We start from the raw sequence: 115,343 nt of genomic DNA, 5'->3' as shown, positions 1-115,343 counted from the left end.
TCAAACTATTTATACTTGAAAAATTTAAGTGCGGCGGGGTGATCTTCGAACAAGTTCTCAGCTTCCCCGTCTTACTAAAAATTTTTCTGCGTCTAATCAGCTTGACCTTCCAATGCCCACTTTGGAGAATGGAACAAGGTAGGTAGATAATAATGAATTTAAAGAATTACCCACTCCAAATCATTCAGAGCCAGAGATATTTATTGTTCTTCTCACTTTTCTTTTAATAGGAAAGATTGTTACATCATGACAAAGACATTTGGGAAGAGAGTGAGTAAAGGAATTTATATTGGCTTGTTATTTTGGTTTTTGATTGCTCAGATGCCGGGAGCAGGGGCGCAAGGCAAATCAGCAAACGCAAAGCCGAACTTTATATTTATACTGGTAGATGACCTGGGATGGTCCGATTTGGCCTGTTATGGATCGGATTTTTATGAGACGCCAAACCTCGATAATCTGGCAGCTGAGGGAGTACGTTTTAGCAATGCCTACGCATCGAGTCCGGTATGTTCTCCAAGCAGGGCAAGCATTTTAACGGGGAAATATCCTGCCCGTCTTGATCTTACCGACTGGATACCGGGAAGGCAGGCAACACATCGGCCAGGTAAGGGGCAGAAGCTATTGTGCCAGGATTTTGCTGAAGAAATGAAGCTGGAGGAATACAGCATTGCCGAGGCCTTAAAAGATCATGATTACCATACCTTTTTTGCGGGCAAGTGGCACATTGGAGAGGATTCGATTTATTGGCCCGAGCACCAGGGCTTCGATATAAATAAGGGGGGATGGAAAGCCGGATCGCCCAAGGGAGGATATTTTAGTCCCTATGTAAACCCTCGTTTAAAAAGCGGACCCGATGGGGAATACCTTACCGATAGATTAACCAATGAAGCCATCCATTTTTTGAATGAAAGCAAAGAACAGCCCTTCTTTTTGTACCTGTCCTATTACACGGTTCACAACCCATTGAATGCAAAGCCTGAAACCATTGAAAAGTATCGCAAAAAGGCGAGCAAACTAAAAGCGCCTCAGAAGGAAAAATTTGTAGACCGATCGGAATGGAAACAGGTGTTGGGAAAAGGAAATTTTAGAGAGCGAATGGTTCAGGATCATGCGGTTTATGCAGCCATGATTGAGCATATGGATGAGAATGTTGGCAGACTGTTACAGGAGGTAAAGGACTTGAAATTGGATGACAATACCATAGTAATTTTTACATCGGATAATGGAGGCTTATCCACATCCGAAGGTTCTCCCACATCCAATCTGCCTTTGCGTGCCGGGAAAGGCTGGTTGTACGAGGGCGGCATTCGTGAACCATTGATTATCAAATGGCCGGGAGTGGCCAAGGGGGGGAGTGTGAACCACAGCCCTGTGATTGCTACCGATTTTTATCCGAGCATTTTGGAAATGGCCGGAATTGAAGCTATCCCTCAGCAGCATACCGATGGAGTAAGCCTGGTTTCCATCCTGAAAGGAGATGAGAAATTTTCTCGCGATGAGCTGTATTGGCACTATCCGCATTACTCGAACCAAGGAGGTCGTCCTGCAGGAGCAGTACGAAAGGGAAAATACAAGTTGATTGAGTTTTATGAGGATATGCAGGTAGAATTGTATGATCTGGACAATGATATTGGTGAGCAGTCAGATTTGTCCGGTAAAAAACCGCAGCTGGTGAAAGATTTAAGAAAGAAATTAAAGGATTGGCGCAAGTCGGTGAAGGCTAAAATGCCGCATCAGAATCCTCATTATCAACCATAAAGAATAACAAATGTAAGGGGAAGGATGCTTTTGGAAAAAGGATTGCATTCGTTTACCTGTTGGCTCAAAGTGGATGGGTTTGAAAGGGGTTGTTTCTTGTTGCGAAGGAGACAGCCACTTTTTGTTACAGCCAATTTGAAATAAGGATGAATTGCATAAATTGGTATCCTCTGTAAGCTTTGTTATTATTAAAAGTATTAATTTGAACCCATAACCAAAATTCTCTTACCCATTGGAGAATACAGACCGAAAATTTGTGAAACTATGAGAGCATTTCTTTTCTTACTATTGTTGTTGATTGCAGAACAGCTTCGTTGCGAAAACGAGGTGGTTCGATATTTAACTGTGGAAGATGGGCTAACTCAGAATGAGATTACCGGAATTGTTCACGACTCAAAGGGCTTTATGTGGTTTGCCACACGTGGTGGTTTAAATCGTTACGATGGCTATGAGATCGTACAGTTTAAACCCAGGGTGGGAGACCCCAACAGCATATCAAATCCTTCTATCGAATGTTTGTATGAAGATTCGAAGGGAAGATTTTGGATAGGAACAAAATCAGGAGGGGTGGACATGTATGACCCCAGCAGTGGGAAATTCAGGCATTTTAGAAACGATAGCTTGTCAAAGCCTCAGATTGGCGACAATCGCATTGTTTCCATTTTTGAGCAAAGCAATGGGAACATTTGGTTTGGAGGCTGGACCGGGGGAATAAGCATCTGGAATCCGCAGACCGATTCAATTCAGTATCATTTTGAGAACCATAAGATTTCGGCCATAAAAAGTGATGGTAGGGGGAACATATGGATAGGAACCAATCGGGGAGTATATCAATATAAGATAGAGGAGAAGAAGTTTGAGAAACTCAAAATGGGTGCATATAACCGATCGGACATTAATGATTTACTTATTGATGCCAGGAGAAATGTACTGTGGATTACTGCCTGGGATAAGGGCTTGATCAGGCACGACTTAGATAGCGGGAAAACAAAGGGATATTTGCCAGGAGGTGATTCTGAACTGAAGAAAAGGTTCAACCGAAATTCCTATTCCATACTTCTTGATTCCAAGGGAATGGTGTACATGGGAACATGGGGAGGCGGTCTGTTTCGCTTCGATCCCGATTCGGAACAGTTTAGCAAACAAGTTCTGAAACCTCAGATGCTAGGTGAGTTGAATACCGATTACGATATTGTTCTTAAGATCATAGAGGATAAAACGGGTACCATTTGGGTAGGTACCGATGGTGGAGGAGTATGTCGTTTGAGTGAGCAGCCTCCTTTTCAGGGGATTTCGGTGTACAATGAAAGAAGAACAGGCATTGAAAACTACCACATGCTGTCCTTGCTGGAAGATAAAAGCGGAAAGCTATGGCTGGGCACCAAGGGGGGTGGACTTTACTTGTCGAATGACAGGAACAGTTTTGTAGAGATTAAACCCAATGATCCTAAGAATGTTGGTCCTGATTACAAGGTGATCAAGTGCATGTGGGAGGCTGCAGATGGAAAAATGTGGGTAGGAAGTAATTTTGGTTTGCATGAGATCATAAGCAGGAATGGAAATTACTACTTGTCCAATTACACCGAAACAGCAAATCTGCAAATCAGAAAAATCTTATCCATACATGAAAAAGATGGCCTTTTAATGCTGGGAACACAGCAGCAAGGCTTATGGGTTGGAGAAAAGCTAAATACCAAGGAGGAAAACTGGAAGCAGTATTCTACAGGCGTAAACTCTATCCTGCGGAATGAGAGAATTTCTTTTATCCGTACCGATAGTAAGAAGCGCACATGGATTGGAACCTACAAGGGAGTTTATTTTTTCGATGAGAAGCCAGGGAATTTTTCAGAGCTGAAGTTGGCAGAAAACAACCAGCTAAGTAGCGATATTATCTTGTGCTGGTGCCAGTTGGATGAGACAACTTATTTGTTGGGTACTCCAAGCGGATTGAACCTTCTTTCTGAAGGAAACACAGGCGAATTTCAGGTAGAGCATTTCTATCAAAAGGAGGGTTTGCCCGATGACTATATTCACGCAATAGTATCAGATGAAAACAGGCATTTGTGGATTAGCACCAATAGCGGAATCTCCAGGTTTAACCCCGACAGCAAGTCATTTAGCAATTACGATGTAAGTGATGGTTTGCAGGGGAGGAGTTTTTCCGAGGATTGTGCGTTTAAAAATTCCAATGGAGAGATCTTTTTCGGGGGAGCAAGTGGAATCAACTATTTCCATCCTGAAAATATAAAAGACAATACTGTGCTGCCCAATCCGGCCATTATTGGTTTGGAAATGCACAACAAAAGGGTAATGGCAGGCGAGGAGTTGCATGGCAGAAATATTCTCGAAAAAAATATCAGCTATACCGAGGAGTTGGAGTTGACGCACCGGGAAGGTGAATTCTCACTGACTTTTGCTGCCCTGGCCTACGATGCACCAGAACGAAATAAATATGCATATCGTCTTTTGAACTACGATACAAGATGGAATTATTCAGGAAGCAACAGAACCGTTACATACAACCAGCTAAGGGCAGGGAAGTATGTGTTTGAAGTAAAGGCATCTAACAATCACAATGTATGGAATGAGAAACCTGTGCGATTGCACATCAAAGTGATACCCGCTCCTTGGAAGTCCTGGTGGGCCATTGTAATCTATATCCTTATTGCTTTGGGACTGGTGGCACTAATCAGGTGGGTAGCGGTTCGTCAGAGCAGGATGGCTCACCGTCTGGAGATGGAGAGCATGAAGCTCGATCAGGTGAACGAGTTGAATGAAATGAAACTGCGATTCTTCACCAACATTTCCCACGAATTCCGTACGCCGCTGACACTGATTTTAGCTCCTGTTCAGGAACTGCTAAAGGGAGAGGACCTTCCCTCCCTTGGACGAAAAAAGCTAAAGGTAATTGAACAGAACTCTAAAAAGCTATTGGGACTGGTAGGGCAATTGCTCGACTTTAGAAAAGCAGAGACCGGGAAGATGAAAATACTGGTTCGCAAACTGGATCTGATTAAATTCCTGAACCAGGAAATTAAAGCATTTCGATCCTTGGCCGAAAGTAAGAATGTAGAATTGTCTTTTGAACATGAAGTCAGTCAGCTGACCCTTTGGTTCGATCCTGAGAAAATTGGGATTGTTCTGAATAACCTGCTCTCCAATGCCTTCAAGTATGTTTCGGAGGAAGGACATATCGCTGTAAAAGTGAAGCGGGAGGAAGAGAAAGTGAGTATACAGGTTTGCGACAATGGTCAGGGAATTCCTGAAAGCGATTTGAAACGAATTTTTGACCGCTTCTACCAGGTAGAAAGCAATTTGAATCGCTCAAGAGGTGGTTCCGGGATTGGCCTGGCCCTTTCGAAGAGGATCGTGGAGTTGCACCAGGGAGTGCTTGCGGTAAGAAGTACCAGAAATGTGGAAACTGTATTTACCATAGAACTGCTGTTAGGGAAAGAGCAGTATGAAGAAAACCAGCTTGAAGTGATATCAGAAGCGCAAGAACCTATGGGAGAATTTGTGCAGCCTGCTGTAGATGTGCCTGCACCCAAAAGACAGGTGAAGAAAGAGAAGGGAGAAAGAGATGTCATTTTAATTGTAGAAGATCAGGAAGATATCAACAATTATATTGCGGATATGCTGGGAGAAGACTATGATGTCATTCAAAAGTTTGATGGAATAGAGGGATATGCCAATGCCATGCAGAGCATACCGGATATCATTATTTCGGATGTGATGATGCCGGGAATGGATGGATTTGAGCTGTGTGAGAAGATTAAAAAAGAGGAAAGAACGGCTCATATTCCAATAATACTGCTGACGGCAAAAACAGCCGATCAGTTTAAAATTAAAGGATTGACAACAGGTGCCGATGCCTATCTGACGAAACCTTTCAATCCTGAAGAGTTAAAGACAAGAGTCTATTCTTTGCTGAAAAACAGGAAGATGTTGAAAGAATCCTTCAGCAAGAAAGTGAAATTGGAACCTACTGACATAGAAATCTCATCCTATGAGGAAGACTTCTTAAACAAAGCCGTACAAATTGTAGAAAAACAAATGCACGAAGCAGATTTTAATACAGAAGTACTGGCCTCTTCTCTAAACATGAGCAGCTCCACCCTGTATCGAAAATTAAAACAACTTACAGGGATGTCAACCAGTATTTTTATTAGAACGATTCGTTTAAAAAGAGCAGCTCAATTGTTGGCAGATCCACAAAAAACGATTGCAGAAATTTCGGTGCAGGTTGGTATTTCTGACTTGAAATATTTCCGCAAATGTTTTCGGGAATTATTTGGCAGTTCACCATCCGACTATAGGCAAAATATTGAAAAACAATAGATAAGTATGATTGAGTGAAGGTTTAGCCCTTCGCACTTGCAATAAATAACCCCTTTAAAATAGATTGATTTCCCCCTTGTTGATGAAGTATTAGATTCTAAGAAGGGGCGTTTTTCAGAGATCTTGCAAGTAGAAATTATTTGTAAGGAAAATGAATAAATCAAACTCTTTTACAGGTCAGAAAAGTGAATCGAGAAAGCTTAAGCTACTTAATTTTATTGCGTACATCTTTTTGATCGCAATTCTGGCTGTAATCTTTATTGCAATTTTAATCTAATTACTAGTTATGAAAAAAACTATGCGAAAACTAAGTCTTCTGGGTGTAGTATTGTGCGCTTTTGTCTCTATGCTACATGCACAAACACTTACTGTGTCCGGGAAGGTTTCAGATCAATCCGGACTAGGTTTGCCCGGAGTAAACGTCGTCATTAAAGGATTTACAAGTGGAACGGTTACCGATTTTGATGGCAATTATACCATTGAAGCGGAGAAAGGAAATGTTTTACTATTCAGTTTTATTGGATACAAAAGCAAGGAAGTAGTGTGTTCGACCGAATCAAAAATCGATGTTGTTCTCGAAGAAGAGACCATTGGTGTTGATGAGGTTGTTGTGGTGGGTTATGGAACCCAGAAAAAAGCGAATTTAACGGGTGCTGTTTCTTCCATGCGAATTGATGATGCCGTAAACCAGCCTGTGACCAATACCACCCAGTTGTTGCAGGGTAAAATGACAGGGGTTCATTTAACTCAAGGAGGTGGACAGCCTGGTAAGGATGCTGCAACCATTCACATTCGTGGTATTGCTACCAACGGAGAATCGGGACCATTGGTTTTGGTTGATGGAGTGGAAAGAAGCCTTGGAGATGTAGCTCCATCTGATATTGAAAGCATTTCTGTATTGAAGGATGCTGCTTCGGCGGCTATTTATGGTAGCCGTGCGGCAAATGGTGTAATTCTGATTACCACAAAAACGGGTGAAGCCGGAAAATTAAAGGTAAAGTACAATGCCTACTATGGCTGGCAGGAAGCTAGTGTACTTCCAAAGATCATGGATGCGGCAACCTATGCAGAATTGATCAATGAAGCTACGGGAGAAGTAAGATATTCAGAGGAAGAGATTGCGAAAATCAAAGATGGATCGGATCCTGATCGTTATTCTCAAACCAACTGGGCAAAAGAGATTTTTAGAACGAGTCCGGTAACCAACCATTACCTGTCTTTTTCGGGAGGATCGGAAAAAACTTCCTATGTATTCTCCATGAACTATATGGATCAGGAAGGGATCATGCTTGGCTCAAGTGCCAAACGATACAATATGAGAGCTAAAATTGACTCTCAAATTAAGAAGTGGTTGAAAATTGGTGTGAACATCGATGGTAGTGTGAAAAATATCAAGTCACCATTGGATGATCTATCAGGAGATGGTGGTATCATGAGAAGAATTTATTTTGATACACCAGTGGCTCCGGTAAAATATTCAAATGGCGATTGGGCAGTACAGGATGGTAGTGAAGCTTTCTTTATTAAAAACGTAGCTTTCCGTTCTCAATTGGGTAAAAATGAAGATGATCAGTACCGTTTGAATGCCAAGTTTTATGCGAACCTGAATTTGTTAAAAGGCCTGGAATTCAGAACCAATGTAGCCTACAGTTATTATAACGCACTGGGAACTAAATTTTCTCCAACATTTTCATTGAATGATCTGGATGGGAATCCTGTTGTGACCAACGACATTAATACCTTGAAAGACAATTCAGCCACATGGCACAGACTTTTGAATGAGAACATTTTAAAATACAATGTGGATTTCGACAAGCACTCCATTAATGCCTTATTGGGACATTCCATTGAGACCTATCGCAAAGATGCCATGAACAGTCAGATCAGTGGATTTCCAAACAATGAGATTCATGAGTTAAATGCAGGTTCTATCGATCCAACGGTATCTGGTTCTGCACAGGAGTTGAAGCTACAATCTTTCTTCGGACGCGTAAACTATGCATACGATAGCAAATACCTTTTTGAGGCCAATCTTCGTATCGACAGTTCTTCACGATTTGCAAAAGGAAACAGAACCGGTTACTTCCCATCATTCTCTGTGGGCTGGAGAGTTTCTGAGGAATCATTCCTTGCGGATGCAGAATTCCTGTCGAATTTAAAAGTGAGAGCCAGCTGGGGAAAACTGGGAAATCAAAATATTGGTAACTCATTCTACCCTTATGAGCAAACTTACAACCTGGGTCAGGATTATATTTTTACCGATGGAGCCAGTTTGGTTGGAGGTGCAGCCATTACAGGTTTGGCTAACAGAAACCTGAAATGGGAAAGTACGGAAACCTATGACCTTGGTATTGACTTTGGGATTGGAAACAACTTTAGTATGTCATTTGATTATTTCCACAAGAGAACCAATGATTTGCTGTTGAAGTTGCCTCAACCTCTAAGTTTAGGTAGTGCGGCACCATATCAGAATGCTGGTGAAGCAGTAAATAAAGGTTGGGAAGTATCTGGTGAATATCATGGCAAAACAGGTGATTTGTCTTATTCGGTAGGATTTAACTTGTCGAGAATCCAAAATGAATGGACCGACTTGAAAGGAACAGAATTCTATCCAACCAACAGAATTCACCGAGAAGGAGAAGCCATGTTCTCTTACTACGGATGGCAGGCAATCGGAATTTTCCAGACCGATGAAGAGGTAGCCAATGCTGCAACACCTTCCAATAGTGCTGCTCCTGGCGATATCATCTACAAAGATGTGAGTGGACCTGATGGGGTACCTGATGGAAAGATTGATGACAATGACCGTGTAATTATTGGGAACCCGATTCCTGAATTTACTTACGGACTGAATGGTAGTTTAAACTATAAGGGAATTGATTTCGCCTTTTTGTTCCAGGGAGTGAAAAATGTGGATCGTTACGTAAGTGGAACAGGAAACCATGCCGGAAATGGTGACAGAGCCAACTGGACTCCTGATTGGGTAAATCGTTGGACTGCTGAAAATCCAAGTAGCAAATACCCACGTCTGGGTCACAACCGAGACAACGACAAACAATCATCTTACTGGGTGCAGGATGCTTCATACCTGAGATTAAAGAACCTGGAAATTGGTTACACTTTCCCACAAGCCTTAAGCAAGAAAGCTGGAATCGAGAGATTAAGAATTTACATGAGTGGTCAGAACCTATTGACTTTTACCGATTACAAGAACTGGGATCCTGAAAAAGCGATAGGTAACATTAGAAGTGAATCTTACCCATTGGCTAAAACCTATACTTTGGGTGTTAATTTAACTTTTTAATTGAATTAAGGAATGTTGATTTCCATGAGTATGAAGCTCATGAAATTCCTTCTTAGGAAGGAGAAAAACCTTAATGAAAAATTATAGACAGATGAAAATTAAGATATTATATTTATTCATGATACTTGGGATTGTGAGTGCGTGTTCCGATGATTTTATGGATACCTCCAACCCCAATCAAATTAGTGATGGCTCATTTTGGAGCAGTAAGAGTGATGCTGAATATGCCCTAACCGGTTGCTACGATGTACTACAGAGCAAGCCAATGTATGGTGGTGGCGTTTACAATTCAGGAATTAGAGATCATGATTGTTTGAGTGATAACTCCTATAATGTATGGGAGTGGATGGGATTGGAACCCATTGCTGATGGAACTACAGATCCTACTCATTGGTTTTTGCAGGGATTTTGGGAAAGTGCCTACAAAGGAATTGCCCGCTGTAACAATGTAATTGCCAATGTACCAACCATTGAAAGCATGAGCGAGGATGAGATCAACACCATTCTGGGTGAAGCCAAATTCTTAAGAGCATTGTTTTATTTTAACCTTGCCAATGGATTTGGAGAAGTTCCCTTGATTCTGGAACCTCAAACCGTTGAGACTGCATCAATCGCAAAAAGCACAGTTCGTGAGATTTACGATGCAATGATTGTAGATCTGACCTTTGCAGCCGATAAGCTGGGAACAGCAGACTTTGGTCACGCCGATCAAGGGGCAGCATTAAGCTTGTTAGCCAAAGTATATCTGTATGATGGAAAATTTACCGAGGCAGAAGCTACTGCCAAGCAGGTTATTGATTTGGGAACCTATACCTTGTTTTCGGATTACAATACCCTGTTTACACCAGCCAACGAGGTGAATTCAGAGGTGGTTTTCTCGGTAAGATTTGAGAGCGGTTTGGCTGATAACAATGGAGAAGCATTTTCGGGTACCTGGGCTAAGGTAGCACAAACACATCACCAGCCAATGCCAAACTTTGTGGATGACTTTTACTGCATTGATGGATTACCAATTGATCAGTCACCATTGTACGACGCCAATGATAACAAATTGAATCGTGATCCTCGTTTGGATGTATCCGTAATATTCCCGGGAGAAGTCTGGATTGAAGGCGGTAACCCATTGGCAAAGAAGAAAGTGAAGACAGGATATGCCATGCACAAGTACATTCGCAATACCACCGAATATTTGTCAGACGGACCTCAGGATTTCTACGTGATAAGATATGCCGATGTATTGTTAATGCGCGCTGAAGCCTTAATTGAAAGCAATCAGATCAGTCAGGAAATCTATGATTTAATCAATGAAGTGAGAGCAAGAGTGAACATGCCACGAATCGAGGATGTTGAAGGAGCAGGATTAAGTCAGGCAGAATTGAGAAACATCCTGCGTCATGAGCGCCGTGTGGAATTTGGATTGGAAGGAACCCGTTACTACGACCTGAAAAGATGGGGAACACTTGAGGAAGCAACTGTTCGTGCAAATGCCGATAACATTGTGAACCATTTTATGGCATTCGAAGGAGACAGAACCCTTTACTGGCCTCTACCTCAGGTAGAAGTTGATAACAACAAACTTCTGGATCAAAATCCAAACTGGTAAAACAAGCAAAGAACAATTTGAGATAATTAGAAACAAAAGAAGCATTTCACTTGCTGCCCCATCCGTAAAAACGGGGCAGCAAGCTCAAGGAAAAGTACACCCTTTTGCCGACAGCTTTTGGGGGACACAAAGGCTTCTTTCTTAATTATTTAAAAAGAAAATCATATGCGAATTCAAAATATACAACAAAGAACAAATGTTTTTTTGTGTCTGATTTTTATGACATGTTTCTCTATCGCCTGCGACAACAGTTCGGTAGAAGAAATCATTCCTGAAGAGGAGACTCCTGTTGAAGAAACACCACCGGCACCGGAAAACAAAAAAGGGACCTGCATGTCCTACAAAAATGCAACATGGTCAACCAGAGTATCGCGATTAAAAGCACATTGGCATTACTCATGGGGAAAAGACTTGAAACCCAATGAACCAGCCAATGTAGAATATGTACCAATGTTTTGGGGCAAGAAAGTAGAAGATGAAACCATAGCCTACCTAAAGCAACTCAAAGAAGAAGGAAAAATAAAGCACATACTCGGATTTAACGAACCCGATGGCGAGGAGCAAGCCAATATGACCGTTGATGAAGCCATCGCCCTTTGGCCTAAACTCGAAGAAATAGGATTGCCATTGGGAAGCCCGGCAACCGTTGGAAGTCCGGCAGGCAATGCATGGTTGAATGATTTTATGGCAAAAGCAGAAGCTCAGGGGCTTAGAGTAGATTTTGTTTGCATGCACAGTTACGGCGGATTGAATGTAGATGCCTTTATGGACAAGCTAAAAGAAGCACATGAAATGTATGGCAAGCCAATCTGGATTACTGAATTTGCAGTAGGCGACTGGAATGCAACAACACCAGAGGAAAACAAGTACTCTGCCGATCAGGTTTTAAACTTTATGAAAGTAGTGCTGCCTAAATTGGATGAGCTGGACTATGTGCACCGATATGCATGGTACAATGCCAAAACAACCGATGCACCATTGGCATCATCGGTACTGTTCGATGAAAATGATGAGTTAACCCCACTGGGAGAATACTACGCAAACTTCGATCCCAATACAGAGATTGGTCCGGGAGAAGATCCGGTTTCGGAAGAAGACCCAAATAGCCTGATTACCAACGGAATCTTTGAAACAGGAGAATTTACCCCATGGCAAGGTTTTAAATCAGGAGTTGTAGGAGAAGCCACTACAGAAATGTATGAAGGTGCCTATTGTGGAAGAATACAAAATAACGATGGCTCCATGTTCCAGGTAATCACTTTGGAAGCAGGCAAAACCTATGAAATCAGCTTTTTTACCAAATGGGAGGAGGATACGGAACACACATTTGCCTTAAAATTAAAAGATGAGGCAGGTGAGAAAGCCATCTTGCACAGTCTTGACATTTCAAAGAGTATAGAGTGGACGGAAAATAAAACTGAATTTACTTGTCCTGATGGAGTCAGCAAGGTGAAATTCCTTCTTTACAAAGGAAAAACGGATCCTGCTATGCCACCAATTTACCTTGATAATATTTTGGTGAAGGAGAAAGTATAAAGTAAATGAATTACATGAAAAGAATCTGCGAATGAGTTGATTGGCAGATTCTTTTCGAAGAACGACGATATGATGAAGAGTACAAAAATGGCTTTGATTTTGGGAATGATAATGGCATTGTTCTCATGTGCAGAAGAAGAGAATACTACAATTTATCCTGGTGAAGTCTGGAAGGATACACAGGGAAATCCAATTAATGCACATGGAGGTGGTATATTGTTTCATGAGGGAACCTACTACTGGTATGGTGAAATGAAACAAGGTAAAACCTGGAGAGTACCCTATTTAAAGTGGGAATGCTATAGATGTGATGCGGGAGGAGTGAATTGCTATTCTTCAAAAGATTTGGTGAACTGGAAACATGAAGGAGTGGCCTTGCCATCTGTAAAGGTCGATTCAACTCATGACCTGCACACCTCAAAGGTGATTGAACGCCCAAAGGTAATCTACAACCGAAACACAGGAAAGTTTGTCATGTGGATGCACATTGATTCCGAAGATTACCAGTATGCAAGGGCAGGAGTAGCCATTAGCGATCACCCGCAAGGACCATTCACCTATCTGCAAAGTATGCGTCCCAATGGTGCCATGAGCAGGGATATGACCCTTTTTGTGGATGAGGATGGAAAGGCATATCACTTTTACTCCTCGGAAAAAAACAAAACCATGCATGTAAGCCTGTTAAACGATGAGTATACAGCTCCATCGGGCAAGTACAAAAGAATTTTAGAGAAGGAGTCACGTGAAGCTCCGGCGGTATGGAAACACGAAGGCAAATATTATATGATTTCATCAGGATGTACTGGTTGGTCGCCAAACCCGGCTCAAATTTCGATTTGCGATTCGGTAATGGGAGATTGGAAAACGGTATACGATCCATGCCTTGGAGAAAATGCCAACAAAACCTTTTACTCTCAAAGCACCTATGTGCTGCCAAATCCATACAGAAAAGGAGAATACATTTACATGGGAGACCGCTGGAATAAAACCAATTTGGAAGATTCGAGATATGTATGGCTGCCCTTAAGCTTTGAGAATGGCAAAGCCAAAATTGAATGGCAGAAAGAGTGGAGTGTGAAATAATTGAACCCCTCTGTGCAGAATCAGAAAAAATTAAAAGAACGAATTAATCAAATTATATCATGAATTTTCAAAATTCAATACTACTGGGATCTGTTTTGTTGGGAAGCATGGGAGTTTCCTGTAAAACGCAGCAAAAGAGTGCTGAGTCGACACAACCAAATGTAATTGTTATTCTGGCTGACGACGCCGGCTATGCAGATTTTGGTTTTATGGGAAGTACCGATCTGGAAACACCTAATATCGATCGTTTGGCACAGGATGGTGTCATCTTTACCGATGCGCACGTTTCAGCTACGGTATGTGCTCCCTCAAGGGCAGGATTGATTACCGGAAGATATCAGCAGCGATTTGGTGCAGAATGTAACCTCCCTCCGCACAATTTAGGTGTAGATACCAGCGAGCTGAGCATTGCTTCTGCCTTGAAAAAGCAAGGCTACCATACATCTGTATTTGGAAAGTGGCACCTGGGAGAACAAGAGGAGTATCATCCCAATAGCAGGGGATTCGATGAGTTTTTTGGTTTTCTGGAAGGAAGCCGTTCCTATTTCCCACATGAAAAGAACGACAGACCCGGCGATCCGCATGAGATACAACACAATGGAAAGCATGTAGATTTTGATGGATACCTGACCGATGTTCTGGGAGAAAAAGCCATTGAATATGTAGAGCAGCAGAAAGACAATCCCTTCTTTATGTACCTTTCCTTTAATGCGGTTCACACACCCATGCATGCCACCAAAGAAGATTTGAAAAGATACGAAGGACATGAGCGACAGGATTTGGCTGCGATGACCTGGGCCATGGATAGAGCCATTGGAAAGCTGGTGAGCAAATTAAAGCAGGAGAAGATCTATGAAAATACATTGATTTTCTTCCTGAGCGACAATGGAGGAGCTCACAACAACCAATCTTCCTGCCTGCCATTAAAAGGCTGGAAAGGAAATAAGTTCGAAGGGGGACATCGTGTTCCATTTGTAATGACCTGGCCTAAAAAAATAAAGGGCGGACAGAAATACCATGCCTTAACATCGGCCCTGGACATTTATGCAACGGCATATGAGGTAGCTGGTGGACAGGGAAGTCCGGGAAAGAAACTGGATGGCGTGAACCTGATGCCATTTGTGACAGGTAAAAAGGAAACGGCTCCTCATGAGCAATTGTTCTGGAGAAAAGAAGGAATGGCAGCTGTTCGCCAGGCAGACTGGAAGCTGATTCGAGTGGATGGCTATGGCTATCGCCTGTATAATCTGGATCGTGATTTGGGTGAAAGCAAAGACCTGCAGCTAGCAGAAAAAAGTCAAATGAATGACATGAAGATGGCCCTGGAGAATTGGGAAGAAGGCCTAATGGCACCCTTGTGGACAGAAGATAAAAACTGGAACAGGGTAACCTTCGAAATTCATAAGGCACTTATGGAGAACCGGAAATCAAAGATTCATTCACCAGGCGATTTGAACGCAGCAGAACAAAAGTAAATCAATCACTATGCAAGGAAAAGTAATATCATATATCATTTTACTGATCTTGGTTTGTACCAATACAAGTTTTGCAAAGAACTATTATGTAAATCCTGTTACAGGCAATGATCAGTATTCAGGTACGACTCCTTCGCTGCCATTTCAAAATTTAGATAAGTTAACAGCACTTCAAATGCATCCCGGAGACAGTATACTGCTGTCTTCGGGCGCTGTTTTTTATGGCAGCCTGGAATTGAAAAATGTGAAGGGAAGGAAGGGGCAGCCCATTGTAGTTTCCACCTATCATGCAGGTGCTGCAAAGGCAGGAGAAAAGGCGCAGATTAAAGCTCAAGGAAAATTAAATGGCGTTTTGTTGGAGAACTGCAGCTTTGTAGAGCTTGAAAATCTTCAGATCAGTGCAGAAGCTGATGGTATGCCAACTGCCAATAAGAATGAAATGTGTTGCGGCCTGTTGGTAAGAACAAGCAGGGTGGATCAATATGCTCATATCCATTTAAGGAATCTGCATGTAGAGAATGTTTTCTATGAGAAAAAAGGCTTTCAAAGGGGAGCCAAAGAGGTAAAAACCGCCAACGGATCACAAAACTATGGTTGGGGAATTCGTTTTATCAATTCCCTTGAGGGGGCATCAATCGAGGACATAAAAGTTCAGGATTGTTTGGTGAAAAATGTAGCCCATACAGGAATCAAATTTACTGGCAAAAGCGCACAATATAGCTTGAGAAATATAGAGGTGGAAAACAATAAGGTGATGGAAACGGGAGGTCCGGGCATTCAGATGTCGGGCGTGGAACATGTTGTTGTGCGTAACAATATTGTAGACAAATCGGGAAGTATGGATGATACCAGAAAATGGGGACGAGGCAGTGGCCTGTGGACCTGGGGTTCCAATGATGTTTTAATTGAAAAAAATCGTTTTGTGAATGCCAATGGTCCGGGAGATTCTGCCGGAGCCCACATCGATTACAATTGCAGCAACATCGTTCTGCAATACAACTTTAGTGCAAATAACGCCGGGGGCTTTTGCGAGATTTTGGGGAACAATTACAATTGTGCCTACCGCTACAACATCAGTGTTAATGATGGGCATCGTGTTAAGGGAGAGAAGAATGCTTTTCAGGAAGGAAAGATCTTTTGGCTGAGTGGATACAATGGCAAAAGAAAACGCAAAGGCCCTTTCAACTCCTATTTTTATAACAATACCATTTTCGTGAAGAAGGCAATTCATGCTAAAATAGCCATCGATAAGGCTGCTGAGGGTGTACTCATTGCCAACAATATTTTCTGCATTCAGGGAGAAAGCAGTGCCGTATTGGGAGATCAGTATCGTCCTGAAAAAGCTGGAATGTCGCAGGTTAAAAATGTTGTTTTTCGAAATAACATGTATCTGAAAGCGGAGAATTGGCCCGGAGAGGTCTCCATTCAGGATGAAAGCGCCATTTATGCAAATCCGAAATTTAAAAATCCGGGAGGAAGTCAAATCTCAGATTACCTGCCGATGAATTCAAAGCAATTGAAGAACAAAGGAATTCAAATTCAGAAGCTACCGGGAGATACCATTGGTTTACTTCAGGGATTGAAGTTAAATTATGATATATTAGGGAATAAAATTACCGGCATGCCCGATTTGGGAGCAATCGAAATAAAATAAGGCCAACAGGAAACGAAGATGTACACCGTACTTGAGAGTTTCCGGTGGCTTTAAAATGAATAGGTAAACAGATGAAGAAGATCTATAGCAATATATTAATGACTGGTGCAGTTTTGATGGGAGCTTTGCTTTCAGGAAAGGAAGCTGTAGCGCAGGAAAAACCCAATGTGATTGTTGTTTTAACAGATGATCAGGGTTTTGGAGATGTAGGGTTCAATGGCTGCAAAGACATCCCCACTCCCAATATCGACAGGATTGCCAATAATGGAGTGAAATTTACAAATGGATATGTGACCTATGCCGTGTGCGGGCCAAGCAGGGCCGGGATTATTACCGGACGCTACCAGGATCGCTTTGGTTTTGGAAGAAATCCTCTTTGTGCCCCACAGGATACCATGCAGGGATTACCTGCTAGCGAAGAAACCCTGGCAAAGACACTTTCCCGTTCAGGCTACAAAAGCATGGCATTGGGGAAATGGCATTTGGGAGCGCACAAATCTCAATACCCTTTGAAAAGGGGATTCGATGAGTTTTATGGTTTTCTGAGCGGAGGGCATAGATACTTTCCTGAAAACTGGAATTTGAACGACATTACAGAGATAAAAGCTCAATTTGATGCCTACAATACTCGCCTGATGCGGGATAATGGCAGGGTGCATGAAACAGAATATCTTACGGATGCACTCAGCAGGGAAGCGGTATCCTTTATCGAGCGAAAAAAGGAAGAGCCATTTTTCATCTATTTGGCCTACAATGCCCCTCATGCTCCTTTGCAGGCAAGTAAAAAATACCTGGATCGCTTCACCCACATCAAAAATAAAAAGAGAAGAATTTATGCTGCCATGCTCAGTGCCGTTGACGATGGTGTTGGCCTGGTTTTGGATAAGCTGGAAGAGCTGGGCCTGGATGACGATACCATTGTTTTCTTCCTGTCGGATAATGGAGGACCGGAAAGCAAGAATGGCTCTGATAATGGAGCATTGCGCGATGGAAAAGGGAGTTTGTACGAAGGTGGAATTCATGTTCCTTTTGCCATGCAGTGGCCGGGAAAGATTCCGGCTGGCATGGTCTACGAAAACACGGTCAGCTCTCTGGATATCTTCGCTACAGCAGTGGCTTATGCCAAAGCTACACCAAAGAACCAACTGGATGGGGTGAACCTGATTCCCTATCTGAATGGAGAGAACAAGACGAAACCACACCCGCAATTGTTCTGGCGAAAATACGATCAGAAGGATTTTGCAGTAAGATCCGGCGCTCACAAATTGGTGAAATACAAATCGGAAGAGGAGGAGATCTACCATTTGGAGGAGGACATCAGCGAAAGCAATCCTTTGGAGCTTAGCGAGGAGAATCACTATTCAGATTTAAAGGAAAGCTATCAGAAATGGGAAGCAGAAATGAAAGACCCTGTCTTTTTGGGCTTGATGCAGAATAAAAAGTACAGCAGGCTAAATCCTGAACGCTTTAAAATGATTAGTCCTTTTAAGCCGGATACTTTAGGAGCCAAAGCTCCCGAAGGATATGAGCTTTTGTGGGCCGATGAATTTGATACGGATGGAAAGCCAAATTCCAAATATTGGTCTTACGAAGAGGGCTTTGTACGCAATAAGGAATTACAGTGGTACCAGGCCGATAATGCCAATGTTGCCGGGGGAACGCTGATTATTGAAGGCAGAAGGGAAGAGGTAAAAAACAAGAAGTACAAAAAGAGAAGCAAGAACTGGCGTTACAACAGGAAACAGGCCGAATACACTTCTTCCTGCATCAAAACAAAAGAGAAATTCTCATTTCAGCATGGCATTTTAGAGGTCAGAGCTAAAATAGATTCTCAATTGGGCATGTGGCCAGCTATCTGGACCCTGGGAATCGATCAGAAATGGCCTGCAAATGGCGAAGTGGACCTGATGGAGTTTTACCGTCACAATGGAGAGGCCAAACTACTGGCCAATGCAGCCTGGGCCAATGAGGACGGGCAAGCTGTATGGGGTTCTGAAAAACTTCCTTTTGCGGATTTTACGGCTCAGGAGAAGGACTGGGCAGATAAGTTCCACATTTGGAAAATGGAGTGGACCAAGGAGTACATTCGCCTTTACCTGGATGATGTTTTGCTGAATGAAATCGACCTGAAAAAATCAGTGAATGCCGATGCTTTCAATCCATTTCATCAGCCCCATTACATCTTGCTGAACCTGGCGATTGGAGGAAATGGAGGAGATCCTTCCCAGAGCAATTTCCCGTCGCAATATGTGGTGGACTATGTAAGAGTTTATCAGAAAAAATAAAACCCGAATAAAAATATTGATGAAGGGGACGTGAGATCATTTGGCAGACATGCCTTGGTGCTAAGCTCCTCTTCATTTACCAAAAGAAAAAGATACAAGCATGCAATCAACCTTAAAACGAGCAAGCTGGTTCATCATCATCTTGCTGATTACCATGAATATTTATGCCCAGCGACCGAAGGACTGGGAAAATCCCCTGGTAACGGGCATTAACAAGTTACCGGCACGATCGACCATGTATTCTTTCGATAGCCAGGAAGATGCCTTGAAAGGAGTTAGAGAAACTTCGGACAGGCTTTTGTCCTTGAACGGGGAATGGAATTTTAAATTTACCCCTACACCTGAGCAAGCGAGCAAGGACTTTCAACTACAGGAAGTAGAGGGCTGGGATAGAATTCAAGTGCCTTCAAATTGGGAATTGCAGGGCTATGGAACAGCCATCTATACCAATATCGTTTACCCATTTGTGGTGAATCCTCCGCTCATCGATCCTGCTGACAATCCGGTAGGATGCTACCAACGTAGTTTTAGCCTTCCCGAAAATTGGGATGGCATGAATGTGAAACTTCATTTTGGTGGGGTTAGCTCAGCCTTTTACGTGTGGGTGAATGGCGATTTTGTGGGCTACAGCCAGGGCAGCCGTTTGCCATCAGAATTTGACATTACCACCAAGCTTAAGAAAGGAAAGAACAATGTTTCGGTGAAAGTATTTCGCTGGTGTGACGGCTCCTACCTCGAAGATCAGGACCATTGGAGATTGAGTGGCATACACAGGGAGATACTCCTGCTGGCAGAACCTGCTATGCACATCAATGACTTTTTTGTGCAAACCAGGCTGGATGAGGAGTACAAGGATGCAAAGCTGGAGATTAGACCCAATATTTATTGGGATGGAAGCACGGAGCTGAAAGGGGCAAAACTGGAAGCCATGCTCTACGATGCGGATGAGAAGGCTGTTTTTGATCAGCCTCTTGAATTGGCAGTGGAAAAAATTGTGAAGGAAAAGTATCCTCGTCTCGACAATGTGAAATTTGCCCTGATGGAAAAGAAAGTAAGCAATCCCCTGAAATGGACTGCTGAAACACCCAATTTGTATACACTGGTATTTGCCTTGAAAGATGCTGAGGGCAAGCTCCTGGAAGCCAAAAGTACAAAAGTAGGCTTTCGTTCTGTGGAGGCTTCTGCTGATGGGGAACTGCTGGTAAATGGAAGGTCGGTACTGATGTATGGCGTAAACCGTCACGATCATCACCCGGTACGTGGGAAAGCGGTAACAAGAAAAGACATGCTGGAAGAGATTTTGCTCATGAAACAGTTCAACATTAACGCCATAAGAACCTGTCATTATCCCAATGATCCTTACTTCTACGACTTGTGCGATCAGTATGGAATCTATGTGATGGACGAAGCCAACCTGGAGACTCATGGTCAGGGTGGATTGCTGTCTAACAAGGCAGACTGGAACCATGCCTATATGGAAAGAGCCATACGAATGGTGGAGCGCGATAAGAATCATCCATCTGTCATTTTCTGGTCGCTGGGAAATGAATCGGGCAGAGGCCCCAACCATGCAGCCATGGCCAGTTGGATACGCGACTATGATATTAGCAGGCTGGTACATTATGAGCCCGCCCAGGGAAATCATCACCTGAAAGGATACATTCCACCGGGAGAACCGAATTATCCGCATCACGACGATCGATTGGCGAATCCCAGAGATCTTGACTATGTAGATGTGGTAGGGCGTTTCTATCCATCTCCACAATCGGCTTTGAAAATTGCCAGGCAAAAGGGAGATCACCGTCCTGTAATTTTTAGTGAATATGCTCATTCCATGGGGAATTCCACCGGGAACTTCAAGGAGTTCTGGGAGACCTTCAGAAGCCATAAACGTCTTGTTGGTGGTTACATTTGGGATTGGAGAGACCAGGGACTGCTAAAGAAAAATGAAAAGGGAGAAGCCTTTTTTGCCTATGGTGGTGATTTTGGTGATAAAATCAACTCCGGCAATTTCTGTATCAATGGGGTAGTAGATCCAAACTTAGTACCACATCCTGCGCTTTGGGAAGTAAAGAAAGCTTTTCAACCGGTAGCGATTGCCTGGAGCAACAGAAAGGAAAATATTATTCTGCTTAGCAATAGACATTTTTTTAAGACCCTTGATCACTGCGAATTGCATTACAGCCTGACAGAAGATGGAAAGGAAGTGAAATCAGGAAAAGTGGAAATTGAATCACTTGCGGCAGGAGAATCTGCAGTTTTGGAATTGCCTGTAAGCGAGCTGAAGAGAAAACAAGAGGGAGCCGAATATTTTGTGAGCCTTTCAGTCCGCCTTAAAGAGGCTGCAAGCTGGGCCAAGGCAGGACACGAGATCGCCTCGGAGCAATTGGCTTTGGAGTGGAATGCCAGGGCGGTGAAAAACCTGGATGGAACCAAATTGAGTCCAATCAGCTATCAATGGAAAGACTCTCTTCTTTGGGTTGAGGGGAAAGATTTTAGTCTGCGAATGAATCAGCGCACAGGAAGTTTGGATTCCTATGCCTACAAGAAGGAAGTGCTAATTCAGGAGCCTTCATTGCTACCAGAGTTTTGGCGTCCCCAGACCGATAACGACAGAAGAGGAGCTAAAACACACAAGAAGCTGGGGCTTTGGAAGAAGGCAACTCTGAATGCAAAACCTGAATCCTTTGTCCTTGAACAGATTCGTGAGAGCGAGATAAAAGTGAGTGTGACTTTTCTTTTTGCAGATGGAAATGCCAAATGGAAAGCAGATTATCACATTTTTGGAAATGGTTTTGTGAAGGCGGAAATCCACATGGATGCAGACAGTACATTGCCTAATCTGCCTCGTATCGGTCAATCTCTGGCCTTGCCAAACACATTTGAGCAGATCAAATGGCTGGGACGAGGTCCATTCGAGAATTATTGCGATAGAAAATCGGCCTCCTTCATCGGCTTGTACGAACAGAAGCTGGAGAGTTTCATGGAGGAGTATGTTTATCCACAGGAAAATGCCAACCGTTCGGATGTGCGTTGGATGAGTTTTAGAAACAAGCAGAACAGCGGCATTCAGATTTTGGGAGAGCAAGGCCTGAACATGAGTGCCCGCAAACACAATTGGCAACAAATTGAAGCTGCGATGCATCCTTATGAATTGCCTGAAACCAATTTTATCAGGCTACAGATTGATGGTGAACACATGGGTGTGGGCGGAAATGATTCCTGGAGCAAGAATGCCAGTCCGATAAAAAAATATCGCATCAAGGCAGGAAAGTATTCTTATTCATACTGGCTGAAACCCATGAATGCCAAATCTAAGGAAAACCGAAAAAGGATCTTTTATTAAATATTATAAAGTACTTGGAGTACTTGGAGTACTTGGAGTACTTGGAGTGGAAATGTTGGATGTAAAGAACTCAAAATACTAATGATTCACAGTGTTCCATGTGGCAACTGTAAACAAATTATAATCATATGAAACTAACACAAATATTCGCTTGTGGACTGGGAGCAAGTACTTTGCTGTTTTCCCCCAATGCACAAGCACAAACGAAAGCCGATCGTCCCAATATCATATATGTTTTGGCAGATGATTTAGGCTATACCGACCTGGGATGTTTTGGTCAAAAAAAGATTGAAACCCCACATATCGACCGCATGGCGAAAGATGGAATCCTTTTTAGCAATCACTATGCAGGAACCACTGTTTGTGCCCCTTCAAGATGTGCCTTGATGACGGGACTGCATACGGGACATACCGATATTCGGGGGAACAAAGCGAATCAGCCGGAAGGTCAGTATCCCATTTCTGTAACTACAAAAACCGTAGCGGAATGCATGCAGGATGCAGGATACAAAACGGCACTGGTGGGAAAGTGGGGACTGGGTTATCCAGGCTCTGCAGGCGATCCATTGAAAAAAGGTTTCGATCATTTCTATGGCTACAATTGCCAGAGACATGCACACACGAATTACCCTGATTACTTGTGGCATAATGACAAGCGCATTGATGTTCCGGAGAATAAAAATGGACAAAGAAAAGTACACAGTCATCAACTGCTTACCAATAATGCACTGGAATTTATCAGGCAGAACAAGGAAGAAGCATTTTTTCTTTACCTGTCCTATGTGGTTCCCCATGCCGAACTGGCAGCTCCAAAGGAATATATGGATCAGTACAAAGGAAGGTACCAGGAGACGCCGCATCCTGGAGGACATTACCACAAGCAAGATTCGCCCAAAGCTGCATATGCTGCAATGGTTTCGATGATGGATGCGGACCTGGGACGAATCAGATCACTTATCGAAAAAATGGGACTGGCAGAAAATACCATCATCATTTTTACCTCGGACAATGGGCCACATCTCGAATCGGGAAACGATCCTGATTTTTTCGATAGCAATGGGATATATAGAGGCTACAAGCGTGACCTTTACGAAGGAGGCATTCGTTCCCCTTTTGTGGCCTGGTGGCCAGGGAAGATCAAAGCGGGTACAAAGAGTGATCACATCAGTGCCTTTTGGGATTTCATGCCCACAGCCTGCGAACTGGCAGGAGTGGACGCACCGGAAGGTCTGGATGGCATCTCCTATGTGCCGGCTCTCCTGGGACAGGAACAGGCTGAACACGATTACCTGTACTGGGAGTTTCATGAAAAAGCAGGCAAGCAAGCCATCCGCAAAGGGAAATGGAAAGCCCTGCGCCTGGGGGCGAAAAAGGATAAAAATGCAGCCATACAACTGTTCGATTTGTCTGTTGATCCTGGCGAGGAAAAGAATGTAGCCGATCAGTATCCCAAGCTGGTCAAAGAGATGAAAGAACTGTTTGCGAACTCACGCAGGCCGGTAGATGCTTTTCCTTTTGGCGATTAGTAAAGAATCAATTTTAAAAATATGAAAACCACCATTATAAACTCCCTTTTAATTGGGGGCAGTCTTCTGTCTGCTTCATTGCTGACGAGTGTTAGTGCAGCAGGAAGCAGTCCAAAAGATGATAAAAACTTGAAAAAACCCAATATCCTTTGGATTGTAGCTGATGATTTGGGCACCGATTTAGGATGCTATGGCAATCAGTCGGTTAAGACCGAAAATCTGGATCGCCTGGCCGGAGAAGGAATCTTGTTCTCCAATTGTTATACGGTAACGGCAGTTTGTTCTCCCAGCAGGTCTGGTCTGATCACGGGAATGTACCCGGTAAGTATCAATTGCCATCAGCACAGAACCCGCAAGGAAGCCATGAAAAAGCTACCCAAAGGCATCAAAACCATTACCGAATATTTCGAAGAAGCTGGCTATTATACTTTTAATGGCAGTTGCGAAAAGCCCGGGAAACCTGGCAAAGAGGATTACAATTTCATTACTGATTATGAGATATATGATGGAGTGGATTGGCGTGAACGCAAAGAGGGACAGCCTTTTTTTGGACAAATACAAATTCATAAGCCACACCGCCCTTTCCGAAGAGATACCGCACGTCCTGTTGATCCTTCCGGGCTAAAAGTGCCACCCTACTGGCCCGATCATACTTTAATCAGGCAGGATATGGCTTTCTACCTGGAAACCGTTCAGTTGGTAGACAGGGAAGTGGGTAAGATTTTGGCACGATTGAAAAAGGATGGTCTGGAGGAGAATACCTATGTATTTTTTGTGGGCGACCAGGGAAGTCCCATGGTGAGGCACAAGCAATTTTTGTATGATGGAGGAACCAATACCCCGCTCATTGTTCGATATCCAAAGAAAGAGCATGCGAAGGAAGTGAGGGAGGAACTCATCAGTAATATCGATTTGGCAGCAACGGCTTTGCAGCTGGCAGGAATCAACATTCCCGCCTACATGCAGGGACAAAACTTCCTGGGGGCTCATAAACCGCGTACAGAAGTATTTAGCATGCGCGACAGAAGAGACGAAAGCGTGGATAGAATTCGTGCAGTTCGCACCGGACAATTCAAATACATCCGAAATTTCTATCCGGAAAAGCCGTACGCTCAATACAATGCTTATAAACGAAATCAATACCCTTATTTGCCTTTAATGGAAGTCCTAAAGGAGTCGAATCGCCTTAGTCCCGTGCAGCTACAGTTTTTATCAGACTCGCGCCCGGAAGAGGAGCTGTATGATTTATCATCCGATCCGTATGAAATATATAACCTTGCCGAAGAGGCAAGTTATAAGGGGATTAAAAAGGAACTTAAAGAAAAACTGGAGCAATGGCTTGAGGAATGCGATCGGGCCACTTACCCCGAAGATCAAGGGGAAATTGAGTATTGGAAAAAACAGATGGCAAAAATGGACTCCATTTGGAAAGTGAAAAAGAGATTGCCCCTTGCTCCAACAAACCAGGAGTATGTAAGCTGGTGGGAAAAAAAGTTCGAGAGCCTGTTCAAAAGCCAGGAATCAAAATAAAAAGAGTGATTATCAGAATAAATAAGAGGAAGAGAAATGAAAAAAATGATGAAGTTTCTATTGCCAGTATTCGTGCCAGCTTGCCTAACGGCCTGTCAGGCGAAAAGCAAAGGGAATGCTGAAGTGAATGAAAAACCGAATGTTGTAATCATATACCTTGATGATTTGGGATATGGAGACTTAAGTTCCTATGGTGCTAGCGAAATCGCAACGCCCAATATCGATAATTTGGCCAATAATGGGGTGAGATTTACCAATGGATATGCATCTTCGGCAACCTGTACCCCTAGTAGATATGCTCTTCTTACGGGGACCTATCCTTGGCGAAATAAGGATGCTAAAATCTTACCGGGAACTGCACCATTGTTAATTGGTACCGATCAGCCAACTTTGCCAAAAATGATGAAAGCCAATGGCTATCAGACGGCAGTGATTGGTAAATGGCATTTGGGTTTGGGAACGGGAGTCGTAAACTGGAACGAAAGGGTAACACCAGGACCCAACGAGGTGGGCTTTGATGAATCATACATCATGGCTGCAACCCAGGATCGTGTGCCAACCGTTTACATCGACAATGGCCATGTGGCAGGTCTGGACCCCAATGATCCAATTGAAATTGACTATGATCACAACTTTGAAGGTAAGCCTACCGGAAAAGAAAATCCGGAGCTGTTGAGCATGAAATGGCATCATGGGCACAACAGCAGTATTGTAAATGGAATTCCGAGAATTGGATTCATGAAGGGGGGCGAGTCGGCCAAATGGAGCGACATTGATATGGCTGATCATTTCCTGGAGAAGGTGAAAGACTACGTAAAAACACATAAGGATCAGCCATTTTTCCTTTATTATGCAATGCAACAGCCACATGTTCCAAGAACGCCACATCCTCGCTTTGTTGGCAAATCGGGAATGGGACCAAGAGGAGATGTAATTCTGGAAGCTGATTGGTGTATTGGTGAGTTCATGAAAACCATGAAGGAGGAAGGGTTGCTGGACAATACCTTAATTGTATTTTCGAGTGACAACGGACCGGTATTGAATGATGGATACTATGACGATGCGGTGGAAAAATTAGGAAAACACAAGCCAACGGGAGCTTTGCGTGGAGGAAAATACAGCTTGTTCGAGGCAGGAACACGTGTGCCTTTCATTACCTATTGGAAAGGGAGAGTTCAATCACAGGAATCTGATGCTTTGGTCTGCCAGATGGACTTAATGAAGTCGATAGCCAGTTTAATTGGTGCAGAAGCGCCCAAAACGGACAGTGAAAATGTCTTGCCGGCATTAATGGGAGAAAGCAAGACAGGGAGAGAGAGCTTGATTATTGAAGCGACTAGCCGAACGGCATTAAGAAAAGGTGATTGGTTGATGATTCCACCCTACAATGGACCTGCTGTTTCGAAACAAGTGAATATCGAATTGGGGAATTCCAAAGAATTTCAATTGTACAATTTGAAAGAGGACATTGCACAGCAAAACAATTTGGCAGCATCTAATCAGGCAAAATTGAAGGAAATGTATGGTGAGTTTATTGCCGTGAGAGGGGAGAAGTATAAAAAAACACAAAAACTTAAACTGAAATAAGCAAGGATCCATATCGCAATTGCTCACCAATCCAATGGAAATACTTGTTTCAAAGCAAGCTTTGTGAGCCAAATTGCCAATTCTATAAAAAGCACCTGTAAGTCAATGGATTTGCAGGTACTTTTTTTATGTAGTTGAGTGGAGGTAAAATCGGAAAGAGGTAAGCGCTAACGGACTAGGGAATGCTACGGATAAATTGAATAAAATTGCTAGTTTAGAAAGTAGTCTAAATTGCGGATAGAGTATTGGTTCATTCTTGATTCGTGAACATGCTACGACCCCCTGTGGGTTCTTATCCCTTTGAGTTTATTGCATAAAAAAAGCACCAAAGTTTTTCAACTTCAGTGCTTATATCAGCGGAGAGAGAGGGATTCGAACCCCCGGTACGTTGCCGTACAATGGTTTTCAAGACCACCGCATTCGACCACTCTGCCATCTCTCCAAAATGTAAGGAATGATTTTCAAGATCACCGCTCCCGATAGCTATCGGGACGACCACTCTGCCATCTCTCCAGTATTTGTTTTGCTTAGTATACGAGAATGAACCCGTAATAATTCCTACAAGAATATTTTTAAAGATTGAACGTTTTCAATCCGATTTTGTGGGGAGAGCAGGATTCGAACCTACGAAGACGAAAGTCAGCGGAGTTACAGTCCGCCCCAGTTGGCCACTTTGGTATCTCCCCAAATATTTTCAGCATAAAAAAAGAATCTCATCGAGATTCTTAGTGCGGAGAGAGAGGGATTCGAACCCCCGGTACGTTGCCGTACAATGGTTTTCAAGACCACCGCATTCGACCACTCTGCCATCTCTCCAATACTTGATTTGAGCTGTTGTTGCTCTGTTATCTCTTGTGATAACGGGTGCAAATGTAGAACAAAATTTATTTGCTACCAAACATTTTTTTGCAATAAATTCGAATTATTTTCGAAGCGCTTGATGTTCAGTTGAATTATTTTTTCAATTAATGCAGATCAAGTTCATTTAGCATGTATAATGAGTGCTCGATGGTCTTAAATATTTCGCTGCAATATTCATTAACCGCCTTTGGGCTTCCCGGCATGGCGTAAATTAAAGTTTTATCCATAACACCTGCAATTCCTCGACTGACCAATGCATTTGGTTTTTCCATTCCATATTTTACCCTGATTAGTTCCATAATACCAGGGATCTCTTTGCTAATGTGTTTTTTTACCACTTCAGGAGTAATGTCTTTAGGACCTATTCCTGTTCCACCAGTGGTGAAAACAATGTCAAAGTCTTCCGATTTTGCTTTGTCAAGTAGTTTTGATAGTTCCTCTTCTTGATCGGGTATGATGTGTTTTTCGATGCTATAATGTCGGTTTCGTGATTTGTAGAAATCCTGGCAAAGTTTTTCAGCCAATGGACCACTTTTGTCAGCATATTCGCCTCTGCTGGCTCTATCGCTAAGTGTAATGATCATTGTTTTTATCACTCTTGGATAATAAGTTAATGTATCACCAGCTTTAAGAGCGCCGTTTTTAATAACTCTACAGAAGATTCCCTCCTTAGGCATAACACAATTGCCAACCTCCCTGAAAATACTGCAATTGTCGCCATGACATTTTTTACCAATCTGGGTAACCTCAAGTTCAAGATCGCCAAAGGTAAATCTATCGAGAGGTGCAGTATGATGCAATAAAATACCTTCGGTAGTGATGTTCTCGGCAAATTCGCCAAAATTGATTTTTCGTTTCGCTTCTTCCGAGAACTTATCGATACTTTCCTTAGCCAATAAACTAACCTGACGGTGCCAGTTTCCCGAATGAGCATCACCTTCAACTCCAATAGAGCTTAGCGCAATACTTTCAACAGGTTTTTTAATAGTACTTTTCTTTTCTGAAATATTAACCGATAATACACTTACTTCTTTGTTCATAGTAATTTATTTCAAGTCAGTTTTAGTTTTGTCCAATAGCTTAATGCCTTCAATTCTCATGTTTTTGTCAACCGCTTTACACATGTCGTAAATGGTGAGAAGGGCAACACTTGCAGCACTTAAAGCTTCCATTTCAACACCAGTTTGTCCTATACATTTTACCATTGTATCAGCAACAACACCATCCTCAACCACTCTACACTTTACTTCAGCCTTTGTGATTTGCAATGTGTGGCACAATGGAATTAAATCACTTGTTTTTTTCGCAGCTTGAATTCCTGCGATTTCAGCTACGGTTAAAACATCACCTTTTTTTAATGCATTTTCATTAATAAGTTGAAGTGTTTGTTCTTCCAATATAATTTTGCCTGTGGCCCTGGCTTCTCTTATTTGCGGAATTTTATCACCAACATCTACCATATTGGCTTTTCCCTCATTGTCGATATGACTGAATTTTCCCATCTTATATTGTAAATGATTAGTAACTAGTTAATATAGAAATGGTCCGTTAAGAACCTGATATTATTAATTACCAATTATTCATTATTAATTAATTTTACCCTCCAATTCCATAGAAGCTTCCTTTTTTGTTCTTGCTTCCTGATTTTGGTTTCTTATTAATGGAATTTTTAATGGCCTGTTTGGCACCCAATTCTTTTAAATCATATTCACTCTGGTTAAACAAGCAAGGTTTAACCTTCCCATTTGCCGTTAACCTGATACGATTACATTCGAGGCAATTGCCACCTTTTCCACCTTCAACTATAGAAAATTCACCAGTTGCCAAATCCATTTGTCTAATGAATCGAAGATCAAGCTTCTTTCTCTTGCAATATTTTTTTAGAGCTTCCAGGTCATCCAAATCAGCATCTGGCATTCTTACGCAATTGATTTTTACCGGATGCAAACCAGCCTCTAATGCAGCATCAATTCCTTTGAATACATCTTCGATATTACCTAGGCGGGTTACCTGTTTGTATTTCTCCGGATTCATGGTATCCAAACTGATATTTACACGCATTAAGCCAGCTTTAGCCAGATCTTTCGCGTATTTCTCCAGTAGAATACCATTGGTAGTCATAGCCAAGTCTTCAATACCAGGAATGCTTGCGATTTTATTTACCAAGTCTACAATACCTTTTCTTACCAAAGGCTCTCCACCTGTTAATCTCACCTTCGTGATACCTGAGGCAATGGCTTCTTTTACAAAAGCTACAATTTCTTCGAAACTCAGTACTTCTTCATGTGCAATAAGGTCAATGCCTTCTTCTGGCATACAATAAGTACAACGAAGATTACAGCGATCAGTAACTGAAATTCTTAGGTAATTGATATTTCGGTTATAATTGTCTAACATGTACAAATTCTCCTTCGGTAAATTCATCTACTTCTCTAGGTACAGCCATTATTCCATCCGCCAATGTGAATGCATTAATGTGAGCTGAGCCGTGATATTCGATAGGAACTACTCGATTATTGGCGTTAAAACGAACAGGAATAAATGCTAATCTGTCGGTTCTTTTTCGTTTATAATCTTCTGCAATTGGCATGCGTACCATGGGTGCATTGTAGTCGTGTCCCATCAATCTAAAAACGAGAGGCTTGCCTAATAATTCGAATTGTACAAATGAGGATACCGGATTACCAGGCATTGCAAAAACGTATTGACCGTTTTTGGCAGCAAATACTGTATGTTTTCCTGGTTTTACAGCTAAAGTGTGAAACCAGATATTAAATCCAAGTTCTTTTAATATTTGAGGTACATAGTCGTAATCTCCAACCGAAACACCACCAGAAATGATCAAAATATCATTCTCGGCCAAGCATTTTTCCATGGTTTCCTGTGTAGCTTCTTTTGAATCTTCAACTATGCCATAGTAATTGGCATCTATACCAATTTTCTTCAGTTGTGCTTGTAACTGCCAGGAATTCACATTTCGAATTTGTGATTTATTCGGCTTTTGATGTGGCTCCACCAACTCACTTCCTGTGGCAATGGTTGCAATTCTTGGCTTTTTATATACCAATGGATTGGTACAACCAACTGTTGCCAATACTGATATGTGCTGAGATTTTAATCGGGTTCCTTTTTTCAGAACCACATCATTTTCTTCAATATCTTCACCTTTAATGCAGATGTTCGATTTTGTCTTCTCTTTGGTAAAGCGAATTCTGTTGTTTTCTAATTCTTCGGTGTGTTCCACCATTACAACAGTATCAGCTCCTTCAGGTACCATAGCACCAGTCATAATTTTTGAACATTGCTTATTGCCTACAGGCTGAGAAGGAGCAACACCAGCAGCGATCACTTCCAAAACTTCTAGGTCTTCTGATAGATCCTCTTTTTTACAAGCATATCCATCCATTGCCGATTTGTTAAATGGAGGAATAGCCATATCGGATCTAACATCTTCTGCCAAAACACGATTTAAACATTCCGAAATTTCAATATGCTCTTTCTCTAATTTTCGAGTGGCATGTTTTACTGTTTTTAAGGCTTCGTGAAACGTAATCATATTGCTAGTTCTTTATTACCCATTTTTGTTCAGAGAAATCGATTTTATCAGTGTCAAAATTGAATTCTTCACCATCAAATTCAATATTTAGATCCGCCAATACTCTGTATTCTTTTGTGTTGGGTTTTAGTTTTTTATTGTTTTTGCTTTCTATCATTATAAATAATCCAGGTTCAAGAATCTTTCTCAATCCTCCTGATTCTACAATTAAAAGCTGATCATTTGGAATTACTTTATCCAAACAGCTTAGAACCTCATTAAGATAATCATCTTTTGCCTGTATATAGTACACCTCTTTTGCTCCAGCAGCAAGAAGTCGGTTACTATCTTTTTTCCCTTGTTGAAGGTGTTCTTTTGCAATCTGATAATTCGTGTTGTTGACAATAAATTCTGTATCTGGCTTAAGCTCATGAAAGTGAGGGCATATTTTAATTCCGATTACAGAATGCTTTTGTTTTAGCGAATTAATAAGCTGACAAGCAAAGAGAGTCTTACCAACATTCTGGCCATTACCAGCCAGCAGGATTATATTTTTTCTTTGAATTGTCATATACAAAAAACCTCCAACTCGGTGCAGAATTGGAGGTAATGTATGTTGAAGCAGATTCGTACCAGAGGGTATCATCAATTATCATTCATATCAATTTCGCTCCTTTCCAATTTTTGGACTTTTATCCTGCGGGAGGCAAATTCGTTTCCAAACTTACCCATCGGTTTATAAATCTTGCAGTTATTATAACCTGTTTAGAGCTTATAAACTCGGAGTTATTTTAATTATTCATCGTAAAGATATTAATATTAACGAATCTACAAATGTGTATGTGTGGCTAATGTAATAATATTGCAATGATATCGTTTGCATGAAAAATTGTAGTTATTAGTAAAATGCTTGTTATGAGTGATGTTTGTTGGAAAATTGGTGCTTGTCTATAGAGAAGGCTATCAGATTTTTTTAAGCTTATTTATAATTAGTTTGATTAAAAATGATTTTCTTTATTGTCATTCATTCAAATTAGATAGAAAAAATGGGGACGCATAAACATGATCATCACCACCATAGTCATGGAGAGTTAAGAGGACGTAATTTAGGGATAGCGATTCTGCTAAATGTAGCAATTACTTTGTCGCAGGTAATAGGAGGATTCATTTCTGGAAGTTTGGCCTTATTATCAGATGCGTTGCATAATTTTTCGGATGTGTTGGCTTTGGTGATTAGTTGGTTTGCAAGCAAGTTGGCAGGTCGCAAACAAACGGCTCGTCAGACTTTTGGTTACAAGCGTGCAGAAATTCTAGCTGCTCTTATTAATGCTGTTTCTCTGATTGTGATCGCATTCTTTTTACTTAAAGAAGCAGTAGAACGTTTGGATGAACCACAAGAGATTAAATCAGGTTTGGTGATGATTCTCGGAGGGCTATCAATTCTATTGAATGGCGCCAGTGTGTTGTTGGTGATGAAAGATGCCAAGCACAATATTAATATGCGTTCAGCTTATTTGCACTTGCTTACCGATATGGTTTCTTCCATTGCCGTGGTGTTGGGAGGCTTTGCCATGTATTTGTGGGAGGTAAGTTGGGTAGATAGTATTTTATCTATTGCCATTGCACTTTACCTTGTGTATTCCAGCTGGGGATTAATTGTAGAAAGTGTGAGAATCATTATGCAGTTTGCGCCAATTCATATTAATTTGGAAGAGGTGCAACAGAAATTAAAATCAGTAAAGGAAATTGAAAATATTCACCATGTTCATGTTTGGCAGTTGGACGACAAACAGGTCAATTTTGAGGCACATATAAGCTTTAAAGAGGATTTGCCTTTAAGTGAAGTGAACAAAGTCCTTCATAAAGTAGAGCACATTCTTCATGATGATTTTGAGATTACTCATGTTACTTTACAGCCCGAAATTAATGGATATTGCCAGGATGAAAGTTTGGTAAAGCAAGAAAAACCTCATTCGCATTAATCGAACGAGGTCATTAAATCCATTGGTTTTTCCAGTATGGTTTGAGCACCATTAGTAAGTAGTTCTTCCATATCTCTAAAACCCCAAAGTACACCAACTGCATGCATGCCTGAATTTTGAGCAGTGGCCATATCAACACCTGAATCTCCAATATACATTAGCTCCGAAGGATCAATTCTCATTTTCTCACTAATTAGAATTGCTCCTTTAGGATCTGGTTTTCGAGGGATATCGCCGCCGGCTCCTAATACATATTCCAACTTCCAATCTGCAAGTAAAACCTTAACTACTTTTTGAGTCAATTCGTTTGCTTTGTTTGAGAAAACTGAAATTTTAATGTTTCTTTCACTTAGAGCGTCTAATAAATCTTTAATACCAGGATATAGGCAAGTTTTAACAATGCAGTTTTCATCGTAAACTTGCATCATACGATCAAAGTTTTTCTCTATTTCTGTTGTATCTCTATTTTCCAGCGGTAAAGATTTTTCGACTAATGTTTTTACGCCTCTTCCAACAAAGGTTTTGTAAGTTGCATAATCGTGTGTTGGAAAATTATTTTCTTCTAAGACCTGATTCATAGAATCGGCAATGTCCTCAATAGAATTGGCAAGTGTGCCATCAAGATCAAAAATTACTCCTTTTATCATGATATCTGTATGGTTTGAAATGCAAATATTGCACTCTAATATCGTTTTACAAAACATTAACTTGGGTTTGATTAAAAATAAAAGCCGGAATGAGATATTCAGTCCGGCTTATAAGTATGAATTTCTTTTTTTATTGAACGATAGATCGTAATTCAGCATTATAATCAACCATGATATCGAACCATTCTTCAATCATGTTTTGCCAAGTACCTTTGCCATATAATTTCTCATATGCTTTCATAAAACCTATATCTTGAGACCAGGCATCATAACTATCAAAATTCCAAACCAAACCAACATCAGCACCACCAGGTGTGTGCAGTGGATTGTTGAATACCAGAAATGCAACACCTAAGCTTTCTGAAGTTTTCATGAGTTTTTCAGCAATTGCTTTAAAACGATAATACTGTCCACGTTTAATGTCAACTGCCCAAGCTTCATAATGTTTCGATTTTTTTACCAGATCCATACCAAAAGACAGTTTTTCATTGAAATTCCACAGGTTTACAGGTCCATATTTCTCTACTAATGGATCAATGTTCTTATCCCAGTCTTCGTGATGTCCATTCTCTTTTTTCGGACGGGTATCGAGCGCAGCATAAGTTGTTGGACCCATAATCCAGACATACCATCCAGCTTTTTGTCCATAGTCAACCTTTCTTAAACCTGCTACATAATCTCCTTCAGGATGAAACTTATCGTTATGAGCTTTAATGGCTTGCTCAAACTTATCTGACATTCCACGTTTCGGTAAAATATATACACTTTCTACCACTACAGTTTTCTTCTCCTCTTTCTCCTGGCCAAATGCAATAAATGTGCAGAAAAGTGCTAAGCCTAGGATTAAACTCATCTTCTTCATGATAAATATGTTTTTAGTGAATATCCCTAAATTTACAACAATTATTTGGAAAGAGTCTAATTAAGATTTATTAAACGATAGTAAATCAAATAGATAGAAGGTTTAGGTCGAGGTGTTAAAGTGAGTTTAAATTTTGAGTTCAAATTGAGCAGGGGTTTGTTACTATGGATACACCGATCATGTTACCAGAGAACAAGGGTATGATACGGTCGACTACAAGGCTGTGATACTAACTATATCAGGGGTAGGATTAAATTTTATCTTGACATGAATATTTAGTAATAAAAAATCTTTATATTTGATGCTCACAACGAAAGTAATATTCGCTAATGCATAAAATGACAAACATAGCTATGATGAACATGCCAACTATTGGTATGGGAGGCGCTATGGGCATTATTGAAATTACTACCACCACAACTACCACGACCCCTTAGGGGTTTATATATTATTACATATCACCAAAGGTGGGTATAATCATACTCAAAAAGTACATAAGAATATTTGTGCCTGATTGTTTAATATGTCGTAAATTCATTTGTGCGATATTAATAACACTAAATATCAAATAACTATAACCATTATATAATCATTGATGAGGGAATCAACATTTGTAGGGAGAGGAAATCATCAAAATAAATCAACAAAATGAAAGTTTTAAAATTTGGAGGAAGCTCAGTAGCCAATGCAGAAAACTGCAATCGGGTGAAGGAGATTGTTAAAAAGAATCAAAAAAGCTGTAAGCAAGTTATAGTTGTGTCGGCTTTTGGAGGTGTTACTGATGAATTGGAACGCTGTATTAGCCTGGCAAGTACAAGAAACAAGGAATACAAAAGTGTTCTGGAAGTTCTGAAGCATAGACATCAGGAAATGATTCAGCAACTTGGAGTAAGTGGCAATCTTAATGAAAAGATCGATGCTAAGTTTGAAGAAATATCTGAGCTTTTACAAGGTGTTTACCTGTTGGAAGATATCTCGGAGAAAGTTCGAAGTGTTGTAATGGGCTCGGGGGAGTTGCTGTCTTCGGCAATTATATCGGAATTTTTTAACAATGCCGGATTACAAACAGCATATTTCGATTCCAGAGAGTACATCAAAACTCAGAATGGGAAAGGGGTTTATTTAAATGCTAAGCAAACCAACTTAAACCTTGAATCAATAAAGGAAAAAGAATTCGAAGTGGCATTATTTCCAGGATTTGTAGCTTCTGGAGCAAAAGGAGAAATGACACTTCTTGGAAGAGGAGGTTCGGATTATACAGCTTCAATTCTGGCTGCAGGATTGGGTTGTTCTGAATTGGAAATCTGGACTGATGTAAGTGGTATGTATACTGCTGATCCTCGATTTGTTTCACAAGCTTTGCCTATTGAAAGGATGTCATTTCAGGAAGCCATCGAGTTGTCGCATTTCGGAGCTAAAGTGATTTATCCTCCCACTTTAATTCCTGTGGTACAGAACCAAATTGATGTTAGAATTAAAAATACTTTCGAACCCGATGATAAGGGAACTTTAATTAGTAAAACTCCGGGTGAAGTTCGTTCAGTAGTTCGTGGTTTATCATCGGTTAATGATATTAACTTGTTTACCCTTTCGGGGAGTGGAGTGATAGGGATTAGCGGTTTTGCCTCTAGGTTTTTTACAAGTTTGGCGCAAAGCAAAATTAATGTAGTGTTAATTACTCAGGCATCGTCGGAGCATAGTATTAGTGTTGGTATTCATAAAGATGATACTGAACTAGCCGTTGAAGCTTTACGCGAAGAATTCGAAATGGAAATCGGAATGAACCTAGTCAATGAACCATTGATTGAGGAAAAATTATCAATCGTAGCCATTGTAGGTGAAGATATGGGATTTACTCCAGGTATTTCAGGAAAAGTATTTAGTGTTCTTGGGAAGAATGGTGTTAATATTCGAGCAATGGCACAAGGAGGGAATGAAATGAATTTAACATTCATGGTTCGCACCAAGGATATTAAAAAGGTGCTGAACGTGATACATGAAGAGTTTTTCGATTCGACCTATAAAAAGGTGAACCTTTATATTGCCGGGCTTGGTAATGTAGGTGGTAAGCTGCTGGAATTCATTAAAAATCAATACGAACATCTTTTGGAAGAAAAGGGGCTACAATTAATTGTTAGAGCAGTAACCAACAGTAGAAAAATGTACTTCGCAGAGGATGAAAACTTGCTTGAAAATTGGGAAGAGAGATTAGACATTAATGGTGTTCAGGCAGATTTACAGGAGTTCGTCCGCTTAATGGATCAATCGAACCTGAGAAATCGAATTTTTATTGATATCACCGCAAGCGATAAGGTAAGCGAAGTGTATGAACAGATATTAAATTCAACAGTGGCAATTGTGGCATGTAATAAAATTGCAGCATCATCTGATTACGAAAATTATAGTAAGATAAAAGCTATAGCTAAAAAGCACAATGTTGAATTCATGTTCGAAAGTAATGTTGGTGCAGGTTTGCCGGTAATTAGTACCATTAATAGTTTGGTAAACACAGGCGATGAAATTGTTGGAATTGATGCTGTTGTTTCGGGTAGCCTAAATTTTATCATGAATGAATTCAATAAAGGACGTTCATTTGTTGAAGCTGTTAAAATGGCCATGGAACAAGGGTTTACTGAGCCTGATCCTAAGATTGACTTAAGTGGTATGGATGTGCTAAGAAAGCTATTGATCTTATCGCGTGAAGCAGGTTATCAATTGGAAGAGAATGAAGTGGAGCATCAGCCAATGATTCCAGAATCATGCCTGCAAGGAAATTCTGCCGAAGAGCTGTTAAAGGATTTGGAAGCCAATAATGATTACTTCGAATCTTGGAGAGAAGTAATGAAAGAGAAGAATGTTCGATTCAGATATATCGCATCTTTTAAAGATGGAAAAGCAAATGTGAGTTTGAAGGAGGTAAGTCCTGATCATCCGTTTTACGATATTCACGGTAAGGATAATGTGATTTCACTAAACACTAAATGGTATGACGATCAGCCTTTAATTATTAAAGGAGCTGGAGCAGGTGCTGAGGTTACGGCATCGGGTATTTTTGGTGATATAATAAGAGTTAGCAGAAATTAAGTGTGTGAAAATTGAATCGTAAATCAATAAGCTATTGTTTGGAAGACAGTAGTAAAATAAAGAATGTGATGTCAGAAGAAGTAAAAGTATTTGCACCCGGAAGTGTATCAAATGTAGGGTGTGGTTTCGATATATTAGGATTTGCCATTGATGGTATTGGCGATGAAATGATTCTTAAAAAGAATGATGAGAAGAAGATCAGGATAAGTCCTGTGAACGGATATGAGAATTTACCAACCGACCCTAAGAAAAATGTTGCTGGAGTAGCTATTCAGGCATTATTGGACGATTTGGGAAGTGATCAGGGATTCGATGTTGAGATTGTAAAAAATATAAAACCAGGAAGTGGTATTGGTTCGAGTGCAGCAAGTGCTGCAGGAGCTGTGGTTGCTGTCAATGAATTATTGGGGAGTCCTTATTCAAGATTGCAGTTGGTTGATTTTGCCATGATAGGTGAAGAGGTTGCATCGGGCGATATTCATGCCGATAATGTTGCACCAGCTACATTAGGAGGTTTTTGTTTGATTCGAGGATACAATCCTTTGGATGTGATTCATATTAATCCTCCAAAAGATTTGTGGTGTGTGGTTATTCATCCACAAATCGAAATTAAAACCAAAGAATCAAGAGAGCTTCTTTCTCCTGAAATCCCTTTGAAAAAGGCAATCCGTCAGTGGGGGAATGTTGCAGGTTTGATGTCTGGTTTATATACTTCAAATTATGAGTTAATTGGTCGATCATTGGAAGATCATATTGTTGAACCACAAAGAAAAGTTTTGATTCCTGAATTTGATGAGCTGAAACTCTCAGTTATGGAAGCAGGAGCTTTAGGTTGTAGTATTTCTGGTTCAGGACCATCGGTATTTGCTTTGGCAAATGGTAAAGAAACAGCTGATGTTATTGCTGGAGCTATGGATACTGTATTCAGAAGAACAGAATTGGACTATAAGATATATGTGTCGAAAGTGAGTGATGGAGGAGTAAAAATTCTGTAAGGGAGAAGCAATGAAATATTTTAGTACAAATAATAAAGAATTAAGATATAGCTTTAAAGAAGCTGTAATTAAAGGATTGGCTCCAGATAAAGGTTTGTTCTTTCCTGTAGAAATACCAAAGCTGAGCGATCAGTTTTTTAATGAATTGCCTAATCAAAATCTAGCCGAAATAAGTTATGAAGTGGCTAAGTATTTTGTGGGAGAAGATATCGAAGAGAAGGAACTCAAGAATATTTGCAAGGAAGTATTCAATTTTCCAATTCCTTTGGTTAAGGTAGAAGAAGGAATGTATAGTTTAGAGTTATTTCATGGTCCAACCTGTGCATTTAAGGATGTTGGTGCACGTTTTATGAGTCGCTGCCTTAGTGCTTTTGCAAAAGAGAGCAATAAAGACGTTACCATTCTTGTTGCCACTTCAGGTGATACTGGTAGTGCGGTTGCCAATGGTTTCTTAGGAGTTGAGGGTGTGAATGTGATTATTTTGTATCCTAAAGGAAAAGTAAGTCATATTCAAGAGCAGCAACTTACCACAATGGGGCAAAATATTACAGCTCTGGAAGTGGAAGGAACATTCGACGATTGCCAGGCATTGGTTAAGGAAGCTTTCGCAGATGATGAATTAAATGCAAAATACAAGCTAACTTCTGCTAACTCTATTAATATTGCTCGTCTGTTGCCTCAAAGTTTCTATTATTTTTATGCGTGGGCTCAATTGCAAGAGAAAAACAAAGAAGTAATTGTTTCGGTACCTAGTGGAAATTACGGAAACTTAACAGGAGGATTACTGGCAAAACAAATGGGATTGCCAATTCATAATTTTGTGGCAGCTACTAATAGAAACAAGATTGTTCCAGATTATTTGGATAGTGGAAAATATGAACCAAAACCATCAGTTCAAACCATTTCCAATGCAATGGATGTTGGAGCACCTAGTAACTTCTCTCGCATGATGGAGATTTACAAAGAGAAATACTCTGATGTGATTAAAGATTTAAAAGGTGCTTGGTATTCTGATGAAGAAATTAAAGTAATCATGAAAGAGGTTTTCGATCGTGAAGCTTATATTTTAGATCCTCATGGTGCAGTTGGGTATTTGGGGCTTAACAAATACCTAAGTAAAGAAAAGCAAGTAGGTATATTTTTAGAAACAGCACATCCTGCTAAGTTTAAAGACATTGTTGAAGATGTTATTGAAAAAGAGGTAGAAATACCCAATTATTTGCAAGAATGTTTAAAAAAAGGAAAAAAATGTGTTGTTATTGGAAAAGCATTTCAAGAGTTTAAAACTTTCCTATTACAATAAAAAATTGATAAGATTAAACCAGGCCGAAAGGCTTGGTTTTTTTATGTGTTTAAATTCCTTGTAAATAAAGTATTTATATGAGTCATGAAAAAAATCCAATGATTGTGGTTTTATGTATCTGTCAGAAGATAAGGTAGTAAGAGTGGGTAGGTTGTAGAGCTAGTTTAAATGGTTGATTTTTAGAAATGCTTTTCGTAAATAGAATTTGGTTAAACTAAAATCGATGATAAATAGTTTTATGATTTAATAATTATTCCTGTGTGTATCATATCCAGTGTAGTTCGAAAAAAATAGGTTCTTTATTATGTTTTAATTTTTAAAAGATGAATTTTCTTATTTTTTCGTTATTGAAATTTGCAAACGTCCAGAAATCCTTTATATTTGTATAGAAATCAAATTTAAAAGCATTTTTTAACCCTAAAATTTTATAAAGTTATGAACAAAGCTCAATTAATTGATGCAATAGCTAGCAAGGCTGGTTTAACTAAAGCTGATTCTAAAAAAGCATTAGACGCTTTTATTGAAACTACTACTGAAGCACTAAAAGGTGATGATAGAGTAGCCCTTGTTGGATTCGGTTCATTCTCTGTATCTAAGCGTGACGCTAGAACTGGTAGAAACCCACAAACTGGTAAGCCAATCAATATCCCTGCAAAAAAGGTTATTAAATTTAAGGCTGGTTCAGAATTAGCAGACTCAGTACAATAAATATATTGTAAGTCATAAGAAATTAGGGGGGTAGAAATTACCTCCTTTTTTTATACCACAAATTTTAAAGATGGAAAAAGATTTACTGATTAGATCAATTGAATTTTTAGAAGAATTTGCGACAGAAAAACGTAGAAATCTCATAAATGAAAATGTAGATAATCGTACAAGATACATTACCGTAGCATTGGAAAACATTTTCCAGCCGCAAAATGCGAGTGCTGTAATTCGTTCTTGCGATTGTTTCGGCATTCAGGATTTGCATGTAATCGAAAACTCGAATGAATACACTTTAAATCCCGATGTTGTTATGGGATCTTCAAAATGGGTGGATTTGCATCGATACAACGAAAAGGATGAGAATACTCTTGATACCATAAACTCATTAAAAGAGGAAGGCTATAGAATTGTTGCTACAACACCCCATACCAATGATGTTCTTTTGCCAGATTTTGATTTATCGAAGGGTAAATCTGCATTTTTTTTCGGAACTGAGCTAACCGGATTATCTGATGTGGTAATGGATAATGCTGATGAATTTGTTAAAATCCCAATGTATGGCTTTACAGAGAGTTTTAATATTTCGGTTTCAGCAGCACTTGTGTTAAATCATTTGGCGACAGAAGTGCGCAGAACAGGCGTAAACTGGAAGTTATCAGAACAAGAAAGGTTAGAACTAAAATTAGAGTGGCTAAAAAAATCAGTTAAAAGAGGAGATAAATTGATAGAGGAGCAATTCAGACGTTGGGGAATCGACTGAAAATGATAAATATTAGAAGACTCAAAGAGGTGTTTATTTAGACCTATAATATTTTCATTAAATATTTCGGAAATGGTAAAAAGATTATTATTTTTGATGAAGACATTATTAGAATAGATAAATAAAATTTATTCGCTAATTCCTGACATTTAAATAATACCACTATATGAATTGTGTTGTAATTGACGATGATAAGCTTTCTAGAAAAGTTGTAGAGAGTTATATTGAGAGAACCGATTTCCTTACATTTGGAGCATCCTACCCAAGTGCAATTGATGCTATTAATAATATTAAAAAGAATGAGCCTGTAGACTTAATCTTTTTAGATATTGAAATGCCTGAAATGAGCGGGATGGAATTTCTAAATAGCCTTAACACAACTCCTCAAATCATTATAATTTCTTCTAAAGAGCAATATGCTCTTGAAGCTTTTGAGTATGATGTGACAGACTATTTATTGAAACCAATTAGTTACAGTAGATTCTTTAAGGCAGTTAATAAGGCAAATAAACGTTATAAAAATAGCGAAGGATTTATTCAGGATAAGAACGAGATCTTTATTAAGAGCAACTCATCTCTTGTTCGTTTAAATTATGATGATATTCTTTGGATTGAGGCATTGGAGAACTATGTTGTTGTGAATACATACCAGGAAAAATATACCATTCACTTTACAATGAAGGCTATAGAAGAAAAAATGCCAGCAGCACGTTTCTCCAGAATACATCGTTCATACATTGTAAATCTGAGTAAGATTGAGATGATAGAGGATAATTCAGTGGTAATTGATACCGATGGAGGACCAAAATCAATTCCAATTGGAAAATCATACCGTGATAAATTAATGGGTGATATCAATTTAATGACCCGATAGTTTTCTTTATAGCAGGATTTTTTTGAATTTTGTATTCAATAAAAATTCTGTATATGATTACCAATAGACAATTATTTCTACAACACGTAGCTACAACTTCTGATTTTCCAATCGCTTTGGAAATAGAAAGAGCAGAAGGCATATATATGTACGACCCGAGCGGGAAACCATATTTGGATCTCGTTTCGGGCGTTTCTGTTAGTAACCTGGGACATGGTCATCCAAAGGTAAAGCAAGCCATAAAAGATCAGGTAGATAAATACATGCACTTGATGGTGTATGGTGAATTTATCGAAACTCCGCAGGTACAACTTGCCAAACTATTATCCGATAATCTTCCGGAAAGCTTAAATTCAGTTTACTTTGTGAACTCTGGAAGTGAAGCCAATGAAGGAGCATTGAAATTAGCCAAAAGGTATACTGGTAGATCGGAAATTATTCACTTTACAAGAGCGTATCATGGTAGTACACATGGAGCATTAAGTGTACTTTGCGATGAGGAAATGAAAAATTCATTCCGTCCATTGTTGCCAGATGTTCGAATGATTGAGTTCGGAAATCAAGGAGATCTGGAACAAATCACAGAGAAGACAGCTTGTGTAATTCTAGAGCCAATTCAATCGGAAGGTGGAATGATTATTCCTTCGAAAGAATACATTCAGGCATTGAGAGCACGTTGTACTGAGAAAGGAGCTTTGTTGATTTTTGATGAGGTGCAGATGGGATTCGGTAGAACCGGAAAATTATTTGCATTCGAACATTTTAATGTTGTACCTGATATTTTGTGCCTGGCAAAAGCAATGGGTGGTGGAATGCCAGTTGGTGCCTTTATTTCTGACAAGAAAATTTTGGACTCATTTAAAACAAATCCAATGTTAGGACACATCACTACCTTTGGAGGGCATCCGGTTTGTTGTGCGGCCGCAAAAGCTTCATTAGAGGTTCTTTTAGAAGAAAATATTGTTGATGATGTTCAACGCAAGGGAGAATTGTTTGTAGAGCTTCTAAAAGATCATCCTTTAGTGAAAGGATTCCGTCAATTGGGACTTTTTATTGCTGTTATTGTGGAGTCGAAAGAAATCATGTTAGAGATAATGAAGGAAGCACATGAGCTTGGAGTTGTAATGGATGCATTCCTTTTCTGTGATGATGCTTACCGTATTGCGCCTCCATTGAATATTACCGATGAGGAAATTCACCACGCTTCTAATCTTTTGATTCAGGCAATGGATAAAGTAAATAAATAAGCATGAGATTTATTGGTGTTGTAATGATTCTGTTGTGCATGGGCTTTAGTGTCAATGCACAATTATCGGAAGTAGAGAAAGAAATTGCAGGTGATTTTGAACAATTGGTTCAAGCTGACAATGATTCGTTAAAGTTTGTAATCTGTAAGAAAATTGAAGATTCCTTTTTGCGAGTTTTGACTCAAAAGGAGAGTTTTGAATATACTTTTTCAAAATTGAACCGGATGGGGAAAATTACATCACCAGATCTTAGATTTAGAATTTACAATTGGAACTGTGTGCTTTCCGATGGGAGTTATAAGTATTTTGGACTACTTCAATACAAAGAGAAATCTAAAATAAAGGTGAAACTTCTTTCCGATAAATTGGATGCAGACATGTTTTCAAGATATCAGCCGGAAAATTGGCCAGGAGCATTGTATTATAAGATTATCCCATTTAAATCGAAAGGTGGATCAAACTATTTGCTATTGGGATGGGATGGCAACAATGTTTCAACCAATAGGAAGTTGATAGAAGTTCTAAGTTTTGAAAAATTGGGAATTAGGTTTGGAAAACCTGTTATTGATTGGAGAGGAAAACAACTTCATAGAGTGGTTTTTGAATACGCTAAGCAAGCACGAATGAGTATCAATTACCAGGAAAAAGAAAAGAGATTGGTGTTCGATCATTTGTCACCATCCAAGCCTCAATACGCAAACCAATTTGAATATTATGGTCCGGATTTTACACATGATGCTTTGCAGTTGAAAAAGGGAATTTGGATTCTACAGGAAGATGTGGATGTTAGAAACAAGTAATTTATGAGCGATACATTTAAATATCAGACGGAACAATTTGCCGATGTTAAAATATTAAGATATCAGGTACCAGGCTTTAGAGATTTAAGTCTGCAGCAAAAAAAGCTGATTTACTTTTTAGCTGAAGCAGCAAGGTGTGGTCGTGATATACTATTCGATCAGAATAACAAGTACAATTTAAGAATTAGAAGAACTTTGGAAGCCATTGTAAAATCATACGATGGCGATAGAGATTCGGATGATTTTAAGAACTTTTTGGTTTATACAAAAAGAGTGTGGTTCTCGAATGGGATTCATCATCATTATTCGATGGATAAGTTTCTGCCAGATTTCGATGAGGAGTTTTTTGGAGACTTGTTGGCGAATACCAATCCTGATCTATTGCCATTGGGTGATAAAGAAGAGGTTTTAGATTTAATGAATCAGCTGGTGCCAGTTATTTTTGAAGAAAACACTGAGGCCAAAAGAGTGGTTTTAAATCCTGATTTGGATTTAATTGCCGATTCGGCGAACAATTACTATGAAGGAGTTACTCAAAAAGAGGTAGAAGAATTCTACTCTAATGCTGATAATGGTGATGCTGAGAGACCTCTGTCCATTGGTTTAAATTCGAAGCTGACCAAAGAGAATGGCCAATTAACCGAGAAAATCTGGAAGATCGGAGGAATGTATTCTTCTGCAATTGAGAAGGTGGTATACTGGTTAGAGAAAGCAATAGAAGTTGCCGATAGCGACCTTCAGAAAGAATCATTAATAAAGCTGGTTGATTTTTATAGAACAGGTGATTTAAAAACATTCGACGAATATTCTATTCTTTGGGTGAAGGATTTGAATGCTCATGTAGATGTGGTAAACGGATTTATTGAAGTTTACGGTGATGCATTAGCCTTTAAAGCAAGCTGGGAATCAGTGGTTAACTTTAAGGATGTTGAGGCGACCAAACGTACTGAAATTATTTCGGATAATGCACAGTGGTTCGAGGATAATTCGCCGGTTGATGATAGATTTAAAAAGGATGAGGTAAAAGGTGTGAGCGCCAAAGTAATTACAGTTGCCATGTTGGGTGGTGATTGTCATCCGGCTACACCAATAGGAATCAACCTGCCAAATGCCGAATGGATTAGAAAAGAGCACGGAAGTAAATCTGTTACCATCGATAATATAACACATGCCTATCATCAATCATCTCTGAAAAGTGGAATGATAGATGAGTTTGCCTACAACCAAGAGGAAGTTGCACGAGCAAAAGAGCATGGCTATTTAGGAGGAAATTTGCATACCGATTTGCACGAATGTTTGGGACATGGATCCGGACAATTGTTGCCAGGTGTAGGAATGGATGCTTTGAAAAATTACCATTCTACACTGGAAGAGGCAAGAGCTGACTTGTTCGCGCTATACTATATGATGGATCCAAAAATGGTTGAAATTGGATTGATGCCAAGTCTGGATGTTGCAAAAGCAGAATACGATGGATACATCCGTAACGGATTTTTGACTCAACTTACCCGTATAGAACTGGGTAAGGATATTGAGGAATCGCACATGCGAAACAGGCAATTGATTGCCAAATGGGTATTTGAAAAAGGAGAGAAGGTGATTGAGAAAGTGAAGAATGAAGACAAAACTTTCTTTGTGGTGAAAGATTACGAAAAACTGAGAGATCTATTTGGAGAGTTGCTTGCCGAAGTGCAAAGAATAAAATCAGAAGGAGATCTTGAAGCAGGAAAAGCTTTGGTAGAGAATTACGGTGTTAAAGTTGATGAAGAACTTCATAAAGAGGTAAAAGAGCGATTCGAAAAACTAAATCTTGCAGCATATGCTGGTTTCATCAATCCGGATTATCATCCAATCATTGAAAATGATGAGATTGTTGATGTTGAAATATCTTATCCAATGGATTTTATGGAACAAATGTTAGAGTACGCAGAAAAGTATTCCTTCCTGCCACACATTAATTAAAAAATAGTTTCACTCAAAGTGCGCGATGTTTAAATGTATAAGAACGCAAAGGAATAACATACTTTGCGTTCTTTTTTTATTTTTCTCCGCGTCCTCTGCATGGAACAAGGTTTTATCGTACCAATTACCCACTATAACGAATAAGTAAATGGGAATTCTTGCATGCGTTTTACTTTTTCTAATTTTAAACACTCAATCTTAAATTAAACCATAAGCAATGATTAAAAAAATATCAATAGGTCTTGGTGTTTGCTTGCTATCTCTTACTGGCTTTGCTCAAGACATGGAGTACACCAAAAAGTTGGTAGAAAAATTAAGCTCCAAAGAATTTCATGGGCGTGGATATGTAAACAAAGGCGATAGTATTGCCGCGGCATATCTTTCTAAGGAAATGAAAGGCATAAAGTTGAAATCTCTTACTGAAAATTATTATCAGCCATATTCAATTTCGGTGAATACTTTTGCCAAAAATACCAAATTGGCTTTTGATGGAAAAGAGTTAAAAGCATCAAGCGAATATATAGTAAGTCCGAGTACAAAAACAGGAAAAGGTGAACTTGAACTAAGCTGGATTAACAAGGATGTTCTTACGAAATATTATGCATTGGGTGAATTTTTGGAGAAAGATCATTCGAATTCATTCTTGGCAATTGATTCAACAGGTTTAAATAATCCTGAGCTGTATAGTTTCGCTAAAACATTAATGAAAAAGAATGTTTTTAATGCCAAAGGAATTGTTTTAACCAGTGATAAATTAAAATATTCTACCAGAACCAAGCAGGACGATTTTACAAGCTTTACGGTTAAGACCGGTATAATTAGCCCCGAAGTAAAAACCATAAAATACGATATTCAAAGCGAGTTTATAGAGGATTACAAAACACAGAATTTGGTAGGTTTTATTCCTGGTAAAAGTGATACTTGCATTTTGTTTACTGCTCACTACGATCATTTGGGACATTTTGGAGACAATATGTATCCGGGAGCAAACGATAATGCCAGTGGTGTGGCCATGGTATTGAACTTGGCAAAATATTTTAAAGCCAAAAAGAGAAAGCCAAATTATACTTTGGTTTTCGCATTGTTTAGTGCCGAAGAAGCTGGTTTATTGGGATCGAAGCATTATGTGGAACATCCACTTTTTCCGTTGGAGCAAACCAAAATGGTTTTCAACTTCGATATGGTGGCAACAGGTGAGAAGGGTATTTATTTAATTAATGGTAAAACTGTACCGAAGGAATTGGAAAAGATAAATGCCATTAATAAGGAAAAGGAGTATGTATTTAATATGTATCCAACCAGAGCATCCTCTTCATCCGATCACGCACCATTTCATAAAAAAGGCGTGAAAGCGGTATTCTTTTATACATTTGGAGGTAATGGTGATTACCACGAAACAACCGATACTGCAGATAAATTATCATACAAGCAATTCGAAGGAATCTTTAAGCTGGTAAGAGATTATACGGAAATGAAATAGATATTTTGATGCTCTCACTTCAAGTGAAGGTATCAATATTTCAAAACTAAAGGAAAATTTACCATAAAGGATAAAAAGGGTTTTTACAAAGTTACACAAAGGGCTTTTGCTATTAGCAAAGGCTCTTTTTTTTTTGATGTACTCATTTGGGATTCCAATTAGAGTTCGGACTCCAAATAACAGAAAAGTGGGTGTTATAGTCATACCCCGACATTTTCAGCTTGCCTATAGTCGGAGCATGACAGTCCCAAAAGGAAAAAACTGTCAGAATTCGTAATCCTGACAGGTTAGTATACACAAATTATTTTCTATTGCTCACTTGTGGTACATTCTAAAGGAACAGTTTTTTCAATTACTTTTCTGCAAAATTCCAGGTATTCCGTAATTACATTTTCCAATTTGGTTCTTCTATAAGCATACCACCTATGCGATTCGCCAAAGCCTTTTAATTCGGCAATGTCTTTAATGAACTCTTCAATGGTTTCATTTTTTTCTTCTTTAGAACAGCCACGTACTGTTATTCCATAATAAGGTTCAGAGTAATAATCATCCATCCCAATAGAACAGGAAAATTCAACTTCTTTATATTCGAGTTTAATACCTAAATAAAAATATTTCTTATTCTTTGTATCATCAATATTAGATACAAAATCTTTATTTATAAAATCACTTTTGATCTTTTTTTTCCAATCAGATAGCTCTTCTTTAATTACAGATTCATAATGTTCTTTTAAGCATGATGCTACATTTTCAATTTCTTTTAGGGCATTATCCACTTTTGTTAGCTTTTCGTATTTTTCTGTTGCTTTATTTATTTCGAGTTCTTCAAGTAAACTATCTGTGAGTTCTTTATTCATTTTAAAATCTATTTCGCGTTGATTCAGTATTCCATTTAAGTGGTCGATATATTGTTTGATCGAGCTAACCAATAATTCATCTTTAACTCTGCATGTAGGTAATATATGTTTTTCAAGTAGGGGAATGATATCATCTTTAAAGTTAATTTCCCTGTAGTTTGAATTTCGTTTGTTTAAGGCAAAACTATTTTCCGAAGGGGATCCACCTTTTAGAGTTAAATATAGTGTGTAGATTTCGCTTTCCTTATAACCTCTTCCTTTTAATATGCTTTGATATCTTTCGATTTGATTTTCCTGATCAACAGCATCATGAATTTTATTTTCAATTATTATTGCATACTTACCATCTACATCTCTTATTAATCCATCAATGCGGAATTTTTCAACCGTAAAAATTGGTTTTACAATTTTAATTTTTCCGAATTCATCTCCCAGAAAATTTAAGAATAATCTGAGAAAAGGAAAATGTCCATTTTCTTCAAAGCTGATTATTTTAACAAATATCCTGTTGTGTGCATTTTCATTTGCTCCAATTTCGTCAATTAAATTAATGCGATAGGGCAATTCATCTTTTTTCTTCTGTTGCCATTTAGAGAAATCTGATGCTAATTTTATGATATCGACATCCTTTAACTCCTTAATTTTTATTTCATTCATATTGTTGTTATATAAAAACAAAACAAGGCCTCTCAGCCTTGTCTCTACCCAATTAATTAAATACTTATGACTTATTCCGCCTCGCTGTTTTCTTCCTCTTCGGAAGCAGGTCGGTTTCTACGAGTCCTTATTTTTGTGTTAATGGTTTCTATATAATGTGTAATTTTTGTGTAGGTTTCACCGAAAGTATCAGGTTGTACACGTTTCATCACCATTAAATAAGGTAGTAATTCGTTATTGAAAATATCAATCACCACTTTTTTCTGAATTGTTGAAGGGATTGTATCTTCCTTTAATGCTTGTATGTCCTGATTTTTAAGATACAGTGTATTTAACTGGGTAGCAACCGTTTTTAGCTCCATTATTGGAGTAGTAACGCCTACCAATGACTCTACCATTGGTTTCATATCAGGTTTTTCGTATTCTTCCACTAATGAAAAAGCACGAGCTATCTCTTTTTCATAACCCAATTTGTAGAAAGTACTATCGTAACTTTCTAATTTATTCAAGGCTTTTTCGGCGTTTTTGGCAATTGTTTCGTCAGAAGAGTAGGTGTTTGCTTCAATAAATTTTCTCAAACAAATTACTCTGTTGTCAAAATTAAGATCCAAGTCAGCCAATTCATTGGTGTACTCATGTTTTCTTTCTACACTTAAAGCTCCTGATAGAATTTTGGTTTCGGCAACCAATTTCGATTTTACTTCAATTAAATAAGGATTACCACTTAAATCGAGTTCTTCCAGTCGGGTTAGTGAGTTAGTTGCGATGTGTTTTGCTTCGTCGGCGTCGCACCTGCTTAGGATTTTTGTTTCCATAATTCAATGTTTTGGTTTGTGATATAAGGTTTTGTATTATTGGGTAAATCTAAATTATGAAAGTAAAATGAATTTTAAAAGTTAATCAGTATAAAAATACTGATTTTAATGTTTTAGCAAAATTGGCACGTTTGATAGCTTGATTTTATGAAAGTTATTCGTAATTTAAATATTTTTTGTATTTCGGTTTTGAATTTATTTGGCAAAATATGCTTAACTCTAAGTGAGTGCAATAAACCCTTGACAAAACGCCCTCAACGAAAAAAGCTAGGTGAAATTACTTGACAAAATGTTCTCGACGGCTGGAGTTGGCAAAAACCAACGGACAAAATGCTCTCGACGGCTGGAGTTGCAAAATACCAATGGACAAAATGCTCTCGACAGCTAGAATTGTCAAAATCCAATGGCAAAATGCTCTCGATGATCGGGGAGGGGAAAATTTCAATGGAAAAGAGCTCTCGCCAGGTAGGGAGAAGGAAATTCTGTTGGCAATTTGTTATTTGGGTAGAGACGTAGCATGCTACGTCTGTACGGGTGCTACATAAAAGAAACCTGCCAGAATTTGTAATCCTGACAGGTTTATATTAATGATATTTTGGAAAAATTTTAAAAATTAAATTTCAACTTTACGCCAGTATCTCTGTGATGTTTGCCATCGAAACTCCAAACTACTTCAACATCCATGAAAAGGAAGATTTGTGACAATCCGTAACCCACTTCCCAATAGTTTTTCTTGTTTTCGTGTGTTAGGTAGTTGGCAAATACCCTTTCCTGAATGGCTAATGAGTTGTTCAAAATAGGCAAGCGTTTTAACAGCAGTCTGTCCGATTCGTACTGTAGATGTGCCTCAATATAGTCTTCGGTAGTTGAATGCTGGTAATAATCCAACAAACGGAAAGTGTTTAAGCCACCACTCAACATTACGGTTGGCTTACTGGTATTAAAGTGTTTGAAATCCGAAAAGTGCATGTTGTCGCTCGATAGGAATGTTCCGGCTTTCACGCTATAGGATAATCGATCATTAAAACCGGTTTCAAATTCTTGTCTAACCGAAGCTTCAAGCAAGGAGTAATCGGCTTCAGAATCGAAAACATCTTTAATGGCTTGTTTGTATCTTAATCCGAAGGTTGGTTGATTGTGATACCAGGTCATTCGTTTTACACCTTTTTCGATATAATATCTGTGTCGTGGCGTATATTCCAAAGTAGCCTCGAAATTAAAGGATTTGTTATCCTGTACCAACAAAGGATCTACTCCTTCAGGAATGTTGATGGTATATTCATTATCATCAGGATCGGAAATGTACCACGAATTGGTATTGTACAACTGCTTTCGATTTGCATATTCAACACGAGTAGATAATCTTAAGCCATTGGCAATATCTGTATCGTGCCAAATGTTAATGTAGTTTTTATCGTACAGTTTCATGTAATTGTCTTTAAAATACAATGAACTGATGGCATTAAGAAGAGGATTGATACCTGTTTTTTCATTAAAATCGACTGCTTTACTTCCCAATCCAAAACCTATGTACGATCGCTTTAATCCATTGTAACGATAATACGTACTCAACGAATAATCGAGATGTTCACGTGAAAATGCATAGGTAAATTCCGGACTTAAAGTGAAATAATGCCCCAAAGTGTCGGATTTGGTATATCGAAATGGAGCATTAAAAGTAAATCCCTGAACGGTATTGTACGATACTTTATCGAAACTTAATAGTCCTGGAGTGCTGAAACTAGAGTTCGATTCTTTGTATTTGTAGGTTTTACCAAAAAGCAGGTGGCTGAATTTAAATTTTCGATTGGCAATTCTAACCGAGTCCTTGTACTCTGGAGAATTGCGAACAATTTCCATAGAGTCCTTTTTTTCGAAACTTATTTTTTCGTCTACCGATAGAGGGATTGGACGCATTTCGGCCCAATACAAAGAGTCTTTGTCTTTGGCATCCTTGGCCATTTTTACCTTTTCAATTTTAATTTCCAAAGGTTCACGCACCTTTTCTTTTTTAGGTTTTTCGGTGTCCTTTTCCATCAAGCGAGCCAATTTGCGCATTTCGGAATTGCTCATGTCATCCTTTTCCAGAAGTGTTTGAATTTCTTGCTTGCGTTTTTGTTCTTTTACCGATAATACTTTCGATTCCTGATTGCCCAATTCTGCCACTTGTGCGTCTTCCTGTTTTTTAGAAATGTCTAGTTTTTTCAGGTAATCATGATCCAAATCGGGATTCAAAGTAATCTCATAATCCTTAATAGAGGCAACATACATTCCTTCCAATCCGAAGCCCATGCCTTTAAATTTGATATTGAAATCGAAACTCACAGGCATCCAAACCTCTTCTTTTACTGGAGCGTACAATTGGTGCATGTGTACATCTGTCATTGGTAAATTCAATTTTAAATCGGCGGAGTGAATGTTCCAATAGTTTTCGGCAATATTAATGTAACCGCGAAACAAATCTTTCCCTTTTCTTTTGGGTGTTACCTTAATTTTGTTGATCATTCGTCCCTGATCTTCAAAAACTGATTCAAGCTCGAAGCGGTACACTGCAAAAGCAGTTTTATCTAGTGGAGAGATGAATCCGTCATCTTTGGTATTGTAAAGGTTGGCAGTAATAAACTGCATAGGATCAGCTTGCTCACCCAAACCAGATGAGCGTATGGAGATAACCTCTTCCTTTACCTTATCAGGCAATTCGAAGTGTATTTTCGAAATGTTTTCGGTTACAAAGGTTTTTCCTACAGTAATGCCTTCTTCTGCCAGTTTCTTTTTAAATAATCGGGGTACGCTGGTTACTTTTCCAGATCCTTTCAGGTATACCATATTGTTGTATTCGCTAACCTGCTTGGTGTAGTAATCGCCCATGGCAATGGCTTTGCGCATTACATAGTAAGCAGGATCTTCACCGCTGGCCAGTACCTTCACCTCTTTTAGTTGGTATGTTTGAGGAGCCAGGGCAACGTCCATGTTCAGATCGTTTTCTGTCATGTTAACCACAACCTCTTTGGTCTGATATCCGAGGTATCGGTAATGTAGATTCCATGTTCCTTTTGCAAGATCCATGTGGTATTCACCATCGATATTTGAAGTGGTTCCGGTTGCCAGTTCTTTGATGTAAATGTTGGCAAAAGGAATGGGTTTTCCTTCTAAATCTGTGATTTTACCGCTAATTTTCTGAGCATATCCCGATAAAGAAATCAGGAAGAAGAGAATGATAGTGTAAATTTTTGTCATGTTTGGCTTTGTTTTAATAAGTGTGTGACGGTTTAGTAGGTTTATTGTTACAGTTCTATCTTATATATGATGTTTGAATGGATAGAAACACGTATTCGATAATGTTATAAATGAATTTATTAGATAACAAATTGCATGTTGAAATTAATAATATAAATAATCAAGTTTAAGTGTGAAATTATGAAAATCATAGTTTTTTATTAAACGGTTTAAGAAGTTTTATGTTTTTTTAACAGCTTTGGAGGCATGTAATAACAAGAAATAATTTGCTACAGGTAACAGATTTCGAAACTCTGCATATAGATATACTTATAGCTTAATAGTTCTGCAAGTATTTTGCAGCTCAACCACAATCGTTTTGATGGGTAAGATGAGAAAATGAACTTTTTGCACGTTTTTATTGTGCAAAGCTGACAGAATTCTGCATTTTTTTCATCTTTCCTGTCTTAATGTCATAATTATTGTAATGGCACAGGCTTTGACTAAAGGCAAGAGTAAAATTTGAAAATTAATCTTTAAAAACAATATAACTATGTCAACAGGAAAAATTGGTGTTACCAGTAACGATCTGTTTCCGATTATTAAAAAATTCTTGTATTCAGATCATGATATCTTTTTGAGAGAGATTGTATCAAATGCAGTAGATGCAACTCAAAAGTTGAAAACATTAGCTTCAACTGGCGAATTCAAAGGAGAATTGGGTGACCTAACTGTTCGTGTGAACATTGATAAAGAGGCAAAAACAATTACCATTTCTGATAGTGGTATTGGTATGACTCAGGAAGAGATCGAAAAATATATCAACCAAATTGCTTTTTCGGGTGCAGAGGAATTCCTTGATAAATACAAAGATCAGGCGAATGCAATCATTGGTCACTTCGGTTTAGGATTCTACTCTTCATTCATGATTTCTGATAAAGTAGATATCGTAACCCTTTCTCATAAAGAAGGAGCGAAAGCTGTAAAATGGAGTTGTGAAGGGAATCCGGAATACACACTTGAAGAAGTTGAGAAAGCAGAAAGAGGTACTGATATTGTAATGCATGTTTCTGAAGAAGAGAAAGACTTTTTGGAAGAAAGCCGTATTCAGGAATTGTTGAACAAGTACTGTAAATTCTTACCAATCGAGATCGCTTTCGGTAAAAAGAAAGAGTGGAAAGATGGTAAGGAAGAAGAAACAAATCAAGATAATGTAATCAATGATACAAATCCTGCCTGGACGAAGAAGCCAGCTGATTTGAAAGAAGAAGATTACGGTGATTTCTACAAGCAGTTGTACCCAATGGGTGAGGATCCATTGTTCCACATTCACCTGAATGTTGATTATCCTTTCAACCTAACAGGTATTCTATACTTCCCAAAAATTAAGAATAGCGTAGAGATTCAAAAGAACAAAATTCAGTTGTACTGCAACCAGGTTTTTGTAACTGATTCGGTTGAAGGAATTGTTCCTGAATTCTTGACTTTACTACACGGTGTTATCGATTCTCCGGATATTCCATTGAACGTATCTCGTTCTTACTTGCAGTCAGACGGAAATGTCAAGAAAATTTCAAACCACATCACCAAAAAAGTGGCTGATAGCTTAATGGACATCTTCAAGAAAGACAGAACAGAGTTTGAAAGCAAGTGGGATGATCTTCGCATGTTCGTTGAATACGGAATGTTGACAGAAGAAAAATTCTTTGACAGAGCTAAGAAATTTTTCTTGATCAAGAATACTGAAGGAAAGTATTTCACTATAGAAGAGTACGAAGCAATCATTAAGGAAAATCAAACTGATAAGGATAACAACATTATTAACCTTTATGCAACCGATATGGATGCTCAGTTCTCGTATGTTGAGGCTGCCAAAGCTAAAGGATATGATGTATTGTTGATGGATAGCCAATTGGATAATCACATCATCAATCACTTGGAGCAGAAGGATACCAACAAGAAATATGTTCGTGTTGATTCTGATGTAGTTGACAAGTTGATTCAAAAAGATGAAGTGAAAGAATCGAAGTTATCAGAAGAAGAAAAAACTGATTTGATTCCTGTATTCAACTCGCAATTACCTACCGAAGGAGTAAACTATATGGTAACTTTTGAATCCTTGGGTGAAGAAGCACAACCATTAATGATTACTCAGGCTGAGTTTATGCGTCGTATGAAAGACATGGCGGCTATGAATGCTGGAATGGGATTCTATGGTGAAATGCCAGATTCTTACAACTTGGTAGTAAATACTGATCATGAATTGGTAGGTACAATTTTGAAAGATAAGGATGCAAACCTAAGCGATAAATTGGCTGAAGTTTCATCGAAACTGACTCCTCTTTTTGAAGAGAGAGAGGCTTTGGAAGCTTTGAAGAAAGACAAGAAAGAAGAAGAAGTACCTCAGGAGGAAAAAGATAAAATGGCTGATGTTCAAAAGCAAATTACTGAGGTAAATGCTGAGAAAGAAGGCTTATTGAAAGAGTTTGGTAAAGACAACCAATTGGTAAAACAATTGATCGACCTTGCATTGTTGGCTAACAACATGCTTAAAGGTGAGGAGCTTGCTAAATTCGTGAAACGTAGCGTTCAGATGATAAAGTAATTTAATCATTCGAAACATATATTGAAAGCCGGACTTTTAGTTCGGCTTTTTTTTGTGCTATATAGACGCAGATTGTTATAATTTGGTTTGAATCAGTGTCAATGAATAAAAAAAAAGCCCCGATCGGGGCTTTTATTATTTCTTTTTCAACTTATTTCTTTTTTTCTGGTTTCTCTTTTGAGCTTCCAATTGTTTTTGTCTGCCTTTCGAACCTGAAGGAGTTTTCATGTTCTTGGCTTTTTTCTGATGGAAGGCTCCGGTGTCACGTCTTATTGTATTTTTTACCTTGATATTTCTAGTTTGCTTTTTCTCATCTTCCAAAAGTTGTGAAGTAATCTCAACGTCTAATGGAACAGATTCGAGAGAAACAGGCTTGCGAATCAAATCCTCGATCTTTTCCATCAATTCTTCTTCGCCTTCGTTTACAAAGCTAATTGCGGTACCTTCTTTCTCCGCACGACCAGTTCTACCTACACGGTGAACATACTCTACATAGTTGGTAGGAATATCAAAGTTGATTACATGACTTACATCCTCGATATCAATACCACGAGCTGCAACATCCGAAGAAACCATTACTCTTGCTCTTCCTTCTTTAAAAGCATTCAAAGCATTGATACGTGTGTTTTGAGCTTTGTTGGAGTGAATAACACTCAACTCTTCACCCAAAACTTCCTCCAATCTATCTACAATTCTATCAGCATTTTTCTTGGTTTCGGTAAAAACCATCACCTTGTTAAATTCTTCTTTGTCTTCCAATAGGTATTTTAACAAGTTCACCTTGCTCAAAATATTAGGAACACGATACTGAATTTGATGTATGTTCTTTACGGTTGTTGCCTGTGGAGCAACTTCAATTCTTTCCGGCAGGAACAAGAAATCATCCGACATTTTTGCTACTGTATCCGAGAAAGTTGCAGAAAACAATAGGTTTTGATGTTTTTCAGGTAAGATATCAAAGATGGCATTCAGCTGAGGCATGAATCCAAGATCCATCATCTTGTCTGCTTCATCAATTACCAAGGTTTTCACCTGCGACATCTTTAAAACTCGGGTCATGTAGATATCCATCAAACGACCAGGAGTTGCTACCAAAATATCAACTCCATCGTATACTTTTTCTTTCTGAGTATTGATGTTAACGCCACCATAAATTCCCAAAGTACGAATGTCCATGTAAGGAGTTAGCAACTCGATGGTTTCGCAAACCTGTAAAACCAACTCTCTGGTTGGAACAACGATCAATGCACGAGGATCCATTCCTTTTGCGAAGTTCAATTTCATCAATATTGGCATCAAGTAAGCCAAAGTTTTACCAGTACCGGTTTGTGCAATACCAATAATATCTTTTCCTGAACGAACAGGGGAAAATACCTGGTGTTGAATTTCAGTAGGTTTTTCAAATCCGGCTTCATCCAAAGCCATTCTAATTTGCTTACTTAGTTTGATATCGTCAAATGAAATCATTGCTAAAATTTTTATAAAAAGTTCCGCAAAAATAGGGAATTTTTAGTGAATGAATGAAATTGTTTATGTGGAAATATATCCAATGGACGATTCATTATATATCAGAATGTTACTTCCAAATTGAACTCACTTCATTTTTTAAAGTGCTTATGGATTTGTCAATTTCAGGATTCTGAATCTGCATATGCGATTCAATTACGGCCTTACTCAATCCCAGAGAGGAGTCGGTTGGTATCAATTGCGATGCCTCCGAATTGATAAGTTGAATAATATTTTCCTTTGCAGCTTTTATATGCTTCCACAATTCACCTGAAACATACATCTGTTGCGATAAATTGTGCTCGAATTCTGTTCTAATGGCAGCAACCAATTTTTGCTGTAACTGCTGATTGTTCAAGCCCACAACATTCTCTCGCACGATTAAGGATTCAGGGTGAATTCTCTCCAAAAAGATAATTAATCGTTCATAGGCTTGTAATCGAATGGGCGTGATTTCTTTTTGATTGTTTAGAAAGATCTCTTGTTTTCTTTTTTGTTCATCTCTTTTAAAAAATGCTTTTGTTACGAAGTACGCCGTTGCAAAAACGACCAAGGATGGCAATATATATTTACTTATCTCAAGAATACCTGTCATTTTTTTAGGTTTTAGTTTAAAATTTTGTTTTTAGTTCATCCCCTGTGTGTTTAAAAACAGTATCTTTACATGCAGTAAGCAAAATTTTGTAAAAACCACTATATTTTGTTTACAGGGGGACATTATTTTAACAAAAGTATTAACCAAATTTTTAAATCCCTAAATTAAATTTAGAATGTTGAAAGTTTCGGACCGTATTGCAGCGATGGAATTATCTCCAACGCTTGCTATGTCACAGAAAAGTAGAGAAATGAAAGCTCAGGGAATCGATGTGATTAACCTGAGTGTTGGCGAACCTGATTTTGACACCCCTGATCATATCAAGAAAGCAGCGCAGAAGGCAATTGATGATAATTATTCACATTATTCGCCAGTTCCTGGGTTTCTTGAGTTGCGTCAGGCTGTTGTAAATAAATTAAAACGTGAAAACGGATTAGATTACACAACAGATCAGATTGTAGTATCAAACGGAGCGAAACAGTCAATTGCTAATGCCATGATGAGCATTGTGAACAAAGGAGATGAGGTGATCATCCCTTCGCCATTCTGGGTAAGCTACAGTGAAATTGTAAAACTAGCTGAAGGAACAAGTGTCTTTATTCCAACTAGCATTGAACAGGACTTTAAAATTACTCCTGATCAGCTTGAAAAGGCGATTACTCTTAAAACCAAAGCATTTTTGTTCAGTTCACCAAGTAACCCAACAGGAAGCTTGTATTCCAAGGAAGAGTTGCGCGCTCTCGCTGATGTTTTTGCAAAATATCCAGACATTGTAATCATGTCTGATGAAATTTATGAACACATCAACTATGTAGGTTCGCACGAAAGTATGGCACAATTTGCCGATATGAAAGATCGTGTTGTTGTGATCAACGGTGTTTCGAAAGGATATGCAATGACAGGTTGGAGAATTGGATATATTGCCGCTCCTTTATGGATTGCGAAAGCATGTGGCAAACTACAGGGGCAGATGACTTCTGGAGCTTCTTCTATAGCTCAAATGGCTTCCGTTGCAGCTTTGGATGGTGATCAGTCGAGCGTTGTATCCATGAGAACTGCTTTTAAGAAGCGAAGAGATTTAGCCTTGTCGCAGCTTAAAGAAATACCTGGTTTTGAAATTCGTGAACCGAAAGGTGCTTTTTACCTGTTTCCGCAGGTGAGCCAGTTGTTTGGAAAATCAAATGGTAGTGTGACTATTAATAATGCAACGGATTTGAGTTTGTATTTATTAGAATCAGCGAATGTTGCAACTGTAACAGGCGAAGCTTTTGGAGCTCCGGAGTGTTTGCGATTATCTTATGCAACTAGCGAAGAACAAATGGCCGAGGCAATTCGAAGAATTAAATCAGCGATAGAGAATTTGAAATAGTATCATAAGCATATATGATGAAGCCAGTACAAAATGTACTGGCTTTTTTTGTGGTAATAATTAATTGTTAAAAAATCATAAAAAATAAAATGATAGGTGGGGGATTATATAATTAAAATGGTTTAGCAATAAACTACAATCATGAAACACAAAATTTTATCAATCTTAATGATTGTCTTATTGACAAGCAATTTTTTAATGGCACAACATGTTTATCATTCCTATGATAGACTTAAAGTATCCGAATCCTTAACCAAACAAAATGGAAAAGAAGATGCAAAAGGAGGAAATTTAGAGGTAGGATTCCACTATGGACCTGCATGGACTTCTGGCGAAACAAAAGATTTTGCAAAGCGAGGAAATTCTTTTAGCATGAATCTTGGCACAAATAATGGTCGGGTATATTTTGGAACGGAGTTTAGTATTACTAGTTGGAAAGATTACGAGGATATTCCTGAAGCTAAAGAATTGAATTTTAATGAAACTAATTTTCTATGGTTGGTGCAAACGAAACTGTTTTTAGGGGAAGGAAATGTTCAGCCATATATTGGATGTGGAACAGATTTGATAAGTTTTGGTGAAGCCATTTTAACAGCTGATGAAGAAGAGGAAGATAGTTACCATTCCAGTTACTATGAGGAAGAAAAGAACTATAATACATGGTTTGTTCCAAGTTTCGGTTTGAGATGGAAGATGGGCAAAGACTTAAGTGGTAATGTAGGCTTAAGTGCGGATTTGTCAAGAAATTATAGCTATACACGATTACAAGTAGGTATTGTTTTTTAATTCATTCATAGTATGTTTCAAAAAATTAGTCTTCTATTCGTTTTATTATTTCTTTGCTGCTTAACATCCAAATCGCAAGAAAAATACTATCAATATTCAAAGAGTCCGAGAAACGATAAAATAGATCTTGATTTAATTACAGAGTTTGAAATTGGCTTTCATTCAGGACCGAACTGGACAATAGGGAATACAAGGAAAATAGCCAAATTCGGGCAGGTGTATAGTTTAAATATAGGTTGGAATAATGGGCAGATTTATGGAGGAACGGAATTTAATTTAAGATTTTGGGATGAAATTTTAAACGATTCTAAAGCCAATCAAGTTGATTTTAATAATCAACAATTCCTTTGGTTGTTGCATATGAAGTGGTATGTGATAAAGGGTGATATACAGCCTTTCTTGGGTGTTGGAACGGATTTTTTGTCACTTATAGATCATGCAATAAATCCATCTGATGATGATGAATATATTGATTATAGCGATGATGAAAGACAAAAGTTTATAAATTATAATGCATGGTTTGTACCATCAGCTGGAGTTCGATTTAAAATTAGAAAGTACATGTTTGCAGAAATAAGTACAACGCTCGACATTTCAGATAATTACAATTCAATGCGAATGCAAGTAGGTTTTATTTATCAACCACAGTTTTAAAACAAAAAACTCCCCCAAAAATTTGGAGGAGTTTTGTATATCTGGTTATGATTTACCTTACGAATATAATTCTTTTAAGCGTTTTGCCATACCATCAGCTAGAGCTTCACATTGATCGAAATCTTCTTGTCCAGGAGCACATAATGCTTCTGGTGTAACTTCGATGGTTTCCCATTTGATGTTTTCAGCAAATTTATTCAAACGCTTAAGGCCACCGCCTCCCCACGATTTAGATCCGAATACGCCAAGTACATGATCCTTAACTCCCATGTGCTCTAATTCGTTGATTAAAGTTTCCATGGTTGGGAAAACATCACCATTGTATGCGCAACTTCCTAAAATTACTCCACGATATCTGAAAATATCATTGATGATGTAAGAAGGGTGAGTTTTTGATGAATCGTGAATACGGATTTTTTTGATTCCTTTTCTAACCAAGTGACGAGCAATGTTATCCGCCATTTTCTCTGTGTTACCATACATCGATGAATAAACGATTACACACCCTTCATCAGTTTTGTATTGGCTCCACTTGTCGTATTTGGCAACAATATCAGCGATGTGAGTTCTCCAGATCGGACCGTGAGTAGCACAAATCATTTTGATTTCTAAACCACCTAACTTTTTCAATGCATTTTGAGTTGGACGACCATATTTACCAACAATATTTGAATAGTAACGGCTGATTTCTTCTTCTAAGTAATCTAAATCAAGTTCATCGTCGAAAATACCACCATCAAGAGTACCGAAAGCACCAAAAGCATCACCAGAGAACAGGATTCCATTGTTTGATTCGAATGTTACCATAGTTTCTGGCCAGTGTAACATTGGAACCATGTAGAAATTCAGTTTGTGTTCACCCAAATCGATGCTGTCACCTTCTCTAACTTCCATTAAATTGTCTTTAACACCGTAATAACGCTCCAACATAGGGAAGGTTTTCTTGTTTCCCACAATTTTCATTTCTGGATAGCGTTCCACCAACGAACGAATAGAACCAGAGTGATCAGGTTCCATGTGATTCACAATTAGGTAATCTGCCTTTCGACCATCAAGTACTTCCTCGATATTGTCAAGGTATTCATCCATTGTACCTTTTTCAACTGTGTCAACAATGGCTACCTTCTCATCTACAATTACATATGAGTTATAAGCAACACCCTTTGGCAATGGCCAGTAGTTCTCAAAAATGTGGGTTCTACGGTCATTAGTTCCTACCCAATAAATCTTCTCAGTAATGTTGTTCTTATTGTGCATTTCTTATTGTTTTGAAATATTTTGCATTTTCAGACATTAAAATCTTTTTGAAATTCGTATTGTTCCGAAAATCAAAAAGTTGAAAGACAAAGAAGTTCTCTTATTTAAAAAACAAATAAAGAGAAGCCTTGTTTTCAGGCCACAAAATTAAGAATTAATTTTTTTCCTTAATCAGAAAACAACATGTTCTTGAAAAAAAATGATCTATTGTTGAAGAAGTTTGATAAGTTGTTGCCTATTCAGGATTTTAATTTCTCTGCGATGAGTCTCGATTAATCCTTCTTGTTCCATTTCTTTTAGACTTCTTGCAAATGATGGACGAGTCACTCCAAAAAACTGAGCCATTTCTGATTGTGATTTTGGCAATGTTACTTGTTCCTTGTCTGGGGCTGCCAATTTTAATATGTAATTGGCCAATTTTCCTTTAATGGTTTTAAAATTAAGGAACATTAATTTGTTGGCCAAGAATTGGCTTCGATTTGAGATTGAATTCAAATAGTTGATTAGGAAGGTTCTATTTCTCTGAAACAAATCAACAACTGATTCCTTTGCTAAAGAGAAGATTTCTACATCCTCATTTGCAGTTACATTTACAGGAAATTGATTTCTTTGACCAAACAAAAAAGCGGAGGCAATAGGGTAGGGAGCCATGATGTCTTCAATTTTTATACTTTTTCCTGAAGGATCAAGCATTTCTCCTTTTACACTTCCTTTCATTACAATCATCAAGTTTTCACAGCGATCTTCACGAAAGGCAACCATATCACCTTTCGAATATTTTTTAATTTTATACTGCGCACCCAGTAGAAGAGTTTCCATTTCTTCTGGACTAATTCCCCTAAAAACTGGCGATTGAGAGAGTTGTTGAAATAGCATTTTATTGTAATCCGTTAATATTTTCTCAATGATACGTGTTTCCAGTTAATCTTCAAAAATAAAAGAGGGTATTATCTTTTTTATTTTGTGAGTAAGATGCGAGTTGATGAGTGAAACAGCTATAAGGAATAATAAGATACTAATTCACTGAATTTTAATTTACTCAATCACAATCTAAACCATTTTCAATAAGTTTCTTTTAAAACTGATTACCGAAATGGAGGTAAGAACAGCTGCAATTCCCAAAAGAATAAGCATTTTTGGTAGAATTTCAATAAGAGGCAATTGTCTCCAGAAAATATCAAAGAATCCTTCCATGGCCCAGTAGTTTACTGAAATTACTGCCAGTTTTTTCATGATAGCAGGCATAAAGAAAAGAGGCATCATACTTCCACCAATAGCTGAGATCACCAGAATAATAAGAGTAGATAAACTTTCCACTTGTTTTCTACTTTTGCAAACTGAAGCCATAAATATTCCAAAACTTGAACAAGCGATTGCTGCACAAAGAATCATTAAAATAAGTGCAGGTAGATTAATGAAAATATCTAAACCCAATACCAACCAGGAATAAAGGAACATTACGCTCAATTGCAATACAGCCATGAAGAGTGTTGACAGCATTTTTCCATACAAAATCCCTGAAGGACTAACAGGAGCGATTAATAATCGACGGAATGTGCCATCTTCCTTTTCTTTTAATAAGGATGCACCACTGGCTGATACACTGAATAATAACATCATGATTGCTATACCTGCGATGGCTTGCACCAATCCAAGGTTTCCATTTTTCTTTTCACCAACAAGTGCTGTCATTGGAAGTTCAGAATTCTCCTCAATCTCAGATTGCTCTTCCGAATTGTTGAATCCTTCGAATTGTTCTGCCACCTGTGCTTGTATATCTTCTATTTCAGAATCAGATAGATCTGGGTTTTTATCTTTAATCCATGTGTTTACCTTACCTTTTATACCTTTCTTCATGGTTACTCCAAAAAGATTCGACCATAAAGCCTGTTGCAATAAACCCATTTCAATCTCTTTGGCTTCATCGTAAAACAATTCCATTGGAATTTTTTTGCCAGCTTCAACAGAATCCTGAAAGCCTTTGTATAATACCAAAACAGCAGTTCTTTTTCCTTTTTTAATTAAGGTTTCCGCTTCTTTATAGGTTTTAGATTCCAGTTTGAGGCCTTCTTCAGCATCTAATGTCGCGAAAACTTCTTGTGAAAGATTGGTTTTGTCTTGATCAGCAAAGAGTAAGTTAATAGGTCTCGATTTCTCAGATTTTCCTATACCTCCATACATTAATGCAAAAATGGTAATTAATGCGATGGGTAGGAGTAGAGAAAGGAATACTGCAGTTTTATCTTTAAAATATTGCTTGATATCTTTTAATGCAATTGTAAACATGTTGCTAGGTTTTAGAGTGGATAGAGATTAGTCACGTAATGATTTACCGGTTAATTCAAGAAAAATACTTTCTAAACTTAGACTTCTAATGTCAATTTTATCGAGTAGAAGTTCAGTTTGAGAACATAGTTGAATTAACTCAGGCAAGTCAGCATTAGCCTTTGATGAAGATAGAATTAAATGATCCTCATTCACGAGCAGTTGTCCCTTGTATCTATCGGTTAATTGACCCAAACTATTTTTATTAGGATTAGAATATTTTAGGTGAATTTCCTCTTTGATAGAAGAGTTGGATTTTAATTCATCCAAACTTCCTTCTGCAATAATTCTCCCTTCATCAATTATTCCAATTCTATCGCACAAACGCTCAGCCTCTTCCATATAATGAGTGGTATAGATCATGGTTAATCCACGAGAATGCAGTTCTTCAATCACTTCAAAAATCAAATTTCTACTTTGTGGATCGATACCTACGGTAGGTTCATCCATAAATACGATTTTTGGATCGTGAAGTAAAGCTGCAGCAATATTAATTCTACGCTTCATTCCTCCTGAATAGGTTTTAATCTTGTGATTCTTTCTATCGGCAAGTCCAAGGAATTCTAATAATTCATCAATTTTGTTTTGGAGATGTTTGCCTTTGATTCCATACATTGTACCCCAAAACTTAAGATTCTCTGTGGCAGTTAAATCTTCATATAAAGCTATTTCTTGTGGAACCACACCAATTAACTTTTTACATTCGAATAGATTTTGATACAATGATTTCTCTTCGTATAATATTTCTCCTTCATCAGGTTTTAATAGGGAACTTAAAATACTAATAGTAGTTGTTTTGCCAGCTCCATTGGGTCCAAGCATACCATATAATTCACCTTTTTGAATGTTCAGGTTTACATCAGTAAGAGCTTTAACTTCTTTGTAGGATTTTGATAGATTTTTTGCAACAAGCATAAGGTTTGTGTAAGGTTCGCGATGAGCTAATTTACACAACTTCATTAGAATAATAAAATCATTTATGGAAAATTAACGAAGTAAGGCAACATTGCCTTTCTTCATCATTTTTTTGCCATCAGGGTAAGTTACCTCCAATATATAAATGTATACGTCTATATTTTGTAATTCTCCCTTGTAGGATCCATCCCAACCTATATTCATACTATTGGTTTCGAATATTTTCTGCCCCAAACGATTGTATATTACCAGAGTTGCATCTTTGATATTTTTACCGTGAATGAATAACTTATCGTTATGCCCATCGCCATTTGGCGAAAAGGCTTTTGGTAAACCTACAAATGGATAATCTTCCAGAAATCCTACGGAAATTGTATCGTGTGCAGTACAATTGTATTCATTTCTAACTTTTACCCAATATTCTCCTTCCGAGTTTACTGATATTTTTTGTGTGATTTCACCAGTAGACCAAGTATAAAAGCAATTGGGAGTGCCAGCATCCAAAACGATTCCTTTATTAGGATATGAAACCAAATCTTGTCCTAAATCTACATTGGGAACTTGCTTAGTGGTTATTTCAATACAGTCAGATTCTGTATTGCCATTGGCATCAGTTACTTCTATGCAAAATTGACCTTGCTTTTTTAAATAAGTTTCGGGAGATTCGCAATTAATTCCACTCCAACTGTAGGTTAAAGGAGCAACAGGATTTCCTTCAGTATTTACAGTTGCAAATACAGAATCACCTTTGCAAATGCTTTGATCTTCGCCAAGAAAAACACCGAACTTATGTCCATGTTTATAATCGATATGCAATGTATCCTTATTCAAACATCCATACTCATCGGAAACCTCAACAACAAATACCCCTCCTGACCTAGCAACTAACGTTTGACTTGTTTCTCCATTGTTCCAAATGTAACTGGCCCCTGGATTTTTTGCATCCAAAATAACAGTTTCACCTTCCCATAGAACCAAATCAGGTCCTAAATCAACAATTGGATTAGGGTGATATTGAATAAGTGTACTTGCGGTTTTCTCAAAGCCTTCAGGATCTGTTACAGTAACTGAATATTTACCTGCGGTTTCAATTGTTATTTCAGATTCTTCTGCACCATTATTCCATTTATATTGATATTCCTGATCTATTGACAAATTTGGACTAAGAACCATTTTCTCATTGCCACACATGTGAATTATTTCAGGTAAATCAATTTTAAAAATCTCATCCTGAAGTTTCGTTTTAAATTCTTTTGTACTGGAACAACCATAATTGGAAGTTTTGGTAACCGAATATTGTCCACTCTCGGAAAGGACAATTGAACTATTGGTGGAGCCATCAGACCATAGGTAAGTGCAATTATCTTCATAGATATCGATTGTATGCCCTTTCTTTTTGAGTAAAACCAAATCATCAATCAATATTTGGGGAGCATTCTGAACTTTAACTTCGACCGAAGTTCTTACTTTTTGTTGGTCAGCTAGATCTGTTACAGTCAATTGATAGGTTCCTGATTCATTTACACGAATTGATTTACTGGTTTCTCCATTATCCCATAAGAAAGAATAGTTAGAAGGTAAATCCATTTCTGGAATCAATTCACAAGATTCTCCTTGGCAAATGTTTTTTGTTTCGCCCAAATCCACCTTAAAGCTTTTTACAAATTCAATCCCTGCATAAATGGTGTCGCTGTTGCAACCAAAAACATCTGTTTCAATCAATTTGAAAATACCGGCGCCTTGAGATTTTGGCCATTCGATTTTTAAATTAATGTCTTTTGTTGTGGACTTAATATTAGTGATATTTTCGTGTAATATTGCACCATCAGGCAAGACAACTTCGTATGTAGAGTTTTTACCAATTTTTGCGCCGTAGTCCATAATTGAACCGGTTTTCGCTTTTGGAAAATAATCATTGAACTCAGGTCCTGGTAGAGGTAATATTTGAATTGTTGCAGAGCGTGAATCGTCTGGGATTTTTAATGGGGTTAAATCTTCTAACCATGCTTTTTTTAGCTCTATGGTATAATCTTGAATCTTACCACTTAGGTTTCTTAAGAAAATGGAAAATTCATATTCAGAAAACTCAATAGCCTTGTTGCCATTAAGAATGATTGCAGGACTATTGTTTATGGAATAGCTGGCAAACCACTTTTTATCTTTAGGTCCTTCAATGGATAGATTTATTTCCTGAATGGGCAGAATTTCTCCATTGGTTGCGGAGCAGTACATGGCTTCATAATTGGCTATGATCTTTACCTCACCACGATTCTCATCATCATCATCATCATCTTGGGCAAGTACAAAAAGAGGCAAAATTAAAGCAATGAAGATGATGGCAATCTTAGAAGAGAAGTAGAATAATATGTGGCGTAAATTTGTCATATGCGACAATTTTTCATCAAAATCAAGATAAATTTTCATTAAGTTTCCGATATAAATATACCTTAAAATTATCAGATTATGAATCTTAGTCAATAATTTAAACTCATTCGTCATTAAAAGTAAAACTTTAATCCGAAAATAAAATAGTCTTTTGAAATAGTGTTTTTTTGCTGAATTGTGAAAAAAACACATTGTGTAACATCGGTTACAATTTATTATTGTTAGAGCATCTACATTTGCAATAGAAAATCAATAAAAATCGGTTTCACAATGGAGAATCAATATTTTAATACCACAGATAGTTTGCTAGACATTTGCACTAAATATCCTGAAACAGTGAAAATTTTTGTTTCAAATGGATTCAAGCAATTAGAGGATGAAAAGAAAAGAGCTCTTTTTGGAAAATCTCTTTCCTTGGAGATGGCTTTAAAGATGAAGAAATTGAATGTGGATACTTTTACAGCTTTGTTAGTAGAAGGTATTGAATCTGTTCGTGGGCAGGTTGATGGTGACTTAAACCAAAAGACGAAAGAGAAAAAAGAGGATTCAGTTCATGTTCAAGGTTTGTTGCCTTGTCCGGTTCGAGTTCCTCTGGTAGAAGGTATCGATTCTTTTATTGCTGACTATGAAAAGAAATACAATAACGAGATTGTATATGATTTAAAAGCTGCATCAATGGGGTTAGATTGGTTAATTGATGATGTAATTAACCAGGAGAATACCGATAATTTAGCAGATATTTTCATTTCAGCAGGATTTGATTTATTCTTCGATGAGAAATTGATGGGTAAATTTAAAAAACAAGGAGTATTTAAAGATAGCACTGGATTTGACCGATTGAATAAAGATTTTGACAATGACGAGATTTGTTTGAAAGATCCGGAAGGACATTATTCAATGATTGGAGTTGTTCCTGCAGTATTTTTGGTGAATACAGCAGAATTGGGCGACAGACCAGTACCTCGCACCTGGGCAGATATCTTTAAGCCAGAATTCAAAAGAAGTGTGAGTTTGCCAATTAGCGATTTCGATTTGTTCAACTCCATGTTGTTGCATATCTATAAAGCTTATGGGGAAGAAGGTGTAAAAGGATTGGGAGCTTGTTTGTTAGAAAGCATGCATCCATCGCAAATGGTAAAATCACATACCAAAAAGAATGAAAAACCAGCAGTTACCATTATGCCTTACTTTTTTACCAAAATGGTAAAAGTAGGAGGACCAATGATTGCAGTTTGGCCAGAAGATGGTGCCATCATTAGCCCAATATTCATGCTAACAAAAGAAGATCGTTTGGAAAAAACTCAACCTGTTATCGATTTTTTTGCTTCGGAAGGTGTTGGAGAAATTCTTTCTCATCAGGGATTGTTCCCAAGTATCAATCCGAATGTTGACAATAGGCTACCGGAAGAAAATAAATTTATGTGGTTAGGTTGGGATTACATTAATAATAATGACATTGGATCTTTGATTAAGAAGTGTGAAGCGATTTTTAATAACTCTATTCGAGATGAATCCTTCAAAAACCTTGGTCCATTGTCTTATACACCTGGCAACTAATAAGAGATTTTAATTTATTATTCAGACTTTAAACAACACAACATATGAATTTAGTTACAGTATCAGGACCTCCTTCATCAGGAAAAACAGCAGTGATTCTTAAAACCATAGATTCTTTTCAGAAACGTGGTTTGGAAGTTGGAGTCGTTAAATTTGATTGTCTTTATACCGATGATGATGTTTTATACGAAAAAGCAGGAGTTAAAGTGAAGAAAGGATTGTCTGGATCGCTTTGTCCTGATCACTATTTCGTAAGTAATATTGAGGAAGTAACTCAATGGGGAATTAAAGAAGGATTGGATATTCTAATCACTGAAAGTGCGGGATTGTGTAACCGTTGTTCTCCTTACGTAAAGAGTGTAACTGCAGTTTGTGTAATCGATAACTTGAGTGGGATCAATACTCCAAAGAAAATTGGACCGATGTTGAAATCTGCAGATATCGTAATTATTACAAAGGGTGATATTGTTTCTCAGGCAGAACGTGAAGTGTTTGCATCAAGAGTAAATACGGTAAATCCAGGAGCAAGTATTATGCATGTAAACGGATTAACCGGTCAGGGAGCATACGAATTAAGTACTTTGCTATATGATGAAAAAGTTGAGGTGAAAACATTGGTTGGTGAAAAGCTTCGATTCTCAATGCCATCGGCTCTTTGTTCATACTGTTTGGGAGAGACCAGAATTGGTGAAAGTTACCAAATGGGAAATGTTCGAAAGATTGATATGGAGGATAAGAAGAAAAAAAGCTAAAAGTATCAAGCTACAAGCTTCAAGATATCGATATGAATAGCCTCCAGTTTTAACTGGAGGAAATCAATAACGACCAGCTTAAGTTGGTGGATTAAAAAGCAACAACATGATCACAACACAAGATATACAACAAAAAACAATAGCCGATTTATTTGACCAGTATCCTTTTCTTCCAGGATTTTTCGAAGAGAATACCTTGGAGGTTGATGGGCAAATCAACGAAAAGTTGGATGATTTTCTGAACATTTTGGATGATGAAGAGGAAAAGGAAAATCGTGCGATGGATAAAGCTCAGGTAATAGAATCCATGGCCGAATACATTACCCAAATGTTGGCTTTCCTTGGCGAAGATGAGGATGAGGGGGTAAATAGCATTACGCTACTGCCTGGAACCAATAAATCGGGCGAGAAGGAGCAATTCGAAGAGTTGACCATTAACAAAAGTGAGATTGTTTGTATTGTAGGTCCAACAGGTTCGGGGAAAAGTAGATTGTTGGCAGATATTGAATGGGTAGCACAAAACGATACGCCTACATCCAGAACCATATTGGTTAATGGAGAGGAAGGAGATAAAAAATGGCGTGTAACTTCGGGACACAAATTGGTTGCTCAGCTATCTCAGAACATGAACTTTGTAATGGACCTTTCGGTTTATGAGTTTATTGAGTTGCATGCACAGAGTCGTTTGGTGGAAGATGTTGAAGGGGTAATTCAAAAGATTTTTGAACAAGCCAATAATTTGGCTGGTGAAAAGTTCAGTTTAGATACGCCAATTACCAGTTTAAGTGGAGGACAATCGAGAGCATTAATGATTGCAGATACTGCGATTCTTAGTAAATCACCAATCATTTTGATTGATGAGATTGAAAATGCAGGTATCGACCGTAAGAAGGCATTGGAACTGTTGGTGGGTGAAGAGAAAATTGTTTTAATGGCAACTCACGATCCTATCTTGGCACTAATGGGGGATCGAAGAATTGTAATTAAAAACGGTGGTATCCATAAAGTGATAGAAACCAGTGGAGATGAGCAAAACCTTCTTTCAGAATTGGAAAGAATGGACAATGTGATTCAGAATATGAGAACTCGTCTTCGTCATGGTGAAATTATCCGACAGGAAGACATAGGATTCTAATTAAGAATGAATAATTAGTAATTAATAATAAGTTTTCAGTTGGAAACAGTTTCTCCCCTTTTAGGGGAGATGGCGATAGCCAGAGGGGTGTTAGAATCTCCAGGACTAAATAATAATAGAAGAAAAAAATTAAAATATTAAATACTGGAATGTGGCTTAAGCCAAATATCAGTGACTAACTAATCAGGAGGAAATAATTATGCATGACGGATGCGCAGGAAGCTTTGAGAACGGAAAACAGGTAGTTGATAAAATTAGAATGATGGGTTTTGCAGAACAACTGATGCCAATGCCTATGGATATCGAATGTCATGGTTGTAAGGAAACTTTTACCATGGAAGAATTCGAAGGACATTGCCCTAAATGCGATATGGTACATGGTGTAACACCTTGTCACGCTTTCGATCCTAACAACATTATGGCCGCAGGTGTAGGTTATTAATATTTACAGAGAACTATTGCCACGGGTTAAAAACCGTGGCATTTTAACCCAACAGAATTTTCTGTTGGGATTTTTTGTGCCAATAAATTTGTAATTTAGGTCACCTTATTCACAAACAATTCTATAAAATATGAACCTTAACTTAGTTGATCAACTTACATTACTGGCACTGGATGATGAGAAAGGAAGCTTTATAGCTGATAGTTTTTCTTTTGCATATGGACTAGCGGGAGCTGTAATCCTAGAACTTTCATTGCAGAAGAGAATTGAGGTAGAAGGAAAGAAGATAAAGGTAAAATCAAAAGAAACTTGTGGTGATGCATTGTTGGATTACTTTCTGGACAAAATAAAGCACTCCAAAAAACAGAGATCGATTCAAACTTGGGTAGAAACAATAGGAGAAAAGTTTTCCTATATTAAAGATGAAACACTTGCTAAACTTATCGACGAGGGGATTCTGAAAAAGGAGGAGAAAAAGATTCTTTGGATTTTTAATGTGGATAAGTTTCCTGCAAAAAACGCAAAACCTGAAAATCTACTCAGAAAACGCCTCAATGATATTCTTCTGAACGATAGCGATATTGAGATACAAGAAATCATGTTAATTAGTTTAATTGATATGTGTGAGTTAAACCATGAGGTTTATGGTAAAGAGAGAGCCAAGGAGTACAAGAAAAAAATAAAAGACATTATCGAGAAAGGGCAGTTGAGTTCTTCAATAGGAAAAGCAGTTAAGGAAATTCATGAGGCGTTAATGGCAGTAATTGTGGTTTTAATTACGACTTCAACAGTAACAACAACGATCTCTTCTTAAATTAGATATTCTTTTCCAAGTCTGATTTTCGTAAATTGATTATCAATTCACTAAAATTTGGACAAATGAAAGCATCTACATTAAAATCAGGAATTACGTATAGGGAAATATTGATTTTTCTGATTTCCTCATTGGCAATTGTTTTGTTTCTTTTTTATATAGACGAAGGATACTATTCTTTTGATTGGATAAAAGAGCCGCTCGCCCTTGTGGTTTTATTGATTTATTTTCTTCCTGCATTTTTGTGTCAATTATTTATTCATACGATACTTTTGAAAATCAATATACCAACGGGCAGAACAGTGTTAAGTGTTATCATTGGAATTATCCTTGGTATTGGTTTGGTGGTTTCCGTTTTTTATTTGTTGTAATCTTAATTACGAAAATTCGATTATCTTCGATTTTCAAAAACAATTCATGAAGCCAGTACTTATTATATTATCTGACTTGTGGGGCAAGGAAAAGTCGGATTGGATTCAGTTTTATACCAGGCATTTATCCGCTATTTATGAGATAAGCTTTTACGATTCCTGCACATTAGCGGGAGTAGATAAAAGTGTTTATCAAGAAAATAGGCTTCATGAGCAGTTTGTAAATGGCGGTATTTCCAAAGCAGTTGAGAACTTGATAAATGAAGAACATAAAATTGTAGATGTGCTTGCGTTTAGTGTTGGTGGAGTAATTGCCTGGAAAACAGCTTTAAAAAAGGAGTGTGTTCGAGATATCTTTGCACTTTCATCTACCAGACTTCGAGTGGAAGTTGAAAAGCCCGATTGCTATATTCGATTGTTTTATGGAGAAAAGGATAGATATCAACCCAGATCAAATTGGTTTGAACGATTGGAAATAAAAAATAATATCATTCCCAATGCTTTGCACGAAATGTATCGAGATAAAAGTGTTGCGGAAATTATTTGCAAGGAAATATCGGCTTATAGAAAAGGCGCAATGACAAAGCTAGATTAGGTTTGAGACGTTTTATTAATTCTTGTTAGTTATTAATTCACTGCCTATCTTCACATTTCTAAAATTTAAGAATAAGAACATGAACAAAGAACATATCATAAATCAAACTGTAGAATTTGTAAAGCAATCACTGGCTAATGCCGAAGGAGGTCATGATTGGTGGCACATTTACAGGGTGTGGAAAACGGCTAAGCATTTGGCAGAAGATGAAAAGGTTGATATGTTTGTTGTTGAATTGGGTGCATTGCTTCACGATATTGCAGATTCAAAATTCCACAATGGCGATGAGAGTGTTGGACCTAAAAAAGCTAGAGAATTTTTGTCTTCTCAGCAGGTGCATGAAGATGTGATTGTTCATGTAGAGCAGATCATCAGCAATATTTCATTTAAAGGAGGAAAAGAGGCTCAAAAATTCAAATCACCAGAATTGGATGTGATACAAGATGCAGATCGTATGGATGCCATTGGAGCAATAGGCATTGCTCGCACTTTTAATTATGGTGGACACAAAAACAGGGAGATTTACAATCCTGAAATTGAACCCAATCTAAATATGACAAAGGAGGAGTACAAAAACTCAAAAGCACCAACCATCAATCATTTCTATGAAAAACTATTACTTCTAAAAGAAAGAATGAACACCAAGGCAGGAAAAGCCATGGCAGAACAGCGTCATCAGTTTATGGAGCAATATCTAGATCAGTTTTATAGAGAGTGGGAAGGACAGTTATAAAATCTATAAATATTATTTCTGGAGGTAGCATTCATGCTGCCTCTACTTGTATGTAATTGGTAGAACTATACTGAAGGACTGTAAACAAATTAAGCCATCCGTTTCTTTGTTTGTATTTTATTGTTTTGTAGATTCATGAACTTAAACCTAATAAGGTAATATTTTAAATTGTCGATATTGTATAGGTCCTAATTCAGGAAAGCAAGAGATGCAATCATGCGAAAAAAGAAAAAAATAGATGTATTAAAAGAGTCATTTGGAGCATTAAAAAATGATGCATTTAATTTTGATTCGATTGGTAGTTATTTTAAAAATAAGAGCAATAGAGAGTCGTTTCATATTCTATCCGATAAGACCTGTAATGATCTGGATTTTGAGGAGCTATTCATGTTTCTGGATCGCACGAATTCAAAAGTTGGCCAACAGTATTTGTACAATAAATTAAGAAACATCCCTGCACAATCGGAAGCGCTTGAGTTCAAAGAGCATTTGATTCATAAGCTTTCGCAAGATGAACAGCTTAGAGTTAATACTCAGTTACAGCTTGATAAACTCAACAAGACAGAAGCTTATTATATTGCCTCTTTATTTCAAGGAGAGTATGAGAAAGCTCCCAGGTGGTTCTTTGTTATTCGTTTGTTATCGTTTACCAGTTTGTTGTCATTATTAATGATTCCGTTTAATGCGAAAATGTTCTTTGTGTTTTTTGGAACTTTCATTGTCAACATCGGATTTCACTATTGGAACAAAAGGAATCTATACAAATACCTGGGGTCTATTCCGCAACTTTTAAAATTGAATAGTGTTGCGGCTAAGTTATTTAAAATAACTGAATTTAAAGAAATTAATCAGGAGCTTAAAAGCTCAATTCAAGTGATAAAGCAGGTACGAAACAGAATGTCTTTCTTTCGATTAGAAGCCAATCTGCAAAGTGAATTCGAAGCCGTGTTTTGGGGAATCCTGGAACTGATTAAAATTGCTTTCCTTCTTGAACCATTGTTACTGTTTGGCATCTTAAAACGATTGGATACCAAAAGAAAAGAAATTGAAAGTGTTTATTGTTTTATTGGAGAGATAGATACTTTGATTTCTATTGCTTCCTTAAGAAAAGGGATTGATATTTATTGTATTCCTACAATTACCAAGTCTGAAATCAGGGCCGAAAAGGTTTATCATCCATTAATACCGAATTGCATTTCCAATACCATTGAGGTGAATGAAAAATCCATTTTACTGACAGGTTCTAATATGTCTGGAAAAACATCCTTCATCAGAACCATTGGGTTGAATATGATTTGTGGTTTGACCATTAACACCTGTTTTGCTAAAGTAATGGATTTTCCTCGTTTGCGAATTTATTCTGCTATCAGAATTAACGATGATCTAATAAATGACAAAAGCTACTACTTTGAAGAAGTTTTGACCATTAAGGAGATGATTGAAAATGCATCTAATGGACAGGCAAACCTGTTTTTATTAGATGAAATTTTCAAAGGGACCAATACTGTTGAGAGAATATCAGCTGGGAAAGCTGTTCTTTCAGCTTTAAGCAATAGCAACAATTTTGTATTCGTATCCACTCACGATATCGAACTTACCGATCTCTTGACAGACGAATATGAATTGTATCACTTTAGTGAAGTTGTGAATGAGAATAAGGTAGACTTTGATTACAAGTTGAAACCTGGGAAATTGAAGAATAGAAATGCAATTCGAATACTTGAGATTAATGAATATCCCCAAAATATAATAAAGGAAGCTATTGCCATTTCTGTAGAACTTGACAGGCTTGGCACGGACAAAAATATAATTGTAGATAAAACTTAAGGATGAAGAAACTATTACCATTAATCCTACTAATGCTTATGGCTGTATCTGTTAAGGCAGTGGATGTAAAGGGACAAATAATTACAGGTAAAGACACAATGAATGTAATGCTAAAAATACCTGTAAACATGATTTCTCAACAACCTGCATATAAAAATCTTCAAAACAAGATAAGATACATTACAGAGGATGGGGAAAAGAAAAAATTAAAACCGGATATGGCAGATGAAATCAAGTTTAAATTTGGTAATGATACCATTCGAATGGTATCGGTTCCTGATCCGGTTGGAGGCAGTCATGATGGGTATTTTGACTACTTTATTTTTATAAAAATATATGTGGATGGAAAGATTAAACTTTATCAGCATTACTCAACACCGATGTATGGGAATAACGGTAAGGTTTGGTATTTAAAAAAAGAAGATCAGCCATTAAAATTAGTAGCGGATTTTGGCAGAAAGAAGATGAAGAAGTACTTTTCTGATTGTCCGGAATTGGTAAAGAAAATTGAATCAAAAGAATTTAAAGGCAAGGATATAATTCAAATCGTTCAGTTTTACAATTCGAATTGTTTAAACTAACCCACGTACATTAACGAAGATTTCACAACAAGCATTTTATCATGAAAATCAAAAACAAACTAATCATCTCACCTTTGTTTATAGCATTGGGTATTTTGTCGAAGCTACTATTAAAAGAGGGATACATCCTAATTGATGAGGAAATTATGAACCTTATTGCAGGCTTCTTTTTAGGGGGTGGAATTGGATTCTTGATAGAAAGTATATGGACGAAACTCGGTAAGAAGAAAGCATAAAATTAAAGCGAGGCAATTAGCTTCGCTTTATAATTTAATATATGCGAGCTAATTCTTAAATTAAGCAATCCTATTTTATTCAATAACATTAATGCTATGAAGACAATAAAATATTTCTTTTTAACTCACTTCCTTGTTCTAATTTGGGGTTGTTGCAATGTGTTCTCACAAAATCAGTATGGTAATAATCCAGAAGCAGGAAAAGTGTTAGATGTGAAAGAATCGCATGTTTATTACGAAACTTATGGCGATAAGAACAATCAGCCATTAATTCTAATTCATGGGAATTCAGGATCAATTGCTGCAATGGTACATCAAATTGAGTATTTTAAGAAAGAATATTTTGTAATTGTAGGAGATAATAGAACTCATGGAAAATCAGGTGATGCCAAACAATTAACTTATCATTTAATGGCTGGTGATTATATATCCATACTTGATGATTTAAAATTGAAAAATGCATTTGTTCTGGGGCAGAGTGATGGAGGAATTATTGGCCTGATTATGGCAATGGATTACCCGAATAGGGTAAGTAAATTGATATCGGCAGTTCCTAATATTCAGACTGGTGATGATGTAATTATGGAGTGGGAATTGGAATTTGGTGAAAATTATAGAAAGCTTGTAGATTCGATGATATTGGCCAATGATACAAGCAGAGATTGGAAGAAAGAGAAGGTGCATATGGATTTGATGAAGAAGGAACCCAATATACCCTTCGCAGAACTAAAGAAAATAAAATGTCCTGTATTGGTTATGACCAGTGATGATGATATTATCAAACCAAGACACATTCTAAATATTTACGAGCACATTCCCAACGCTCAATTGTTTGTAATGCCTGGAGCAACACATTTCATGATTAGAGATGAACATGAATTATTTAATATGATGTCAGATCGTTTCCTAAGTAGCTCATTTAAGCGTCCTAAATCAAAGGAAGTATTGATGGAGTTAATTGGGATTAACTAAGAAACATTATACAATTAAGCAATAAATTCCTAAACACCACATCACTAAATTGAACCTTAAACTAAATTGACATGTTTAAAACAAAACTATTCAGCAGTATGCTGTTGTTGTTATTTTGCCTTAGCACTAGCTTGGCTAATGCCCAAGGATTAAGCTCAGCTCAGATTGATTCTCTTGCCAACAAAACATTAGAATCCTTTCCATTGGCTGGATTTGCCGTATCGGTAGTTCACAATGGAGAAGTAATACACGCTAAAGGATATGGAGTAAGATCCATTGAAAGCAAAAAAGCTGTGGATGAAAACACCTTGTTTGCCATAGCTTCCAACAGCAAATCCTTTACTGCAGCAGCTTTGGCCATATTGGTGGATGAGGGAAAATTGTCGTGGAAAGACAAGGTGGTGAAGCACATTCCTGAGTTTACCATGTACAATTCTTATGTGCGCGATAATTTCACAGTCGAAGACTTGTTGTGCCACCGCAGTGGACTGGGATTGGGTGCAGGTGATTTGATGATCTTCCCGGACGGTAGTGATTTCACCATTGATGATATCCTGAATAGTTTCCAGCACCAAATACCAGTTTCGGACTTTCGTACCAAGTACGATTACGACAATTTGCTGTACATCGTTGCGGGAGAAATCATACACAGATTGAGTGGTATGAGCTGGGCAGAATTCGTAGAGGAGAAAATTATGAAACCACTACAGATGAATGCTTCTGCAGGATCGTTCAAGAGGATAAAAAATAGAGATAATCTAGCAGTACCACATTCATCAGAGTATGGCGATTTGGAAATTGTTGATGCCTACACCAATCCATTAATGGATGCTGCAGGTGGTATTTACGCCAGTGTAAATGATTTGAACCAATGGTTGCTAATGCATTTGAATGGCGGAAAGTATGGTGAAGATAAGCAGTTGTTTTCGAAGCAGAACCAAAACAACATGTGGAGAGCTCATACCATGTTAAATTTCTCGGCCAAAGGAAGTGGCAAATACCAGAACCATTACAAAGCCTACGGTTTGGGTTGGGTGATTGAAGATTATAAAGGATATACCATCATCAGCCATACCGGTGGATTGCCAGGAATGTTATCAAAAACCGTATTGATTCCGGAACTGAATGTAGGGATTGCGGTTTTAACAAACACGCTGCCTGGTGGATATGCCTACTATATGATGCCACAGGCCATTATCGATTCATACATAGAAGCCACACCAACCGACTGGAATGCCTTTGCAGCAGAGCGTCTTAAGGGAACACAAAACAAGGTTGATTCGGTCGTGAATGCGGTTTGGAACACCGTTGATCTTGCCAAAGATGTAGTGATAAAGAAGGAAGACTACATTGGATTCTATCGCGACAATTGGTTTGGCAAAATGGAAGTGTACGAGAAAGATGGTGAATTGTGGATGCGCTCGCTGCGATCGCCTAAACTTACGGGTAAAATGTATTATTACAAAGCCAATAGCTTTGCTGTAAAATGGGCTTACCGCGATATGAATTGCGATGCCTTTGCCATGTTTGCCCTCGATGAGGAAGGAAAAGCACAAAGCCTAAAAATGAAAGGAATCTCCCCAAATATCGATTTTAGTTTCGATTTCCAGGATTTGGATTTGAAGAGGGTGGAGGAGTAAAGGATAAAGGAGCAAGATTCAAGTTACAAGGTGCAAGAAGTGGGAAGATTTCATGGGATTCAGCTTACAGCTTTCAGCATACAGCAATTATTTGCAGAGGCCAAAGTCCCCCTTTTAGGGGGGATTTAGGGGGGTGTTAATCCAAGCATTAAATAATAAACAGCATCCACATGTCTGGTATCTCCAAGATGCTTGACATGTTGCAAAAAGGAAAGAGCATTCAGCTTGTAGCAATCAGCAATTATTTGCAGCGACCAAATTCCCCCTTTCAGGGGAGTGTTAAGCCAAGCATTAGACAAGAAACTTCATTCACATGTCTGGTATCTCCAAGATGCTTCACATTTGGAAGTAAAGAGCCGCACAATGATGCGGCTTTTTTTATATGACAATGCTGGTTTGTGAAATAAGAAAACAAAACGCACGGAATGGTGTTTTGATTTTAAGGCGATAAATATCTGTAAATTAATAGGTGAGAAGGTTTTGATGGCGCTCACTTGTTTCGTAAATTATAGATTCGAAAAATCACTTAAACACAAAATATCATGGAAAATCATACAGGAAGCACAGGCAAATGCCCGGTAACGGGTGCAGGAGGCAAGCAAAGTCATGCAGGAGGAGGATCAAAAAATCGGGATTGGTGGCCCAATCAATTAAAGCTCAATATTCTTCGTCAGCATTCATCCTTATCCAACCCTATGGGGGAGAAGTTCGATTATGCTGAGGCTTTTAAAAGTTTGGATTACAAAGCCCTTAAAAACGATCTGTTCGAATTGATGACCGATTCGCAAGAGTGGTGGCCTGCCGACTTTGGTCATTACGGCCCATTGTTCATTCGCATGGCTTGGCATAGTGCAGGAACCTATCGCATTGGCGATGGAAGAGGAGGAGCTGGTGCAGGCCAACAACGATTTGCTCCTTTAAACAGTTGGCCCGATAATGCCAATTTGGATAAAGCCCGTAGATTACTTTGGCCTGTGAAGCAAAAGTATGGCAATAAAATATCATGGGCCGATTTGATGATTCTGGCAGGAAATGTAGCACTGGAATCCATGGGTTTCAAAACCTTTGGATTTGCAGGTGGTCGTGCCGATGTTTGGGAACCTGAAGAGGATGTGTATTGGGGATCGGAATCTGAGTGGTTAGAAAATGACAAGCGCGATTTAGATCTGGAGAAACTTGACAATCCGCTTGCGGCAATTCAAATGGGACTGATCTATGTAAATCCCGAAGGTCCGGGGGGAAATCCCGATCCAATTGCTGCGGCAAAAGACATTCGTGAAACATTTGCACGAATGGCCATGAACGATGAGGAAACGGTAGCATTGATTGCAGGTGGTCATACCTTCGGAAAGTGCCACGGAGCAGCAGATGCAAATCATGTAGGACCGGAACCCGAGGCAGCCTCGATAGAGGAACAGGGCTTGGGATGGATGAGCTCTTATGAAAGCGGAAAAGCAGGTGATACCATCACCTCTGGTTTGGAAGTTACATGGACACAAACTCCTGCCAAATGGAGCTATTACTTCTTTAAGAATTTATTTGAATACGAATGGGAACTTAGCAAAAGTCCGGCTGGTGCACATCAATGGGTAGCTAAAAATGCAGGTGAGGAAATGCCAGATGCTCATGATGCCTGGAAAAAGCACAAGCCAAGCATGTTGACTACCGATTTGTCATTGCGTTTCGATCCTGCTTACGAAAAGATATCACGACGTTTTTATGAGCGTCCGCTTGAATTTGCCGATGCCTTTGCACGAGCATGGTTCAAGTTGACCCATCGCGATATGGGACCTAAAAATCTTTACCTAGGGCCAGAAGTACCTGCCGAAGATTTAATTTGGCAAGATCCGATTCCGGCTGTAGATCATGAACTGATTGACGAAAATGATATTGCAGACCTAAAATTGAAAGTCATGGCAGCAGGTTTAAGTATTTCGCAAATGGTTGGCACAGCATGGGCTTCGGCTTCTACTTTCCGAGGTTCCGATAAAAGAGGGGGAGCCAATGGTGCCCGCATTCGTTTGGCACCGCAAAAAGATTGGGAAGTGAATCAGCCCAAGCAATTGCAAAAAGTGCTGAAAGCATACGAGGCCATTCAGGAGGAGTTCAATGCCTCGCAATCTGGTAACAAGAAGCTCTCTATGGCCGATCTGATTGTATTGGCAGGTTGTGCCGCAGTGGAAAAAGCGGCTAAAGATGGCGGAGTTGATCTTGTGGTTCCGTTCGCACCTGGACGCATGGATGCTTCGCAGGAGCAAACCGATGTTGAATCCTTTGCTGTGCTGGAACCCATTGCCGATGCTTTCCGAAATTACCAGAAAAAGAAGTATGCCGTATCTACCGAAGACTTGTTTGTTGACAAGGCACAGCTGCTTACATTAACTGCACCGGAAATGACAGTGCTTGTGGGAGGTTTGCGTGTACTCAATGCCAATTACAATGAGACAAAACATGGTGTGTTTACCGATCGTAAGGAGGTGTTGAGCAATGATTTCTTTGTGAATTTGTTGGATATGAATTTGGCATGGACAGCAAAGGATGAGCATTTTGTAGCTCGCAATCGAAAGGGCGGTAAGGTAAAATACACGGCTACACGTGCCGATTTGGTGTTTGGATCGAATTCGGAACTTAGAGCCATTGCCGAGGTGTATGGCAGTGCCGATGCTCATGAAAAGTTTGTTTGCGATTTCGTTTCTGCCTGGAATAAAGTAATGAATCTAGATCGATTTGATTTGAAATAGAAGGAGCGTTCAGTATTCAGCAATCAGCGTTTAGCAATTGATGTAGCGGCCAAAGTCCCCCTTTCAAGGGGGATTTAGGAGGGTGTTAAGCTACGCATCAACGAACGTGTAAATCATAAACTACATCAACATGTCTGGCATCTTCAAGATGCTTGACATTTTAAAAAAACAAGAAGCAGAAAGAGCATGCAGCATTTAGCTTCCAGCAATCAGCATTTAATTGCAGCGGCCAAAGTCCCCCTTTCAGGGGGGATTTAGGGGGGTGTTAAGCTACGCATTAACAAACGTGTAAATCATAAACTACATCAACATGTCTGGCATCTTCAAGATGCTTGACATGTTATACTATTTAAATATTATAAACGCACAGGTATAATGCCGATACATATTCAAAGTGCCTATAGAAGTGAAAAGCCCTAAAGGCATATTTTGAATAGTAATCGGTATTAAAAGTAAAGAGCCGCATTCTTGTGTGGCTCTTTATTTATTAAAGTGTTTAAGGGAGAGAATGTAACAATTGAGGGAATGTTGATAGTACTTGTTATCTGATTAGCTGTATGTAAATGATAGTGAAGTGTATCTGTAGTTCAATTAATTGCATTTGGAGTAAGATTAATAGGACAAATTGATACATTAATTGAACTCGTAGGAAAATTAAATGAATAGATTATCAGGTTAAAAGAATCTGAATATTAATAAAATTTAGCTGTTATTAGATTAAATGAATTTGAATATTTGGCAAGGTGATTTATAGGTAGTTTAAATGGACTTGTTTACCAATTAAATGTATTTGTATGATGATGAAGTGTATCTGTAAAACAATTTAGTGTATCTGGAGTAAGATTAAGGGGACAGGTTGACAGATTAAAAGGATCTGGAGAATGATTAAACGGACTGATTGTCAGTTGAAGTGTATCTGTATGAAGTTGAAGTGTATCTGTAAACTGATTAAGTGTACCTAAATCATAGTTAAGATCATGAAATGAATGGTGAAATAAATCTGTAGTATGTTTAAATGTATTTGTATGCTGATTAAGCAAGCTTGTGAATTGATCAAGCGAAATACAATTGATCTCTGGAATCCGTAATGAGACATGGAATTTAAACTTGAATGACTATCTGTTGTTGACATAAGAATTAAGAGGGGTAATTTATCTTTTATTTCGTTAAGCTATAATTGTGTGTAAAATAATTATAGGAATGCTTTGCTGTGGGATTATTGTTTTGTACTTTCATTGGTTGAAAAGGAATTAGTGCATTTTATACACCCTATTGGGTGGGTTAAAGTGCATTAATGCGCTTTATATACCGTTGTGGGGTATTACATGCATGACTTACAAAAAATATAAATAAGACTAATTAATCTTCAATCATGAGATGGATTATTGCAACATTCATAATTATGACAATTGTTTCTTGCTCACTTGCTAACAGTAAAAAAGAATCTGTAACAAGTGATAAAAAAGAAATACGCTCACAGAATACAACAGAAAAAAAGGTTGTTAATGGGGAATTTCAAAAATTCTTAAATCAATTGGACTTTTTAGAATTACCTTATGAAACAAATTGTTTTAACGATTACAAGCAAGACAAGGAAATAAGTCAGGAATTAACCATGAAGTTCAATGACAACGAACTGGAATATCCATATAAAAAAATAGCTACGACAGAAAAATTTAAGATTATTATTTTTTTAGCATCTGCGGATGTTTTACTTCCAATTGTTAAGACTTACGACTTGAATGGAAATATAATTGATTCAGAACAACTGTTTTGGGGATATTGCGGTGGTGAACCTGGCTATTATCATACTGAGCATTTACAAATAAATTCAAGCAATTTAATTACTCATATTGACTCCACCTGGACTCATGAAGTTGATACAGATTACAACGAAATAAAAGGAACAGAAAAGTTTGAATTAAAGGTCATTGATTTTGTAATAAATAGCGATGGAACTATTGAAAAGAAACAAAAATAACACCCCACAACAATAAATAAAAGGCATAGGCTGTCAGTACAAATTTGGGAGGTATGCTTTTTTAATAAGTTCGCCGAAGCTTTTGCTTCGGCTAGTTAAAAGAATAGATTTACAACCAAAACAAAAGCTTCGGTTTGGTGGGATTTCGGAGGTTAGGATTTTCAAATCAGCCTATAGATTCTTATTCAGAACGTTGGCGAGCATAAAAGAGAGATATGAAACTTATTTGCATTTTAGTAACGATAACTCTACTTTTTCCTTTTGGAGAGAATTCCAAAGAAAAGAAAGCTCTTGCAATCGAAATAGGATCAAATTTAGCTGAGAACAAAATACTTTGCTCCTTTTCTCATCCAGATAAGAAAGATGAATTCTACATTATGATCGAAGGTAGTTCTATACTTAAAGGAAATGTGAGGTTTACAATTACTAATTATAATAGAATTAAAATATATGAAGAGGAATTTCCCGCAATATTTTTAATTGGTCATGGATTGCCTTTTGAAGCTTCGGAAATTGAAAAAGAAAATTTCATAAAGAAACGAATCTCTGAGTTCTTCAATGAGGATAATTTTTCTTCACCTGCAATTAGTGCTGAGGATACATTTGACGAGGATTATTCAAATAAAGAAATATGGGAAGATATCAAGTCTGACCAGACAGCAATTGGATTTTACTATCTTATTGGAGAGGGAGATGGAAGAAGTATAGCTTATTCAAAAAAATTAAAGAAAGTAGTAATGTATTTCAATTGCTGCTGAATTAAAACATGATAGATAAGAAAATGAGAGAGGCGAAATAAATGGAGAAACTTAAAACAATTGTCAGTTTTGATTTACCGCATGAAGCTCATTTTGCCAAAACAAAACTAGAGTCTGAAGGGATAAAAGTTTATTTAAAAGATGAACTAACTGTGCAGGTGGATAATTTTATATCTAATGCTATTGGCGGAGTTAAGCTACAAGTTTTTGAGAGCGATCTTAAGAGGGCAAGTGAAATTCTAATGAAAGCAGGATTTATTAAAACCAAGAATGTTGAATTTGAGCCTTATGAATCTAACTTATCTAAACTTACATCTAAAATACCGCTTATTGGCAGATTAGCTTTTGAAGTAAGAATGCTTGTAGTATTGGCAATTTTGGTGATTGCGACATTAGTTCCCATTGTGCTGTTATCATTGCCAAGCAAAATAGAATTAATTACTAGTGAAACTTGGTATCTGAATACAATTAGATACAATGGAAAACACTATAAACTCCAAACGAATGAACTACAATTGGTGTTGTCAAATGGATATTCAGAGAATATTAAATTTTATGAGAATGGAACGGTAAGGATGCCGGGCTTTAATACACCTTCGATTGAAGCAAAATGGAAATTGGAAAATAATAAACTGATAATATTTGAATCGGACACGTTAAACTATATTTACGATGGGAGTTATGAGATGAATGTGAATTCAAATTCAATCTCTCTTGAATCTAAGTCAACAAAAATAGTTGGACGCATTGGACGAGTTCGTCTGTTCTGAGGAATTCTGTTCCCTTGCTAGCGCAAGCTTATAGCTCGTGCTTTGCGAATGTAAATTAGGTTAATTGAATACGTTTGAAGATAACCGATAGGTGTTATTATTTTTAAAGCAAAGAGTTTAAACTTTGGATGATAAAGTTAGTTAGATGATTGATCAAGACTTACCAAAGATACCTGCTCTGAGAGTGGAATACGAACTATCAGGGTGCATTTAATCTTAGCAACAATTTTAAGAAATGAATATAAAAGTAACAGACGAAGTTGATCACAAGTCTTACGATAGAGTTGTCGAATTATTAGTTGAATTCAATAATAGTCAGACTGAAAAAAATGCTGATGAAATTAATAAGCCGATTGAAATTATCGTACGAGATGATAAGGGTGAAATTATTGGTGGACTTTATGGTCGTTCAATTTGGGGAACATTAGAGATTAAAACATTTGTTGTAAAAGCTCAAAATAGAAACAAAGGAATTGGGAAAAAGATAATTCTTGAAGCAGAAAAAGAAGCGAAGAAACGGAATTGTAGGTTTATAAGTTTAGATACGTTTTCATTTCAAGCACCTAAATTCTATGAGAAACTAGGGTTTGAAAAAGTTGGTACTGAAACTGATTTCCCCAAAGGCTTTGATAAATATTATTACCGAAAAAATATATAAAACTGATGTCAACCCCGCCAGGGTGAGATTATAGTTTGTGATTTGCAAAAGTACTGCTCTGCGTAGCAAAATGCTTTTCTGCCCGAGGGCAGAGATCCGAGCTACAAGCTTGAACGAGCAGGGGTAGCAGGGGAATCAAAAAGAATTATGAATTAAAAAACTAATGCATGAAAGAGAATACAATTTTGTTCATATCGACTTTTATTATTGTTTTTTTATGTGTCAGCATTATAAATGTGAATGCTCAATCGGATAATCAAAAAACACAGAAGAGCCTTACCATTCAACTTAATGAAGATAAAACTGTAAAAAGAGTTGAAGCTGTATTCACTAGAAATCTGACTCTGGATAGTTTAGTGCGAATTAAAAAGGGTTTACAGGTAATCGACATAACTGTACATTACAAAAAGATTGAATTTGATCGTCACGATCTGCTGGTAAATCTTGTTTGCGAAGTTGTTTGCAATGACGGTTCTGGTGCAAGATTTGAAACTGGTGATTTGAGTTCACAAAATAGAACAGAAATAATTGGATTCTACAGAGATTATACCCGAGATTCTTGCAGTACTGCTACAATAGGATTGTTAGATAAAGCTAACTACCCCCTCCGCTAGCGCGAGTTTGTAACTCGTGCTCTGCGTAGCAGAATGCTTTTCTACCCAATGGCAGAGATCCGAGCTACAAGCTCGAACCAACAGGGGTAATGGATAATACGAAAAATAGATGAGTTTAATGGAAATAGAGCAAATACTTGATAAGATATATCCGCTTCCCGAAGCTTCAAAAATGAAATTTAAAGAATGTACTACGGAGGTCAAGCTTTCAAAAGGACATATTTTATTGAAGGCAGACCGAATAGAAAAAAGCATATACTTTATTAAGAAAGGAATTGTTCGTGCGTTTGCTGATTTAGCAGATAACGAGCTTACTTTTTGGTTTGGTAAAGAAGGCGATCCTGTTATTTCGATGAAAAGTTATATTGAAAATCAAAAAGGATATGAACACATCGAGCTGTTGGAGGATTGTATATTATATGAACTAAAAACTGAAAAATTACAAGAGCTTTTTAGCAATGATATAGACATTGCCAATTGGGGGAGAAAATTGGCAGAAAAAGAGCTGGTTAAAACAGAAGAAAGACTTATATCCAGACAATTTAGGACTGCTACGGAACGCTATAATGATCTTGTGAATGACCATCCTGATTTATTACAAAGAGTGCAATTGGGACATATTGCTTCTTATCTTGGCATTACACAAGTAAGTTTAAGCAGAATTAGGGCTAATATCAGGTAGCAATACTTTTTTATCATTTGTAAAATTTTATTTCGATTCCATTTTTGACCTTTGGGAAAAATTTAAACGAAATGAATTGGATTATTTTAATTATTGCAGGAGTATTTGAGGTAGCATTTGCCTCTTGTTTGGGAAAGGCGAAAGAAACTACAGGAAATGAAATGTACTTATGGTATATGGGATTTCTCATTGCGCTGGGTGTAAGTATGGGACTTTTAATGAAGGCAACACAAACTTTGCCAATTGGAACTGCTTATGCAGTATGGACAGGAGTAGGAGCAGTTGGAACTGTATTGGTTGGTATCTTTGTATTCAAAGATCCTACTAACTTTTGGAGACTATTTTTTATCACAACCCTTATTGGTTCCATAATTGGAATGAAAGTGGTTTCTCACTAAAATATAAAAATTGAGACAGCAGTATTGCAATTAAAGTTTATACCAACTGGGAGTAAGAGAAAATCAAGCGAAGCTAAATGCTTCGCTTTTTTTTTTTTAAGTGATCGCCCATAAGTAACTTGTATAACAAATTGTAGCAAGTCTCATGGAAAATCTAAGTCATAGCAGCCTAATATTTCTGGATTACTTCTTTCTGGTATTCCATTCCCTCTATTGCCTGTTTGCTGTGTTTGGGTGGATGTGGAACAAAACACGATTTGTACATCTGATTACTTCCCTGCTTACCTTGTTTTCCTGGTTGATTATGGGCATATGGTATGGCTTGGGCTACTGCTTCCTAACCGATTTGCATTGGGATGTGCGCCTAGCATTGGGGAAAGCTCCCAAGTCAAATTCATACATCCATTTCTTGATTCGGGAAACTACTGGTTTCGATCTTCCTGCAGCATTGGTTGATCAGGCCGTTGTACTTGTATTTTCAGCTTGCTTTCTTCTTACAATATCCTTAAATTTAATAGAGTACAAGAAAAAGAGGCAAAATGATCAAAAGAGAAAATGAGAATGCAGGTGTATCTTTAATTAGAGAGCTATCAGTGTTCAGAATGAAGCCTTTCAACCACTTGTACAAAGCCTAAGTCAATTAATTTTTCGTGAGTAATATGATTCTTGAAAGCATGATTTTAAAAGTCATGTGAAGAAAGCATTTCGAGTTCTAATTTTTTGCGAGACACACTTAAAGTTACATATATGAATTTACTAGTCATGTTGCCTTTTTTTCAGGAGCTATTAATTTTAATGGTGGTGATTTGGGCATTCTCTGTTTTGTTACGAAAAGTAGGTATCCCAACCATTATGGGAGAATTGGTAGCGGGAATTTTAATCGGACCCGCAGTGTTGGGCTTAATTGAACCCAACGAAATTATAGAAGTGCTCTCGCAACTTGGCATCTTTTTTATTCTGCTGCATGCTGGTGTGGAAACCAATCCACGCGAATTTGTAACGGCTCTTAAAAAATCCTTTGGCATTGCATTTATTGGTGCACTCTTTCCTTTTCTAACCTCAATGAGCATTGCCCTGCTTTTTGGATACTCGCTAAAAACATCCCTGTTTGTTGGGATCAGTTTAACGGCAACTGCTGTAGTGGTAACCTTAAAAATTCTTCAGGATCTTAATCTTACCAACACACGACTGGCCAGGGTGATTGTTGCCTCCTGTATTATCGATGATTTGTTGTCTTTGATCTGTTTTAGTCTGATACTGTCAGTTGCCAAAAGCGAAAGCGTTAGTGCCTTTTCTTTGTTGCTCATTACCGTGAAATCTACCTTGTTTTTTGTGGTAACCATTGTAGCCGGTTACTATTTGTATCCCCTGTTTAAGGATACTTTTCAGCATCGAAGTGGAAAAGGATTTACCTTCTTGCTGATATTGGGTTTGGGCTTTGGTCTTCTTGCTGAATTGATTGGTTTGCACATGATATTGGGTGCCTATTTGGCTGGATTGTTTTTTCGCGAAGAAGTGGCAAACAAAGAACTGGTCAAGAAGGTTGATGATCGATTGTATGCCATTGCCTATTCATTTTTGGGACCTATCTTTTTTATATCCTTGGGATTTCACATCACCTTCGAAGCTTTAACCGTTCAGGGGATCATACTAATGATGTGCCTGGTGATTGGGGTGATCATCATACAGATACTGAGTGCCGGTTCTATGGCAAAATTGGCTCAGTTTTCAACCGTAGAGTCCATAACGATCGGTATTGGAATGACAGGTAGGGCTGAGATGGCTTTTATACTTGCCGCAATTGGGCAAAAATTGCAGATTCTTGATAACAATCTGTTTTCGATTATTGTGTTCTCCACCTTCATCTTGAACTTCTTTGCAACATTTGGCCTGAAATATTGTGCCGGAGTGATTAAGCGAAACCAGAATAAGCAATTTAAAATGGAGATGTAATGCCTTTATTTTTATTCATAGCATTGGCTCTGATTCTTCTCTTGCGAAGGAGGAAGTGTTCTTCTTGTGGTCGCAAGTTTATCACTAGCATATTAACATACAATGGAAAAAGAGCTTACTGCAGGCGCTGTAGTTAGCTATCAAAACTTAAACACACACACTATTATATAATACCTATCATGAAAAAACTATTGTTCCTTATCTTATTTGCATTCTTCTTTACACCAAGTTGCGATGAGAAAGAAAGCTCGAATGTACTCCCTTGTACTTTTGTAGATTATTGGTATTACAATGATGAACCTTATTCAATCGGAGCAATGTCTGGTGATTACATATTGCTTGGTGTAAAATCAGTAAATACAATTGAATTGATTGAGGAATTTATTGCTTCGAAAACTTACTTTGACCAAAGCTTTAAATACAAAGTGTATGAAGATTCACTTTATCGGTATATTGTTGTAAAGCTTTACAAAACATGTATGTGTGAGGAAATTGCATGGATACTTGAAGATGCAAAGGAAAATTCAATCGTATCTTCTGCAAATTACACCATCGAATCAGCGGATTGTGACAATCCCATATTTGAAAAAGCTGGAGAAGAATGTGTGTATGCTTACAGTAATTTTTTCCACATAAGAGTTAAAGATCCAAGCGATTTGTCTGATTTAAATCATACGCTTTCCGAAACAAATACCTGGATCAAAGAACAGAATGATTTTATGGATAATTGGTTTTCTATCTATACAGATAAAGATTCTCGTGGGGATGCCCTGCAGATGGCAAATTATTTTTATGAAACCGGTCTGTTTGATGCAAGTGAGCCAGATATTTTTCAAATAGTGATAGAGTAGAATTGATCACACAGGAATTCTATTTATATGGACCTTAAAAATTAAACTATGGGAAAGAAAATTTTAATCAGCCTGGGAATTATCGTACTCATTGTAATTCTTTTTATTGCAGGTGTGAATGCACTTGGATACCATATTTTTAGCAGGACCGACTGTGAGTTCTTCAATATCGATAACATTGAGTTGCGCACTGGGATTAATATTCCTGCCATCGTAGATTCAGACTGCAAGAGCAATGGCAAAATAAAAGAAGCAAGCTTTAGTATCGACACTTCTAAAGTGGATTTAAAGGCTTACTCCTTAAAAAATAACTTTGTATGTAAAGATTCGGTTTACCTGAATGAATGGGAGACAGATAAAACCAAATGGGTTGCCACTTTAAACCAGGAAAGTGGCATTTTAAAAATCAAGATAGAATACAAAGATTAGAGCTAAAATCTCTTCAACAAATATTTGTATCGCAATTGGAACAGGGTGCAGCAAATGGATAAGCCCACAGGAAATCCAAACCAAATTCCTACTGCTCCAAAGCCCCAAACAAATGCCGATAGGTAGCTAAAGGGCAAGGAAATCACAAAGTAAGAGATGAAGGTGATGATTACCGGAATGCGAGCGTCGGCAAATCCTCGTAGTGTTCCTGCCAGTACAATCTGAATGCCATCAACCAACTGAAAAATACTGCAAACAATTAGCATTTGTGCTGCCAGATTGATTACTGTATGATTGTTGGTAAACATCAGTGGCAAAATGTTGCGAGCCCCTATAAATACAAGCATTAAAAGTGCACAATACAGGTACATGAGATTCATGGCGGTTTTGGTTGCTCTTTTAATTCCATGGCTATTGTTCTCGCCCTTGTAATGACTCACGCGTATGGTGGTTCCTGCTCCCAATCCCTGGTAAATCATGAATCCAAGGGTTGAAAGGGTAATGGCAACCTGGTGAGCAGCCAAACCTATTTCGCTTACCCATCCCATCATGATGGCACATAATCCGAAAGCACTGGCCTCCATTACCAATTGGCCACCCAACGGAATACCAAGCTTTACAACCTGCAAGCATTTGTCCCAACAAACCAAGCTTTGTTGGTGAAGTTTTACAAAGAACTTGAACTTCTCATTTCTATGAAAGAGTATGATGAATGCAATGGCCATAAATATTCTGGCCATTAAGGTTCCGATTCCGGCACCAATAAGGCCAAGCTCTGGTAAGCCCATTTTGCCATACATGAACATGTAGTTTCCTACGATATTGATCAAGTTGGCCCAAAGCATAATCTTCATGGCTGTTTTGGTATCGCCAACTCCTTCGGCAAACTGTTTAAAGCCATAAAATATCATCATGGGTATTACTGATATCATTAGAATCGCCAGATAATCCTGGGATGCTTGCAATATGGATTCTGGTTGTCCCATGTATGGGATCAGAAAATACAAAATCAGCAATACGGCAGCCAAGACTACGCCCATTAAAGTGTTGGCCATTAGTCCATTCTTAATCCATGATCCTATGGAGTCATAGTCCTTCTCTCCATAGTTTTTTCCGATTAAGGGGGTTAATGCAAATGAGTAACCCATGCCAAATATCAAGACAAGGCTAAATAGGGTGTTGGTGAATGATGCAGCAGCAAATGGAGTAGTTCCCAATTGACCAATCATGACATTATCGATTAAACCAACCGTAATTTGTCCTGCCTGCGCAATAATAACCGGTATACTTAGCGATAGTGTTTTTTTATATTCGGTGGAATGTTGTTCCCAAAATTTCATGGTACGTGTATAATTGATTTTTATAAGGAGATAAAGAATAATAACTTCCAAACTATATGGAAGCTGTACCCCTTAATGAATAGTTTGTAATGTTTTTAATTGAGTTCAGGCAAATACTCAATAGCCCTGTCTATGGGTTCTGCGTCGATAATATAATCAGCACTACTGCTTACTGTTTCTGATTTTGGAAATACTGCAAATGAAAGTGTAGACAGTTTAAACATGGCAACATCTGCTGGTCCATCTCCAAATGATATTACATTGCCTGAGTCAATTTTGTATTTCTTTAAAACATTTTCTAAGACTTTATTCTTTGTATTCTCTTCAACATTAATTTTTACCTGACCTGTGCATATCCCGTTTTCAAAAAGAAGTTCGTTCGAGATTACTTCATTCAAACCAAGTTCTTTAGCAGTTATTTCATTAAGGAGTGAAACTCCACTACTAATTCCAATGCATGGAATATTTTGATTTCTAAACCAATGGATTAAACTCTTAGAACCTCTTCGAATTGGATTTTGATTCATCACCTTCGCCATTTCATTTTTATGGATTCCTTTCCAAAGCATAGCAAGCTCTGGATATGATATTTCATGATTCATCCAAGCCTTATAGTATTTATTGCCTTCTATTTCTGTACCTAAATGATTGTGAAGTAACATCCAGGGATCTGTTGTTCTCCTTAAAGTGCCATCAATGTCGAAAATTGCAATGGTATTTTTCTTTTGAGTTTCTGATTTTGATATCATGCTGCAAATATATTTCGGTCAAAAAGTAAATTGCTTTACATTTGTTAAGTCAGAATCAAAAAATGTTTTTATGAGAAATGCTATTTCTGCTATCGATAGGTATTACAAACTGTCAGCTCAGAGCAAAGACTTAGTCATCCAGGAATTTGAAGAAGTCCGCATGAAGAAAGGGGAGGTGTTAATTCATGAAAACATTCGTTCGCCTTATCTGTACTTCATAGAAAAAGGAGCTGTCAAGAATCATTATATCGATGAGAAAGGAAACAAGAAAGTAGTTTGGTTCGGATTTGAAGGAAATATCTGTTTTTCTTTGAATTCATACATTGATATGGATTACATTCATGAGACTACAGAATTATTGGAAGACAGTTTGTTCTACAGGGTGAAAATAAATCATGTAAAAGCATTGTTCAAAGATCATTGTGATTGGGCCAATTGGGGGCGATGCTTTATGGAAAGCGTTTTTATCAATACGGTCCTCGAACTGGACGAATTTAAATCCCTTACTTCCAAGGAAAAATACATGAAACTCATTAAAAGCAACCAGAATGTAAAGGAAAGGGTTCCTTTAAAGGATATTGCTTCTTATTTGGGTGTTTCACCAGTAACCATAAGCAGACTGAGAAAAGAATTGAATGAGCTTTAAAATTCAAAAAGCATGAATAGAATCTATCATATCCTAAACGGAGATTGCTTAAGAGAGATGTTTCCAAAAAACATCAGGGGAGAATTGATTGTGGCTCGCGAATGTTTGGTTGATGGCGATGTGAGCGGAGAGAGCCTGGATGAGTTATTACAGGTTCGGGCAAAGTTTATCTGTAGCAAGTACCCTGTTTTTAGTGAAGAGGAATATCATCAGGGAACTTCAGCAGAGCTGAAAAAAGTGCTGGAGATACAAAAGGAGGATGAGGTAAATTTATGGTTCGAAGATGATCTGTTTTGTCAAGTGAATTTTTGGTTCTGTTTAAACCTACTCTTCGAAAATGGTAAAAAGCAGAACATTTATCTGGTTCGTCCTAATAAGGGAAACGAATACAACTTTGGCAGAATGAACCAGGAGGAGCTATCAAGTGCTCATTTCAACAAAATGTCAATCAATTCCAAATCCTTGAAACAAATGTCCAAATTGTGGAGAATGTATCAGAATGAGAAATGGACAGGTATGCATGAGATTGCTGAACAACTAAAAGAAGATTTCCCATTTTTACTTCCAGCTGTAAATGCACAAATTGATCGTTTGTCAAAGGAAAACGATGAAGGTAGACCCAAGGAAAGTTTACGTAAAATTATAATTGAATTGGAAACAACTGAATTTGCTCCTGTTTTTCAAGAGTTCTGCAAGAGAGAAGAAATATATGGTTTTGGCGATTTTCAGGTACGTTGCCTGCTTGATGAAATTTTGAAGAATAAATAATTCTCTTTGTCACCATCATTTATAATGATAAATCCTCAGAAGCAGTAAAAAATAGTTTTATCCCAATAAAGCTTCGTTTTGTCAACAGTTAGCTTATAAAGTGTATCCAAGTTTTAATGCTCGCGTAATAATCTCTACAGACTACTACTTAAATGAGCCTATGAAAAATTGTTGGGAGATAACGAAGTGTGGACGGCAGGTGAATGGTGAGAATGTGAAGGAGATGGGTGTTTGCCCAGCCGCACTTCCCAACGAATTTAATGGTGTTCATAAAGGAAATGCAGGAGGAAGATTTTGTTGGGCCATTAATGGTACCTTTTGTGGAGGAGAAATAAATGGAACTTTTGCCGAAAAATTTATCACCTGTTTGAATTGTAAAGTATTTAAGTATGTACAGGATGAAGAGGAACGGTATTTTAATGTAACTCCAGCCCAGGCAAAATTGAAGCGTTAAGTTGAAACTACTCACAAACAATAGAACCCAAGAGATAAAAAGAAGTAAGACCTTCCTTTTGTCTCTTTTATATTTTAATGATTTTTTGTTCTTCTCGTAAAAACCCAAGAACCAATAATTGCAGTAAAGGGAGCTACCAATACCAATCCAAAACTACCAACCAAGGTGTGAAGAATTTCTCCGGACACGTAGTTCAGGTTTAAAATATTGATCATCGGAGTGCCTTGTGCAATAAATACCATTAGTAAGGCAGAAAAACCACCTGAATAGGCAAGAAGAAGTGTGGTTGTCATGGTTCCTACAACAGCTTTACCAACTTCGAAACCCGATCGGCGCAATTCCTTTCTGCTGATTCCTTTGTTTGCCTGGTAAACTTCGGCCTGCGATGCAGAAATGTCCATGGCAATGTCCATAACCGCTCCTGAAGAAGAGATGAAAATACCCGCAAGGAAAATTTCAGTAAGATTCAGGTAATTGTACCCTGAGTAAAGCAAGGTTTCTGAAAATGGTTTAATGGCACCATGAATATTAAAGAGCGTTCCAAACAGAATTGCCATAATACAGGTAACCGCAACACCACTCATTGCCCCCAAAAATGCACTTACACCTTTTTTGTTGGTACCTGCTACTAGAAATATAATTACCGATGTTAGCAAGGCCACGATAGCTAGAGAAAGTGGGATAGGAGCATAGCCTTTTAATAATCCCGGGAGTAATAGTTTCCATATGGCAATCCCTGCAAACATAAAGGATAGCATGGCTTTAATTCCTGTCCATCCTGCAAAAGCTACCAGAATAATTACAAATAGCGCCAAAAGAAAAGCTTCCAATCGAATGCGATAGTGATCCACCACTGTAGCACTAATAATTTGTGAATTGTCTTCGTTTAAATTTAGTACTGTGAGTGTTTTGTCTTTGGGCAGAAAGAATTTGTCGAACTCCATTCTTCCCACCAACTGATTAAAAGCTGTTAGCTCTTCTCCTTTAAACTTACCATTTAGGATTTTGATTTTTAAGCTTTGTGTACCTGTTTTTATAATACCAGTTTCAACAATTAAACTGTTATCCGTTTCTAAAACCAAAGCTCTTACACGAGAGGTATTTTTGTCCGCTTGGGTTTCAAATCCATTGGGAAGCCAAACAATTATCGAGCTTATTACAATTAAGAGTACAATTAGAATTAAATCGGATTTTTGAGGTAGCTTAAATTTCAACATATGGCAAAGGTAGAAAATAGTCAAAAAGTCGTAAAGTCAAAAATAGGAAAAGTAAAAGCCCCGCAATTGCGAGGCTTATGAATTATTTGTTCTCTATTAATTTCATTAAGCTCTTTGGAACGTCGGTATTGTCGAAAAATCCGGTAAATAAATCGGCTCCTACACCAATAGAACGAATTGGAATTGGTGCAGCTGTGTGAGAAAAGGATGTCCAGCCAATACCAGCTTTTTGCGATAGAATATGACATGCAGTTGTTGTAAATGGATCGTAACTACCATACAACAAATAAAACTGATCGTCTTTCTTCATTTTCTTGTTGTAGTTCATGCTTTTATCGAATGCAGTTTTTAGTTGCTGCATCTCGAATTCACTTAACTCCAATCCTTTTTCAGCATCTCCTAAACCAAAGTGTTTTTTCACCAATGCCAAACCATCTTCTACTTTGTAATTTCTTATGTTGTTCTTTTTATAGTCAGAAATTAAGTTTGAGAAACTTTCGTATGATAAGTTCTGGTGTTGTAGTATCGCAAAGTCTGAGTGGTAATGACTACCAGAAAAGCCTAATGCCATACCACCAGTTTCATGATCGCCAGCAACCAATATTAAAGTTTCATCTGGATGTTTTTTGTAAAAATCCAAAGCAACAGAAACAGCATTATCAAACTGAATTACTTCCTGAATTACGGTTGCAGCATCGTTGGCATGACAAGCCCAGTCGATTTTACCACCTTCAACCATCATGAAGAATCCATTTTTGTTGTTTAGTAATTCGATTCCTTTTTCAGTGAATTCTGCAAGAGAAATATCTGTTTTTCCATTTTGATCAATGAAATAAGGAAGAGATTTTCCGCCAACCAATTTTGGCGCAATACAAATTACTTTATCATCGCCCTTTTTTAGTTTGTTGAACTCTTTAACTGAGTTAACAAATTCATATCCTCTCTTTTTTGCTAACTCGATTGAATTTGGCAGTTTATCTTTTAAATCAACATCTTCTCCCATTCCAAAATTGGCCATGATGTTTTTACTATCAACTTTACCATCGCCTTCCGGATGCTTGATGCCTCCACCTGCAAAGTAGTTGAAACCACTTTTACTTAGATCTAAACTAATATTGTAATACATGCTTCTAGTAGGTTGGTGTGCATAGAACGAAGCAGGAGTCGCATGATCTAATGAAACAGAAGTTACAATTCCTACCTTGTACCCTTTATCTCTGGCCATTTCAGCAATTGTCTGCAAAGGTTTTTGTCTTTTTGCATCCATACCTACTGTGCTAATTGATGTTTTTACTCCCGTAGAAAGAGCCGTCCCAGCCGCTGCAGATCCAGTAATAAATCTGTCGGTGGCATAAGTGGTATAAAAACCTTGCTTAGGTAAGGTGTTTAGTTTTAATTTTTTGATTCCATTGCTATTGTTAATGGCTCCTAAATAGGCTTCAGCCGTGTTGGCTTGCGATAAGCCCATACCATCTCCAATAAAATAGAAAATGTATTTTGGAGATGCTCCCTCATAATTATCTCTTTCGCTAGGTTGTGCAAAAACATTGCTAAAGCAGAATGTTAAGGCAAGCATCAAGCTAATGGTGATTGGTTTTAATCGTGTCATGTTTTTGGTTTAAATTTTTTTCAAAACTATAAAAAAACATTTATCTGTAATGGTTTTAAATAGTAAAAGAAAGTTAAATCTTGGTTAGATTACTATTTCATGCCTTCAATACTTCTTTTGTTTTTCTCGTTAAAGAAGTTTTTACCTTCTGGAGAGTACAAATAATCTACATACTCTTTGAAATAAGCAATCACCTTATCGCGAACAACCTTCATCGTTGAATTCAGCAATTTATTCTCTTCGGTAAAACCTTCAGGCAATATGGCAATTGCAGTAGGCAACCAACGATGAGGGAACATTTCCTCATATTTTCCACCTGGACGATATTCGTTCATTTCTGCTTGCAATAAGTCCAAGGCAGCTTTCTGGCCTTCTTCCGAATCAGGAGTAAGGTTTTGTTCTTTTAGCTTGGCTACAACTGCTGCTTTGTTTGGAACAACAAGAGCAATGGTATAAGGATCCTGATTGTTGTACAAGATACATTGATCCATCAATGGTGATTGATCAACAAATGCTTCTTCGATTCCTTCAGGGCTGAATTTTTCTCCATCATTTGCGATCAGTAAAGACTTGAATCGTCCTAGTACATACAAGAAACCATCTTTGTCCATATAGCCCATATCGCCAGTGTGCAACCATCCATCTTTAAGTGTTTCTGCCGATGCTTTTTCATTCTTCCAGTAACCTTTCATTACGTTACCGCCTTTGATCACGATCTCACCTTTTTCACCAACAGGCATGGCATTGCCTTCATCGTCGCAAATGTTCAGGTCCATATTGCTAACCAAAAATCCAGACGAACCTAATTTGTGCTTGTGATGAGCATTTGATGAAATAATAGGAGAGGCTTCCGATAATCCGTAACCTTGGTACATTGGAATACCAATGGCATAAAAGAATCTCTGCAATTCGATATCCAAAAGTGCGCCACCTCCAACAAAGAATTTTAAGTTGCCGCCGAAGTTCTCTCTGATTTTCGAGAACAATATCTTATCGTAGAACATGTACATTGGCTTTAGAAACATTCTGCTTCCTTTGCCTTTGTTCCAACCATGATCGTTGTATTTGTATGCCAGGTTCAAGGCTTTGTTGAATAATTTCTCAACCTTTGGACCTTTGGCTTTGATTCCTTTCTCAATGTTCTTTTTGAAGTTCTTTGCCAAAGCAGGAACACTCATTAGAATGTGAGGCTTAATTTCTTTGATGTTTTTAGGAATGTTTTTCAGAGCCTCCATCGGCGATTTGCCTTGTTGAACGGCAGCAATTGATGCACCTTTTAGCATGAAGCTATAGATACCTGCAGTATGAGCAAAAGAATGATCCCATGGTAAAATCAACAAGGTTTTGTAATTCTCTGGAATGTGCATTAAGCTCGACGATTGAATTACATTGCTTGTGTAATTGTTGTGCGTTAAAATAATTCCTTTAGGATCGGCTGTTGTACCCGAAGTATAGGAAATATTTGCGTTATCATCTGCCTGAATTTCCTGTTGAATTTTATCTACATCCTTTTTCTCATCTTCGGCAAGTATTTCACCCAAGCTCATAATATCCGAAAGGAAAACTTCAATACCATCTACCTCAATATCTTCATCAATTACGATGATTTTTTCCAGAGTTTTGACTTCATCCTTAATCAAACGAATTTTTTCGAGATGATTTTTTGATACAATAACGTATTTTGCTTCGGAGTGAATTAATCTGAATTTTAATTCATTTTGAGCGTCAAGTTTCACAGATAAAGGCACATTAACTGCACCTGCGAATAATATTCCCAGTTCCGAAAGAACCCAGGCATTTCTTCCTTCCGATAAAAGGCCAATTCTATCTCCTTTATCAATACCAGAAGCATACAAACCATAGGCTAAAAGCTTAACTTGCTTGTGCAGTTCCTTGTAGCTTAGCGATTCATATTTCTCACCTGTATGTTCCCATAAATATGGATTGGATCCGTATTTTTTTACGCTTTCCTCAAAAAGTTGAATTATTGTATTCATCGATATATTATGTCAGTCTGATGTATAATCAATTAAGAAAGCCAAAAGTAATCGATTCGGTAGGTCAAAACAAATTATCCGATTTAAAAATTAATCAATACAGAGGTGATTAAATCCTTTTCAGAATCGATTTGAATGGAGGAATGGATTGGCTAACACATTTCAGAATTGTTTGAAGCCAATTGAAGCTTGAAATTAAGCCCTGCAACTTGTAGGGGAGTGATCGAAGCTTTAATTTCCATTTTTCCATTTTGTTTGACCGAATTTAAAGGTTTAAATACATCCAATCAAGTTGTTTGGGTCCAATTGAAGCTTGAAATTAAGCCCTGCAACTTGAAGGGAAGTAATCGAAGCTTGAATTTCCATTTTTCCATTTTGTTTGAAAGAATTTAAAGGTTTATATACATCCAATCAAATTGTTTGGGTCCAATTGAAGCTTGAATTTCCTTCAATCAAGTTGATGGAGTCAAATAGAAATGTCAATTTGAGTGTTTCAAGTTAGAGTGGTAGTGATTGAAGATTAAAACATCAGTTTGCCATAGATTTGTGTGTGCTTTAAGCCCTTGGAATGGTCATTCTTCTTTGTTATTGTTCATTTTGATTGGTTATTAAGGATGATTCTAATCTTTAAAGCCCTTTAAAAAGCTGATATATCTTCTTGTTTTTGCAGGTGCAAATATCTATTTTGAAGCCGATTATCGAAAAAACAATAAGATGAAAAACTGATTTTCGTTTTCACCCAAAGCGAAATAAAGATTGTCTTAAAAGAAAGAAACCTAAAACCATTAAAACTAACACTAACCCAATGAGTAGTTTAGAAAAATATTTTAAAAAGTTTCGAAAGAATACAGTTGGCTACGATGCTTGCTTTTATTCCCCTTTTGGAAAGCAAAAGATTGTATATGCAGATTGGATTGCCAGTGGACGTTTGTACGGACCCTTGGAAAAGAAGATGTTGAAGGAGTTTGGCCCTTATGTAGCCAACACGCATACGGAAACCAACGAGACCGGAACTTTAATGACTCAATCTTACCATAGAGCTCAGGAATTAATCAAAAAACATGTTAATGCAGGCCCGGATGATGTAATCATTCATGCCGGTTTTGGGATGACAGCGGTTGTAAATAAGCTGCAACGTATTCTTGGACTTAAAGGTTGTGGGATGATTGGAAGATACCAATGCCAAAAAGAAAGAGAAAAGCCAGTGGTTTTCTTAACTCATATGGAGCATCATTCCAATCAAACTTCATGGTACGAAACCAATGTTGATGTGGTAGTAGTTCCACCAGGTGATGATTTAACCATCAGTTTGGATAATCTAAGAGCCGAGTTGGAAAAATATAAGGACAGAGAGATGAAGATTGGTTCATTTACTGCTTGTTCCAATGTAACTGGAATTGTTACACCGTATTTCGAGATGTCTAAAATCATGCATGAATACGGTGGTATCTGTTTTATCGATTTTGCTGCATCGGCTCCATATGTTGATATTGACATGCATCCTGCCGATCCGAAAGCAAAGTTGGATGGCGTTTTCTTTTCGCCGCATAAATTTTTGGGAGGCCCGGGATCTTCAGGGGTAATGATTTTTGATTCGAAATTGTACAATTGTGAGGTACCCGACAATCCGGGTGGAGGAACGGTAGATTGGACAAACCCTTGGGGGAAATACAAGTTTGTAGATAATATCGAAGCACGTGAAGATGGTGGAACGCCAGGTTTTCTTCAAGCCATTCGTACCGCTTTGGCAATTGAGGTTAAAAACCAAATGGGCACCAAAAACATTGCTGAAAGAGAAGAGGAGCTGTTGGAACTGGCCTTTGGCAAATTAAAAGCAGTGAAGGATGTTCATATTCTTGCAGATAATGTTCAGAAGAGATTGGGTATACTTTCATTTTACGTAGAATACATTCATTACAATTTGTTGGTGAAGTTATTGAACGATCGATTTGGAATACAGGTAAGAGGTGGCTGTGCTTGTGCCGGAACTTATGGACATTATCTATTGGAAGTAAGTCAGGAACAATCGGATGCCATTACCAATGAGATTACTTCTGGTGATTTATCGCATAAGCCGGGATGGGTACGTTGGTCTTTACATCCAACAACAACAAACAAAGAGGTACTTTATTTTATCGACTCATTGGAAAAAGTAATCGAAAACTATGATGTGTGGAAAAATGATTACACTTACAATCGTAAAGTGAATGAATTCTACTATAGTGGTGGTAAGAATATCAAGAAAAAAATAGAAGTGAATGGTTTATTTGATCTATAAGCCAGAGTTTCATTAAAATATTTAATGCTTATCTGATTTTCGGATAAGCATTTTTTTATGTCCATTAAGTCATTGATTTTAATTCCTCAATTCACCCTCTTCTTAAAAATCATCTCCAAAATTATAAATGTGCAAATTCAAATATTTTTATATTTTTGGTAAAGATTAACCAATCAGATGAAAAAGTGTACGATATAATAGGAGACATTCACGGAGAGGCGGAAACACTAAAGAAACTGTTGAATCACTTGGGGTATACCGAGGGAGAATTGGGATATTCTCACCCCGAGAGAAAGGCTGTATTTGTTGGTGATTTTGTAGATAGGGGACCTGAAATTTTTAAGACTTTAAGCATTGTGATGAAGATGGTGACATCTGGAAATGCTTATGCTGTGGTAGGAAACCATGAGCTGAATGTTCTGGCTTATTACACAAAAGATTCTGATGGTCTATTTTTACGCGATCACAACCTAAAGAACAAGACTCAAATTAAGAAAACTTACGAAGAATTTAAGCTTGATAAGGTAAAGCGTAAGAAATATTTGAAGTGGTTACGTTCTCTTCCAATTTTTCTCGAATTGGATGGATTTAGAGTGGTTCACGCTTCATGGGACGATGAGGCTGTTGAGATTATAAAGAAAGAAAATCCTGAAAACAGGCTTAGCAAGAAGTTTTTAAGAAGAATCTATTTCGAGCGTGGTAAAGTATTTAATGCTTTAATGTTATTGCTAAAGGGCAGGGAGTTTACGATGCCCGACGATATGGTTCTAAAAGACGGTTATGGTTTCAAGCGAACTGCTTATAGAATAAAATGGTGGGAACCTATGCAAGGAAAGGGCTTTGAGGATATTTCGTTTGGAAATAGATTTAAACTTCCAAATTACACCATTCCACGCGAACTTTGTTATGATATTCCAACTTATCCTAAAGATGAACTACCCGTGTTTTTTGGACATTATTGTCTAAATGGAAAAGCAGGAGTAATTCGAGAGAACCTTTGCTGTGTTGATGGTTGCATTGCAAATGGGGGCATTATGGTGGCCTATAGATGGAATGGTGCACCACTTGACGCAAAGAACCTGGTAAAGGTTGATAAGGTAAAGAAGGTAGAGAGTTTATGATTTTACTTTCCCATTCTTTTTGAATAGATTAAGAGTAAGATTCCTGAAAAAGACAAAGGGATTAAAATTAGGAATACCGCCCAACTCATTGTATCAAAAAATCCGTAAAGAACAATTGCTATGCTGCTTATTATCATGATGTAGGCACTTGTTTTTATTTTCCAGAAGGAGAGAAGAAAGCCTGCGCCATAAATCATTGCAAGTGCATAAAATACAAAAATCCAGAATTCGGTGTATTCAGATTTGTTGTCGAGGATTTCGATGAATTCGGGAACCATAAACAATAGAAAAACTCCTGTAATTAAAAACCCTACGATCCTTGCGATTAGTAGAAAAAATCGCGAGGGATGATCTTGGTAATTCATTCTTCTTTCCATAATTCGTTTTTGAAATGGTGAGAAAAATAGCAAAGCTTGCAGATACAATTAAAAGTAATCAATTGTTAAGATAAAGTCAAGCCAAGTAATTTGGAGTTGGATTTTATGGGATTGTTCGTAATTTCGCACAAGATTAAATACTTCTTTTATGGATAAGATTAAGGTAATTGGCTTTGATGCAGATGATACATTATGGGTTAACGAACCATATTTTCGTGAAACAGAAATGAAATTCTGTGAGTTGTTGACCAATGGAATGAGTCTGGATGAGGTTACTAAAGAGCTTTTCAAGATTGAAATTGGAAACATTCCTTTGTATGGCTATGGCACAAAAGCTTTTATTTTATCGATGATAGAAACTGGCTTGAAAATTACCAATGGCAACCTTCCTGCTGAGAAAGTACAAGCGATTTTAGAATTGGGGAAAGAGCAAATTAATAAGCCTGTTGAATTAATAGATGGGGTAGAGTCTGTTTTAAAATCCTTGTTTGGAAGATATCGTTTGATTGTAGCAACAAAGGGCGATTTACTCGATCAGGAACGCAAGCTTAAGAAATCAGGATTGCTAAAATACTTCCACCACATTGAGGTGATGAGTGATAAACAGGAAAGTGATTACGAAAAGCTAATCAAGCATCTTGATATTGAAGCAGAGGAATTTTTAATGGTTGGGAATTCTTTAAAATCAGATATTCTGCCTGTTTTGCAGCTAGGAGGAAAGGCTGTTCACGTGCCATTTCACACTACCTGGGAACACGAAATGGTTGAAGAGGAGGAAATTTCCAATTCAGATTTTCAAAAAATCGAGAAGATTGAAGAATTGATTAGTTGCGTTTTATAGATAGGATTTTAATGCGTTTGTTTAGCATCTGGCCCTGATCTTTTTGTGTTTGAATTTTCTTGACTACATCCATTCCTTTTGTGACTTTACCAAATGCTGCAAAACCTTGTCCATCGGGGTTGCGCATTCCGCCAAAGTCCAACTCAGCTTGATTGCCAATACAAATAAAAAATTCGGTACTTGCCGATCCTGGTTCTAATCTGGCCATGGAGATTACTCCATTGGTATGCAAAATACCAGTTTCTTTGGTGGTTTCATGCTTTATGGTAGGCAGCTTATCCACGATTGAATCATGGAATAAGCCTCCTTGTATTACCTCAATCTTTATGTCATTGTTTGGTTGATTGTCCAACCTGACAACTCGGTAAAAACAAGCATCGTTAAAAACATTCTCATCAATATTTTGCATGAAATGTTTGGCTGTAATGGGCGCTTTGTCCTCAAAGATTTCCAATTCAATTTCGCCGAAATCAGTGCTAATTGTAACGATTGGATTTTGCGAATTACATGCAAATATTGTAATTACAAATGCGATAATAATGATGCTATATTTTTTCATGGCTGTGAGAAATTAAATCAAACCTCTGGATTTCAATTCCAAGTATTTATTCAAACTGTTAATCGTTAGATCTTTTGGATCAGTCAATATCGTATGAATACCATACTTTTCCAACTCTTTTGCAATTAGTTTTTTATCGAATAAAAACTTTTCTCCAATGGTTTTTACGTAAATGTCTTCAATGCTATCGGCTGTTTGTTTAGTCATTTCCTCAATTTCCGAATTGTTAAAGAAAATCACAACCAAAAGATGATCTTTAGCCAATCCCTGTAAATAGGGTAGTTGCCTTTTCATGGAATCCAAACTCTCGAAGTTCGTGTACAGCATCAGCAAACTTCGGCCTCTAACAAAGTGCTTTACCGATGAATAAAGCAGCTCGTAATTAGGTTCTGGATAATCAGTTTCCTGATTGTACAAAATCTCCATGATTTTCTTAACCTGGGTTCTTCTTCCACCTGCACGAATATTGGAATGAACATTCTTACCAAAGCAAAGCAAGCCTGCCTTATCGTGCTTTAAAATTGCAGTGTTAGATATTACCAAGCTTGTATTTATAGCATAATCCAAAAGGCTAAGTCCATAAAAAGGCATTTTCATGGATCTGCCACAATCAATAATGGAATATACAGGCTGCGCCTTCTCATCTTGGTATTGATTTACCATGATTTGAGATTTTCTCGCTGTTGCCTTCCAGTTTATGGTTCTGTAATCATCTCCTTTGACATACTCACGAATCTGATCGAACTCCATTTGATGTCCAATTCTACGAATCTTTTTGATTCCAAAATCTGTTAAACGGTTCGAAATAGCCATTAGTTCGTACTGGCGCATTTGCATGTATGAAGGATAACATGGAATCATTTCAGAATCACCCAATTTAAACCTTCTCTTGATGATCTTTAAGAATGAATAGGCATAAACATTAATTACGCCAAAATGATACTCTCCGCGACTTAAAGGCCTAAGCGAATAATTAACCAGTTTTTCTTCTCCTGCTTTTAGCGATAGCGAATAGTTAAAGTCTCTCTTTTGAAATTGAATTGGAATTTCATCAATTAAATCAATATGAACTGTGAAATTGTAGTTGTGCTGTAGTTTAATCTGAATCGGATTTTCATCTCCATTCGACAACTTTTCAGGACAAATTCGTTTTGCCTGAAAAGCATCTTTGGTTCGATACAAGAGAAGAATATCAAATCCCAATGCTATCACAAAAAACAGGCAGGCAAGTTTTGCAATGGTGTAAAGTATTGGGATAAAAAAGCCCAATACTGATATTACAGCAATAGCACTTATCAGCCAATAGAAAAAAGGGTGTAGGTATAAAGATTTAATAAACTTCATTATCGTGGGATTTCAATACCTTCCAAAATGTGATGAATGATTTCTTTTGGTTTAATTCCTTCCATTTCCTTCTCAGGAGTTAAAATTAAACGATGATGTAAAACCGGAGCAACAATATTCTTGATATCGTCAGGAGTCACAAAATCGCGTCCATGAATGGCAGCGAATGCCTTGGCTGCTGTCATTACCGAAACCGATGCACGAGGAGAGGCTCCCAAAATAATTCCAGGATGATTTCTGGTCTTTTGAACAATCTGTACAATGTATTTTCTAAGGTTTTCATCGATATGAATGGACTGAACTCTATCTTGCATTTCTTTAATTTGATCAGCAGATATCACCTTGTTTATGATTTGAGTTTCTAAAGCTCCTCTTCGTTCGTGTTTGGTTTCAAGTATGCTCAATTCTTCCTCTTCGCTTGGATATTCAAATTCAACTTTCATTAAGAATCGATCCAATTGTGCTTCAGGCAATCGATAAGTTCCTTCCTGCTCAATCGGATTTTGAGTTGCCAATACCCAAAAAGGTTCGCCCATTTTATAAGTGTTGCCATCAATACTCACCTGGTATTCTTCCATTACCTCAAACAGGGCAGATTGAGTTTTTGCAGGAGCGCGGTTGATCTCATCAATCAACACAATATTCGAGAAAATTGGACCTTGGTTGAATTCAAATTCCGATTTGCTCATGTTAAAGATGGTAGTACCCAAAACATCCGATGGCATTAAATCAGGCGTAAACTGAATTCTCGAAAAATCGGAACTAATTGCTTTTGCCAGAAGTTTGGCCGATAAAGTTTTGGCAATTCCAGGAACACCTTCTATTAAGATGTGTCCTTTTGAGAATAAACCGACAAGTAGTAAGTCGATGTTTTTTTCTTGTCCAACAATTACTTTTTGGATCTCAAACTTAATTTGATTGATTAGCTGATTTAACTCACCTAAATCAATTCTATTTTCGAATTGTGTGTTTCTTTCCATATGATGTGATTGTCTTATTTGCAATTATTATAGATGTACTCAATTTTGGAATGGAAATCTTCCAATCCCTCCTGAGTTAAATGTGTTAATGTTTCTATTGATTTGGATTGATCGAACAGCATTCGCAAGGTTTTCTCTGGCAAAGCTGATCGACTACTCAATTCTTTAATATTTTCCTTCTTAAAATCGATGTGATATCGAGATCTGATAAATTCTTTAAAGTATTTGAGTTTCTTATCTGCAATGTCTTTGTGGTTCTTTTTTGTGTAATACAAAGAACCTAAAGTTCGTATAAATTCAAGAGAAGTGTTTCTCAATGGTTGTATTATGGGAACAATTCTCTGTTGTCTTTTCCCTTGAAACAGGAGTAAGAATACCAGGGAGAAAAACAATAGGTAAAAACCCAATTTTAACGGCGGATGGGTTAATAGGTAATTTAGTGGAGAACTGTTTCTTAATGCTCTTGTTGGTTTGTAATATTCATCCCAAACAATAGAATGGTTTGGAAGATAGCTGAAAGCTCCTGCAATGTAATCAGCATTATTTTCTTCTACTACGTTGTAATTTGTAAATGATAATGGTTGGCAACAGAAAAAGATGTTTCCTTTGCCAAATTGCTTTTTAATAAATTGGATGTTTTTGTTGGCATCTCTTCCCAGCACCGTTAAACTATCCTTATTAAAGTTTTTAATGCTTACAACATCGAAAGCTTTTTCGTATTTATAACTTTTGTTTAAGGATATCTTTTGGTTTTCAAATTTTTGTACACGTAATGTTTTTCCAAGATTGGAAAACATTACATTGGGTGTGAGACTTAGATCAAGAGTATCGGCTAAAGAACAACTAATTGATGATGCTGAAATGAAAATTTGGTTTCCATTCTCGGCAAGTTTCACCAGTTTGTCAACGTCCCATTTTTTCATTTCCAAGCTATTGGTAATGAAAATGTAGTTCTTTAGTGGATCTGAATTACTGCTTTCAGGATAATTAAAAACTGGAACTGTTTTGAATTCTATTTCCTTATTAGGGAACAAGTCAGTTTTGATCAGATCCATTAAAAGATAGGAGCCAAAAGGCCTCTTGTCATCAGAATTGAAGTTTTGTGTCCAGTCGATTGGTGTTGGAGCAAATAGTTCAACAAGAAACAACACTATGAGTATGATGATAAACGGATAAGTTGATTTTGGAATTATCAGTTTCATATTATTGGTTTCTTGTATTAAACAATGAGTTAAATTTTTCGAAATCCTGACCAATTAAGGCATATTCGTCTTGAATTATCGAAAAGTTTCCATACCATACAGCTTCGTACAGATTGCTTAGCTTATTAAAGTCTGTTTTTACTTCTTGATCTTTTATTTCGTTGACGTAATCGTAATTGGTTTTCTCTGCCTTCCAATTGATGAAATTGTTTTTGCTAAGTGATTTTAAAGAAGATAAGAACTGGTAACGAACTGCAAGTCGGTATTCTCCCACTTTTACAGCTTTTGCAATTTCCTCTTCCCAATTCACGTTTTCAGGATTTACATCATCGGCAAAGGGAATATTCATAATTTTTTGATGCGGACTGAACAGTCCACTTGAGTTACTCTTGAGGATAATGTAAATGAGAAGAATTATTAGTCCGCCTAGGATGATGTATCGTAAATACCATACTACTCCAAGGCTTTTAACTAAAAATACATACCATCGGTTTAGCATCAAGCGTATTTTATCGAATAGGCTGATGTTTTCTACTTCAGAAAATTCGTAATTAAAATCCTTTTGTTGGCGATAGTTCTCAATCCTACTTTGGGTAATGTCTTTTTTAAAAATCTCTACTTGACCTTTATCAAGAATTAAAGTGTCTGTCTGATTGGTTTGGACAGCAAAGAGTTTGGTTCCCGATAGTATCAGGAACCATGTTATTAAAATTAATATTCTAAACGGATTATTCATTATTACCAATAGTTTCCAAATCCTTTAATAAAGCCGGGCTTTGTCTTTTCTCAATTAAATTAAAGTATTGCATTGCAATGGCTGTTAATGGCAAAATTTGTATAAGAGCATATCCAATTCCCTGTATAATTGAAAATAAGATCAGTAAAGATTTACTTGGTGTCATTGCATCACCGCTGGCCATAAATATGGTACTCGTTAATTGATAAATGGTTGATGGAAGTTGGAATACGAAATTTAATGCAGAGCTAATTAATCCCATAACAAAAAGAACGGCAAAGGTATTCCACCAATTGCTCTTAATCAGATTAAAACAACCGCTAATGGCATTCCCCACGCTTTCATCCTCGAAAACAATGATAGGAACAACCAAACTAATACAAATTGTAACGTAAATTCCTGGGATGATAAGAAGAACAAACCCAACAACGGCAATTATTGCTGATAGAATTATTGCCCCAAAGATTGTTGGAATATTGCTTAGCATGGCTTTTCCAACTTCAGTTACTTCAAAGTTGTTAGCTCCTTTGTCGCGATAAAACTTAATGTATTGCATTACAAAAGCAACTGCTACTGTGTATGAAATTAACATGAAAAAGTAGGAAGCTATTGTTGAATAGATAACAGTAGAAGATGAATAATTTGGACTTATTCCTGAACCGTTTCCTATTGAGAGCAGGGTTTCATATTGCAATAAACCTAAAACAACACCATGCAGTAATCCAAATGGTACCACATAGTAAAGCATTCCTTTTAATAAGTTTTTGAAGTTATACTTTATAAAAAGGAAAGTGTCGCTAAAAAGAAGCCCAAAATCTCTTACTTTTTCAAGTCTAAAATTCTCTGTAGTCATTTTTTATAATTTATGTTGATTCTTATATATTTTAACAGGATTAATTACAAAATACCAAATGATAAATGAAAAGGAACTGATGATAATAGCCCAACTCAGTACCATTGGCATGTCGGTGTGTCTTGTTACAAAACCTTCCAAAAATCCAGCAACTATGAATATTGGAAAGATTCCTGCAATAATTTTTACTCCTTTTCTAACACCAATTTGTATTGATGTTTTTCGAGGCAGAGTTCCTGTAAATATTAAGCTATTTCCCAAAACAATACCTGCAGCACCAGCAATTACAATTACCGATATTTCCAAGGCTCCATGTATCCAAATTACCCTTGTCGATTCCCAAAATAAATCGTGTCGCACAAAGAAGTATGTGAAACTACCCAGCATAACTCCATTAGAGAATAGCACATATCCAGTTCCGAAAGCAGTGAAAATTCCCAGTACAAATGCCAGTATAGATACTTTTACATTGTTAATGGTGATTCCCAGAAACATTAAGGTTTGTCCATGCTGTTTGTAAACAGCCATTGGATCATTCTTTTCAATGTTGTTCAAAGTCATATTTACATAGTCATCCCCTAAAATGGTTCGAACAAATGCTTGATCTCCTCTTGAAGATAAAATACCAATTAGAACAGATACAGAGAAGATCAAAAAAGCATATAGCAATTGCTTTCTTATGTCGTACAGTGTTAAAGGAAGTTCGGTAGTCCAAAAACTTCTAAATGCTCCTTTTTTTGCCTTTTTGTTCTTGTAGATTTGTTGATGAATCCGCATACTTAACTGATTAAGGTATGCAGTAGTTGAAGACTTTGGGAAAAATGTTCTGGAGTAAGATAAATCATCAGTAATTTGGATGTATAAATTAGCCAAAGTATCTGGATTACTTACTGATTGATCATTAATTAATTGCTCAAATTTTTCCCATTTATCTTTATTTCGATTAAGAAATACAATTTCTTTCATAAATATTAGAGCCAATAGTCTGTGTTAGATCGCTAAAGTTATTTTAAATAGTTTAATAAACAATAGGGCTTGTTGATAATTTACATCATATTTATTTAAGTTGTAGAAAAACAGTTGAATATGAATTCTATTTAATAAATTATGCTTGTAAATTTTCATCTTTTGTTTGCGATGGGTATATTCGTTGTGTATTAAACAAAACTACCTATGTCTAAAATTGGAATTGAAACTACTCAGAATGTACAATTAAATTTCCCGCTAGCCAGTGTGGGAGAGAGAATTGCAGCTTGTATGCTGGATGCATTATTTATCGGTGTATGTGCTTTTTTTACAGCCATGATGGTTGGACTTTTGGGAGAGGCATTTGCAATAGGGTTTGTTTTTTTGGTACCAATGTTATTTTACACTTTACTTTTTGAAACCTTTATGAATGGTCAAACTCCCGGAAAGCGTATCATGAAAATAAAGGTTTGTAAGATTGATGGAGATGCTCCTGGATTTATTCATTACCTAATTCGATGGATGTTTCGTTTGGTAGATATTAGCTTAACCAATGGTGTTGCAGCTATTCTTACCATTGTTATTGGAGAAAAAGGTCAAAGAATTGGAGATATTCTGGCGAAAACTACTGTTGTTAAAACAAATCATAGCATGAAACTTACCAATACCATATTATCTGAGGTACCAGATAACTATCAATTGGTTTTTCCTGAATCAAGAAAAATTGAGGATAAAGATTTGGAGCTTTTCAAAAGAGTGATACAACAACTGAAAACCATGAACGATCCTGTGGAAAAGTTGACCTTTGGTTTAAAAGCTCGAACAAAAGTGATGGAGAAATTGGGCATAAAAACAGAAATGCAACCAGAGCAATTTTTCCAAAGCTTGATAGATGATTATAACTTTATTCATAAAAACGTATAAATCAGAAGAAATCGACAAAATTTAATTTTTGTCGATTTTTTTTGCGTCCATTTTTCATATTCTGCGTCTACCTGATTGAGATTAAAATTAAAATTGTAGAAAGTAAAAAATTAAAGAATATGAATAATGAATGTTGTGGATCTCAATTGTATCATACTGGAGTATGTTGTAATGATGATAGTGTGAATACCGAATTGGTAAATCAGGTTTTAAATGCTCCAGAAGAAAAACCTTTAAAAGATTGTGCTTGTAAGGGACTTGGGCCTTGTCAGTGTCCGCCAGAAAGAAAAGAGAAGAATATTGCAGATCAATTTAAAGATATGAAATACGTTATTGATGCCTGTGGCTGTGGCGAGGGTTGTGGCTGCTAAATCAACAGAAATATATTTGCCTTTCTATTCAGCATAACCACTACTGATTAATTTTCACAAGACCATTTATTTATTATTTCGTGAGGGCGGAATAATAGATAGGTGGTTTTTTATTTGGAATCATTATAGATAGTTACTTGAAATTTATATTTTTGTTCTCTATAGTTTAATTTGAGATTGTATGGTAGAGCATATATGGAGAACATATCACAAACAATTGCTTTCTTTTATTCGAAAAAGAGTATCCGATGCAGCTTTGGCAGAGGATTTATTACAGGAGGTTTTTATAAAAATTCACAATAATATAGATACTTTACAAGAAGGAAAGAAAGTAAAGGCCTGGTTGTTTCAAATTACCAGGAATACCATAATTGATCACTATCGTCGTTGTGAACATCATGAAGAATCGGAAATTCAGCTTATTGAATTAGAAGATGAAAATGATGCTAATGCAATGGCTGATATTCAATCTTGCATTGTGCCTATGATCAAATCTTTGCCAGAGGATTATCGAGATGCACTATTATTAAGTGAACTGAATGGCTTGAGCCAGAAAGAACTTTCAGAAAAACTGCAAATTTCATATTCTGCTGCTAAATCGAGAGTTCAGCGAGGAAGAAATCTGCTAAAGGAGGCATTAAGTAAGTGTTGTAGTTTTCAAAAAGATTCTAAAGGACGAATAGTAGACTACGAAAAAAAGAGTAGTAGTTGCGATAACTGTCGAGAAAATTAAAAGCCACTAGCGAGGAGCTAATGGCTTTTGGTTATTTATAGATCTCAGATTATTAATATCTGTTATAAAACTTTCGTAATTCTTCGGTTAAGTCTTTGTAGATTGGTTTAGTAAATTCAATAAACAAATCTTGATGTGCAGGTGGAAGAATTGGTTCATGCTCGCAAATTTCAAGTTCTTCTTTACTTAGTGCTCTTTCATCCCCATTAAAGTGTCCCCATTCATGAAACCAAACAAATTGACCACCAAATCTTTTGTCATTGATAATTTTTTGATTGCCAAATTCAATTACCTTAAGTGATAATAGACCTTTAGAAATCACTTCTCTTTTGTGAATGTGAAGCTTTGCTTTTACCTTATTATAGACTTTTATTTTATCTCCATTTTTAAGTGTTGTGCTACCTACCTCAACACTATCGGCACTTATTGCCTGCTTTTCGTAAGTGGTGTCATGGGTTTCTCCAACAATAAAATCTTCAAATCCCATAGATATTACATGATCCGGATATTCAAGTTTTTCAAGTTCAGCTTGTTTGGGAGTGTAGAAGCGTACAAATTTTCTTTTGATATTGTGGAAAAGGTATTGTGTTACCTGATCTTGAAAAAACTCAGAGCTTAGCTTGTACTTTTGCGAATTCACCGGAATGTGCTCAATAATTACTTTTAAGGTTGCCATATATTCTGCTTCCTCAAGTTTAATCTGAACATCCTTGTAATTGGGCACAAAGGCATTAACTTTCTGAAAGTGATTGTAAGCATTAATTCCGTCCTGTCTTCCTCCTTTTGCAAGTTCATTCATTCCTGCCTGGTAGCATTCAGGTGCAGCATTTTGCTTTGCCTGTTCCAATTCATGCTGATATGATTTTGGATTTGGAAGCAAACGAATGGCTGCCGGGCATCGGTTAATATCATTATACATGCGATTTAGCATCTTATATTTATCAACAGACTTGGTGTTCTTAAAGGGATCGTCAGATGCCTTTAAATTATTTATCTCTCTCTCGTACCATTGCACTGCTAAAGGGTAACTGGCAAGTAATGTTTCCTGTGCTTTAACTTTATCAGGATTTGATCTTAATCGATCAACTGATTTTCTTACTGCTTCAAAATAGTTTCCATGTTGTAATGCTTTCTCACCAGAACTACATGCTGATAGAATAGCAAGGATTGATAATAGAATGTAGTGTAAATATTTTCTCATATGTGTGGGATTTTAATGTCGCAAAAATAATTTTAAAATGGATACTACGGTGAATTGAGTTCATGGTTTCTTAAATTTTTCTGCAGTACCGAATCAAATATCTAGCCAAAATTTAAAGTAGGTGTAATTAAAATTGAAACATTAAATTTTATTAATGATTTAGCGGTGTTTATTTAGAAGTTATATAGAACTATGAAGTGTTTTAGAATCAATTCTAATTGTTATATTTAAGCAACTGAGGAAGTCATTTACTGCTTAAATGCTTAAGGATTTATATTTTTTTAATATCAGCAAACGAAAGATTAAATAAAGAATCTATGAGTATAAAAGATATATGGACTGTTTTAAAGGAAGAGAGAGGGCAAAGTATATATAGATTTGCTCGTAATCTTTTTTTTATATTTTCTTCTCTCTCCATAATATTAATTGTAGGTACTATATTAACTTTAAAGAACTACGATAGAATAGAGAAAAAAACACTAAAAGAAATTGAGGAGAATATACTAGCTACCAAGTTGGA

Annotated in this window: 94 protein-coding genes, 3 tRNA genes and 1 riboswitch (1 of these 98 running past the window's edge); of the genes, 63 read left to right on the top strand and 34 right to left on the bottom strand. The window is 37.5% G+C overall.

The window, feature by feature from the left end:
- Window positions 1–246 precede the first annotated feature (246 nt).
- The 13 genes from DF185_RS03335 to DF185_RS03275 all read left to right on the top strand — a co-directional run bounded on the left by DF185_RS03335 (window position 247) and on the right by DF185_RS03275 (window position 27,025).
- Window positions 247–1,758, top strand: a complete 1,512-nt coding sequence (locus DF185_RS03335; RefSeq protein WP_110359287.1) for a sulfatase — start codon at window positions 247–249, stop codon at window positions 1,756–1,758.
- 264 nt (window positions 1,759–2,022) lie between these two features.
- Window positions 2,023–6,096, top strand: coding sequence for a hybrid sensor histidine kinase/response regulator transcription factor (locus DF185_RS03330; RefSeq protein ID WP_110359286.1), 4,074 nt, complete (start codon window positions 2,023–2,025; stop codon window positions 6,094–6,096).
- Window positions 6,097–6,382: 286 nt separating this feature from the next.
- Window positions 6,383–9,400, top strand: a complete 3,018-nt coding sequence (locus DF185_RS03325; protein ID WP_110359285.1) for a SusC/RagA family TonB-linked outer membrane protein — start codon at window positions 6,383–6,385, stop codon at window positions 9,398–9,400.
- Between the two features lie 91 nt (window positions 9,401–9,491).
- A complete protein-coding gene (locus tag DF185_RS03320; protein WP_165835923.1) occupies window positions 9,492–11,003 on the top strand; it encodes a RagB/SusD family nutrient uptake outer membrane protein in 1,512 nt (503 codons plus the stop codon).
- 165 nt (window positions 11,004–11,168) lie between these two features.
- Window positions 11,169–12,539, top strand: coding sequence for a glycosyl hydrolase (locus DF185_RS03315; protein WP_133249939.1), 1,371 nt, complete (start codon window positions 11,169–11,171; stop codon window positions 12,537–12,539).
- A gap of 69 nt (window positions 12,540–12,608) precedes the next feature.
- Window positions 12,609–13,622: a glycoside hydrolase family 43 protein gene (locus DF185_RS03310; RefSeq protein WP_165835922.1), complete on the top strand. Its 1,014-nt coding sequence runs from the start codon at window positions 12,609–12,611 to the stop codon at window positions 13,620–13,622.
- 59 nt (window positions 13,623–13,681) lie between these two features.
- Window positions 13,682–15,097: a sulfatase-like hydrolase/transferase gene (locus tag DF185_RS03305; protein ID WP_110359282.1), complete on the top strand. Its 1,416-nt coding sequence runs from the start codon at window positions 13,682–13,684 to the stop codon at window positions 15,095–15,097.
- Between the two features lie 10 nt (window positions 15,098–15,107).
- Entirely contained in the window at window positions 15,108–16,751 is a 1,644-nt protein-coding gene (locus DF185_RS03300) for a right-handed parallel beta-helix repeat-containing protein (protein ID WP_110359281.1), read from the top strand.
- A 71-nt stretch (window positions 16,752–16,822) separates the two neighbouring features.
- Window positions 16,823–19,036 carry a sulfatase-like hydrolase/transferase gene (locus tag DF185_RS03295; protein ID WP_110359280.1) on the top strand — a complete coding sequence of 738 codons (2,214 nt, stop codon included), beginning with the start codon at window positions 16,823–16,825 and terminating at the stop codon, window positions 19,034–19,036.
- Window positions 19,037–19,136: 100 nt separating this feature from the next.
- A complete protein-coding gene (locus tag DF185_RS03290) occupies window positions 19,137–22,382 on the top strand; it encodes a glycoside hydrolase family 2 TIM barrel-domain containing protein (RefSeq protein ID WP_110359279.1) in 3,246 nt (1,081 codons plus the stop codon).
- A gap of 128 nt (window positions 22,383–22,510) precedes the next feature.
- Complete coding sequence (locus tag DF185_RS03285; RefSeq protein WP_110359278.1) at window positions 22,511–23,908, top strand: arylsulfatase; 1,398 nt, start codon at window positions 22,511–22,513, stop codon at window positions 23,906–23,908.
- Window positions 23,909–23,929: 21 nt separating this feature from the next.
- Complete coding sequence (locus tag DF185_RS03280; protein ID WP_110359277.1) at window positions 23,930–25,438, top strand: sulfatase family protein; 1,509 nt, start codon at window positions 23,930–23,932, stop codon at window positions 25,436–25,438.
- A gap of 36 nt (window positions 25,439–25,474) precedes the next feature.
- Window positions 25,475–27,025 (top strand): sulfatase family protein, encoded by a 1,551-nt coding sequence (locus DF185_RS03275; protein WP_110359276.1) that lies wholly within the window; start codon window positions 25,475–25,477, stop codon window positions 27,023–27,025.
- Between the two features lie 357 nt (window positions 27,026–27,382).
- Here the strand turns inward: DF185_RS03275 and DF185_RS03270 are convergent.
- The 8 genes from DF185_RS03270 to DF185_RS03235 all read right to left on the bottom strand — a co-directional run bounded on the left by DF185_RS03270 (window position 27,383) and on the right by DF185_RS03235 (window position 32,067).
- A tRNA-Ser gene (locus DF185_RS03270) sits at window positions 27,383–27,467 on the bottom strand.
- 161 nt (window positions 27,468–27,628) lie between these two features.
- Window positions 27,629–27,711, bottom strand: a tRNA-Tyr gene (locus tag DF185_RS03265).
- A 45-nt stretch (window positions 27,712–27,756) separates the two neighbouring features.
- Window positions 27,757–27,841: transfer RNA gene (locus DF185_RS03260), tRNA-Ser, on the bottom strand.
- Window positions 27,842–27,990: 149 nt separating this feature from the next.
- On the bottom strand, window positions 27,991–28,926 hold the full coding sequence (locus DF185_RS03255; protein WP_110359275.1) for an MOSC domain-containing protein: 936 nt from the start codon (window positions 28,924–28,926) through the stop codon (window positions 27,991–27,993).
- A gap of 6 nt (window positions 28,927–28,932) precedes the next feature.
- Window positions 28,933–29,388 (bottom strand): cyclic pyranopterin monophosphate synthase MoaC, encoded by a 456-nt coding sequence (moaC, locus tag DF185_RS03250; protein ID WP_110359274.1) that lies wholly within the window; start codon window positions 29,386–29,388, stop codon window positions 28,933–28,935.
- Between the two features lie 94 nt (window positions 29,389–29,482).
- Complete coding sequence (locus tag DF185_RS03245; RefSeq protein ID WP_110359273.1) at window positions 29,483–30,283, bottom strand: GTP 3',8-cyclase MoaA; 801 nt, start codon at window positions 30,281–30,283, stop codon at window positions 29,483–29,485.
- Window positions 30,267–31,442: a molybdopterin molybdotransferase MoeA gene (locus tag DF185_RS03240; RefSeq protein ID WP_110359272.1), complete on the bottom strand. Its 1,176-nt coding sequence runs from the start codon at window positions 31,440–31,442 to the stop codon at window positions 30,267–30,269. Before DF185_RS03240 ends, DF185_RS03245 begins: the two co-directional genes overlap by 17 nt.
- A gap of 4 nt (window positions 31,443–31,446) precedes the next feature.
- Complete coding sequence (locus DF185_RS03235) at window positions 31,447–32,067, bottom strand: P-loop NTPase family protein (RefSeq protein WP_133249938.1); 621 nt, start codon at window positions 32,065–32,067, stop codon at window positions 31,447–31,449.
- Between the two features lie 8 nt (window positions 32,068–32,075).
- Window positions 32,076–32,219, bottom strand: a riboswitch (molybdenum cofactor riboswitch).
- Window positions 32,220–32,467: 248 nt separating this feature from the next.
- On the opposite strand from DF185_RS03235, the gene DF185_RS03230 reads away from it, so the two are divergent.
- On the top strand, window positions 32,468–33,403 hold the full coding sequence (locus DF185_RS03230) for a cation diffusion facilitator family transporter (RefSeq protein ID WP_110359270.1): 936 nt from the start codon (window positions 32,468–32,470) through the stop codon (window positions 33,401–33,403).
- Here the strand turns inward: DF185_RS03230 and DF185_RS03225 are convergent.
- Window positions 33,400–34,050 (bottom strand): HAD family hydrolase, encoded by a 651-nt coding sequence (locus DF185_RS03225; protein WP_207784559.1) that lies wholly within the window; start codon window positions 34,048–34,050, stop codon window positions 33,400–33,402. The genes DF185_RS03230 and DF185_RS03225 overlap by 4 nt on opposite strands.
- A gap of 130 nt (window positions 34,051–34,180) precedes the next feature.
- Window positions 34,181–34,912, bottom strand: a complete 732-nt coding sequence (locus DF185_RS03220) for a hypothetical protein (protein WP_110359269.1) — start codon at window positions 34,910–34,912, stop codon at window positions 34,181–34,183.
- Between the two features lie 648 nt (window positions 34,913–35,560).
- On the opposite strand from DF185_RS03220, the gene thrA reads away from it, so the two are divergent.
- The 10 genes from thrA to DF185_RS03170 all read left to right on the top strand — a co-directional run bounded on the left by thrA (window position 35,561) and on the right by DF185_RS03170 (window position 48,125).
- Complete coding sequence (thrA, locus tag DF185_RS03215; RefSeq protein ID WP_110359268.1) at window positions 35,561–37,996, top strand: bifunctional aspartate kinase/homoserine dehydrogenase I; 2,436 nt, start codon at window positions 35,561–35,563, stop codon at window positions 37,994–37,996.
- Window positions 37,997–38,064: 68 nt separating this feature from the next.
- On the top strand, window positions 38,065–38,991 hold the full coding sequence (locus DF185_RS03210) for a homoserine kinase (protein WP_110359267.1): 927 nt from the start codon (window positions 38,065–38,067) through the stop codon (window positions 38,989–38,991).
- A gap of 10 nt (window positions 38,992–39,001) precedes the next feature.
- Complete coding sequence (gene thrC, locus DF185_RS03205; protein WP_110359266.1) at window positions 39,002–40,294, top strand: threonine synthase; 1,293 nt, start codon at window positions 39,002–39,004, stop codon at window positions 40,292–40,294.
- Between the two features lie 435 nt (window positions 40,295–40,729).
- Complete coding sequence (locus DF185_RS03200; protein ID WP_054717818.1) at window positions 40,730–41,002, top strand: HU family DNA-binding protein; 273 nt, start codon at window positions 40,730–40,732, stop codon at window positions 41,000–41,002.
- Window positions 41,003–41,072: 70 nt separating this feature from the next.
- Window positions 41,073–41,762 carry a TrmH family RNA methyltransferase gene (locus DF185_RS03195; RefSeq protein WP_110359265.1) on the top strand — a complete coding sequence of 230 codons (690 nt, stop codon included), beginning with the start codon at window positions 41,073–41,075 and terminating at the stop codon, window positions 41,760–41,762.
- 166 nt (window positions 41,763–41,928) lie between these two features.
- Window positions 41,929–42,636: a LytR/AlgR family response regulator transcription factor gene (locus DF185_RS03190; RefSeq protein ID WP_110359264.1), complete on the top strand. Its 708-nt coding sequence runs from the start codon at window positions 41,929–41,931 to the stop codon at window positions 42,634–42,636.
- 53 nt (window positions 42,637–42,689) lie between these two features.
- Window positions 42,690–43,883 carry an aspartate aminotransferase family protein gene (locus DF185_RS03185; RefSeq protein ID WP_243421748.1) on the top strand — a complete coding sequence of 398 codons (1,194 nt, stop codon included), beginning with the start codon at window positions 42,690–42,692 and terminating at the stop codon, window positions 43,881–43,883.
- 2 nt (window positions 43,884–43,885) lie between these two features.
- Window positions 43,886–44,683, top strand: coding sequence for a hypothetical protein (locus DF185_RS03180; protein WP_110359263.1), 798 nt, complete (start codon window positions 43,886–43,888; stop codon window positions 44,681–44,683).
- Between the two features lie 3 nt (window positions 44,684–44,686).
- Window positions 44,687–46,645, top strand: coding sequence for a dipeptidyl-peptidase 3 family protein (locus DF185_RS03175; protein ID WP_110359262.1), 1,959 nt, complete (start codon window positions 44,687–44,689; stop codon window positions 46,643–46,645).
- A 217-nt stretch (window positions 46,646–46,862) separates the two neighbouring features.
- Window positions 46,863–48,125 carry a M28 family metallopeptidase gene (locus tag DF185_RS03170; RefSeq protein ID WP_110359261.1) on the top strand — a complete coding sequence of 421 codons (1,263 nt, stop codon included), beginning with the start codon at window positions 46,863–46,865 and terminating at the stop codon, window positions 48,123–48,125.
- Between the two features lie 308 nt (window positions 48,126–48,433).
- On the opposite strand, the gene DF185_RS03165 is transcribed toward DF185_RS03170, so the two are convergent.
- The 3 genes from DF185_RS03165 to DF185_RS03150 all read right to left on the bottom strand — a co-directional run bounded on the left by DF185_RS03165 (window position 48,434) and on the right by DF185_RS03150 (window position 53,691).
- Entirely contained in the window at window positions 48,434–49,639 is a 1,206-nt protein-coding gene (locus DF185_RS03165) for a PD-(D/E)XK nuclease family protein (protein WP_110359260.1), read from the bottom strand.
- Between the two features lie 71 nt (window positions 49,640–49,710).
- On the bottom strand, window positions 49,711–50,454 hold the full coding sequence (locus DF185_RS03160; RefSeq protein ID WP_110359259.1) for a DUF6261 family protein: 744 nt from the start codon (window positions 50,452–50,454) through the stop codon (window positions 49,711–49,713).
- Window positions 50,455–51,060: 606 nt separating this feature from the next.
- Entirely contained in the window at window positions 51,061–53,691 is a 2,631-nt protein-coding gene (locus DF185_RS03150; RefSeq protein ID WP_110359257.1) for a DUF5686 and carboxypeptidase regulatory-like domain-containing protein, read from the bottom strand.
- Between the two features lie 532 nt (window positions 53,692–54,223).
- Here DF185_RS03150 and htpG point away from each other — a divergent pair.
- A complete protein-coding gene (htpG, locus tag DF185_RS03145; RefSeq protein ID WP_110359256.1) occupies window positions 54,224–56,275 on the top strand; it encodes a molecular chaperone HtpG in 2,052 nt (683 codons plus the stop codon).
- A 135-nt stretch (window positions 56,276–56,410) separates the two neighbouring features.
- On the opposite strand, the gene DF185_RS03140 is transcribed toward htpG, so the two are convergent.
- Both DF185_RS03140 and DF185_RS03135 read right to left on the bottom strand, forming a co-directional pair.
- A complete protein-coding gene (locus tag DF185_RS03140; protein WP_207784558.1) occupies window positions 56,411–57,742 on the bottom strand; it encodes a DEAD/DEAH box helicase in 1,332 nt (443 codons plus the stop codon).
- Between the two features lie 109 nt (window positions 57,743–57,851).
- The gene (locus tag DF185_RS03135; protein ID WP_110359255.1) at window positions 57,852–58,376 is read right to left on the bottom strand and encodes a DUF7935 family protein; all 525 of its coding nucleotides are present in this window, start codon (window positions 58,374–58,376) and stop codon (window positions 57,852–57,854) included.
- Between the two features lie 175 nt (window positions 58,377–58,551).
- On the opposite strand from DF185_RS03135, the gene DF185_RS03130 reads away from it, so the two are divergent.
- The 3 genes from DF185_RS03130 to DF185_RS03120 all read left to right on the top strand — a co-directional run bounded on the left by DF185_RS03130 (window position 58,552) and on the right by DF185_RS03120 (window position 61,185).
- Window positions 58,552–59,745: a pyridoxal phosphate-dependent aminotransferase gene (locus tag DF185_RS03130; protein WP_110359254.1), complete on the top strand. Its 1,194-nt coding sequence runs from the start codon at window positions 58,552–58,554 to the stop codon at window positions 59,743–59,745.
- A 141-nt stretch (window positions 59,746–59,886) separates the two neighbouring features.
- A complete protein-coding gene (locus DF185_RS03125; RefSeq protein WP_110359253.1) occupies window positions 59,887–60,531 on the top strand; it encodes a hypothetical protein in 645 nt (214 codons plus the stop codon).
- A gap of 12 nt (window positions 60,532–60,543) precedes the next feature.
- Entirely contained in the window at window positions 60,544–61,185 is a 642-nt protein-coding gene (locus tag DF185_RS03120) for a protein kinase family protein (RefSeq protein ID WP_110359252.1), read from the top strand.
- 57 nt (window positions 61,186–61,242) lie between these two features.
- Here DF185_RS03120 and DF185_RS03115 read toward each other — a convergent pair whose 3' ends face one another.
- The 5 genes from DF185_RS03115 to DF185_RS03095 all read right to left on the bottom strand — a co-directional run bounded on the left by DF185_RS03115 (window position 61,243) and on the right by DF185_RS03095 (window position 68,067).
- The gene (locus tag DF185_RS03115; protein ID WP_110359251.1) at window positions 61,243–62,442 is read right to left on the bottom strand and encodes an FprA family A-type flavoprotein; all 1,200 of its coding nucleotides are present in this window, start codon (window positions 62,440–62,442) and stop codon (window positions 61,243–61,245) included.
- A gap of 204 nt (window positions 62,443–62,646) precedes the next feature.
- Window positions 62,647–63,318 (bottom strand): Crp/Fnr family transcriptional regulator, encoded by a 672-nt coding sequence (locus tag DF185_RS03110; protein WP_110359250.1) that lies wholly within the window; start codon window positions 63,316–63,318, stop codon window positions 62,647–62,649.
- Window positions 63,319–63,492: 174 nt separating this feature from the next.
- Complete coding sequence (locus DF185_RS03105) at window positions 63,493–64,728, bottom strand: ABC transporter permease (RefSeq protein WP_110359249.1); 1,236 nt, start codon at window positions 64,726–64,728, stop codon at window positions 63,493–63,495.
- A gap of 27 nt (window positions 64,729–64,755) precedes the next feature.
- A complete protein-coding gene (locus tag DF185_RS03100; protein WP_110359434.1) occupies window positions 64,756–65,682 on the bottom strand; it encodes an ABC transporter ATP-binding protein in 927 nt (308 codons plus the stop codon).
- A gap of 72 nt (window positions 65,683–65,754) precedes the next feature.
- Window positions 65,755–68,067 (bottom strand): T9SS type B sorting domain-containing protein, encoded by a 2,313-nt coding sequence (locus DF185_RS03095; RefSeq protein WP_165835921.1) that lies wholly within the window; start codon window positions 68,065–68,067, stop codon window positions 65,755–65,757.
- Between the two features lie 270 nt (window positions 68,068–68,337).
- Between DF185_RS03095 and DF185_RS03090 the strand changes: the two genes are divergently transcribed.
- The 25 genes from DF185_RS03090 to DF185_RS02965 all read left to right on the top strand — a co-directional run bounded on the left by DF185_RS03090 (window position 68,338) and on the right by DF185_RS02965 (window position 91,557).
- Window positions 68,338–69,624 (top strand): ABC transporter substrate-binding protein, encoded by a 1,287-nt coding sequence (locus tag DF185_RS03090; protein WP_110359247.1) that lies wholly within the window; start codon window positions 68,338–68,340, stop codon window positions 69,622–69,624.
- A gap of 44 nt (window positions 69,625–69,668) precedes the next feature.
- On the top strand, window positions 69,669–70,376 hold the full coding sequence (locus tag DF185_RS03085) for a GTP-binding protein (RefSeq protein ID WP_110359246.1): 708 nt from the start codon (window positions 69,669–69,671) through the stop codon (window positions 70,374–70,376).
- A 106-nt stretch (window positions 70,377–70,482) separates the two neighbouring features.
- Window positions 70,483–71,511, top strand: a complete 1,029-nt coding sequence (locus DF185_RS03080; protein WP_110359245.1) for an ATP-binding cassette domain-containing protein — start codon at window positions 70,483–70,485, stop codon at window positions 71,509–71,511.
- 199 nt (window positions 71,512–71,710) lie between these two features.
- A complete protein-coding gene (locus DF185_RS03075; RefSeq protein WP_110359244.1) occupies window positions 71,711–71,953 on the top strand; it encodes a hypothetical protein in 243 nt (80 codons plus the stop codon).
- Window positions 71,954–72,083: 130 nt separating this feature from the next.
- A complete protein-coding gene (locus DF185_RS03070; protein ID WP_110359243.1) occupies window positions 72,084–72,767 on the top strand; it encodes a GOLPH3/VPS74 family protein in 684 nt (227 codons plus the stop codon).
- 65 nt (window positions 72,768–72,832) lie between these two features.
- Window positions 72,833–73,138 (top strand): hypothetical protein, encoded by a 306-nt coding sequence (locus DF185_RS03065; protein ID WP_110359242.1) that lies wholly within the window; start codon window positions 72,833–72,835, stop codon window positions 73,136–73,138.
- 46 nt (window positions 73,139–73,184) lie between these two features.
- Window positions 73,185–73,733 (top strand): alpha/beta hydrolase, encoded by a 549-nt coding sequence (locus DF185_RS03060; RefSeq protein WP_110359241.1) that lies wholly within the window; start codon window positions 73,185–73,187, stop codon window positions 73,731–73,733.
- Window positions 73,734–73,812: 79 nt separating this feature from the next.
- On the top strand, window positions 73,813–74,466 hold the full coding sequence (locus tag DF185_RS03055; RefSeq protein WP_110359240.1) for an HD domain-containing protein: 654 nt from the start codon (window positions 73,813–73,815) through the stop codon (window positions 74,464–74,466).
- A gap of 216 nt (window positions 74,467–74,682) precedes the next feature.
- Window positions 74,683–76,293 carry a MutS-related protein gene (locus DF185_RS03050; protein ID WP_110359239.1) on the top strand — a complete coding sequence of 537 codons (1,611 nt, stop codon included), beginning with the start codon at window positions 74,683–74,685 and terminating at the stop codon, window positions 76,291–76,293.
- Window positions 76,294–76,295: 2 nt separating this feature from the next.
- On the top strand, window positions 76,296–76,874 hold the full coding sequence (locus DF185_RS03045; protein ID WP_110359238.1) for a hypothetical protein: 579 nt from the start codon (window positions 76,296–76,298) through the stop codon (window positions 76,872–76,874).
- A 41-nt stretch (window positions 76,875–76,915) separates the two neighbouring features.
- Window positions 76,916–77,110 (top strand): hypothetical protein, encoded by a 195-nt coding sequence (locus DF185_RS03040; protein WP_110359237.1) that lies wholly within the window; start codon window positions 76,916–76,918, stop codon window positions 77,108–77,110.
- Between the two features lie 96 nt (window positions 77,111–77,206).
- Window positions 77,207–78,082: an alpha/beta fold hydrolase gene (locus DF185_RS03035; RefSeq protein ID WP_110359236.1), complete on the top strand. Its 876-nt coding sequence runs from the start codon at window positions 77,207–77,209 to the stop codon at window positions 78,080–78,082.
- A 71-nt stretch (window positions 78,083–78,153) separates the two neighbouring features.
- Complete coding sequence (locus DF185_RS03030; protein ID WP_110359235.1) at window positions 78,154–79,722, top strand: serine hydrolase; 1,569 nt, start codon at window positions 78,154–78,156, stop codon at window positions 79,720–79,722.
- A 542-nt stretch (window positions 79,723–80,264) separates the two neighbouring features.
- Window positions 80,265–82,463, top strand: a complete 2,199-nt coding sequence (katG, locus tag DF185_RS03020; RefSeq protein ID WP_110359233.1) for a catalase/peroxidase HPI — start codon at window positions 80,265–80,267, stop codon at window positions 82,461–82,463.
- A 1,372-nt stretch (window positions 82,464–83,835) separates the two neighbouring features.
- Window positions 83,836–84,444 (top strand): hypothetical protein, encoded by a 609-nt coding sequence (locus DF185_RS03015; RefSeq protein WP_133249937.1) that lies wholly within the window; start codon window positions 83,836–83,838, stop codon window positions 84,442–84,444.
- Between the two features lie 215 nt (window positions 84,445–84,659).
- Entirely contained in the window at window positions 84,660–85,202 is a 543-nt protein-coding gene (locus DF185_RS03010; protein ID WP_110359231.1) for a hypothetical protein, read from the top strand.
- A 41-nt stretch (window positions 85,203–85,243) separates the two neighbouring features.
- Window positions 85,244–85,972 (top strand): putative signal transducing protein, encoded by a 729-nt coding sequence (locus tag DF185_RS03005; RefSeq protein WP_110359230.1) that lies wholly within the window; start codon window positions 85,244–85,246, stop codon window positions 85,970–85,972.
- Between the two features lie 235 nt (window positions 85,973–86,207).
- A complete protein-coding gene (locus DF185_RS03000; protein WP_110359229.1) occupies window positions 86,208–86,630 on the top strand; it encodes a GNAT family N-acetyltransferase in 423 nt (140 codons plus the stop codon).
- 167 nt (window positions 86,631–86,797) lie between these two features.
- On the top strand, window positions 86,798–87,244 hold the full coding sequence (locus DF185_RS02995) for a hypothetical protein (RefSeq protein WP_110359228.1): 447 nt from the start codon (window positions 86,798–86,800) through the stop codon (window positions 87,242–87,244).
- Window positions 87,245–87,353: 109 nt separating this feature from the next.
- The gene (locus tag DF185_RS02990) at window positions 87,354–87,926 is read left to right on the top strand and encodes a Crp/Fnr family transcriptional regulator (RefSeq protein ID WP_207784557.1); all 573 of its coding nucleotides are present in this window, start codon (window positions 87,354–87,356) and stop codon (window positions 87,924–87,926) included.
- Between the two features lie 71 nt (window positions 87,927–87,997).
- Complete coding sequence (locus DF185_RS02985) at window positions 87,998–88,324, top strand: DMT family transporter (protein ID WP_110359432.1); 327 nt, start codon at window positions 87,998–88,000, stop codon at window positions 88,322–88,324.
- A gap of 145 nt (window positions 88,325–88,469) precedes the next feature.
- Window positions 88,470–88,883, top strand: a complete 414-nt coding sequence (locus tag DF185_RS02980) for a DUF2784 domain-containing protein (protein ID WP_110359227.1) — start codon at window positions 88,470–88,472, stop codon at window positions 88,881–88,883.
- 188 nt (window positions 88,884–89,071) lie between these two features.
- Window positions 89,072–90,277, top strand: coding sequence for a cation:proton antiporter (locus DF185_RS02975; protein WP_110359226.1), 1,206 nt, complete (start codon window positions 89,072–89,074; stop codon window positions 90,275–90,277).
- A 179-nt stretch (window positions 90,278–90,456) separates the two neighbouring features.
- Complete coding sequence (locus DF185_RS02970; RefSeq protein WP_110359225.1) at window positions 90,457–91,128, top strand: hypothetical protein; 672 nt, start codon at window positions 90,457–90,459, stop codon at window positions 91,126–91,128.
- Between the two features lie 48 nt (window positions 91,129–91,176).
- Window positions 91,177–91,557 (top strand): hypothetical protein, encoded by a 381-nt coding sequence (locus DF185_RS02965; protein ID WP_110359224.1) that lies wholly within the window; start codon window positions 91,177–91,179, stop codon window positions 91,555–91,557.
- 2 nt (window positions 91,558–91,559) lie between these two features.
- On the opposite strand, the gene DF185_RS02960 is transcribed toward DF185_RS02965, so the two are convergent.
- Both DF185_RS02960 and DF185_RS02955 read right to left on the bottom strand, forming a co-directional pair.
- Window positions 91,560–92,897 carry an MATE family efflux transporter gene (locus DF185_RS02960; RefSeq protein ID WP_110359223.1) on the bottom strand — a complete coding sequence of 446 codons (1,338 nt, stop codon included), beginning with the start codon at window positions 92,895–92,897 and terminating at the stop codon, window positions 91,560–91,562.
- Window positions 92,898–92,992: 95 nt separating this feature from the next.
- Window positions 92,993–93,646 carry an HAD family hydrolase gene (locus DF185_RS02955; RefSeq protein ID WP_110359222.1) on the bottom strand — a complete coding sequence of 218 codons (654 nt, stop codon included), beginning with the start codon at window positions 93,644–93,646 and terminating at the stop codon, window positions 92,993–92,995.
- 70 nt (window positions 93,647–93,716) lie between these two features.
- Here DF185_RS02955 and DF185_RS02950 point away from each other — a divergent pair, with 70 nt between their 5' ends.
- The 3 genes from DF185_RS02950 to DF185_RS02940 all read left to right on the top strand — a co-directional run bounded on the left by DF185_RS02950 (window position 93,717) and on the right by DF185_RS02940 (window position 95,514).
- Entirely contained in the window at window positions 93,717–94,292 is a 576-nt protein-coding gene (locus tag DF185_RS02950; protein ID WP_165835920.1) for a Crp/Fnr family transcriptional regulator, read from the top strand.
- 12 nt (window positions 94,293–94,304) lie between these two features.
- On the top strand, window positions 94,305–95,060 hold the full coding sequence (locus DF185_RS02945; protein ID WP_110359220.1) for a DUF1835 domain-containing protein: 756 nt from the start codon (window positions 94,305–94,307) through the stop codon (window positions 95,058–95,060).
- Window positions 95,061–95,220: 160 nt separating this feature from the next.
- Entirely contained in the window at window positions 95,221–95,514 is a 294-nt protein-coding gene (locus tag DF185_RS02940; protein ID WP_110359219.1) for a two-CW domain-containing protein, read from the top strand.
- 74 nt (window positions 95,515–95,588) lie between these two features.
- Here the strand turns inward: DF185_RS02940 and DF185_RS02935 are convergent, their stop codons facing one another.
- From DF185_RS02935 to DF185_RS02925, 3 genes are all read right to left on the bottom strand, one after another.
- Window positions 95,589–96,731: a YibE/F family protein gene (locus DF185_RS02935; protein ID WP_110359218.1), complete on the bottom strand. Its 1,143-nt coding sequence runs from the start codon at window positions 96,729–96,731 to the stop codon at window positions 95,589–95,591.
- A gap of 82 nt (window positions 96,732–96,813) precedes the next feature.
- The gene (locus DF185_RS02930; RefSeq protein WP_110359217.1) at window positions 96,814–98,340 is read right to left on the bottom strand and encodes an alkaline phosphatase; all 1,527 of its coding nucleotides are present in this window, start codon (window positions 98,338–98,340) and stop codon (window positions 96,814–96,816) included.
- A gap of 92 nt (window positions 98,341–98,432) precedes the next feature.
- A complete protein-coding gene (locus DF185_RS02925) occupies window positions 98,433–100,337 on the bottom strand; it encodes an AMP-dependent synthetase/ligase (RefSeq protein WP_110359216.1) in 1,905 nt (634 codons plus the stop codon).
- An 805-nt stretch (window positions 100,338–101,142) separates the two neighbouring features.
- Between DF185_RS02925 and DF185_RS02920 the strand changes: the two genes are divergently transcribed.
- Window positions 101,143–102,615 carry an aminotransferase class V-fold PLP-dependent enzyme gene (locus tag DF185_RS02920; RefSeq protein ID WP_110359215.1) on the top strand — a complete coding sequence of 491 codons (1,473 nt, stop codon included), beginning with the start codon at window positions 101,143–101,145 and terminating at the stop codon, window positions 102,613–102,615.
- Window positions 102,616–102,770: 155 nt separating this feature from the next.
- Window positions 102,771–103,736, top strand: a complete 966-nt coding sequence (locus DF185_RS02915; protein ID WP_165835919.1) for a metallophosphoesterase — start codon at window positions 102,771–102,773, stop codon at window positions 103,734–103,736.
- 2 nt (window positions 103,737–103,738) lie between these two features.
- Here DF185_RS02915 and DF185_RS02910 read toward each other — a convergent pair whose 3' ends face one another.
- A complete protein-coding gene (locus DF185_RS02910; RefSeq protein WP_110359213.1) occupies window positions 103,739–104,113 on the bottom strand; it encodes a DUF7670 domain-containing protein in 375 nt (124 codons plus the stop codon).
- A gap of 148 nt (window positions 104,114–104,261) precedes the next feature.
- Here DF185_RS02910 and DF185_RS02905 point away from each other — a divergent pair, with 148 nt between their 5' ends.
- Window positions 104,262–104,954, top strand: coding sequence for an HAD family hydrolase (locus DF185_RS02905; protein WP_110359212.1), 693 nt, complete (start codon window positions 104,262–104,264; stop codon window positions 104,952–104,954).
- Here DF185_RS02905 and DF185_RS02900 read toward each other — a convergent pair.
- Genes DF185_RS02900 through DF185_RS02870 form a run of 7 tightly spaced genes read right to left on the bottom strand, consistent with a single transcriptional unit; the run spans window position 104,938 to window position 111,594 of the window.
- Entirely contained in the window at window positions 104,938–105,513 is a 576-nt protein-coding gene (locus DF185_RS02900; protein WP_110359211.1) for a peptidylprolyl isomerase, read from the bottom strand. The genes DF185_RS02905 and DF185_RS02900 overlap by 17 nt on opposite strands.
- Window positions 105,514–105,525: 12 nt before the next feature.
- Entirely contained in the window at window positions 105,526–106,857 is a 1,332-nt protein-coding gene (locus DF185_RS02895) for a DUF58 domain-containing protein (RefSeq protein WP_110359210.1), read from the bottom strand.
- A complete protein-coding gene (locus DF185_RS02890) occupies window positions 106,857–107,837 on the bottom strand; it encodes an AAA family ATPase (RefSeq protein ID WP_110359209.1) in 981 nt (326 codons plus the stop codon). The genes DF185_RS02895 and DF185_RS02890 overlap by 1 nt, the downstream gene beginning before the upstream one ends.
- Window positions 107,838–107,851: 14 nt before the next feature.
- Window positions 107,852–109,039 (bottom strand): DUF4350 domain-containing protein, encoded by a 1,188-nt coding sequence (locus tag DF185_RS02885; protein WP_110359208.1) that lies wholly within the window; start codon window positions 109,037–109,039, stop codon window positions 107,852–107,854.
- Window position 109,040: 1 nt separating this feature from the next.
- Complete coding sequence (locus DF185_RS02880) at window positions 109,041–109,775, bottom strand: hypothetical protein (protein ID WP_110359207.1); 735 nt, start codon at window positions 109,773–109,775, stop codon at window positions 109,041–109,043.
- Complete coding sequence (locus DF185_RS02875) at window positions 109,768–110,628, bottom strand: DUF7847 domain-containing protein (RefSeq protein ID WP_110359206.1); 861 nt, start codon at window positions 110,626–110,628, stop codon at window positions 109,768–109,770. Before DF185_RS02875 ends, DF185_RS02880 begins: the two co-directional genes overlap by 8 nt.
- A 3-nt stretch (window positions 110,629–110,631) precedes the next feature.
- On the bottom strand, window positions 110,632–111,594 hold the full coding sequence (locus tag DF185_RS02870; RefSeq protein WP_110359205.1) for a stage II sporulation protein M: 963 nt from the start codon (window positions 111,592–111,594) through the stop codon (window positions 110,632–110,634).
- A 207-nt stretch (window positions 111,595–111,801) separates the two neighbouring features.
- On the opposite strand from DF185_RS02870, the gene DF185_RS02865 reads away from it, so the two are divergent.
- The 3 genes from DF185_RS02865 to sigZ all read left to right on the top strand — a co-directional run bounded on the left by DF185_RS02865 (window position 111,802) and on the right by sigZ (window position 113,622).
- Window positions 111,802–112,518 carry an RDD family protein gene (locus DF185_RS02865; RefSeq protein WP_110359204.1) on the top strand — a complete coding sequence of 239 codons (717 nt, stop codon included), beginning with the start codon at window positions 111,802–111,804 and terminating at the stop codon, window positions 112,516–112,518.
- Window positions 112,519–112,637: 119 nt separating this feature from the next.
- Complete coding sequence (locus tag DF185_RS02860; RefSeq protein WP_110359203.1) at window positions 112,638–112,889, top strand: hypothetical protein; 252 nt, start codon at window positions 112,638–112,640, stop codon at window positions 112,887–112,889.
- A 181-nt stretch (window positions 112,890–113,070) separates the two neighbouring features.
- A complete protein-coding gene (sigZ, locus tag DF185_RS02855) occupies window positions 113,071–113,622 on the top strand; it encodes an RNA polymerase sigma factor SigZ (protein ID WP_110359202.1) in 552 nt (183 codons plus the stop codon).
- A gap of 52 nt (window positions 113,623–113,674) precedes the next feature.
- Here the strand turns inward: sigZ and DF185_RS02850 are convergent, their stop codons facing one another.
- Window positions 113,675–114,823: a hypothetical protein gene (locus DF185_RS02850; RefSeq protein ID WP_110359201.1), complete on the bottom strand. Its 1,149-nt coding sequence runs from the start codon at window positions 114,821–114,823 to the stop codon at window positions 113,675–113,677.
- Window positions 114,824–115,140: 317 nt separating this feature from the next.
- Between DF185_RS02850 and DF185_RS02845 the strand changes: the two genes are divergently transcribed.
- A protein-coding gene (locus tag DF185_RS02845; protein ID WP_110359200.1) for a sensor histidine kinase crosses the window boundary here: on the top strand, window positions 115,141–115,343 show its start. The gene runs 1,630 nt beyond the window's last position; the window shows 203 of its 1,833 coding nt (coding positions 1–203); its start codon is at window positions 115,141–115,143; its stop codon lies off the right edge, out of view.

It is taken from the genome of Marinifilum breve (genome assembly GCF_003202155.1).
GTDB classification, from domain to species: domain Bacteria; phylum Bacteroidota; class Bacteroidia; order Bacteroidales; family Marinifilaceae; genus Marinifilum; species Marinifilum breve.
The sequence above is the reverse complement of the archived record's forward strand: the minus strand, read 5'-3'. Positions and strand labels throughout refer to the sequence as shown.

Coding starts and splice junctions, on each gene's coding strand:
- DF185_RS03335 (WP_110359287.1), top strand. CDS start 247: ATGACAAAGACATTTGGGAAGAGAGTGAGTAAAGGAATTTATATTGGC.
- DF185_RS03330 (WP_110359286.1), top strand. CDS start 2,023: ATGAGAGCATTTCTTTTCTTACTATTGTTGTTGATTGCAGAACAGCTT.
- DF185_RS03325 (WP_110359285.1), top strand. CDS start 6,383: ATGAAAAAAACTATGCGAAAACTAAGTCTTCTGGGTGTAGTATTGTGC.
- DF185_RS03320 (WP_165835923.1), top strand. CDS start 9,492: ATGAAAATTAAGATATTATATTTATTCATGATACTTGGGATTGTGAGT.
- DF185_RS03315 (WP_133249939.1), top strand. CDS start 11,169: ATGCGAATTCAAAATATACAACAAAGAACAAATGTTTTTTTGTGTCTG.
- DF185_RS03310 (WP_165835922.1), top strand. CDS start 12,609: ATGATGAAGAGTACAAAAATGGCTTTGATTTTGGGAATGATAATGGCA.
- DF185_RS03305 (WP_110359282.1), top strand. CDS start 13,682: ATGAATTTTCAAAATTCAATACTACTGGGATCTGTTTTGTTGGGAAGC.
- DF185_RS03300 (WP_110359281.1), top strand. CDS start 15,108: ATGCAAGGAAAAGTAATATCATATATCATTTTACTGATCTTGGTTTGT.
- DF185_RS03295 (WP_110359280.1), top strand. CDS start 16,823: ATGAAGAAGATCTATAGCAATATATTAATGACTGGTGCAGTTTTGATG.
- DF185_RS03290 (WP_110359279.1), top strand. CDS start 19,137: ATGCAATCAACCTTAAAACGAGCAAGCTGGTTCATCATCATCTTGCTG.
- DF185_RS03285 (WP_110359278.1), top strand. CDS start 22,511: ATGAAACTAACACAAATATTCGCTTGTGGACTGGGAGCAAGTACTTTG.
- DF185_RS03280 (WP_110359277.1), top strand. CDS start 23,930: ATGAAAACCACCATTATAAACTCCCTTTTAATTGGGGGCAGTCTTCTG.
- DF185_RS03275 (WP_110359276.1), top strand. CDS start 25,475: ATGAAAAAAATGATGAAGTTTCTATTGCCAGTATTCGTGCCAGCTTGC.
- DF185_RS03255 (WP_110359275.1), bottom strand. CDS start 28,926: ATGAACAAAGAAGTAAGTGTATTATCGGTTAATATTTCAGAAAAGAAA.
- moaC (WP_110359274.1), bottom strand. CDS start 29,388: ATGGGAAAATTCAGTCATATCGACAATGAGGGAAAAGCCAATATGGTA.
- DF185_RS03245 (WP_110359273.1), bottom strand. CDS start 30,283: ATGTTAGACAATTATAACCGAAATATCAATTACCTAAGAATTTCAGTT.
- DF185_RS03240 (WP_110359272.1), bottom strand. CDS start 31,442: ATGATTACGTTTCACGAAGCCTTAAAAACAGTAAAACATGCCACTCGA.
- DF185_RS03235 (WP_133249938.1), bottom strand. CDS start 32,067: ATGATACCCTCTGGTACGAATCTGCTTCAACATACATTACCTCCAATT.
- DF185_RS03230 (WP_110359270.1), top strand. CDS start 32,468: ATGGGGACGCATAAACATGATCATCACCACCATAGTCATGGAGAGTTA.
- DF185_RS03225 (WP_207784559.1), bottom strand. CDS start 34,050: ATGATAAAAGGAGTAATTTTTGATCTTGATGGCACACTTGCCAATTCT.
- DF185_RS03220 (WP_110359269.1), bottom strand. CDS start 34,912: ATGAAGAAGATGAGTTTAATCCTAGGCTTAGCACTTTTCTGCACATTT.
- thrA (WP_110359268.1), top strand. CDS start 35,561: ATGAAAGTTTTAAAATTTGGAGGAAGCTCAGTAGCCAATGCAGAAAAC.
- DF185_RS03210 (WP_110359267.1), top strand. CDS start 38,065: ATGTCAGAAGAAGTAAAAGTATTTGCACCCGGAAGTGTATCAAATGTA.
- thrC (WP_110359266.1), top strand. CDS start 39,002: ATGAAATATTTTAGTACAAATAATAAAGAATTAAGATATAGCTTTAAA.
- DF185_RS03200 (WP_054717818.1), top strand. CDS start 40,730: ATGAACAAAGCTCAATTAATTGATGCAATAGCTAGCAAGGCTGGTTTA.
- DF185_RS03195 (WP_110359265.1), top strand. CDS start 41,073: ATGGAAAAAGATTTACTGATTAGATCAATTGAATTTTTAGAAGAATTT.
- DF185_RS03190 (WP_110359264.1), top strand. CDS start 41,929: ATGAATTGTGTTGTAATTGACGATGATAAGCTTTCTAGAAAAGTTGTA.
- DF185_RS03185 (WP_243421748.1), top strand. CDS start 42,690: ATGATTACCAATAGACAATTATTTCTACAACACGTAGCTACAACTTCT.
- DF185_RS03180 (WP_110359263.1), top strand. CDS start 43,886: ATGAGATTTATTGGTGTTGTAATGATTCTGTTGTGCATGGGCTTTAGT.
- DF185_RS03175 (WP_110359262.1), top strand. CDS start 44,687: ATGAGCGATACATTTAAATATCAGACGGAACAATTTGCCGATGTTAAA.
- DF185_RS03170 (WP_110359261.1), top strand. CDS start 46,863: ATGATTAAAAAAATATCAATAGGTCTTGGTGTTTGCTTGCTATCTCTT.
- DF185_RS03165 (WP_110359260.1), bottom strand. CDS start 49,639: ATGAATGAAATAAAAATTAAGGAGTTAAAGGATGTCGATATCATAAAA.
- DF185_RS03160 (WP_110359259.1), bottom strand. CDS start 50,454: ATGGAAACAAAAATCCTAAGCAGGTGCGACGCCGACGAAGCAAAACAC.
- DF185_RS03150 (WP_110359257.1), bottom strand. CDS start 53,691: ATGACAAAAATTTACACTATCATTCTCTTCTTCCTGATTTCTTTATCG.
- htpG (WP_110359256.1), top strand. CDS start 54,224: ATGTCAACAGGAAAAATTGGTGTTACCAGTAACGATCTGTTTCCGATT.
- DF185_RS03140 (WP_207784558.1), bottom strand. CDS start 57,742: ATGATTTCATTTGACGATATCAAACTAAGTAAGCAAATTAGAATGGCT.
- DF185_RS03135 (WP_110359255.1), bottom strand. CDS start 58,376: ATGACAGGTATTCTTGAGATAAGTAAATATATATTGCCATCCTTGGTC.
- DF185_RS03130 (WP_110359254.1), top strand. CDS start 58,552: ATGTTGAAAGTTTCGGACCGTATTGCAGCGATGGAATTATCTCCAACG.
- DF185_RS03125 (WP_110359253.1), top strand. CDS start 59,887: ATGAAACACAAAATTTTATCAATCTTAATGATTGTCTTATTGACAAGC.
- DF185_RS03120 (WP_110359252.1), top strand. CDS start 60,544: ATGTTTCAAAAAATTAGTCTTCTATTCGTTTTATTATTTCTTTGCTGC.
- DF185_RS03115 (WP_110359251.1), bottom strand. CDS start 62,442: ATGCACAATAAGAACAACATTACTGAGAAGATTTATTGGGTAGGAACT.
- DF185_RS03110 (WP_110359250.1), bottom strand. CDS start 63,318: ATGCTATTTCAACAACTCTCTCAATCGCCAGTTTTTAGGGGAATTAGT.
- DF185_RS03105 (WP_110359249.1), bottom strand. CDS start 64,728: ATGTTTACAATTGCATTAAAAGATATCAAGCAATATTTTAAAGATAAA.
- DF185_RS03100 (WP_110359434.1), bottom strand. CDS start 65,682: ATGCTTGTTGCAAAAAATCTATCAAAATCCTACAAAGAAGTTAAAGCT.
- DF185_RS03095 (WP_165835921.1), bottom strand. CDS start 68,067: ATGACAAATTTACGCCACATATTATTCTACTTCTCTTCTAAGATTGCC.
- DF185_RS03090 (WP_110359247.1), top strand. CDS start 68,338: ATGGAGAATCAATATTTTAATACCACAGATAGTTTGCTAGACATTTGC.
- DF185_RS03085 (WP_110359246.1), top strand. CDS start 69,669: ATGAATTTAGTTACAGTATCAGGACCTCCTTCATCAGGAAAAACAGCA.
- DF185_RS03080 (WP_110359245.1), top strand. CDS start 70,483: ATGATCACAACACAAGATATACAACAAAAAACAATAGCCGATTTATTT.
- DF185_RS03075 (WP_110359244.1), top strand. CDS start 71,711: ATGCATGACGGATGCGCAGGAAGCTTTGAGAACGGAAAACAGGTAGTT.
- DF185_RS03070 (WP_110359243.1), top strand. CDS start 72,084: ATGAACCTTAACTTAGTTGATCAACTTACATTACTGGCACTGGATGAT.
- DF185_RS03065 (WP_110359242.1), top strand. CDS start 72,833: ATGAAAGCATCTACATTAAAATCAGGAATTACGTATAGGGAAATATTG.
- DF185_RS03060 (WP_110359241.1), top strand. CDS start 73,185: ATGAAGCCAGTACTTATTATATTATCTGACTTGTGGGGCAAGGAAAAG.
- DF185_RS03055 (WP_110359240.1), top strand. CDS start 73,813: ATGAACAAAGAACATATCATAAATCAAACTGTAGAATTTGTAAAGCAA.
- DF185_RS03050 (WP_110359239.1), top strand. CDS start 74,683: ATGCGAAAAAAGAAAAAAATAGATGTATTAAAAGAGTCATTTGGAGCA.
- DF185_RS03045 (WP_110359238.1), top strand. CDS start 76,296: ATGAAGAAACTATTACCATTAATCCTACTAATGCTTATGGCTGTATCT.
- DF185_RS03040 (WP_110359237.1), top strand. CDS start 76,916: ATGAAAATCAAAAACAAACTAATCATCTCACCTTTGTTTATAGCATTG.
- DF185_RS03035 (WP_110359236.1), top strand. CDS start 77,207: ATGAAGACAATAAAATATTTCTTTTTAACTCACTTCCTTGTTCTAATT.
- DF185_RS03030 (WP_110359235.1), top strand. CDS start 78,154: ATGTTTAAAACAAAACTATTCAGCAGTATGCTGTTGTTGTTATTTTGC.
- katG (WP_110359233.1), top strand. CDS start 80,265: ATGGAAAATCATACAGGAAGCACAGGCAAATGCCCGGTAACGGGTGCA.
- DF185_RS03015 (WP_133249937.1), top strand. CDS start 83,836: ATGAGATGGATTATTGCAACATTCATAATTATGACAATTGTTTCTTGC.
- DF185_RS03010 (WP_110359231.1), top strand. CDS start 84,660: ATGAAACTTATTTGCATTTTAGTAACGATAACTCTACTTTTTCCTTTT.
- DF185_RS03005 (WP_110359230.1), top strand. CDS start 85,244: ATGGAGAAACTTAAAACAATTGTCAGTTTTGATTTACCGCATGAAGCT.
- DF185_RS03000 (WP_110359229.1), top strand. CDS start 86,208: ATGAATATAAAAGTAACAGACGAAGTTGATCACAAGTCTTACGATAGA.
- DF185_RS02995 (WP_110359228.1), top strand. CDS start 86,798: ATGAAAGAGAATACAATTTTGTTCATATCGACTTTTATTATTGTTTTT.
- DF185_RS02990 (WP_207784557.1), top strand. CDS start 87,354: ATGAGTTTAATGGAAATAGAGCAAATACTTGATAAGATATATCCGCTT.
- DF185_RS02985 (WP_110359432.1), top strand. CDS start 87,998: ATGAATTGGATTATTTTAATTATTGCAGGAGTATTTGAGGTAGCATTT.
- DF185_RS02980 (WP_110359227.1), top strand. CDS start 88,470: ATGGAAAATCTAAGTCATAGCAGCCTAATATTTCTGGATTACTTCTTT.
- DF185_RS02975 (WP_110359226.1), top strand. CDS start 89,072: ATGAATTTACTAGTCATGTTGCCTTTTTTTCAGGAGCTATTAATTTTA.
- DF185_RS02970 (WP_110359225.1), top strand. CDS start 90,457: ATGAAAAAACTATTGTTCCTTATCTTATTTGCATTCTTCTTTACACCA.
- DF185_RS02965 (WP_110359224.1), top strand. CDS start 91,177: ATGGGAAAGAAAATTTTAATCAGCCTGGGAATTATCGTACTCATTGTA.
- DF185_RS02960 (WP_110359223.1), bottom strand. CDS start 92,897: ATGAAATTTTGGGAACAACATTCCACCGAATATAAAAAAACACTATCG.
- DF185_RS02955 (WP_110359222.1), bottom strand. CDS start 93,646: ATGATATCAAAATCAGAAACTCAAAAGAAAAATACCATTGCAATTTTC.
- DF185_RS02950 (WP_165835920.1), top strand. CDS start 93,717: ATGAGAAATGCTATTTCTGCTATCGATAGGTATTACAAACTGTCAGCT.
- DF185_RS02945 (WP_110359220.1), top strand. CDS start 94,305: ATGAATAGAATCTATCATATCCTAAACGGAGATTGCTTAAGAGAGATG.
- DF185_RS02940 (WP_110359219.1), top strand. CDS start 95,221: ATGAAAAATTGTTGGGAGATAACGAAGTGTGGACGGCAGGTGAATGGT.
- DF185_RS02935 (WP_110359218.1), bottom strand. CDS start 96,731: ATGTTGAAATTTAAGCTACCTCAAAAATCCGATTTAATTCTAATTGTA.
- DF185_RS02930 (WP_110359217.1), bottom strand. CDS start 98,340: ATGACACGATTAAAACCAATCACCATTAGCTTGATGCTTGCCTTAACA.
- DF185_RS02925 (WP_110359216.1), bottom strand. CDS start 100,337: ATGAATACAATAATTCAACTTTTTGAGGAAAGCGTAAAAAAATACGGA.
- DF185_RS02920 (WP_110359215.1), top strand. CDS start 101,143: ATGAGTAGTTTAGAAAAATATTTTAAAAAGTTTCGAAAGAATACAGTT.
- DF185_RS02910 (WP_110359213.1), bottom strand. CDS start 104,113: ATGGAAAGAAGAATGAATTACCAAGATCATCCCTCGCGATTTTTTCTA.
- DF185_RS02905 (WP_110359212.1), top strand. CDS start 104,262: ATGGATAAGATTAAGGTAATTGGCTTTGATGCAGATGATACATTATGG.
- DF185_RS02900 (WP_110359211.1), bottom strand. CDS start 105,513: ATGAAAAAATATAGCATCATTATTATCGCATTTGTAATTACAATATTT.
- DF185_RS02895 (WP_110359210.1), bottom strand. CDS start 106,857: ATGAAGTTTATTAAATCTTTATACCTACACCCTTTTTTCTATTGGCTG.
- DF185_RS02890 (WP_110359209.1), bottom strand. CDS start 107,837: ATGGAAAGAAACACACAATTCGAAAATAGAATTGATTTAGGTGAGTTA.
- DF185_RS02885 (WP_110359208.1), bottom strand. CDS start 109,039: ATGAAACTGATAATTCCAAAATCAACTTATCCGTTTATCATCATACTC.
- DF185_RS02880 (WP_110359207.1), bottom strand. CDS start 109,775: ATGAATAATCCGTTTAGAATATTAATTTTAATAACATGGTTCCTGATA.
- DF185_RS02875 (WP_110359206.1), bottom strand. CDS start 110,628: ATGACTACAGAGAATTTTAGACTTGAAAAAGTAAGAGATTTTGGGCTT.
- DF185_RS02870 (WP_110359205.1), bottom strand. CDS start 111,594: ATGAAAGAAATTGTATTTCTTAATCGAAATAAAGATAAATGGGAAAAA.
- DF185_RS02865 (WP_110359204.1), top strand. CDS start 111,802: ATGTCTAAAATTGGAATTGAAACTACTCAGAATGTACAATTAAATTTC.
- DF185_RS02860 (WP_110359203.1), top strand. CDS start 112,638: ATGAATAATGAATGTTGTGGATCTCAATTGTATCATACTGGAGTATGT.
- sigZ (WP_110359202.1), top strand. CDS start 113,071: ATGGTAGAGCATATATGGAGAACATATCACAAACAATTGCTTTCTTTT.
- DF185_RS02850 (WP_110359201.1), bottom strand. CDS start 114,823: ATGAGAAAATATTTACACTACATTCTATTATCAATCCTTGCTATTCTA.